The 111,761-nt window shown below is 69.4% G+C and carries 112 protein-coding genes and 1 pseudogene (1 of these 113 running past the window's edge); 32 read left to right on the plus strand and 81 right to left on the minus strand.

The window, feature by feature from the left end; all coding sequences use genetic code 11:
* Positions 1 to 84 precede the first annotated feature (84 nt).
* A complete protein-coding gene (locus AB0H88_RS44235) occupies positions 85 to 429 on the minus strand; it encodes a hypothetical protein (protein WP_357654890.1) in 345 nt (114 codons plus the stop codon).
* Between the two features lie 483 nt (positions 430 to 912).
* Here AB0H88_RS44235 and AB0H88_RS44240 point away from each other — a divergent pair, with 483 nt between their 5' ends.
* Positions 913 to 1,794: an NBR1-Ig-like domain-containing protein gene (locus AB0H88_RS44240; RefSeq protein ID WP_357654892.1), complete on the plus strand. Its 882-nt coding sequence runs from the start codon at positions 913 to 915 to the stop codon at positions 1,792 to 1,794.
* Positions 1,795 to 2,071: 277 nt separating this feature from the next.
* Here AB0H88_RS44240 and AB0H88_RS44245 read toward each other — a convergent pair whose 3' ends face one another.
* From AB0H88_RS44245 to AB0H88_RS44255, 3 genes are read right to left on the minus strand one after another with little or no spacing between them, the layout of a single operon-like run.
* Positions 2,072 to 2,962: a CDP-alcohol phosphatidyltransferase family protein gene (locus tag AB0H88_RS44245; protein WP_357654894.1), complete on the minus strand. Its 891-nt coding sequence runs from the start codon at positions 2,960 to 2,962 to the stop codon at positions 2,072 to 2,074.
* Positions 2,963 to 2,982: 20 nt separating this feature from the next.
* Complete coding sequence (locus AB0H88_RS44250) at positions 2,983 to 4,137, minus strand: CU044_5270 family protein (protein WP_357654896.1); 1,155 nt, start codon at positions 4,135 to 4,137, stop codon at positions 2,983 to 2,985.
* Positions 4,130 to 4,702 carry an RNA polymerase sigma factor gene (locus AB0H88_RS44255; protein ID WP_357654898.1) on the minus strand — a complete coding sequence of 191 codons (573 nt, stop codon included), beginning with the start codon at positions 4,700 to 4,702 and terminating at the stop codon, positions 4,130 to 4,132. The genes AB0H88_RS44250 and AB0H88_RS44255 overlap by 8 nt, the downstream gene beginning before the upstream one ends.
* Before the next feature lie 242 nt (positions 4,703 to 4,944).
* Between AB0H88_RS44255 and AB0H88_RS44260 the strand changes: the two genes are divergently transcribed.
* The 3 genes from AB0H88_RS44260 (at position 4,945) to AB0H88_RS44270 (ending at position 7,196) form a co-directional block, all read left to right on the plus strand.
* Complete coding sequence (locus AB0H88_RS44260; RefSeq protein ID WP_357654900.1) at positions 4,945 to 5,586, plus strand: TetR/AcrR family transcriptional regulator; 642 nt, start codon at positions 4,945 to 4,947, stop codon at positions 5,584 to 5,586.
* A 61-nt stretch (positions 5,587 to 5,647) separates the two neighbouring features.
* Positions 5,648 to 6,226, plus strand: a complete 579-nt coding sequence (locus AB0H88_RS44265) for a helix-turn-helix domain-containing protein (RefSeq protein WP_357654902.1) — start codon at positions 5,648 to 5,650, stop codon at positions 6,224 to 6,226.
* Positions 6,227 to 6,317: 91 nt separating this feature from the next.
* Complete coding sequence (locus AB0H88_RS44270; RefSeq protein WP_357654903.1) at positions 6,318 to 7,196, plus strand: SDR family NAD(P)-dependent oxidoreductase; 879 nt, start codon at positions 6,318 to 6,320, stop codon at positions 7,194 to 7,196.
* A gap of 64 nt (positions 7,197 to 7,260) precedes the next feature.
* On the opposite strand, the gene AB0H88_RS44275 is transcribed toward AB0H88_RS44270, so the two are convergent.
* From AB0H88_RS44275 to AB0H88_RS44290, 4 genes are all read right to left on the minus strand, one after another.
* Positions 7,261 to 10,149, minus strand: a complete 2,889-nt coding sequence (locus tag AB0H88_RS44275) for an ABC transporter permease (protein WP_357654904.1) — start codon at positions 10,147 to 10,149, stop codon at positions 7,261 to 7,263.
* 67 nt (positions 10,150 to 10,216) lie between these two features.
* Complete coding sequence (locus tag AB0H88_RS44280) at positions 10,217 to 13,600, minus strand: FtsX-like permease family protein (protein ID WP_357654905.1); 3,384 nt, start codon at positions 13,598 to 13,600, stop codon at positions 10,217 to 10,219.
* Between the two features lie 61 nt (positions 13,601 to 13,661).
* Positions 13,662 to 14,366 (minus strand): ABC transporter ATP-binding protein, encoded by a 705-nt coding sequence (locus AB0H88_RS44285; protein ID WP_357654906.1) that lies wholly within the window; start codon positions 14,364 to 14,366, stop codon positions 13,662 to 13,664.
* Positions 14,363 to 15,367: an ABC transporter ATP-binding protein gene (locus AB0H88_RS44290; protein WP_357654908.1), complete on the minus strand. Its 1,005-nt coding sequence runs from the start codon at positions 15,365 to 15,367 to the stop codon at positions 14,363 to 14,365. Before AB0H88_RS44290 ends, AB0H88_RS44285 begins: the two co-directional genes overlap by 4 nt.
* Before the next feature lie 203 nt (positions 15,368 to 15,570).
* On the opposite strand from AB0H88_RS44290, the gene AB0H88_RS44295 reads away from it, so the two are divergent.
* The 3 genes from AB0H88_RS44295 (at position 15,571) to AB0H88_RS44305 (ending at position 18,160) form a co-directional block, all read left to right on the plus strand.
* Positions 15,571 to 16,599 carry a hypothetical protein gene (locus AB0H88_RS44295; RefSeq protein ID WP_357654910.1) on the plus strand — a complete coding sequence of 343 codons (1,029 nt, stop codon included), beginning with the start codon at positions 15,571 to 15,573 and terminating at the stop codon, positions 16,597 to 16,599.
* 131 nt (positions 16,600 to 16,730) lie between these two features.
* A complete protein-coding gene (locus tag AB0H88_RS44300) occupies positions 16,731 to 17,096 on the plus strand; it encodes a MerR family transcriptional regulator (RefSeq protein ID WP_357654912.1) in 366 nt (121 codons plus the stop codon).
* Between the two features lie 47 nt (positions 17,097 to 17,143).
* Entirely contained in the window at positions 17,144 to 18,160 is a 1,017-nt protein-coding gene (locus AB0H88_RS44305) for an NADPH:quinone oxidoreductase family protein (RefSeq protein ID WP_357654914.1), read from the plus strand.
* On the opposite strand, the gene AB0H88_RS44310 is transcribed toward AB0H88_RS44305, so the two are convergent.
* The 3 genes from AB0H88_RS44310 to AB0H88_RS44320 form a co-directional block, all read right to left on the minus strand.
* On the minus strand, positions 18,157 to 18,696 hold the full coding sequence (locus tag AB0H88_RS44310; protein ID WP_357654916.1) for an AAA family ATPase: 540 nt from the start codon (positions 18,694 to 18,696) through the stop codon (positions 18,157 to 18,159). The two genes, AB0H88_RS44305 and AB0H88_RS44310, sit on opposite strands and share 4 nt — an antisense overlap.
* A 55-nt stretch (positions 18,697 to 18,751) precedes the next feature.
* Positions 18,752 to 19,240, minus strand: a complete 489-nt coding sequence (locus AB0H88_RS44315; RefSeq protein WP_357654917.1) for a DUF5946 family protein — start codon at positions 19,238 to 19,240, stop codon at positions 18,752 to 18,754.
* A 200-nt stretch (positions 19,241 to 19,440) separates the two neighbouring features.
* Positions 19,441 to 20,103 (minus strand): DUF4097 family beta strand repeat-containing protein, encoded by a 663-nt coding sequence (locus AB0H88_RS44320; protein WP_357654919.1) that lies wholly within the window; start codon positions 20,101 to 20,103, stop codon positions 19,441 to 19,443.
* A 298-nt stretch (positions 20,104 to 20,401) separates the two neighbouring features.
* Here AB0H88_RS44320 and AB0H88_RS44325 point away from each other — a divergent pair, with 298 nt between their 5' ends.
* A complete protein-coding gene (locus AB0H88_RS44325; protein ID WP_357654920.1) occupies positions 20,402 to 21,451 on the plus strand; it encodes a hypothetical protein in 1,050 nt (349 codons plus the stop codon).
* Positions 21,452 to 21,552: 101 nt separating this feature from the next.
* Here AB0H88_RS44325 and AB0H88_RS44330 read toward each other — a convergent pair whose 3' ends face one another.
* The 5 genes from AB0H88_RS44330 to AB0H88_RS44350 all read right to left on the minus strand — a co-directional run bounded on the left by AB0H88_RS44330 (position 21,553) and on the right by AB0H88_RS44350 (position 23,631).
* Entirely contained in the window at positions 21,553 to 21,918 is a 366-nt protein-coding gene (locus AB0H88_RS44330) for a helix-turn-helix domain-containing protein (RefSeq protein WP_357654922.1), read from the minus strand.
* A 224-nt stretch (positions 21,919 to 22,142) separates the two neighbouring features.
* Positions 22,143 to 22,442: a helix-turn-helix transcriptional regulator gene (locus AB0H88_RS44335; protein ID WP_357654923.1), complete on the minus strand. Its 300-nt coding sequence runs from the start codon at positions 22,440 to 22,442 to the stop codon at positions 22,143 to 22,145.
* A complete protein-coding gene (locus AB0H88_RS44340; RefSeq protein WP_357654924.1) occupies positions 22,439 to 22,795 on the minus strand; it encodes a type II toxin-antitoxin system RelE/ParE family toxin in 357 nt (118 codons plus the stop codon). Before AB0H88_RS44340 ends, AB0H88_RS44335 begins: the two co-directional genes overlap by 4 nt.
* A gap of 108 nt (positions 22,796 to 22,903) precedes the next feature.
* Positions 22,904 to 23,041, minus strand: a complete 138-nt coding sequence (locus AB0H88_RS44345) for a hypothetical protein (RefSeq protein WP_357654926.1) — start codon at positions 23,039 to 23,041, stop codon at positions 22,904 to 22,906.
* A 41-nt stretch (positions 23,042 to 23,082) separates the two neighbouring features.
* Positions 23,083 to 23,631, minus strand: coding sequence for a MarR family transcriptional regulator (locus AB0H88_RS44350; protein WP_357654928.1), 549 nt, complete (start codon positions 23,629 to 23,631; stop codon positions 23,083 to 23,085).
* A 91-nt stretch (positions 23,632 to 23,722) separates the two neighbouring features.
* On the opposite strand from AB0H88_RS44350, the gene AB0H88_RS44355 reads away from it, so the two are divergent.
* Positions 23,723 to 24,652: an ABC transporter ATP-binding protein gene (locus AB0H88_RS44355; RefSeq protein WP_357654930.1), complete on the plus strand. Its 930-nt coding sequence runs from the start codon at positions 23,723 to 23,725 to the stop codon at positions 24,650 to 24,652.
* Complete coding sequence (locus AB0H88_RS44360) at positions 24,649 to 26,241, plus strand: hypothetical protein (protein WP_357654932.1); 1,593 nt, start codon at positions 24,649 to 24,651, stop codon at positions 26,239 to 26,241. Before AB0H88_RS44355 ends, AB0H88_RS44360 begins: the two co-directional genes overlap by 4 nt.
* Before the next feature lie 70 nt (positions 26,242 to 26,311).
* On the opposite strand, the gene AB0H88_RS44365 is transcribed toward AB0H88_RS44360, so the two are convergent.
* From AB0H88_RS44365 to AB0H88_RS44380, 4 genes are all read right to left on the minus strand, one after another.
* Positions 26,312 to 26,728: a PIN domain-containing protein gene (locus AB0H88_RS44365; RefSeq protein ID WP_357654934.1), complete on the minus strand. Its 417-nt coding sequence runs from the start codon at positions 26,726 to 26,728 to the stop codon at positions 26,312 to 26,314.
* A complete protein-coding gene (locus tag AB0H88_RS44370) occupies positions 26,704 to 27,009 on the minus strand; it encodes a hypothetical protein (RefSeq protein ID WP_357655101.1) in 306 nt (101 codons plus the stop codon). The genes AB0H88_RS44365 and AB0H88_RS44370 overlap by 25 nt, the downstream gene beginning before the upstream one ends.
* A gap of 110 nt (positions 27,010 to 27,119) precedes the next feature.
* The gene (locus AB0H88_RS44375) at positions 27,120 to 28,031 is read right to left on the minus strand and encodes an RNA polymerase sigma-70 factor (RefSeq protein WP_357654935.1); all 912 of its coding nucleotides are present in this window, start codon (positions 28,029 to 28,031) and stop codon (positions 27,120 to 27,122) included.
* The gene (locus AB0H88_RS44380) at positions 28,028 to 29,233 is read right to left on the minus strand and encodes an FAD-dependent oxidoreductase (protein WP_357654936.1); all 1,206 of its coding nucleotides are present in this window, start codon (positions 29,231 to 29,233) and stop codon (positions 28,028 to 28,030) included. Before AB0H88_RS44380 ends, AB0H88_RS44375 begins: the two co-directional genes overlap by 4 nt.
* A gap of 185 nt (positions 29,234 to 29,418) precedes the next feature.
* On the opposite strand from AB0H88_RS44380, the gene AB0H88_RS44385 reads away from it, so the two are divergent.
* Entirely contained in the window at positions 29,419 to 30,378 is a 960-nt protein-coding gene (locus AB0H88_RS44385; protein WP_357654937.1) for a hypothetical protein, read from the plus strand.
* A gap of 260 nt (positions 30,379 to 30,638) precedes the next feature.
* Here AB0H88_RS44385 and AB0H88_RS44390 read toward each other — a convergent pair whose 3' ends face one another.
* From AB0H88_RS44390 to AB0H88_RS44415, 6 genes are all read right to left on the minus strand, one after another.
* Entirely contained in the window at positions 30,639 to 31,013 is a 375-nt protein-coding gene (locus AB0H88_RS44390) for a hypothetical protein (protein ID WP_357654939.1), read from the minus strand.
* Positions 31,014 to 31,039: 26 nt separating this feature from the next.
* Positions 31,040 to 31,549: an HD domain-containing protein gene (locus tag AB0H88_RS44395; protein WP_357654940.1), complete on the minus strand. Its 510-nt coding sequence runs from the start codon at positions 31,547 to 31,549 to the stop codon at positions 31,040 to 31,042.
* A 26-nt stretch (positions 31,550 to 31,575) separates the two neighbouring features.
* Entirely contained in the window at positions 31,576 to 31,701 is a 126-nt protein-coding gene (locus tag AB0H88_RS44400) for a hypothetical protein (protein WP_357654942.1), read from the minus strand.
* 33 nt (positions 31,702 to 31,734) lie between these two features.
* Entirely contained in the window at positions 31,735 to 32,235 is a 501-nt protein-coding gene (locus tag AB0H88_RS44405) for a hypothetical protein (RefSeq protein WP_357654944.1), read from the minus strand.
* Positions 32,236 to 32,354: 119 nt separating this feature from the next.
* On the minus strand, positions 32,355 to 33,359 hold the full coding sequence (locus AB0H88_RS44410) for a hypothetical protein (protein ID WP_357654946.1): 1,005 nt from the start codon (positions 33,357 to 33,359) through the stop codon (positions 32,355 to 32,357).
* Positions 33,356 to 33,877, minus strand: a complete 522-nt coding sequence (locus tag AB0H88_RS44415; RefSeq protein WP_357654947.1) for an RNA polymerase sigma factor — start codon at positions 33,875 to 33,877, stop codon at positions 33,356 to 33,358. The genes AB0H88_RS44410 and AB0H88_RS44415 overlap by 4 nt, the downstream gene beginning before the upstream one ends.
* Positions 33,878 to 34,190: 313 nt before the next feature.
* On the opposite strand from AB0H88_RS44415, the gene msrA reads away from it, so the two are divergent.
* A complete protein-coding gene (msrA, locus tag AB0H88_RS44420; protein ID WP_357654949.1) occupies positions 34,191 to 34,703 on the plus strand; it encodes a peptide-methionine (S)-S-oxide reductase MsrA in 513 nt (170 codons plus the stop codon).
* Positions 34,704 to 34,784: 81 nt separating this feature from the next.
* Here msrA and AB0H88_RS44425 read toward each other — a convergent pair whose 3' ends face one another.
* Positions 34,785 to 35,711 (minus strand): GNAT family N-acetyltransferase, encoded by a 927-nt coding sequence (locus tag AB0H88_RS44425; RefSeq protein WP_357654951.1) that lies wholly within the window; start codon positions 35,709 to 35,711, stop codon positions 34,785 to 34,787.
* A 188-nt stretch (positions 35,712 to 35,899) separates the two neighbouring features.
* Here AB0H88_RS44425 and AB0H88_RS44430 point away from each other — a divergent pair, with 188 nt between their 5' ends.
* Positions 35,900 to 38,809 carry a BTAD domain-containing putative transcriptional regulator gene (locus tag AB0H88_RS44430; RefSeq protein WP_357654953.1) on the plus strand — a complete coding sequence of 970 codons (2,910 nt, stop codon included), beginning with the start codon at positions 35,900 to 35,902 and terminating at the stop codon, positions 38,807 to 38,809.
* Here the strand turns inward: AB0H88_RS44430 and AB0H88_RS44435 are convergent.
* Positions 38,739 to 40,031: a cytochrome P450 gene (locus AB0H88_RS44435; RefSeq protein ID WP_357654955.1), complete on the minus strand. Its 1,293-nt coding sequence runs from the start codon at positions 40,029 to 40,031 to the stop codon at positions 38,739 to 38,741. The two genes, AB0H88_RS44430 and AB0H88_RS44435, sit on opposite strands and share 71 nt — an antisense overlap.
* A gap of 306 nt (positions 40,032 to 40,337) precedes the next feature.
* Here AB0H88_RS44435 and rarD point away from each other — a divergent pair, with 306 nt between their 5' ends.
* The gene (gene rarD / locus AB0H88_RS44440) at positions 40,338 to 41,264 is read left to right on the plus strand and encodes an EamA family transporter RarD (RefSeq protein ID WP_357654956.1); all 927 of its coding nucleotides are present in this window, start codon (positions 40,338 to 40,340) and stop codon (positions 41,262 to 41,264) included.
* Here rarD and AB0H88_RS44445 read toward each other — a convergent pair.
* From AB0H88_RS44445 to AB0H88_RS44525, 17 genes are all read right to left on the minus strand, one after another.
* Positions 41,232 to 42,221 carry a polyprenyl synthetase family protein gene (locus AB0H88_RS44445; protein WP_357654958.1) on the minus strand — a complete coding sequence of 330 codons (990 nt, stop codon included), beginning with the start codon at positions 42,219 to 42,221 and terminating at the stop codon, positions 41,232 to 41,234. The genes rarD and AB0H88_RS44445 overlap by 33 nt on opposite strands.
* Before the next feature lie 10 nt (positions 42,222 to 42,231).
* Complete coding sequence (nuoN, locus tag AB0H88_RS44450; RefSeq protein WP_357654959.1) at positions 42,232 to 43,818, minus strand: NADH-quinone oxidoreductase subunit NuoN; 1,587 nt, start codon at positions 43,816 to 43,818, stop codon at positions 42,232 to 42,234.
* Positions 43,815 to 45,374 carry an NADH-quinone oxidoreductase subunit M gene (locus AB0H88_RS44455; RefSeq protein ID WP_357654961.1) on the minus strand — a complete coding sequence of 520 codons (1,560 nt, stop codon included), beginning with the start codon at positions 45,372 to 45,374 and terminating at the stop codon, positions 43,815 to 43,817. Before AB0H88_RS44455 ends, nuoN begins: the two co-directional genes overlap by 4 nt.
* Positions 45,374 to 47,245 carry an NADH-quinone oxidoreductase subunit L gene (gene nuoL, locus AB0H88_RS44460; protein ID WP_357655103.1) on the minus strand — a complete coding sequence of 624 codons (1,872 nt, stop codon included), beginning with the start codon at positions 47,243 to 47,245 and terminating at the stop codon, positions 45,374 to 45,376. The genes AB0H88_RS44455 and nuoL overlap by 1 nt, the downstream gene beginning before the upstream one ends.
* Before the next feature lie 51 nt (positions 47,246 to 47,296).
* Entirely contained in the window at positions 47,297 to 47,593 is a 297-nt protein-coding gene (nuoK, locus tag AB0H88_RS44465) for an NADH-quinone oxidoreductase subunit NuoK (protein WP_214640635.1), read from the minus strand.
* A complete protein-coding gene (locus AB0H88_RS44470) occupies positions 47,590 to 48,363 on the minus strand; it encodes an NADH-quinone oxidoreductase subunit J (RefSeq protein WP_357654963.1) in 774 nt (257 codons plus the stop codon). Before AB0H88_RS44470 ends, nuoK begins: the two co-directional genes overlap by 4 nt.
* Positions 48,356 to 48,871, minus strand: a complete 516-nt coding sequence (gene nuoI / locus AB0H88_RS44475) for an NADH-quinone oxidoreductase subunit NuoI (protein ID WP_357654965.1) — start codon at positions 48,869 to 48,871, stop codon at positions 48,356 to 48,358. The genes AB0H88_RS44470 and nuoI overlap by 8 nt, the downstream gene beginning before the upstream one ends.
* Complete coding sequence (gene nuoH / locus AB0H88_RS44480) at positions 48,858 to 50,213, minus strand: NADH-quinone oxidoreductase subunit NuoH (protein ID WP_357654967.1); 1,356 nt, start codon at positions 50,211 to 50,213, stop codon at positions 48,858 to 48,860. Before nuoH ends, nuoI begins: the two co-directional genes overlap by 14 nt.
* The gene (locus AB0H88_RS44485; protein WP_357654969.1) at positions 50,210 to 52,597 is read right to left on the minus strand and encodes an NADH-quinone oxidoreductase subunit G; all 2,388 of its coding nucleotides are present in this window, start codon (positions 52,595 to 52,597) and stop codon (positions 50,210 to 50,212) included. Before AB0H88_RS44485 ends, nuoH begins: the two co-directional genes overlap by 4 nt.
* Positions 52,594 to 53,883: an NADH-quinone oxidoreductase subunit NuoF gene (gene nuoF, locus AB0H88_RS44490; RefSeq protein WP_219529170.1), complete on the minus strand. Its 1,290-nt coding sequence runs from the start codon at positions 53,881 to 53,883 to the stop codon at positions 52,594 to 52,596. Before nuoF ends, AB0H88_RS44485 begins: the two co-directional genes overlap by 4 nt.
* Positions 53,880 to 54,536, minus strand: coding sequence for an NADH-quinone oxidoreductase subunit NuoE (gene nuoE / locus AB0H88_RS44495; protein ID WP_357654971.1), 657 nt, complete (start codon positions 54,534 to 54,536; stop codon positions 53,880 to 53,882). Before nuoE ends, nuoF begins: the two co-directional genes overlap by 4 nt.
* Entirely contained in the window at positions 54,533 to 55,858 is a 1,326-nt protein-coding gene (locus AB0H88_RS44500) for an NADH-quinone oxidoreductase subunit D (RefSeq protein ID WP_357654972.1), read from the minus strand. The genes nuoE and AB0H88_RS44500 overlap by 4 nt, the downstream gene beginning before the upstream one ends.
* 34 nt (positions 55,859 to 55,892) lie before the next feature.
* Positions 55,893 to 56,588, minus strand: a complete 696-nt coding sequence (locus tag AB0H88_RS44505) for an NADH-quinone oxidoreductase subunit C (RefSeq protein WP_357654973.1) — start codon at positions 56,586 to 56,588, stop codon at positions 55,893 to 55,895.
* On the minus strand, positions 56,585 to 57,136 hold the full coding sequence (locus AB0H88_RS44510) for an NADH-quinone oxidoreductase subunit B (protein WP_219529166.1): 552 nt from the start codon (positions 57,134 to 57,136) through the stop codon (positions 56,585 to 56,587). The genes AB0H88_RS44505 and AB0H88_RS44510 overlap by 4 nt, the downstream gene beginning before the upstream one ends.
* A gap of 2 nt (positions 57,137 to 57,138) precedes the next feature.
* On the minus strand, positions 57,139 to 57,534 hold the full coding sequence (locus AB0H88_RS44515; protein WP_214640645.1) for an NADH-quinone oxidoreductase subunit A: 396 nt from the start codon (positions 57,532 to 57,534) through the stop codon (positions 57,139 to 57,141).
* Positions 57,535 to 57,601: 67 nt separating this feature from the next.
* The gene (locus tag AB0H88_RS44520) at positions 57,602 to 58,855 is read right to left on the minus strand and encodes a geranylgeranyl reductase family protein (protein WP_357654975.1); all 1,254 of its coding nucleotides are present in this window, start codon (positions 58,853 to 58,855) and stop codon (positions 57,602 to 57,604) included.
* A 584-nt stretch (positions 58,856 to 59,439) separates the two neighbouring features.
* The gene (locus tag AB0H88_RS44525; protein ID WP_357654977.1) at positions 59,440 to 60,156 is read right to left on the minus strand and encodes a demethylmenaquinone methyltransferase; all 717 of its coding nucleotides are present in this window, start codon (positions 60,154 to 60,156) and stop codon (positions 59,440 to 59,442) included.
* Positions 60,157 to 60,233: 77 nt separating this feature from the next.
* Between AB0H88_RS44525 and AB0H88_RS44530 the strand changes: the two genes are divergently transcribed.
* Positions 60,234 to 61,445, plus strand: coding sequence for a hypothetical protein (locus tag AB0H88_RS44530; RefSeq protein ID WP_357654978.1), 1,212 nt, complete (start codon positions 60,234 to 60,236; stop codon positions 61,443 to 61,445).
* On the opposite strand, the gene AB0H88_RS44535 is transcribed toward AB0H88_RS44530, so the two are convergent.
* Positions 61,442 to 61,660 carry a DUF4229 domain-containing protein gene (locus AB0H88_RS44535; RefSeq protein ID WP_357654980.1) on the minus strand — a complete coding sequence of 73 codons (219 nt, stop codon included), beginning with the start codon at positions 61,658 to 61,660 and terminating at the stop codon, positions 61,442 to 61,444. The genes AB0H88_RS44530 and AB0H88_RS44535 overlap by 4 nt on opposite strands.
* A gap of 256 nt (positions 61,661 to 61,916) precedes the next feature.
* Between AB0H88_RS44535 and AB0H88_RS44540 the strand changes: the two genes are divergently transcribed.
* Positions 61,917 to 62,135, plus strand: a complete 219-nt coding sequence (locus AB0H88_RS44540) for a BldC family transcriptional regulator (RefSeq protein ID WP_225298932.1) — start codon at positions 61,917 to 61,919, stop codon at positions 62,133 to 62,135.
* 113 nt (positions 62,136 to 62,248) lie between these two features.
* On the opposite strand, the gene AB0H88_RS44545 is transcribed toward AB0H88_RS44540, so the two are convergent.
* Together AB0H88_RS44545 and AB0H88_RS44550 are read right to left on the minus strand one after the other, a co-directional pair.
* A complete protein-coding gene (locus AB0H88_RS44545) occupies positions 62,249 to 62,491 on the minus strand; it encodes a hypothetical protein (RefSeq protein WP_225298934.1) in 243 nt (80 codons plus the stop codon).
* Between the two features lie 10 nt (positions 62,492 to 62,501).
* Positions 62,502 to 63,965, minus strand: coding sequence for a hypothetical protein (locus AB0H88_RS44550; RefSeq protein ID WP_357654982.1), 1,464 nt, complete (start codon positions 63,963 to 63,965; stop codon positions 62,502 to 62,504).
* Between the two features lie 178 nt (positions 63,966 to 64,143).
* Between AB0H88_RS44550 and AB0H88_RS44555 the strand changes: the two genes are divergently transcribed.
* A complete protein-coding gene (locus AB0H88_RS44555; RefSeq protein WP_357654983.1) occupies positions 64,144 to 64,449 on the plus strand; it encodes a PLDc N-terminal domain-containing protein in 306 nt (101 codons plus the stop codon).
* Positions 64,450 to 64,729: 280 nt separating this feature from the next.
* Here the strand turns inward: AB0H88_RS44555 and ccsA are convergent, their stop codons facing one another.
* From ccsA to AB0H88_RS44620, 13 genes are all read right to left on the minus strand, one after another.
* Complete coding sequence (ccsA, locus tag AB0H88_RS44560) at positions 64,730 to 65,683, minus strand: cytochrome c biogenesis protein CcsA (RefSeq protein WP_357654984.1); 954 nt, start codon at positions 65,681 to 65,683, stop codon at positions 64,730 to 64,732.
* Positions 65,673 to 67,214, minus strand: a complete 1,542-nt coding sequence (locus tag AB0H88_RS44565; protein ID WP_357654986.1) for a cytochrome c biogenesis protein ResB — start codon at positions 67,212 to 67,214, stop codon at positions 65,673 to 65,675. The genes ccsA and AB0H88_RS44565 overlap by 11 nt, the downstream gene beginning before the upstream one ends.
* Positions 67,214 to 67,936, minus strand: coding sequence for a cytochrome c biogenesis protein CcdA (locus tag AB0H88_RS44570; RefSeq protein ID WP_357654988.1), 723 nt, complete (start codon positions 67,934 to 67,936; stop codon positions 67,214 to 67,216). Before AB0H88_RS44570 ends, AB0H88_RS44565 begins: the two co-directional genes overlap by 1 nt.
* A complete protein-coding gene (locus AB0H88_RS44575; RefSeq protein ID WP_357654989.1) occupies positions 67,929 to 68,507 on the minus strand; it encodes a TlpA disulfide reductase family protein in 579 nt (192 codons plus the stop codon). The genes AB0H88_RS44570 and AB0H88_RS44575 overlap by 8 nt, the downstream gene beginning before the upstream one ends.
* Before the next feature lie 55 nt (positions 68,508 to 68,562).
* Positions 68,563 to 69,201 carry a histidine phosphatase family protein gene (locus tag AB0H88_RS44580; protein ID WP_357654990.1) on the minus strand — a complete coding sequence of 213 codons (639 nt, stop codon included), beginning with the start codon at positions 69,199 to 69,201 and terminating at the stop codon, positions 68,563 to 68,565.
* Between the two features lie 56 nt (positions 69,202 to 69,257).
* Positions 69,258 to 70,181 (minus strand): LysR family transcriptional regulator, encoded by a 924-nt coding sequence (locus AB0H88_RS44585; RefSeq protein ID WP_357654992.1) that lies wholly within the window; start codon positions 70,179 to 70,181, stop codon positions 69,258 to 69,260.
* Positions 70,182 to 70,399: 218 nt separating this feature from the next.
* Entirely contained in the window at positions 70,400 to 71,689 is a 1,290-nt protein-coding gene (hemL, locus tag AB0H88_RS44590) for a glutamate-1-semialdehyde 2,1-aminomutase (protein ID WP_357654993.1), read from the minus strand.
* A 31-nt stretch (positions 71,690 to 71,720) separates the two neighbouring features.
* Positions 71,721 to 72,350 carry a bifunctional DNA primase/polymerase gene (locus AB0H88_RS44595; RefSeq protein WP_357654995.1) on the minus strand — a complete coding sequence of 210 codons (630 nt, stop codon included), beginning with the start codon at positions 72,348 to 72,350 and terminating at the stop codon, positions 71,721 to 71,723.
* 130 nt (positions 72,351 to 72,480) lie between these two features.
* A complete protein-coding gene (hemB, locus tag AB0H88_RS44600; protein WP_357654997.1) occupies positions 72,481 to 73,464 on the minus strand; it encodes a porphobilinogen synthase in 984 nt (327 codons plus the stop codon).
* Positions 73,461 to 75,017, minus strand: coding sequence for a bifunctional uroporphyrinogen-III C-methyltransferase/uroporphyrinogen-III synthase (locus tag AB0H88_RS44605; protein ID WP_357654999.1), 1,557 nt, complete (start codon positions 75,015 to 75,017; stop codon positions 73,461 to 73,463). The genes hemB and AB0H88_RS44605 overlap by 4 nt, the downstream gene beginning before the upstream one ends.
* Positions 75,014 to 75,919 carry a hydroxymethylbilane synthase gene (gene hemC, locus AB0H88_RS44610; protein WP_357655000.1) on the minus strand — a complete coding sequence of 302 codons (906 nt, stop codon included), beginning with the start codon at positions 75,917 to 75,919 and terminating at the stop codon, positions 75,014 to 75,016. Before hemC ends, AB0H88_RS44605 begins: the two co-directional genes overlap by 4 nt.
* A complete protein-coding gene (locus AB0H88_RS44615) occupies positions 75,916 to 77,172 on the minus strand; it encodes a glutamyl-tRNA reductase (RefSeq protein ID WP_357655002.1) in 1,257 nt (418 codons plus the stop codon). Before AB0H88_RS44615 ends, hemC begins: the two co-directional genes overlap by 4 nt.
* Positions 77,169 to 77,846, minus strand: coding sequence for a redox-sensing transcriptional repressor Rex (locus AB0H88_RS44620; protein ID WP_357655004.1), 678 nt, complete (start codon positions 77,844 to 77,846; stop codon positions 77,169 to 77,171). Before AB0H88_RS44620 ends, AB0H88_RS44615 begins: the two co-directional genes overlap by 4 nt.
* 116 nt (positions 77,847 to 77,962) lie before the next feature.
* On the opposite strand from AB0H88_RS44620, the gene AB0H88_RS44625 reads away from it, so the two are divergent.
* Complete coding sequence (locus tag AB0H88_RS44625; protein ID WP_225298965.1) at positions 77,963 to 78,199, plus strand: glutaredoxin family protein; 237 nt, start codon at positions 77,963 to 77,965, stop codon at positions 78,197 to 78,199.
* Between the two features lie 142 nt (positions 78,200 to 78,341).
* Here AB0H88_RS44625 and AB0H88_RS44630 read toward each other — a convergent pair whose 3' ends face one another.
* Positions 78,342 to 79,949: an antibiotic biosynthesis monooxygenase gene (locus AB0H88_RS44630; RefSeq protein ID WP_357655006.1), complete on the minus strand. Its 1,608-nt coding sequence runs from the start codon at positions 79,947 to 79,949 to the stop codon at positions 78,342 to 78,344.
* Positions 79,950 to 80,127: 178 nt separating this feature from the next.
* On the opposite strand from AB0H88_RS44630, the gene AB0H88_RS44635 reads away from it, so the two are divergent.
* From AB0H88_RS44635 to AB0H88_RS44645, 3 genes are all read left to right on the plus strand, one after another.
* The gene (locus AB0H88_RS44635) at positions 80,128 to 80,766 is read left to right on the plus strand and encodes a sigma-70 family RNA polymerase sigma factor (protein ID WP_357655008.1); all 639 of its coding nucleotides are present in this window, start codon (positions 80,128 to 80,130) and stop codon (positions 80,764 to 80,766) included.
* 71 nt (positions 80,767 to 80,837) lie between these two features.
* Positions 80,838 to 81,476, plus strand: coding sequence for a DUF5667 domain-containing protein (locus tag AB0H88_RS44640; RefSeq protein ID WP_357655010.1), 639 nt, complete (start codon positions 80,838 to 80,840; stop codon positions 81,474 to 81,476).
* A gap of 10 nt (positions 81,477 to 81,486) precedes the next feature.
* The gene (locus tag AB0H88_RS44645; protein ID WP_357655012.1) at positions 81,487 to 82,362 is read left to right on the plus strand and encodes an HAD-IB family hydrolase; all 876 of its coding nucleotides are present in this window, start codon (positions 81,487 to 81,489) and stop codon (positions 82,360 to 82,362) included.
* Between the two features lie 66 nt (positions 82,363 to 82,428).
* On the opposite strand, the gene AB0H88_RS44650 is transcribed toward AB0H88_RS44645, so the two are convergent.
* The 10 genes from AB0H88_RS44650 to AB0H88_RS44695 all read right to left on the minus strand — a co-directional run bounded on the left by AB0H88_RS44650 (position 82,429) and on the right by AB0H88_RS44695 (position 90,733).
* Positions 82,429 to 83,424 (minus strand): LCP family protein, encoded by a 996-nt coding sequence (locus tag AB0H88_RS44650; RefSeq protein ID WP_357655014.1) that lies wholly within the window; start codon positions 83,422 to 83,424, stop codon positions 82,429 to 82,431.
* Positions 83,425 to 83,426: 2 nt separating this feature from the next.
* Positions 83,427 to 84,008 (minus strand): sigma-70 family RNA polymerase sigma factor, encoded by a 582-nt coding sequence (locus AB0H88_RS44655; RefSeq protein ID WP_357655016.1) that lies wholly within the window; start codon positions 84,006 to 84,008, stop codon positions 83,427 to 83,429.
* 118 nt (positions 84,009 to 84,126) lie between these two features.
* Positions 84,127 to 84,921 carry an SDR family NAD(P)-dependent oxidoreductase gene (locus tag AB0H88_RS44660; RefSeq protein WP_357655018.1) on the minus strand — a complete coding sequence of 265 codons (795 nt, stop codon included), beginning with the start codon at positions 84,919 to 84,921 and terminating at the stop codon, positions 84,127 to 84,129.
* 51 nt (positions 84,922 to 84,972) lie between these two features.
* A complete protein-coding gene (locus AB0H88_RS44665; protein ID WP_357655020.1) occupies positions 84,973 to 85,971 on the minus strand; it encodes a ThiF family adenylyltransferase in 999 nt (332 codons plus the stop codon).
* 106 nt (positions 85,972 to 86,077) lie between these two features.
* Positions 86,078 to 86,944: a lysophospholipid acyltransferase family protein gene (locus AB0H88_RS44670; protein ID WP_357655105.1), complete on the minus strand. Its 867-nt coding sequence runs from the start codon at positions 86,942 to 86,944 to the stop codon at positions 86,078 to 86,080.
* Between the two features lie 26 nt (positions 86,945 to 86,970).
* The gene (locus AB0H88_RS44675) at positions 86,971 to 87,966 is read right to left on the minus strand and encodes an NAD-dependent epimerase/dehydratase family protein (RefSeq protein WP_357655021.1); all 996 of its coding nucleotides are present in this window, start codon (positions 87,964 to 87,966) and stop codon (positions 86,971 to 86,973) included.
* Positions 87,967 to 87,988: 22 nt separating this feature from the next.
* Positions 87,989 to 88,087, minus strand: coding sequence for an AURKAIP1/COX24 domain-containing protein (locus AB0H88_RS44680; RefSeq protein ID WP_018654693.1), 99 nt, complete (start codon positions 88,085 to 88,087; stop codon positions 87,989 to 87,991).
* A 176-nt stretch (positions 88,088 to 88,263) separates the two neighbouring features.
* Entirely contained in the window at positions 88,264 to 88,467 is a 204-nt protein-coding gene (locus AB0H88_RS44685; protein WP_026214222.1) for a helix-turn-helix domain-containing protein, read from the minus strand.
* Positions 88,468 to 88,778: 311 nt separating this feature from the next.
* On the minus strand, positions 88,779 to 89,561 hold the full coding sequence (locus tag AB0H88_RS44690) for a phosphatase (RefSeq protein WP_357655023.1): 783 nt from the start codon (positions 89,559 to 89,561) through the stop codon (positions 88,779 to 88,781).
* An 8-nt stretch (positions 89,562 to 89,569) separates the two neighbouring features.
* Positions 89,570 to 90,733, minus strand: a complete 1,164-nt coding sequence (locus tag AB0H88_RS44695) for an acetoin utilization protein AcuC (RefSeq protein ID WP_357655025.1) — start codon at positions 90,731 to 90,733, stop codon at positions 89,570 to 89,572.
* 127 nt (positions 90,734 to 90,860) lie between these two features.
* Here AB0H88_RS44695 and AB0H88_RS44700 point away from each other — a divergent pair, with 127 nt between their 5' ends.
* The 4 genes from AB0H88_RS44700 (at position 90,861) to AB0H88_RS44715 (ending at position 94,409) form a co-directional block, all read left to right on the plus strand.
* A complete protein-coding gene (locus tag AB0H88_RS44700) occupies positions 90,861 to 92,045 on the plus strand; it encodes a histidine kinase (protein WP_357655027.1) in 1,185 nt (394 codons plus the stop codon).
* Entirely contained in the window at positions 92,042 to 92,701 is a 660-nt protein-coding gene (locus tag AB0H88_RS44705) for a response regulator transcription factor (RefSeq protein ID WP_357655028.1), read from the plus strand. Before AB0H88_RS44700 ends, AB0H88_RS44705 begins: the two co-directional genes overlap by 4 nt.
* Before the next feature lie 80 nt (positions 92,702 to 92,781).
* Entirely contained in the window at positions 92,782 to 93,672 is an 891-nt protein-coding gene (locus AB0H88_RS44710; RefSeq protein WP_357655029.1) for an ABC transporter ATP-binding protein, read from the plus strand.
* The gene (locus AB0H88_RS44715) at positions 93,669 to 94,409 is read left to right on the plus strand and encodes an ABC transporter permease subunit (RefSeq protein WP_357655030.1); all 741 of its coding nucleotides are present in this window, start codon (positions 93,669 to 93,671) and stop codon (positions 94,407 to 94,409) included. The genes AB0H88_RS44710 and AB0H88_RS44715 overlap by 4 nt, the downstream gene beginning before the upstream one ends.
* Before the next feature lie 15 nt (positions 94,410 to 94,424).
* Here AB0H88_RS44715 and AB0H88_RS44720 read toward each other — a convergent pair whose 3' ends face one another.
* The 5 genes from AB0H88_RS44720 to AB0H88_RS44740 form a co-directional block, all read right to left on the minus strand.
* On the minus strand, positions 94,425 to 95,609 hold the full coding sequence (locus AB0H88_RS44720) for an ABC transporter permease (protein ID WP_357655031.1): 1,185 nt from the start codon (positions 95,607 to 95,609) through the stop codon (positions 94,425 to 94,427).
* On the minus strand, positions 95,606 to 96,343 hold the full coding sequence (locus tag AB0H88_RS44725) for an ABC transporter ATP-binding protein (protein ID WP_357655033.1): 738 nt from the start codon (positions 96,341 to 96,343) through the stop codon (positions 95,606 to 95,608). The genes AB0H88_RS44720 and AB0H88_RS44725 overlap by 4 nt, the downstream gene beginning before the upstream one ends.
* Positions 96,340 to 97,707 (minus strand): HlyD family efflux transporter periplasmic adaptor subunit, encoded by a 1,368-nt coding sequence (locus tag AB0H88_RS44730; protein ID WP_357655034.1) that lies wholly within the window; start codon positions 97,705 to 97,707, stop codon positions 96,340 to 96,342. Before AB0H88_RS44730 ends, AB0H88_RS44725 begins: the two co-directional genes overlap by 4 nt.
* Before the next feature lie 121 nt (positions 97,708 to 97,828).
* Positions 97,829 to 98,623 (minus strand): pyrroline-5-carboxylate reductase, encoded by a 795-nt coding sequence (gene proC / locus AB0H88_RS44735; RefSeq protein ID WP_357655036.1) that lies wholly within the window; start codon positions 98,621 to 98,623, stop codon positions 97,829 to 97,831.
* 68 nt (positions 98,624 to 98,691) lie between these two features.
* A complete protein-coding gene (locus AB0H88_RS44740) occupies positions 98,692 to 99,573 on the minus strand; it encodes a proline dehydrogenase family protein (RefSeq protein ID WP_357655038.1) in 882 nt (293 codons plus the stop codon).
* 205 nt (positions 99,574 to 99,778) lie between these two features.
* On the opposite strand from AB0H88_RS44740, the gene AB0H88_RS44745 reads away from it, so the two are divergent.
* The 6 genes and pseudogenes from AB0H88_RS44745 (at position 99,779) to clpB (ending at position 107,208) form a co-directional block, all read left to right on the plus strand.
* Positions 99,779 to 100,123 carry a hypothetical protein gene (locus AB0H88_RS44745; RefSeq protein WP_357655039.1) on the plus strand — a complete coding sequence of 115 codons (345 nt, stop codon included), beginning with the start codon at positions 99,779 to 99,781 and terminating at the stop codon, positions 100,121 to 100,123.
* A gap of 485 nt (positions 100,124 to 100,608) precedes the next feature.
* Entirely contained in the window at positions 100,609 to 102,480 is a 1,872-nt protein-coding gene (dnaK, locus tag AB0H88_RS44750) for a molecular chaperone DnaK (protein WP_357655041.1), read from the plus strand.
* A complete protein-coding gene (gene grpE / locus AB0H88_RS44755) occupies positions 102,480 to 103,076 on the plus strand; it encodes a nucleotide exchange factor GrpE (protein WP_357655043.1) in 597 nt (198 codons plus the stop codon). The genes dnaK and grpE overlap by 1 nt, the downstream gene beginning before the upstream one ends.
* Before the next feature lie 20 nt (positions 103,077 to 103,096).
* On the plus strand, positions 103,097 to 104,278 hold the full coding sequence (gene dnaJ, locus AB0H88_RS44760) for a molecular chaperone DnaJ (RefSeq protein ID WP_357655045.1): 1,182 nt from the start codon (positions 103,097 to 103,099) through the stop codon (positions 104,276 to 104,278).
* 3 nt (positions 104,279 to 104,281) lie between these two features.
* Positions 104,282 to 104,587: pseudogene (locus AB0H88_RS44765) on the plus strand (helix-turn-helix transcriptional regulator); the annotation flags it as partial.
* A 50-nt stretch (positions 104,588 to 104,637) separates the two neighbouring features.
* Positions 104,638 to 107,208 (plus strand): ATP-dependent chaperone ClpB, encoded by a 2,571-nt coding sequence (clpB, locus tag AB0H88_RS44770; RefSeq protein ID WP_357655046.1) that lies wholly within the window; start codon positions 104,638 to 104,640, stop codon positions 107,206 to 107,208.
* Positions 107,209 to 107,326: 118 nt separating this feature from the next.
* Here clpB and AB0H88_RS44775 read toward each other — a convergent pair whose 3' ends face one another.
* Entirely contained in the window at positions 107,327 to 107,857 is a 531-nt protein-coding gene (locus tag AB0H88_RS44775; RefSeq protein ID WP_357655048.1) for a tetratricopeptide repeat protein, read from the minus strand.
* Positions 107,858 to 108,021: 164 nt separating this feature from the next.
* On the opposite strand from AB0H88_RS44775, the gene AB0H88_RS44780 reads away from it, so the two are divergent.
* Positions 108,022 to 108,387 carry a hypothetical protein gene (locus AB0H88_RS44780; protein ID WP_357655049.1) on the plus strand — a complete coding sequence of 122 codons (366 nt, stop codon included), beginning with the start codon at positions 108,022 to 108,024 and terminating at the stop codon, positions 108,385 to 108,387.
* A gap of 96 nt (positions 108,388 to 108,483) precedes the next feature.
* Here AB0H88_RS44780 and AB0H88_RS44785 read toward each other — a convergent pair whose 3' ends face one another.
* The 3 genes in view from AB0H88_RS44785 to AB0H88_RS44795 are tightly spaced (at most 43 nt apart) and all read right to left on the minus strand, a layout consistent with a single transcriptional unit that may run on beyond the window.
* Positions 108,484 to 109,164: a TetR family transcriptional regulator gene (locus tag AB0H88_RS44785; protein WP_357655107.1), complete on the minus strand. Its 681-nt coding sequence runs from the start codon at positions 109,162 to 109,164 to the stop codon at positions 108,484 to 108,486.
* A 43-nt stretch (positions 109,165 to 109,207) separates the two neighbouring features.
* Positions 109,208 to 111,067, minus strand: coding sequence for an SDR family oxidoreductase (locus AB0H88_RS44790; RefSeq protein ID WP_357655051.1), 1,860 nt, complete (start codon positions 111,065 to 111,067; stop codon positions 109,208 to 109,210).
* Positions 111,068 to 111,108: 41 nt separating this feature from the next.
* Positions 111,109 to 111,761, minus strand: the 3' portion of a protein-coding gene (locus tag AB0H88_RS44795; RefSeq protein WP_357655052.1) for a CapA family protein. 436 nt of this gene lie beyond the right edge of the window; 653 of the gene's 1,089 nt are visible here — the last part of the coding sequence; its start codon lies beyond the right edge, outside the window; its stop codon occupies positions 111,109 to 111,111.

Consider the following 111,761-nt stretch of genomic DNA (forward strand, 5'->3'; position numbering starts at 1 on the left):
CCCGGGGGTGCGGCGCGCGAGTGCGGGCGGGCCGGGGGTGCGGGGCGTGCCGGCCCCGCACCCCCAAGCGCCTGCCCCCGCAGGCTAGGCGCGGCCCCCGTCCTTGATGGACACGATCGAAGCGGTCTGGAACCTCTTATGGCCCTTCCCATCGGACTTGACCACCGCTGTGTAGTTCTTGTAGGTCCAGCCGAGGCTGTACTTGATCTTCAACTTGCGCTTGTTGCCGCACCGGTTGTGCCAGTACACCGTCACGGAGGTATTGCCGTCTCCCCAAGACCAGGCGAAGCAGCCGCTGACACCGCGATGAACGTCCGCCGCCGCCGGAGCGGCGCCAAGGCCGACGCCGAGTCCGGCGACCATGACGGTTGAGGTGGCGACGACAGCGACACGGGTGCGCAGGCTCGCCATACGAGAAATGGTGGACATGAGAAATCTCCTTCTCTGGAGTGATGCGGTCACTTCGCTGAGACGAGGCAGCTGAGGACGACGCGCTCAGGAGAGATGCGCTTGGGGGGCGCCGGTGCCGCGCGGGTGTGTTCGCCGAGGAACCTCCGCCACGATGCCATCAGGAGGAAGGGGCCATCCAGCGATCTTTGTCCAAGGCTGCTCCACGAGGCCGACGCTGGACATTGGACAAATCACGCCTGCGCGTCGACCTGCGCTGATCTGAACTGATCGTTGACTTGTCGCGTCAGATAATTTGGAAGGTACTGACCGGTACGCAGGCGCCGGCGGTGTCGCGGGTGAGCGGGGGAAGCGTGAGCGGGGGAAGAGTGAACGGGGGAAGAGTGAACGGGGGAAGAGTGAACGGGGGAAGAGTGAACGGGGCGAAGTGGGGTCGAGGTGCCGGCTCAGGATCGTAAGCGCCGGGGACGGCAGCCAATACGCCCTGATCCGGATTCGGGTGCGGTGGGGGCCTTCGCCGACCGGCTCCTGAGGCTGAAAGAGGAAGCCGGCGATCCCTCGTACGCCGAGATGTCCGCTCGGCTCGGCGCGGCGGCCTCGAAGTCGTCGCTGGCCAGCGCGGCCCAGGGGCGGAAGTTACCGAGTTGGGAGACCGCGTGGGAGTTCGTCCGGGTGCTCGCGGTTGATCGGCTGGGGCGTGATCCCGAGGAGACCGAACGGGAGTGGCGGGAGCTCTGGGAGCGCGCGAAGGCGGTCCTCTCCGCTGACGACGCCGCCGGCGTCGACGGAGCGGCGGCCGACGACGAGCCCGCACCAGCGCCGCCGACCACCACAGTCGAAGCCGTCAAAGCTCCAGCGCCGCCGACCACCACAGCCGAAGCCGTCAAAGCTCCGGCGCCGTCCACGCGGCGGAAGCGCGTCCTCGTCAGCGCCATGATCGCGGCGGCGATCGCGATCATCATGGCCGGCCTGACCGGCTTCCATCTGGCGACGAACGCGGGCCAGCATGATCCCCCGACGCCGCCGGCAGCGAGCACGCCCGCGAAGGATGATTCCGAATTCGTGGGTGACATCACGTACCCGGACGGCTCGGAAGTGCGGCCGGGCTCGTCGTTCAAGAAGGTGTGGCGCATTCGCAACATCGGGACGACGTCCTGGGCGGGCAGGCATCTGGCTCGTATCAACGCCGGGCCCTGCCGATCCCCCAAAACGGTGCGCATACCGCCGACCGCACCTGGCCAAACCGCGGACATCGCGGTACAGGTCCGCGCTCCGGACAAACCCGGCACCTGCCGCATCTACTGGAAGATGACCGATGCGCAGGGCCAGGAACTGTTCCCGCACAAGCGGCCGGTGTTCCTGGACGTTCGGGTAAGCGGGCACTGATCCGCCGGCTTTTCCGACGGTTGGATGAACCTAGGAGCCCCGCGCCGCCGTACCCCTTTCTGAGCGGGCCGGTTCATCCCACGGCCCGCATCTCCCCCGCACCCGATAGCTGCCCGATCGCGTGTCCCGACCGAAGTGTCAACTACGTCCACAGATGCCCCAACCGGTGGCGTCCCACGCGGCCCACATCCCATGCCGCACAGACGAGTTGACGCCGGCCGAGGGATACCGCCGTCGGGTGATCGGGGGCGGGGGTTCACGCGTGATTCGGCCGGCGCTAGCCGTGCGGCTGAGCCACCGGTGCCGTGGGCCGGATCGGGGTCGAGCGGATCTTCGCCAGTGCCCGGGTGAGGTCCCGGGAGGACAGGTAGAGCTTGAACATGATCGCGGCCTCGAAGACCAGCAGGAGAGCCGCCGTACCGATGGTCACCGGCACGATCCACCCGGTGAGCGGGCCGACGATGAACACCGCCATCTGGAACTCGATACCGCTGATCAGATGAGCTCGGACGCGGTGGTCGCGCAGCCAGTCGCGGATGCGGATGTACCAGGAGAAGTGCGTACGGAAGTTCTGCTGCAGGTCCACCGAGTCGGCGGAGCGGATCTCGCCTGAGTCGAGACCCGTCTCTTCCAGGTCCGGCTTCTCCAAGGAGACGGCCGGGACGCCGGTGGCCTCCTCGATCGCGTCGTCCAGTTTGCGGCGCATCTGGCGGCGTACCTTCGCGATCTGGAGCGCGTCAACGTACCGGAGCATGTCGAGGAAGACGACGAGCATGCCGAGGACGAGGTAGAACTCCTCACCGGTGCTCTCGAAGCGCCCCCACATGAGCGCCAGTGCGCAGGTGAGCACCCGGATGCGGTCGAAGACGTAGTCGAGCCAGCCGCCCAGCACGGTGCCGGTGCCCTTGAGCCGGGCGATCTTGCCGTCCACGCAGTCCAGCACGAAGCTCAGGTGATACAGGACGGCGCCGGCGACCAGCCACGCCCAGCCGTCGGCCATCAGGAAGCAGCCCGCCGAGCCGAGCCCGAGTAAGAAGGCGCCCCAGGTGACCTGGTTCGGCGTGATGGCGGTACGGTTCGCCAGGCCGACCACCAGCCGACCGGCGAGCGGATCGACCAGGAACACCGTCCACCAGGCGTCCCGCGCCTTGTAGGTCAGCGTGCGCACGTCGTCCAAAGTGAAGGTTGTCACTGTGCGGGCCCTTCGTCCGTCCAGCCGATTTGTCGATATGCGGTGAAAGAGCCAATTTCGACGTCCCGGCCGCCGGCCCCCCGGCTGACGCTCCGCGTCTCCGTGGCCAGCGGCAGCCCGCTCTCCGCGTCGATGACGAGCCGCTCGTCGCTGAGCCGCTCGTCCCTCATCACCTGGTAGCTCAGGGCTAGGCCAGCCCGGCCGAGCGGGTCGGTGACCGCGCCCTCCGGCTTCATACCGGGCATCGAGGCCAGGATCTGGTACGCCGAGGCGCGCACCTCGGGCGAGACCGGCAGCCCGGTGATGATCTCCAGGCAGCTCTCGCGCAGCTCGGCCTCCATCTCGCGCCCGACGTACGCACCGTTCTCCCGGGCGATGTGGGTCACAAGGAAGGCGCGTAGTGCCGTGGGGTCGCTCGGGATCGTACTCAGGGCCGTCCAGCTGACCAGTTGTTTGGTCAGGATGCCGTCCGCGTTCCGCCAGCCGACGCGGTGCGGTCCGCCCTGCGGTGGACCGGGCGCCGCCTCCACCAGCGCCTGCGGAGAGACGCGGCCCAGGCCGGTCACGTCCGCCGGGTACTGCCAGCGGCTCGGCGACCCGGCGGTTCGCCACGCCGCCTCGTCCTGGGACGTCGCCGGTCGCGCGCCGAGGTAGCGGCCGGTCCAGCGATCCTGCTCACCGTTCTTCCTGGTGAGCCAGGTCTCGCGGGTGGACTGGCGCTTGACGACGTACCGGCGGTCGGGAGAGAGGATCAGCTGCCCGGTCACGACGTCGGTGCGCCAGTAGGCGCCGTCGGACGGCGCCGTGGCCATCGCGATCGCCGCGGCGAGCAGGATCTGCCTGGCGGTCGGCGGGGCGGAGGCGGAGACGGCGGGAACAGGCGAGAGGTCGATCAGCGAGTTCGAGGGCACGGCCACGGCGAGCGCCAGCGCGACCGCCGACGCCGCCCCGATCAACCCGTTGCGGACCGGCGCCCACCACCGCGACCGCTTCCTTCGCGCCGGTACCCGCTGCGGGGCTTGAGGTGGCGCGGTCAGCGCCGCCAGCAGCCTGGCCCGGCCGGAGTCGACGACCTCGGATGAAGGACCGGGCATCGAGAGGAGATCGTGTACGGCGGCCAGCTCGTCCGGACGGTCGTTCAGTTCATCCATCGAACCCTCCGATCATCGGATTGACGCCGCCCAGGGCCCTGCGGAGCTTCTTACGCACCCGGTTGAGCCGCGAGCCGACGGTCCCGAACGGAATGTCGAGCGTCTGCGCGACCTCCTCATAGGTGAGGTCGGCGAGCGCGACGAGGAGGAGCACGTCGCGATCGCCGGCGGAGAGACGTCCAAGCGCTGTCGCGAGCCGCCCCTGTGCGTTCGCGGCGGCCACTCTCGCCGTCACCCTGTCCTCGTGCCCGTCATCCGCCACTTCGCCGGCAGGTGCCCGCTGAAAAGCCTCCAGCCTGCGCGTTTCGCTCCTTCGATGCTGAGCGAGCAGGTTGGTGGCGATCCCGTACAGCCAAGGCCGTACGGCACCGCGGGCGGAGTCGAACGTCTGCCGTTTCCTGAACGCCACCAGGAACGTCTCGGCGGCCAGATCATCGGCGATCTGCGTGCCGAGCCGTCCGGAGACGTACCGGTGTATCTCTTCGAAGTAGCGGTCGTAGAGCACGGCGAACGCTTCCGGGTGGTGCCATGACCGCTCGATGAGCGCGGCGTCATCGTCTGTCACTGGCACGTCCGGGGGAGCGGCCATTCGCATGGTGTCCCTTCTGTGGGGTACACCTCTATTCCGCCGAACCCCCGACTCCTCTTCACACTTCTTTCAAAATCAGCACGAAGTTTCCCGAAATATCCCCCGTTGTCCCCTTAAATCCCCGTACGGCGGGCACCCCGCTCCGCAGCTCCGACTTTTACCCGCGCTTGCCGATCGAGCAGTAGGCCCGGCGACAGCGCGGTCCTATGGTCGCGTCCATGGCCTCTCCAGAAGACAATGAGCGGGAGTTGATCCTGCGGGTGGCGACCAGGCTGTTCGCCGCGCTCGGCCACGACGGCGTCTCCATCGGTCAAATCGGTGAGGCCGCCGGGCTGGACACGGCCGCCATCACCCCGCATTTCCCCACCAAACGCCACCTCTACCTGGCGGTCATGGAACGTGCCCACCAGGTTTTCGCGGCCGTCATCGACAAGAGAGCCGACGAGCTGAAGGCGGCCGCACCCGAGGAGCGGCCGGCCGCCCTCCACCGGTTCATCGACGGTTACATCGACCTGTGCGTCGAACATCCCGAGGTGCCCGCGCTATGGATGCACCGATGGCTCTCCGACGCCAGCGACATCGAAGAGCTGGAGTCGCTCGCCGCTCAGCCGCTGGCCCAGCACGCCGTCGACACCATCACCGCCCTGGCGGCGCCCGTACACGCCGACGCGCGGTTCACCACGTACACGATGGTCTGGTGCATCCAGGGGTTCTCACTCAGCGGGGTCGTCGACATGACAGGACAACGTCGCCGCCCCGACGACCCCGCCACACTGCGGCGCTTTCGCGCTCACATGCACCAACTGCTCGAGCGCCTTCTCGACCTCGCCCCCACTGCCGAACCACCGTCCGACGAGTGATCGGCCTCGCGGCTGCCTCAGCGTGAGCCTGTGACACCGGAAAGCTCATTAGGCTGACCCTGTGGCACCGAAAGCCGGACAAGGCACAGCGTTGCGCGCGGACGCCGCGCGCAATCGCGCACGGGTGCTGCGGGTCGCCCGCGAGCAGCTGGCCGCGGGTGACGACTCACTCCAGCTGAACACCATCGCCCGGCTCGCGGGGGTGGGCGTCGGGACCGTGTACCGGCATTTCCCCAACCGGCACGCGCTGCTGGAGGCGCTGTCGGCCGAACGCTTCCAGCAGCTCGTCACCGAGGCGCAGAACGCGGCGGCCGACGAGGATGCCCTCACCGGTCTGCACCGCTTGCTGCGTTTCGCGCTTGGACGCGCGCTGGACGACGCCGGGTTCGCGACCGTGCTCGAGTCCGCCGGCGACGCCGGGGCACAGACCTCGGCGATGAAGACCGAGCTCGACCGCGCCATCGAGGAGCTGCTCGATCGCGCCCGCGAAGCCGGCGCCGTCCGGCATGGCCTGGAGGCGGACGACATCCGCCGCCTGCTCTGCGGCGTCCAGCACGCGGTCCGCTCCGGTGACGGCGATTCCAGGTACGCCGAGCTCTACCTCGACGTCCTCCTTGAGGGCCTACGCCCGCCGCGCTGATACCCGCACCCAACCGGATAGCTATCCGCTTGTGCTACGGTACGCCAAGAGAACCGGATAGCTATCCGCTTAGGCGCTGAAGGGTGGAGCCATGGACCGACGGGCGGTAGTGACGGCGGGGACCGGCGGAATCGGCTTGGAAACCGCGATCGGGCTGGCGGCGGCCGGTTACGCAGTCACCGTGGTCGGCCGGAACGCCGAGCGCGGCGCCCAAGCGGTCGAACGGATCGGCGCCGCGGTGCCCGGAGCGGAGGCGAGGTTCCTGGCCGCCGACCTCGCATCGCTCGACGCCGTACGAGCCCTCGCCGCCCAGCTGGCAGCGGAGGGGCCACTGAGCGTTCTGATCAACAACGTCGGGGCGATGTTCGCCGACCGGCAACAGACGACGGACCAGATCGAAGCGACGTTCGCCGTCAACCACCTCTCCCCTTACCTGCTGACCGAGCTACTGCTGGCCTCACTCCAGGCCGGCGGGCCGAGCCGGATCGTGAACGTCACCTCCGGCTCGATCAGGACCGCCAAGCGCACCTTCGCGGCGGTCGAGCCGCCGGGCGGCTACTACGGCTTCCACTGGTACGGCCGGGCGAAGCTCGCCAACCTCGCATACACGCTGGACCTGGCCGAGCGACTGCGGGGCACGGGCGTCTCGGTCTTCGCGGCCGACCCCGGCGGCGCCGCCACCGACATGACGGACGGCACCATGCGCTCACCCAAGATCGTCTCGCCGGGTTTGCGCCTGCTCTGGCCACTGGTCCGCCGGACCTTCGAACGCGCCACCTCCGGCCCCGCGTCCGTGGCCGCCCGGCCATCGATCCTCGCCGCGACCGACGCCTCGCTGGACGGACAGACAGGCCTGGTCATCGGCCCAGAGGCCCGACCTGTCGCCCCTTTCCGAGCCAGCCGCGACCCCCGAACGATCCAGGCCGTCCTCCGGCTCAGCCGGCAACTGGCTCCCCTCACCCTCACCTGAGCTGCGCAGACGCCGCCTCAAACGAAGTCTGGCAAAGGGCATCCTGCCAGGCTGCGGGCGCCGGCTATCCGTCGCCCGCGCGCAACACTTCACTCAGCCGCCGACGGCGCCGCAGGGCCGACTCGATGGGCACCACGACGGCGACCGCCACCAGCAACGCGACGGTCACCAGGCCGAGCCGCCACCACGGCAGCACCAAGGCCGGGTCAGCGGCCTGCCCGGTGAGCAACCGCAGCGCGAGCGAGCCGAGCATCAGACGGGCGAGCAGCACCCCGATCAGTGGGCCGGCCACGGCGGCGACCAGCACCGGCGGCAGCAACTCCCCCGCGGCGATCCACCGAGCGTCCCGCGGCCGCAGACCGAGGGTGCGCAGCCGGGCCAGGGTCTGCCATCGCTCCGGCGCGCTCGCCGAAGCGCCGAGAGCCAGACCCAGCAGCCCCAGGGCCAGCAGAGTCGCGGCCGAGACCCACGCCAACGTCAGCAGCCCGGAGGTCAGCGGCGCCGCTCGGCGGGCACGCAGCACGTCCTCGCGCAACACGGTGGCCGCGTCGACGGCGCTCGCGGCGACCGCCCGCGCCGCTCCGGGGCCGGTCGCCCACACCGTGTTGGGTACGGAGGGCAGACCGGCGGCCTGGAGCGTAGCGGCGTCCACGAGGACGACGTCACCGGCGTCGCCGATAGCGGGTGCCGTACCGACGGCGGTGAGCCGGATGGCCGGAGCACCGTCCCGGAGCAGGTCCAGCCGCATGCCCGACCGCAGGCCGCCGTCGCCCGAGCGCACCAGGGCCGGCACGTCCCCGTGACCGGTCGCCCCGAGCCGGGCGAGCGCCGGCGCGTCCGGCAGCGGGGTGGCGGCGAGCAGCCGCCGGAACGCGGAGGCGTCCACGATCACCAGGCGCGGAGCCACGACCTGTGAGTCGGCGACGATCCGCGCCCTGTCGGTGACCTGCGCGGCGACGGCCTGCCGGACTCCTGGCGCGGCGGCGATGCGCCGGACCACGTCGGGTGTGGAACCGGCCGCGGCGGGGACGACGTCGAGGCGGGCATCGGCGCCGACGGTACGCCACGCGCCCTCGGCCAGGCCGTCGCCGGCGGTGGCGTCCAGGGTGAGCGCGAACGACGCCAAGGCGGCGGAGGTCACCAGGACCAGAAGCGGCAGTGCACGCGCGGACGTCGCGACCGCCCGCGCGGTGCCGAACACCGCCAACGGACGGCGTGAGCGCAGGGCCCGCTTGAGCACCAGGCCCAGCCCCGCGGGGAGCAGTCGTAGCAGGACGAGCGTGCCGGCGAGAGCGCCAAGAGCGGGCGCGCTCGCGGGCAGCGGCCCGCCACCCCCCAGCCCGAGCCCCGGACCGGCCACGTCGCCGCCGGGAGCGAGGGCGGCAGGGAGGATCCCGCGCTGGTGCAGCGCCACGAAGGCGGCCACCGCGGCGATCAGTACCGCGACCTCAAGGGCGGCGCGGCGCAGTTGGACGGTGTGGCGGGCCCAGCGGCGCGCGGTCCGGTTGGCCGGGACCCGCCGGTCGCGGGTGGCACGGGCGGCGGCGAGCGTACCGAACACCGGGCCGGCGATGACAGCGGCGAGCACCACGGGGAGCACCCACTCCCAGGAGGCGTCCGGGACGACCGCGCGGGACAGCGCGAGCCCGGCCGCGGCGGCCGTCAGCGCCACCACGGCGGACTCGATCAGCAGCTCGGCGCCGAGCGTTGGCAGGGCCGCCCCTCGTTGCCGTGCGGCCTCCAGCGCCGGGGCGCGGCGGCGGACCAGCAGGTCGGCGGCGAGCAGCAGGACCAGGACCGCGGCGGCCAGCACGCCGGTGAGCAGGACCGACGCCTGCGCGGATGCGGCGCCGACCTGGGTTCGGATGTTCCGCAGTACGCCGTCGAGCCCCGTCTCCCACTTCAGGGAGCCGTCGAGGGCGCCGGAGGAGCCGGAGGTCGCCTTGAGCGCGACCACCTTCGCGGAGATCGCCTGGGCGGAGTCCCAGGTGAGCCGGCTCGGATCGGGGGTGAACCGGACGACGCGCCGTAGCGCGTCCTGGTCGAAGGCGAGGCGGGCGTCGGGCAGGGAGTCACGCGACAGCAGGCCGGCGAGCCGGGTGGAGCCCACACCATCCGCACCGGAGACGGGATGCAGCAGCGCGGGGGCCGACCGCCAGGCGGGGTCGGTGCTGTCCGTCGCTCGGAAGATGCCGCTGACCAGGACCTTCTTCACGCCTCCCTCGTCGTCCTTGAGTGGGATGCGGGCACCGGGACGCAGCTTGAGTGCGTCGGCGTCCGCTTCCGACAGACCGACCTGCACCGGCCAGGGCTGCCCCATGACGGGCGCCTCGACGTGGTCGTCCGCCTCAGGGACGGCGGACCGGGGCGGGCCGCCCGCGATCCAGATCACGTGCGGCCCACCGCCGGTGCCGTTCACGTGCGGCCCACCGCCGGTGCCGTTCACGTGCGGCCCACTACCGGTGCCGTTCACGTGCGGCCCACCGTCGCCGCCGTCGCCCTTCGCCAGGTAGGCGAGCTGGAAGGTGCGCAGCACGCTGCCATCGGTGATCTTGAGTGTGGGGCTGATGACGGTGGCGACGGGCGGATGCAGCGCGGCCCGCAGGCCGGGCCCGAGTTCGTCCGTCGCCCTGTCGCGGAGGTCGTCAACGTCCTCGGCGAGCCGGGGAGCGCGGACACGTCCGCCGTTGGGCCCGTCATCGCGTTCTATCCGGGCCTCTACCAGGATGTCGCCGTCGCCACCGGCGCGGCGGACCCCGTCCTGAACGGCCTCGTCGGCGGTCGCGCGCAGCAGCGGCGGTACGGCGCCGGCGAGCAGGGTGACGACCGCCACGACCGCGGCGGCCAGGAGCAGCGACCCGGCGTCGGCGCGGGCGCGCCCCCGGATGCTGGGCCAGTGCAGGCCGGTCGGCCACCAGCGGCCGACCGGCCACAGGCCGGTGCGCCGCCTCACGACGTCACCCGCAGATGCCTCACGAAGCCGTGCCCGCAGGTGCCTCATGACGCCGCCCACAGATGCCTCACGACGCCACCCGGAGGTACGCGACGTCGACGCGGCGGGCCTGCACGACGACCACGACGGTCACCGCGAGCGTGCACCCGGCCAGCAGCAGGGCGAACAAGCCGGCCTCGGCGGCCCACGGCCAGATGGGCAGGGCGGCCGGCACGGGCGCGGCGCCGGTGTCGGAGCGGACGAGCAGGGGCGCGACGACACGGGTGGCGAGTGCGCCGACGGCCGCGCCTGTCGCGAGCAGGGGCACCAGGACGCCGACGTGCTGGCCGAGCAGTACGGCACGCACCTCCCGCCGGGTCATCCCCAGGCCCCGCAGCCGCGCCACCTCCAGCGCGCGGGTCCGCAGGTCGAAGGTCACATGCAGGACGACGCCGGCGAGCAGCAGCAGGGTCGTGGCCGGGACGAGCAGCCGGAGCGCGGCCGGCAGCCCGGCGCGCAGGGGGCCACCGGTGAGGCGGGCCGTCTCGGATGCGCGCGTGGTGACGGCGCCGAGGCGGAGGGCGGCGACGCGAACGGCGGCGTCGGTCCGGTCGGGGTTGCCGACCCACCAGGCGTCCACGGGGAAGTCGAGGTTGCCGCGGCCGACGAGGGCGCGGGAGAGGGCGTCCGAGTCGGCCAGGATCGCCGCGGCGCCCGGGGCGGACGGAACGGTGGGCAGCACCTCGGTCACCCTGACCAGCACGGGGGTGAGGCCGACGGTAAGGGTGAGCCGGGAGCCGCGACGGGCGCCGACCTCGTCGGCGAAGCGGGTGGAGACGGCGACGGGCACCGGCCCCGCGACCGGAAAGGCGGTGGCGACCAGGGTTCGGGCGGCGTCCGGAGGGCCCTTGAGCCCGACGGTCGTCGTCATCCTCAGCTGAACACCGGCCGGGGTACGGGCGAGGGCGACGGCCGGATCGCCAAGTTGGCCGGGGGCGGGCTCGACGGAGGTGGCACTCCACGGCGACCCGGTCACCGCGCCGGCTGAGGCGGACTCTGAGGCGCGGGCGGGGTCGCGGGTCTCCGGCACGGTGAGGGTGACGGCGACGCGGCTGTCGCCGGCCCCGGCCGGCAGCTCCGCCAGCGCATCGGAGTAGCCGAAGCCGACGTTCCCCAGATCGGGCGCGAACGGGAGGGACACCGCGACCAGCCGCAGCCCTTCGGCGCTCGCGCAGGCCGGCAGCGAATGCGCCTTGCCGTCGAGCGGGACGGGCGCGCCATCGCAGGGGATCCGCAAGCCCGTGGCGTCCTGCAGCAGCAGCCGGGGGGTGACGATGAGCGGGGTCGTACCGGTCGCCATCCCTGTGCCGGTCGCCTTCCCGGTGAGGGTGAGCACGGCGCGTTTCGGGACGGGGACGCCGGTGGCGCGAGTCGGCGGCGCGAGAGCGGCGCCCACGTCCGTCCACCTTTGGCCATCGTTCAGCCGGCCGCGCAGCAAGGACGCGGCGCGGGTGGTGTCGACGGCGACCAGCCGCGGTACGTCGCCGGCGTTGCCGAGCCACTGCCCGACCGCGACGCCACGGTCGGTGGCCGGGCTCACCGCTCCTCCGGTGACCGCGCCGACAGCCGCGCCCTGCCCGGCCTCCGGCGGCGCGGTGAGGGTGAGAGCGAGGTCGGTGCCGACGGCCAAGTCGGCCTGGTCATGCTGGGAGCGCTGCCACGTGGCGTCGAAGCCGACCCCGAACGTGGCGGCCGCGCAGGCCAGGCCGATCAGCAGCCCCGCGGCGACCGCCTGCGGCCGACGGGCGGCTTCGAAGGCGGCCAGCGGGAGCGTCAGCCCACGGGCGCGGCGCGCCAGCCGCTCGACGCCGCGCAGCGCGGGCACCACCAGGCGCAACGCCAGCGCGGAGCCGGCGGCGAGCAGCAGCGCGGGAGTGAGCACGCGGATGGCGTCGACAGTGGAGCCGGAGCCGGTGGGCTGATCGCGCAGCTGCCACCAGCCCACTACGGCGAACGCCACGAGCAGCACATCGGCCCCGGAGCGGGCCAGCAGTTCGCGCCGGTGGCGACGGTCGCCGGCCACGGGGATGGGCCGCACCGAGAGGACGACGAGCATTGCCGCGAGCGCCAGCGCGCCACCGGCGACGGCGAGCACATGGAAGCCGGTCACGACCGGATGGACGGCGAGCCCGGCCTCCGCCAGCGGCGGCAGGTGGGTCAGGCCGGCGTGCAGGACGGAAGAGGCGGGGATCGCGAGCGCGGCGGCCAGGACCGCGAGTGCGCCGGCCTCGACGATGGCGGCGGCGGCGAACTGCCCGCGGCTGACACCCAGCGCCGACAGCAGAGCGGTCTCGTCGGCGCGCACGCCGGCGGTGAGCCGGCCGGCGAGGGCGAGGGCGGTCGCGGTCAGGACGACGCCGAGGACGGCGACGGTGAGTACCGCGGCGGCCGTGACCTGCTGCTGGTCGCGGGCGGACAGCAGGGTCGACGGCAACCGGGAGGCGACGCGTTCGATCCGCACCCGGTCGCCGAGGGTACGCGCCAACAGGCGGTCGGCGCCGAGCACGGCCTCGGCGGCGGTGTCGAGACCGCGGCGGGTGGGGGTGGACAGGTCGGGATGGGCGGTGATCTCCAGCCGGTCGATGGTGGAGCCACCGGCGAGCAGGGCGGCGAGGTCGACGATGAACGGCCCGTACGCGTGGACCGGCCGCACGGAGCGGCCGTCGCGATAGGCGAGGTCGTAGCCGACGGCGGCGAGGGGGTCGCGGTCCCAGCCGGTGCCCGGCAGCGGGCGTACGACGCCGACGATGGTTACCTCGACCGTCCGGGCGGGGTCGTCGCCCAGCTCCGCGCCGAGGCGGACGCGTCTGCCGAGGGTGAGGCCGAGCAGCCGCGCGGTGGGCTCGAGCACGACGGCCTCCAGCGGCACGGCGGAGCGCGCCGCGCCGGACTTCGACGGCACGGCAGGGTGCGCCGCTCCGGACTTCGGCGGCACGGCGGGGTGCGCCACGCCGGACTTCGACGGCACGGCAGGGTTCGCCGTGTCGGTCGCGCCTCGCGGCCAGCGTCCAGTGACCAACGCGGCGCGGGCCGGCAGGTCCTCCACCGCCGACAGGTAGGTCTCAGCGGGGACGCCGTCGCCGCCGGCCCGCGTCGTCGGCAGCGACCGCATCACCGACGACGCGCGCGCGGCTGTCGTCGCGGCGAACGGAGCCAGCGCCGAGGTCAGTACGCGGCGGGTGTCGTCGGCGACGGATCGCGCGTCCGGTCCGCGGACCGTGACGGTGTAGGCGGTGACGTCGACCTGATCGGGAGCGGCGCGGGACGCGGCGGCCTCCAACGCCTGCTCGGCGGTGCGGGTGATGAGAAGGGCGCAGGCGCCCAGCAGGGTGGGGCCGACCATGGCGACCGCCAGGAGGGCGGCCAGCAGTGGCCACTGCGCGCGGGCTCGGTGGACGAGCAGCCTCAGCACGGGCGACTCTGGACGTTCACGAGACTTCCCGCCCGTCCAGCCGCCCGCCGCTTCTGGACGATCACGAGGCTTCCCGCCCGTCCAGCCGCCCGTCGTTGATCTGGATCACCCGGTCCGCCAGCGCGAGCATCGTCGGGTCGTGCGTGGACACCAGCGCCGTCACGCCCTCGGACTCCACCACTCCGCGCAGCAGCGCCATCACCGACAGTCCTGTCTCGGCGTCCAACTGCCCGGTCGGCTCGTCGGCGATCAGTAGCCGGGGTGAGGCGGCCAGGGCCCTGGCGATCGCCACCCGCTGCTGCTGGCCGCCGGACAGCTCACCCGGACGCTGCTGGGCGTGGTCGGCCAGACCCACCAGCTCCAGCAACAACTCGACCCGACGCTCGCGTTCCGCCGCGGGGAGGCGCGCCAGCCGTAACGGGGCGCCGACGTTCTCGGCGGCCGACAGCACCGGGATCAGGCCGAACGTCTGGAACACGTAAGAGACCTTCTCCCGCCGTAACCGGGACAGGCCGTCCTCGTCGAGGGCTGTGACATCGGTACCGTCGACGACTACGGTCCCGGAGTCCGGACGGTCCAGACCGCCGATGACGTTCAGCAATGTGGTCTTCCCGGAGCCGGACCGGCCGATGAGAGCCACCATGGTGCCTGCGGCGAGGTCGAACGTGACGTCCCGCAGAGCGTGGACGGCGGTCGAGCCCCTGCCGAAGCGCCGATGGACGCCACGCACGGCGAGCAGCGGCCTGTCGGCCGGACCGGCGCTCATGCGGGCCCATCGAGGTCGGGGCGGACCGCGACGTGATCGGCCCCGTCGAGGTCAGGGCGGACCGCGACATGATCGACCCCATCAAGATCGGGGCGGATCGCGACGTGATCGGCCTCCAGCGCCAGTCGGACCCGTCTGGTCAGCGCCAGCGCCTCCCGGTAGTCGCGCGGCACCTGGACCCGTCCGGCACGGTCCATCACGGCGTACTCCTCAGCGATCATGTGGGTGTCGCCGTCGGCGCCGGTGGCGGTGCGGCGCAGCACCTCGCTGCTGGTGCGTCCGTCGCGGATCGCCACGGTCCGCTCGACCTGGCCGCTGACCGCGGGATCGTGGGTCACGATGACGACGGTGACGCCGAGCCGGCGGTTGACCTCTCGTAACGTCCCGAAGACCTCGGCGGAGGTGGCGGAGTCCAGCTCGCCGGTCGGCTCGTCGGCCAGCAGAACGCGGGGCTCGTTGGCGAGGGCCACCGCGATGGCGACGCGCATCTGCTGTCCGCCGGACAACTGCGCGGGACGCCGGTCGGCGCAGTCGGCGACCCCAAGGGTGCTCAGCAGTTCGGCGGCGCGGGCCCGGCGCCTGCGGGCCGGCGTGCGGGCCGCCGTCATCGGCAGGTCGACCATCTGCCGCGCGGTCAGGTAGGGCACGAGGTTGCCGGCCGTCTGTTGCCGGACGAATCCGACGGTACGCCGCCGGTAGCGCACACGGTCGGCCCGGGACATCGCCAGCAGGTTCCACCGGTCGACGCGTGCCCGCCCGGCGGTGGGGGCGTCGACCCCGGCGAGGATGGACAGCAACGTCGACTTGCCCGACCCCGACGCCCCGACGACGGCGACCATCTCGCCGCTGTCCACGAGCAGGTCCAGCCCTTGTAACGCCTGCACCTCGACCGACCCGGACTGGTAGATCCGCACCAGGCTCTCGCAGACGATCAGCGCGTCCCGCCCGAACTCCGGCGCCCTCTGAGGCGGCTGCGGCAGGGAAAGCGGCTTGATGGACATCCCCTCCTCCGGTCCGGAGTCGCGCTGATCTCTGGCCAGACTCTATAGAGTCCCCATACGCCCGGCCAACAGGCTCTTGTGGGCGCTCACACTCCGCGAGGGAGCCGTAACCGGCTGCCCTGGCCGCGAGCCCCAATAACGCACCTGACATCACTGCTGCTACTTTTGTGCCCTTTAGTCCCATAGTGGTTAGAGGTACAGAAGTGCGACGGTACGGCTGGACGATCAGCGCGGTCACGGCAGGGTGCCTGCTCGCAGGATGCTCCGGCCTGCCAGGCATGGGCGGCGCGAAGGCGGATCCTGCCCCGACGGGCACACCCAGCGCGAGCACTGCCCCGACGCCCGCTCGCGCCGTCACGGACCAGGAGGCCGCCTCAGTCCTCGCGGACTACGTCAAGCGCAACAACGCCGCCAACAAGGCCCGGAGCGACGAGCTCCTGGCGGGCTACGAAGGCGGCTCCAGCTTCTCCATCGACAAGGCCAGCTACACCTCCAGCCGCATCCTGCGCAAAACCATCAAGTACCAGCCGTTCGGCTACACGCGCGCCGCGTTCCGCGCGCCGGCCGCCGGGCAGCAGTCCTGGTTCCTGGCCACGGCACACTGGCAGCGCAAGCCGACGACCGCGAAGGAACCGACGTACCTGCTCTTCGCCCGGCAGGCGGACGGCTGGCGGCAGGTGTACTCCCCCGACACCTTCGACGGCACCACTACCGATGAACTGCCCGCGATCGCCGCCGACGCCTCGGGCCTCGCCACGGCGGTCGGCCCCACGGACGGAACCGGCCTGCTGATGTCACCCGCCGACTTCGCGAAGAAGTACGCCTCCCACATGGTCGGCAAGGGCACCGCCGCCGACAAGAGTCTCTTCGCCGCCGACGGCATCACCACCGGGGCGGCGAAGACGCGCCAGCGGATGAACCAGTACGCGCGCATCACGTCCACCGCCCGCCCGGTCACCCGCTACCCGTCGTACACGCTGCGCACCGCCGACGGCGGAGCGCTGACCTTCACCACGATCGAGCGCACGATCCGCTACGACGTGCGGCAGGGCCCGGAGCGTAACTACGTCTTCCAGAAGGACAGCGGAATCCTGCGCGGCAAGTACTACACGTACATGAAGATCACCGATCTGTTCCAGGTGGCCGCCCACATCCCCCCGAAGAGCGGCAAACCAGACCAGGTCAAGGTGCTCGCCAACTACTCCGGCCTCGTAGCGGGCAGCGGCCGCTGACCCCCGGTTCGACCGGCATGGGATCGGGATCGCGGTCCCGGCTCACTGTTGTGAAGGCCCAGCCGGTGAGCCGCGCGCTGCCGGTGAAACTTTCACGGAAGCTCGCGGAGCGCCGGCACGTTGTCTGAGACATGCAGATCGGCGAAGCCGCCAGTGCCAGCGGCGTGAGTGTGCGGTCGTTGCGGTACTACGAGGATGAAGGCTTGATCGTCCCTGGTCGCCGCGGCAACGGGTACCGCGACTACTGCCGGTCGACCATCGACCGGGTCCACGCTATTCGCTCGCTGTTGGAGTCCGGGCTGCCCGTGCGGTTGGTCAAGGCAGCCCTGCCCCACCTCACCGACGGACCGGTAGCCGACACCGATCCGCTGTGTGCCGAGTTCCTCCATGAGGTGGAGAGCTATCGTGATCGGCTCGCCGCTCGCATCGCCGCTCTCACCACCCAGCAGTCGGCACTCGACGCCTTCCTGCGCGAGGCCCGCCCAACAGGTCGGTGACCATGACTTGACCTTCACGTCAGTGTGAGGCTCCTACCTTTCGGCACATGAAGACCAACGACCACCAGCACACCTCTGACCAGACGATGCGGGCACTGCTCCAGCGGTCACACCGCGGGCCGAAGGATCTGATCCTCACCAGTGGCCGTCGTCGCCCCATCCCGGGCCCGGGCGAATACCTGATCCGAGTCGGCGCCGCAGGGGTCAACTTCGCCGACGTCATGCAGACTCGTGGAACGTACGGAGGAGGACCTCAGGCGCCCTATGTCGCGGGCTTCGAAGCCGCCGGCGAGATCGTGGGCATCGGGCCGGACGTCGAGACACCGCTTCAGGTCGGTACCCACGTCATCGGAGCCGGCCCTGGGGCCTTCGCGCAGTACATGGCACTGCCCGCCGCTGGGGCGCTTCCCGTCCCGTCCGGCTGGACGGATGCCGAAGCCCTCGGCATGGTGCTCAACTGGGCGACCGCTTTGGCGGCACTCAAGCCGCTGGGTGAGATCAAGCCAGGCGACGCGGTGCTCGTCCATGCGGCCGCGGGAGGAGTCGGGCAGGCCGCGGTCCGCCTGGCCCGCCACTACGGTGCGCGTGTGATCGCCACGGCCTCACCGGCCAAGCATGACGCCGTTCGAGCGCTCGGCGCCGACGAAGTTCTGGACAGTGCGCGCCCCGACCTGGCCGAGGAGATCACCCGTCTGGCCGGCGGAGTCGACCTGGTCCTTGAATCGGTAGGACAGGCCACGTTCAAGGCCAGTCTGTCGGTCGCCAAGCCCTTCATCGGGCGCGTCGTCGTGTTCGGCGCCGCTTCCGGCGACGCCACTCTGACCACGCACGACCTGGTCTTCACCCATCAGGTGCAGGTCAAGGGCTTGCACATCGGTGCGCTGGCGAGCGCCGCTCCATCGATCTACCGATCGCTGCTCACCGAGATCGGGGTGCTCATCGCCCACGGCGTGTACCCGCCCGGCACTCCCCACGTTCACCCCCTGGGCGACGGGCCGGCGGTGCTTCAGGAACTCGAAGCAGGCCAGACCCATGGCAAGCACGGCCTTGATCCTTGGCGCTAGGAACCGAACTGCTTCTTGACCGCCGCTACCCGGTCGGTCAGCACGCCCGGGGCGATCAACACGCACTCGTACCCGAGTGAGGCGTAGGCGTCCCGGTGGACCTGCTCGAAGCGCAGCGACTCCTCGAAGGTGATCAGCCGCGCGTCGGTCGGCGTGACGAATCCGAGGTTCTGTACGAAGAGCACCTTCTTTTCGTAAATCTGCTGGGCTTCGATGCGTTCCAGTTCGCGGGACAGCGCCGGCGAGACGGAGTGGCCGAGATGAACAGCCAGGGCGTAGGTGCAGACAGGCGATCGATCGTAGATCTGTACCGCGCCGGGAAGGGCCGCGGCCTGTTCTTGCCGTCGGCGCTGCAAGGTGATGATCGCCTCCACGAAGGACGGCTTCGTCCACGGCTCGGGTTCGCCCTGGGCCTGCCGCAGGGCGATGACATCTGTCGCCGCCTCCTCGACGACGGTGTAGCCGTCGCACTCCAGCCAACGCAGGATGGCGGTCTTGCCGGCTCCAGGCGTGCCGGTCAGGATGTAGCGCTTCATGAATCACTTCCCGTACGTCCCGGATCTGGGCGCCGCCCAGCCCGGCGGCCTTGCGTCAGGACTGGACGGATCTCCAGGACTCCACAGTCGCTTCGGCGATGGCTTCGATGCCGCGTCCGTACGCCAGATGCCCATCGGACACGAAGCTGCCGCCCTTGAACGGCAAGCCGCAGAACGTAGCGCGGAAACGCCCAGGAGATCCGCCCTGCGGGAGCGGCGCGTACTCCTCGAGTGGCGCCATGTCGTAGCCCGACCGTACCCCGTGCTTGTTCCGCGCCACCTGATGAGCCGCCGCGCGAAGCAGCGCGTCGAGGCCCTTGTCCACGTAGAACTGCAGCTGGCGGAACTGGCCGTCGAGGTACTTCTCATGGGCTCTGGCAGGATGCTGCAGGAGGTACGCGCACACCACGGGCGCGTGCCACCTGTACATCTGCGGATCGCCCTGCTCTTCGGCCAGGATCGCATGGTAGTAGTCCACGCACACGCCCAGCGGGCCGGCACTCGCACCGCAGTCGCACTGGCGCATGCTGGGATTATCTGTCACGGTCCGCACCATAGGTGGTCGGCAACGGCCTTGTCGACGACATTTCAACTGGCCTCTGCCCGAGCCGGCAGGCCGTGGACGAGCCAGCTCCACGGCCCGCTTACGCGCGGCCAGGTCGTCGAGGTGGGCCAGGGCGGCCAGGGCGGCCAGGGCAAGGTCTGTCCGCGCCCCCATCGGACCCCGGGAAGCATCCGGAACTCTCAGAGGCTGCGGGCGGTGATGTCGCCGCTGGAGGTGGTGGCGTGGATGTCGAGTTCGGCGGTGCCGTTGTTCTTGAGGGCGTTGGTGATGCGGCCGTGGGTGGTGCCGGCGTCCAGAGCGGCCGAGACGCCGGCGGCGGCGCTGACCGAGATGTCGCCGGACTGGGTGCGCAGCACGACCTTGCCGCCGGTGGCCTCGGCGATCCGGATGTCGCCCCGTGCGGTGCTGATCTCCGCGGGACCGCCCAGCCGGCCGACCTCGACGTCGCCGTCGGTCGCGGTCAGGCGCAGGCTCGCGATCTCGTCCAGCTTGATCTGGTGGTAGGCGCCTTCGAAGGCGACGTCGCCGAGGCGGCCGACGGTCCGGAGTTCGGCGCTGCCCGTCTTCGCCTCGACGCGGGAACCGGCGGGCAGCTGGATCGTCACCTCGATGGCTCCGGTGGGGCCGAGGTACTGGTTCTTCGTCGCGGTCTGGATCCGCAGGACGCCGTCGGCGTATTCCACCGTGGTCAGCTCGGCCGCCTTCACGTCACGACCCTTGGAGGCGTTGGCGGGCAGGACCTCGACGGTGGTGTCGGCCCGGTCGGCCGCGATGAACTGGACGCGTCCGGCGGGGATGTCCAGGATGGTGGTGATCGGGGCGGGGGTGTCGAACGTGTGCATCGTGTGCTCCTGTTGAATCTGAGTTCGGCGTGGCCCAGTTCGCAAGCGCTGGACCGTTCATGGGATTGAGCATCGCCGACCGTGCTGATACCGGGCCGTCGCCGTCCTGACGCGACTACTGACACACCACCCGCACGCTCGACAGCGAGCCCGAGGGCCGATCAACTCGGCGCGAGGACGTCCATGCGGGGTTCGGTGGCGGGTTGGCGGAAATTCGCGATGAACCGCCACAGCGGGGACAGGGCGAATCCTATTCTGATCTTGGTACGGCTTCCTTCCGACAGCCAGGAGAGAACACATGCTCGGTCGTTTCGCGTCCAGCCTGGTGAGCGCACTGGTGCTCACCACCACTACAGCCACCGCCGCCGCGCCCCCGCCCCAGCCGACCCGGGGCCCGTTACCTGGTGTAATGGAACGGACGGGAGATGGCAGCCAGTTCGGCAAGGGTCAGGCCGCGGTCGTCGCCGACCTGAACGGCCGCCCCATCCAGCTCACGTCCTACACCACCGTCGACATGCAAAACCACGGGGGCATGTTCGCGCTGTGGGCATGGCAGCCGGACCGGCGGCGGTTCATCAAGAGCGACTACGGGGATTTCGCGGTCTCCCCCGACGGACGTTGGACGGTCGCGCGACTGGAGTCGCTGAGAGGGCCGGACAAGAGCCGATTGCGGATCCTCGACCGGACCACCGGCAAGAGCCGGGACGTCGCGATCCAGCTCACCGACTACACCCCCGCCGATACCGAGAACGGCGGCACCCAGTATCCCCAGATGCGCTGGCCCAGGTGGTCGCCGGACGGCAAGAAGCTGCTGTTCACCGTCAGCTTGGCCCGCCAGGGCGACCGCTCGGCAGGAGTCCTGATTCTCGACGTGCCTGACCTCACGCCCCGCTTCATCAAGATCCACAAGGCGCTGGTCACCGTCGGCGGTTTCGAGTGGAATCAGGACGGCACCCGCTTCCTGGTCAGGCACGGCAAGCTCGGCAGCACGACCGTCCGCCTGTACGACCTCCAGGGCAAGGCCACCAAGGAATACCAGGTACGAGGCCGGCCGGGCGGCGACGGACGCGGCGTCTTCTCCCCCTCAGGCAAGCGGTTCGTCACCGCCTGCCTGCCACTGGAGAAGGCCGCCTGCGTGTGGGACGCGTCGACCGGCAAGGCCGTGACGAGACTTCCCATCGTCTCCAGCGGGCGGCCCACCACCCTCGGCTGGTACGACGAGAAGCACCTGCTCATCACCACCAGGGCCGGCGTCGGGATCGTCGACCTGAAGGGCCGGGTGACCGAGACCCTGCTCAAGCTCGGCAAGAAGTCCGAGATCTTCCCGCACTTCAGCGCGCTGAAATGATCAGTCGGCATGCGGAGGCGATCTCGCGTTTCGCATCGGCGCGGGCTGCACCTCTTATCAGGAGGCGCGATTTATCAGGAGGCGGAGTTTGCCAAACTTGTTCAGCTGCCCAGCTCCTGCCCCAGTGCAGCAAGTTGATCAGCAGCTGTCCGGCGCTTGACGTCGTCACGGCGCTTGTACTCCTGGAGGTCCTCATAGGTGATACGCCGATGCTTACCGATCAGCCGGAAGGGCATCTCACCCGCCTCCAGAAGCTTGATCAGATAAGGACGCGAGACGTTCAGCATGTCCGCTGCTTGCTGCGTGGTCAGCTCGGCATGGGACGGTATGACCGTTACTCCGCGCCCTTCAGCCGCCTGAGCGAGGACGAAGGCGAGCAGGCTCACAGCCTCGCGAGGCGGGATCAACGGATCCTCGCCACCGTGCTCGTCGGCGACGCGAATGGCCGACTGCTCGGGATATCGCATGAGGTAATCCTTGATCCGCCGCACCGCGCGACTGGCGAGTCGTTGTTCGCCGAGAGCGGGGTGGGCTACGGTTTCTTCAGCCCCGATGAGCAGGAGGGCCGCTTCCTGTGGCAGTGCTAACTCACCGAAGGAAACGGGGAAGGTGACCGCTCAACTTCGGGAAGACGGATGTTGGTGCCACCAAAACCACAGGAAGGCAGCCCACGGAATACCGTGGGAAAGCTTCAAGCAGCCGGGGCCCGCGGCGTCAAACGAACCTCTACATCCGCATCCATAGCCCGTGCCAGGCGCTCCAGAACCGGCAATGTGGGAATGGTCCCGCCGGCTTCGAACCGGGCGACGGCCGACTGGGTCATACGGGCCTCGCGGGCCAGGTCATTCTGGCTCCAACCCCGCCCTTCACGCATCGCCCGGACTGTCTTACCCAACTCGTAGGCAAGGCGCGCGGCTTCGTACGCCTCGGCCGCGCCCGGCTCGGCCATTCGGCGCTCACGGAGCTCCCGCCAACTCTCCTGCTCGCTCATACCGCTTCTTCTTCCTCGTTGACGGTGTGCGCCAACTCAATACAGCGCCGCATAGCCCGCCGAGCCCGCTCGACCTCCCGATCATCTCGCGTCCGCGTCTTGTGGAACACCGTCAAAAGCACGATCCGACGGCCAGACGCGATCCAATAGGTGAGGCGCATCGCGAACTCGTCAAGGTGGAACCGGAGCTCACGCAGCTTACCGTCGAGTTGCTTGGTGTAGGGCTCGCCCAGCAGGGGACCCTCCGCCGCAAGCAAATCAACGTAGAAGACCACTCGCGCAAAGGATGCCGCGGGTAGATCTTCAAGCCACTGCCGGACCTCTGGTTCCAGCTCTACAGTACCCCAGTCCATAGCGTTGATGCTATGGCAGGCGTCTCGATCGCGCCTCGCGTTCGACAGAACACGTAGGGTGGCATCCTTGCGGAACTGTCTCCACTGATTTGTCCTCGGCGTGCTACATCACTCGCCATCCGGGATGGCGGCCAGCGACTGGCGAGTATGCCCGAAAGCGGACAGCACCTCATCGAGCGCGACCTGCTCCCCCGCGTCCGCAACAGACCGGGCGAGCACAAGCGCCAGATCACGCAAATCAGCCATCTCTTCTGCTGATCGGCCCCCAGCCGACGATCAAGTGCGCGTCAGGAGCCGGACCGGCCCGAGCCGCTTGATCGTTCTGCAGGCTGAGCGTTCAACTCGTTCCACTTGTGCAGCAGTTGGGGAACCTCGCTCCGGAGAAACGCGAAAAACCGCCGCGTCTCGTCCATCCGGGCGCCCGCGGGCGTGTCCGTACCGAGCACCTCGACTCCGTCGCGCGCGCCCTCCTCGAAGCGACGGAACACCTCGTCACTCGACGCCGCCGCCCTGTACCACGCGGCCTGATCGACGCGGTAATGATCACGGCGTTCACCGGGGTCCCGCTCGCGGGTCACCATCCCGACCCGCATCAGATACTTCACCGCGCCCGAGACCGCCGACGGGCCGACCTGCAGCACGTCGGCGAGTTCTCCGGCGGTGCGCCGGCCGTCGTCGGCGATGAGCAGCGCCGCGAGCACGCGTGCCGCCATGCGCGGATAACCCGAGTTGGACATGATCACGGCGAACCGTTCGAGGAACCGCAGCGCGTCAGCCGTGGGCACGTCCCCGGTTCTCTCGGTCATGCCGCTCTGGTCGTCGGCTCTCTCGGTCATGCACACCCTCTGCGCATCGGCTCTGATGGCCACAGACTACAGAGTAACCCATACTTCACGGTTTTCATGAAATTCATGTAGTGTCCGAAGTATGTCAAACATGATCTCCGCGTCCGGTCTGGTCAAGACCTTCGGCCGGACCCGGGCGCTCGACGGTCTGGACCTGACGGTCCGGGCCGGTGAGGTGCATGGCTTCCTCGGTCCGAACGGGGCCGGTAAATCCACGACCATCCGGATCCTGCTCGGCCTGCTGCGTCAGGACTCCGGCACCGCTCGGCTGCTGGACGGCGATCCGTGGCGAGACGCGACGGCCTTGCACCGCCGGCTGGCGTACGTACCCGGTGACGTGACCCTGTGGCCGACTCTGTCCGGTGGCGAGGCGATCGACCTGCTCGGCCGGATGCGCGGCGGGCTCGACCCCCGGCGCCGGGCCGAACTGCTCGACCGTTTCGAACTGGATCCCCGCAAGAAGGGTCGGGCCTACTCCAAGGGCAACCGGCAGAAAGTGGCCCTGGTCGCGGCGCTGTCCTCGGATGCCGACCTGCTCATCCTGGACGAGCCCACCTCCGGCCTCGATCCGCTGATGGAGGCGGTCTTCCAGGAGAGCATCCAGGAAGAGCGGCGCAAAGGACGTACGGTGCTGCTGTCCAGCCACATCCTCGCCGAGGTCGAGGCCCTTTGCGACAGGGTGAGCATCATCCGGCACGGCCGCACGGTGGAAACGGGCACGCTCACCGAGCTGCGCCACCTCACCCGCACCTCGATCACGGCCGAGCTCACCGGGCCCGTCCCCCAGCTCACCGGATCGGCGGGCGTACACAGCCTGTGGACAGAGGGCAACCGGCTGCGCTGCCAGGTCGACGGCGACGCGCTGGACACGCTGCTGCGCGAGCTCGTGAAGGTGGGCGTGCGGAGCCTGGTCAGCCAGCCGCCGACGCTGGAGGAGATGTTCCTGCGCCACTACGAAGACGATCTGTCCGGCGCGGGCTCGAACGGAAAGCACGCGGTGGCACAGCGATGAGCACTCTCACCGGCACCGGCGGACTGATCCGGCTCATCCTGCGGCGCGACCGGGTGCGGCTACCGGTCTGGTACGGGCTCGTGGCGCTGCTCGTGATCGGCGTGGCCGGCTCGGTGGCCGCCGCCTATCCCACGGAGGAGGCGCGCCAGGCGTTCCTCCACACGACCAACGGCGACCCGACACAGCTCATGATGATCGGCCCGATCTATGACTCGTCAGCCGCGGGGCTCGCCGCGTGGCGCGTACGCGGGCAGGCCGCCCTGCTGATCGCACTGGCGAGCCTGTTCCTGGTGATCCGCAGCACCCGCGGAGAGGAGGAAGCGGGCCGTAGCGAACTGCTGGGCTCGACCGTGGTCGGCAGGCACGCCGCACTGACGGCCGCGCTGACCGTGGCGTTCACCGCCGGCCTGGTCACCGCCCTTGCCGTGGCACTGGGGCTCATGGGCCAGGGGATGCCCGCGCAGGGATCCCTGGTGATGGGACTGTCGGTCGCCGCCGCCGGCTGGGTCTTCGCCGCGCTCGCGGGCCTGGCGGCCCAGCTGACCGAGAGCTCTCGTACCGCCGCCGGCCTCGCCGCCACCGCGCTGGCCATCCTGTACGCGGTGCGCGCGATCGCGGACCTCGAGAAGAGTTCCTGGGTGTCCTGGCTGTCGCCGTTCGGCTGGACCCAGCGCATGCGCCCCTTCGCCGGTGACCACTACTGGCCGCTGCTGCCGGTCATCGGCCTGACCCTGCTGCTGGTGGCCGCCGCCTACCGGATGTCCGCACGCCGGGACCTGGGGGCCGGCATCCTCCCATCCCGGCTCGGTCGTGCCGAAGCGGCGCCGGGCCTGCGTACCTCGCTTGCCCTGGCCTGGCGGCTGCAGCGGGGCACGCTCCTCTCCTGGGCCATCGCGTCCACCGCCTTCGGCGCCGGTTTGGGCGGCGCGGCGCAGAGCGCCGCCGAGCAGCTGAACGCGAGCGAGGCTCTCAGAGGCATGATCGAGCGGATGGGTGGCGGTGGCCGTCCCGCCGACGGCTTCTTCGCCTTCGTCATCTACCTGATGAGCCAGGTCATCACGGTCTACGCGATTCAGGCGACCCTGCGCTTGCGGGCGGAGGAGACCTCCGGTCATGCCGACGTCATCCTGACCGGCCCGGTCGGCAGGCTGCGCTGGGCAGGCGGCCATCTGGCCGTCGTCGCGGCCGGGTCGGCGATCGTGCTCGCCGGACTCGGTCTCGGGATGGGTCTGGTCTCCGGGCTCTCCACGGGAGACGTGGGCGGCGAGATCGCCCGGCTGCTGGGGGCGAGCCTGACGCGGCTTCCTTCGGTCCTGGTGCTGGCCGCCGTTCCGGTGTTGGTGTACGGCCTGCTGCCACGGCTCGCCGCGGTCGTCGCCTATGTCGCGCTCGGGCTGTGCCTCGTGCTCGAGTTCGCGGTGGAACTGCTGCACGCCGACCCGTCGATCTTGACGGTGTCGCCGTTCGCACAGACCCCCGGGCTCCCGGTCGCCGAATTCACCATGACGCCGCTGATCCTGCTGACCCTCGTCGCCGCCTTGCTCACCGCCGTCGGGCTGGCCGCTTTCCACCGGCGTGACCTCGGATAGCGCATCGTCGGGCAACGCCGACGGCCACGAGGCGCTTGGACGCTCCCGCTCGGTTACCCCGCGAACGGTCTCAGACAGGGACCACCTGGACGGTTTTCCCGCACAGTTTGCTCATGTCGTCCTCATCAGATGTCAGAACGATGACCGGACGTACCGAACGCAGCGCGGTAGCCGCGACCACGGCGTCAATGGCGTACTTGTGACCATGCAGGCGGGCACCTCGCAGAAGGTCGATCGCCCCTGACGAGATCTCCTCGGTCACCGGCTCAATTTTCAGCCGGGAAAGGTACCACCTGAATCGATCACTTTTGACGCGAACGTCCTGCGCCTCGATCGGCGTCAGCGCGCTGACCACAACTCGAAAATCGCTGTCTTGGGCCTCCCGTACGAACGCGGTCACCCGCTGATCAGCCTCGCACCACTTCACGAGCCCCTCACAGTCGAGAACCACGGTGCCCGCGATCAACCTGCTTCGTGCGCGCGCCATCCGTCCGTCTCCTGGAGTTCCGGCGCCGACTTGACATGGCGGAACAGCTGCGCCGCCTCATCACGCAAAGACTCCGGGATCGGCCCAGAAGCGGCCTCGTTCGCCTGAAGGGCCTCCTCCAGAAGATCCCTCTCGATCTGGCGCTCCACGGCGGCATCGACATAGGCCGAGAATCCACGCGCCCCGACCCGCTCTCGGACGGCGCGAATGTTACCCGCTCTCAAGGACACGCTGACCTTCGCGGCCGGCCCGTCTCCTGGGGCGAACTCTCGCTCAGGCATGCTCACAGAATCAGTTTACCACCTGAAGTAGCAAAAGCCCGGAACCTTCTCGGCGCAAGCCCCGACTGCTACCGACACCTACACCTCGCCGGAGCGGACCCGAGCAGGCCTCAGAGCGTGCGAATGGCCCCTTCGGCGATGGCCCGAAGTTTGTCCGGGTTAGCGATGTTATGGATGGTGGTGATGCGCCCGTCGGCGTCGAAATCGAAGGTGACAGTGGCGATGACACGTCCCAGACCACTGAACACCATGCCCGGCCCGCCATTGATCTCGACCAGTTCGGCGTTCATGTCAGCGGGCTCGACGCCCTGGTACGTGACCTTGCCGATGGCGGCGAACCAGGCCGCGACCGTCTCGGCGCCCACGACCGGACGCAGGGCCTGACGGACCTTGCCTCCCCCGTCGGTCCACAGCGTGACGTCCGGGGACAGCAGTTCCATGAGGGTGTTGATGTCGCCCCCGGTCGCGGCGGAGAGGAACCGCTCCGTGGCGTCGCGTTGCCGCGACCGGTCGGCGGTGAAGCGCGGCCGCCGGGCCCGTACGTGCTCGCGCGCACGGTGCGCCGCCTGGCGTACCGCCGTCTCGGAACGCTCCACCGCCTGCGCGATCTCCGCATGACTGAAGTCGAAGACCTCCTTCAGTACGAACACCGCGCGCTCAAGCGGGCTCAGGCTTTCCAGCACCACCAGCATCGCCGTCGACACCGACTCGGCGTTCGTGATGTCGTCGGCGGTGTCGCCGCTGGTGAGGATGGGCTCCGGCAGCCACGGTCCCACATAGGTCTCGCGCTGGTACCGGGTCGAACGCAGCCGTTGCAGAGCCAGGTTCGACACGATCCGCGCCAGATAGGCCTTGGGGTCGGCCACCTGCGAACGGTCGTCGGCCGACCATTTGATCCAGGCATCCTGTACCGCGTCCTCGGCGTCGGCCACGGTACCGAGGACGCGATAGGCCACCGAGAACAGCAGATTGCGATGCTGGTTGAACACCTGCTGATCGTGGTCCCGGAACGGGCTGGTCATCGCACACCTCGGACACGGGTGAAACGGCCGCCACGGGGCCAGAACGCGCCTGAGGCAGGCATCTTCTTCATACGACCGTACGTCGGCCAGGGTGAAGCGGTCACCGCCTCCTTATACCGTGCCGCGATGCGGCCGGTCAGATGCACCCGTCGGGGGCTGTCGTCGGGGTGGGTGAACTGGACGACCGCATCGTTCCGCCCCAGGCTCACCGGCGTGTGGTAGTAGCCGAAGCGGAACGGCTTGGTCCGCTTGCCGTCCAACGCGCGGACGATCGACACCGCAGCGTGTACACCGGTCGGCATGCCGCCCTGGCAGGTGCCATGCATGACGCCGTAGCCCTGGCGGATAGCGGCCGCGTCGCCCACGGCGTACACGTCCGGGTGCGACACCGACCGCAGCTTCGCGTCCGTGACGATGCGGCCACGCTCGTCGACGGTCAGACCGGCGGCGGCCGCCAGCGGCGACACCCGCGTACCGCTCGTCCACAGGACGGCGTCGGCGGCGACGCTCTCCCCGCCCGCCAGTTCGACGGAGTCGGGCAGTACCTTCACCACCTCGATCCCGCTGCGTACCTGGACACCCAGGCGCGCGAGCGCGGACTGAAGATATGCCTTCGGCTTGGGGCTCATGGCCGCGCCCGGTTCCTGTCGGCCCAGCAGCACGACGTTCAGTTGGGGGTGCCGCTCAGCGATCTCCGCGGCCGCCTCGACACCGGTCAACCCGCTGCCGCCGACCACCACCGTGCCGCGACCGAGCCGAGCCAGCCGTTCGGCCAGCACCTCAGCGTCCTGGGCGCTGTTGAGGGTGTACGCGTACTCCTCCACCCCCGGCACCGTCACCGTGTCGGCCACACTGCCCAGCCCGTACACCAGCGTGTCGTAGTGCAGCACCCGGTCGTCGTCGATCCGCACGATCTTCGCGTCCGCCTCCATCCCCGTCACCCAGCCGCGCACGAACCGCGCACCCGTGCCCTCCAGCAGCTCCGGGATGTTCATCTCGGCGACCTGCTGCCCGGTCGCCGAGATGTGCAGCCGCAACCGCTCGGTGAACCGCTCCTGCGGATTCACCAGGGTCACCTGTACGTCTTCACGGCCCTTGGTCCGAGCGGCGAGCTGGATCGCCGCGGCCATGCCCGCGTAGCCCGCCCCCAGAATCAGAACGCGGTGCGGGGTCACTGTGCCAGTTTCGCGGTGTGTGGTCATCTTTGTACCTTTCGCTTGCTACGGACAACCACGGGATGCAAGCAGCCCGCCGATCCGTGACATGCGATCGGTGTGACACGCGACACAGTCGCCTGATCGGCGGTACCACTACGCGATCCAACAGGCATGGTGGGCTGCGACCGCCACCACTGGCTGTGCCATCGGCTCACCTTCAGGTCCCTTCCATGCTCATCAGCACCCCCGCGAGTCGTGTCAGCATGGTCGGCATGCTCGCGATCACTGTGTACACCGAGGACGGCAGCCGATACGTCCGGGTGGCTGCGGAAGAACTCGCCGAATTGGTTCACCGGCTCGGCCGGCAGCGCGACCGTTTTCTGGTCGTCCAGCGGATTCCCGACCTGCCCGACATCTTCATACAGGTCTGGCACGAGGAGGGAAGCGACTACACACTGGAGCACCGCAACGGCGCGCCAGACCGGCACTACCAGGTGACGCTCGACACCTCTGACCTCGTGATCGAGGCCATCACCGGCTGGGCACGCCTGGAGGACGACTGGGATTCCGGGCTGGATTGGACACCATTGGACCTGGGCCACCCGGAGCCCGCACCTCCGCTTGAACTTGACGAAGATGATCGACAAAAGCTCGAGGCGCGCATCCGTACGGTGATCGTGGGCGGGTACGCGACTCGCGCACAGGTGGCCGAGATCGCGGAGGACTATCTCGTGTCAGGAGACCACCGACCAGTGTCTGCCGAGCAGGCACGGCGACTGACCGATCGCATGTGGCTGGAGCGTGTCAAGGAGCAGGCCGCCTGGGAGGACGAGACGGACCCGGAACGACTCACCAGAGCCTTCACGGCCCTGGAAGCCACAGGTATCACCGCTCGGGAAAACTTCACCTGCTGCCGCTCGTGCGGTCAAGCGGAGATCGGAGGGGCAGGTTCAACGGATGCCCGCGGCTTCGTCTATTTCCACACGCAGTGCACTGACTCCGCCGTGGCAGGACACGGACTGTCGCTCCTGTACGGCGGGTTCGACGACTCATCGGACACGACCGTATCCATCGGCCGGCAGGTCGTGGCCGCGCTGACGGAAACCGGCCTTTCGGTGGAGTGGAACGGCCGCCCCGACCAGGCCATAACCGTCGCGCCCCTGGATTGGCGCAAACGGCTTATCGGATGAGGAGACCCCACATCCCGTCGGCGCTGCATCAGGATGCGACCCGCGTCGTCCACCGGGACTGTCTCGCAGGCGGGTACCAAGCTGTTCGCCTTCGGAGCGTCCGGGGCATTTCAGTACTCGACTCGCCCCATGAGTGCTGCCTTTCAGATCTACGCGTTCGGGCTCATGCCGAAATTTGCACCGGCCCGAAGTTGCCGCTCGTAGGCTTGCGTGCCTCGGCGTAGCGCGCAACGTCCGTTCGCTGACCTCTTGGGCGCTTGTCAGGTTGGGCGCTGTAGCCGCTGACGGACGCGTTGAATGCGCGCCGCCGCCTGGGATTCATGTTCGATGCCTAGGCGTATTCGGCGTTCAAGGCGAACCTGGATGATCTCCCCCAGAGGGGCATCGCGCCACTTCTTCCAAGACTTGGGACGCGTGGCCAGAAGCCGTTCCTCGGCAGCCTCCTCAGCAAGCTCGTCAACAGCGCCCGCGGCTGCTTCGAGCGTCTGGTGGGTGCGTCGTCTGTTGGCACGATGCGGTGCCCGCTTGCGCAGGGGGATGTTCTTCCTGGAGCTCTTGTCGTTCGCACCGTAATCATTGCGACGATCCTTGGCGTAGCTCAGCCGCTTCTTCTCCTGCGGGCTCCTCCGCTTCATGAGTTCGCCTTTCCCGAAGATGCACACTAGCTAGCCACCAAAGTAACCAGCCCTCGGCCGCGGGGCGAGCTAGATTCAAGTCTCGCTCCATCCGTCGACCCTCGTTGTGGGCCCCCATGTGGGTCGCTCGCTTGCGGCCTGCCGGGCGGGCGATCTATGCGTGGCACCCCTCCGCCGAGCCGGCCCGCGCCGCGCACCGAAGTGCTCATCTCCGCGACCGGCTCCGGAACGCCGCGCACCTGGTCGGCGGTGACCTCCTCGTTCGGCGCCGCCTTCAGATAACGCTTGCCGATGTAGGGGATGTCAGTGACGCGGGTCTCCTGGGTGTCGTGGAACAGGCTCAGGAACGCCGCACGCTCGGGATTTCCCCCTTCCAGGGCCGTGATCACACTCGCGATGATCGCTGTTCGGAAGGAGTGATCGGCGATGCTCTCGGGATCGCGTACTCCCGCGACCAGCCAACCCGTGCGCTTGTAGCGCTTGAGCAGTCCGACCTCATACAGCAGGCCCGTCAGCCTCGACAGTTCCTCCGCCATGGAAGTCCCCTCTCGCCCTCGGTGGATCATGACCAGTGTGCCCACAACGTGTGGACCACCACATCGAGGTAGGGGTTGGCGGAGTCCAGCTTGCCGATCAGATGCCGGAGAAGCTCGGTCCCGCGCCAGACGTCCGGCCTCAGCTCGATCATGAACGTGTCCGCCAACTGGGGCTCGCCGACCGATCAGCGCCGGCGATGCTCGCCATGGTGCGCCGCCCAGTCGTCGGTACCCCGATGGCAATCCAGCCCCACGGCTGCGAACAGGTCGCGAGACCCTCCATCGGAGCGGACACCGAGCCTCGCCAAGGCGGCGTTGACTGGCCAGGCATTCGCAGGCCCGGCAAGGTTCTCATCCATGAACGGAGCCATCGCAACCCGGCCCGATTCCCACACAGCCACGGCCTGACTGCCTGCGCCGCCGAACAGCTCCACTTCGATGTAGGCTACGACGCCGCCTTGTGACCAGCTTCTGAAGAGATCCTCTCCGCTGCTCGGGAACTTCCAGAAGATGTCGTCCTGTGGCTTCTCGCCATCGGCCTCGTTGAGGACGTCGAACAGTTCGTCTGTCAGGGGCAGCATGGCGACGCCGTGCCTCAGGGTCACAACCCGCGCCTCGGCGAACGGCTCTGCTGACGAGCGCAGCAACGCGTCGCTACCGAGAACCGCCTCAAGCCGATATCCCACGACGGGCGAGCCTAGTCCCCCGCGGGCTCAATGCCTGCCGGGGAGGAGATAATCGGATCTTGGGCTATGGCCGGTAACGGCGCACTGGACGATCATCTCGAAAGGCGACTGCGCGCGTTCTAGAGCCGGGCTGTACAGCTGCGGCACTTGGCAGGCGCCGTCGGCCGCACATCGCTCCAGCCCGCCTTCCTGACGATCTCGGCGCTCCACGGAACGCCGTCAGGAGCCAGCCATTGCCCCCCGAGCAACTGTCCAGTCCTGGGGTCGATCACCAGCTGACCTCCCTTGTACTGGAGGGCCAGCCCGTCGAGCCCGAACGTACCGGGAACGTCGTCGACCACCTTGGTGCCCGGCGCCTTCGCCAGGAGAAGGTAGGCGGCAGCCCTGGTGCCGGGCGTCGCCGGTGAGTTGATGAGCCGCGAGGCGGCCCCCGCGAGCCATGGCTCGCGCTCGGCGGCCATCTGAGGGTCGTAACTTGCCAGCAGGCGCGCCCTGAGCGCCGCCGGCTCCTTGGGGAGGTTCCGCAGTTCCGTCAGCGACGGCTTCAACCCCTTGGCGAGCTCCAGCCCCAACTCCAGGTCCGTCGAGGAGTATGCGGGCATGTTCTTGTCGCACCCCCGCGCGGGGCACAGCTTGGGCGAGCCGTCCCGTCGCCACGCCTTCAGGCCCTCGGCCGTGTACGGCTTCGACGACATCGGCTCGCGCCAACCGTAGACCTCGCGGCTGGGACCGAAGGCGAGCACCTCCAAGGCCCGTTCCTCGACCTTGTAGCCGTACTCGTTCTTCGTCCGTATGACCTCCTCGGTGTCACGTCGCCAGAAACGACCCTTCGCCTCCGGTGTCGCCGCCAGCCTGGCAGCCGCACCTTCCAGCTTCTGCATGGGCGTGACCGCGACAGGCTCTACCGCAGGCCGAGGCACGAGAACCGCCACGGCGCCGACCACGAGCGCGACGGCCGCCGCCACGAGCGCCATGCCCGTCCACGGCCTCCTGCCGATCCGCGCCCTGGACACAGGAGGAATCGGTGCGGCTGCGAATACCCGCGCCCGCGCCGCCGCCAGTTGGCCGGCCGACGGGGTCGGCGCGTCGGGCATCAGCGAGTCGATGACCTGGAACTCGTTCATCCCAACCCCTTACGAAGCTTGGTCCTGGCCCTGCTCAACCGGGACGCGACCGTCCCCGGGGCGATTCCGAGCGCCGCCGCCACCTCGTCGTACCTCAGCCCGGCGTACGCGACGAGCAGCACCACGTCGCGCTCACCCTGTGACAGCCGCGCCAGCGCCCCCGCCAGCCGGTCGACCGTGACTTTCGCGGTGAGCCAGTCCACGATTCGCTGATCGTGTCCTTCGTCGTCAGGTGGTGGCCCCGTCCTGGCCATGGCGCGGTACCTACGCACCTCGGCGCGCCGATGCCTGCCGATGAGGTTGGTGGCGATGCCGTACAGCCACGGCCTGACCCCGCCTACGGCCGAGTCGAAGCGGTCGCGCTGTCTGAAGGCGATGAGGAACGTCTCCGCCGCCAGGTCTTCGGCCACGTCGAGGTCGAGCCTGCGGCCGATGTAGCGCCAGATCTCCTCGTAATGGGCTTCGAAGATGGCCTCGAAGACGTCAGGAGCAGTGATCACACCCTTGCTTGCCCGCAAGCGTGCGATTCTTCCAGGAAATCTTGATCGGTGTAGGCCACGATGTGGCCGGGGTCGGAGACTGCGCTGCCGTGTGACCCATGGACGGCGGGCCCTCCGTCATCCCCCTAGGTGAGCAAGAAGCTCGACTCCAGCAGGTGGTGCGGCCGCTTTCTTCGGTACCACCGCGCTGGCTCCTTGTCCGTGGCTTGCAGCCGCGCGGGCCCGGAATCGCTTGGAACCCTCGCGCGTTGAGAACAGCGGGCATGGGATGCCGGTGGTGTGCGAGCCGAGCAGCCCGAGCGACCGAGCTGAGAGATCTTGGAGGGCCGTGATGGCTACGCAGACGCAGAGGGCCGTGCTGGCGGGCGGATGCTTCTGGGGGATGGAGGAGCTGATCCGCCGCCTTCCGGGTGTGACGGCGACCCGGGTCGGATACACGGGGGGTGACGTGCCGAACGCGACGTACCGTAACCACGGGACGCACGCGGAGGCCATTGAGATCCTTTTCGATCCCGAGACGACCGATTACCGCGCGATCCTGGAGTTCTTCTTCCAGATCCACGACCCGAGCACCAAGAACCGCCAGGGCAACGACATCGGTCTCAGCTACCGTTCGGCGATCTACTACGTGGACGACGAGCAGAAGCGGATCGCCGAGGACACGATCGCCGATGTGGACGCCTCCGGACTCTGGCCGGGCAAGGTCGTCACCGAGGTGGAGCCGGTCGGCCCCTTCTGGGAGGCCGAGCCCGAGCACCAGGACTACCTGCAGCATTACCCGAACGGCTACACCTGCCACTTCCCGCGTCCCGGATGGCGGCTGCCCGCCCGCGCGGAGGGCTGACCGCGAGGCGGCTTGGCGGAGGGCGAGGACCGACCCGCCGAGGGCCGCAGCAGGGCCGCGGTCATGCAGAAGTCTTGAGGATCAGAGGTCGTTGGAGAGGTTGATCCGGATCTCCGTGTTGCGGTATCCGGCGCGCAGGAACGCGGCCGCCATCGGCGCGTTGCCCACGTCGGTGGTGGCGGTGACGCGCGGCTCTCCATTGGCCGCGTGCATGCGGGTGATCTCGGCGAGTACCTCGTCCACGTATCCGCGCCCCCGAAACTCCGGGACCACCCCGAGATACCCCACGTTCACGCTGTACGGCGTCGCCGAGGGGATCGCCATACCCGCCGCCTCGCCCTCGGGCGTGTAGGCGATCCGCCACCACTCCCGCTTGCCCGGCGCGCCGAGATAGAAGTCCATCTCTTGGCGTGCGGTCGCGTCCACGCCCTTGGCCGCCACGCTCGTTCGGGTCTGGAAGTCCAGGCTGCCCTCGGCGATTCTCGTGAACATCGCCAGGAACTCCTCATCGGACGCCTCGGCGAACCGCAGCGCCCCGGCCGCCGTGGGCACCCCGTCGGCCGGCGCCCACTCGAACTGCAGCCGCTCCACCTCCCGGGTGAGGCCGGCCGCGTGCGCTGCCGCCCGCCGCCATTCCACGGCCGCAGAGGTGGCCGGATCGTCACGCCAGCCGCCGGCCGCCTTGATCGCGTACTGCACCGGTCGTGGGAACACTGCCAGCGCGGCCCTGATCAGTTCGGCGGCGACGGCGGTGCGCTCACCCACTGCGGGGTCCACGTCGAGGCAGTCGAGCGCGACCGGGTACGCGCTGTCCCTCGGCCCCCACCACAGCGCCCGTCCCACGACCCGGTCGCCGACCTCGGCGATCCATGTCCACTCCGGCCGGTACATGTTCTCGGCGAGTTCTGTGAGGTAACGGTCGGCGGGGATCCAGCCGACGGGCTCGGTCACGACCCACGCGGTCACGCGGTCGAGCTCCGCAGGGACGATCGCACGGTAGGAAGTCACCTGCAGAGGTTAGCGGGCCTTTCGTCCCCGCCCGCGGGCTAAATGTCTGATTCCAGCGGAGCTGACGCCGTGCCTTCCCGCCGACGGTGATCAAGTCTCGATATCCTGACAAATACCCTGGACAGCTTTCCACACGTCGAGGTGCAGATTCCGCCCGTCCGGTTCGTCAGCTCAACTGGAGGTCGTCGGTGAGTTCTGAAGGTCGTCTGCGGGCCACGTTCCGTGTGCTCGGGCCGGTGGAACTCCAGACCGCGACCGGACGCGTCGTCCTGACCGGCAAACAGGGGGCGTTACTGACGATCCTGCTGCTGAGCGCCAACCGCGTGGTGTCAGTCCGGCGGCTGGCGGAGTCGCTGTGGGGCGAGCCGCTGCCCAGTTCCCCTTCCTCCCGTGTCAGGACGCTGATCTCCAACCTCAGGAGGACGTGCGTCACCGCGGGGGACGATCTGATCCGTACGCAGCGGCCCGGGTACGTCGTGCGGCTGGCGCCCGATCAGCTCGACCTGGCCAGGTACCTCGACCGCGCGGCGCAAGCCCGCGAGGCGGCGGCCAGAGGCGACCTGGAGACCGCGGTGAGCTGCTACGACGAGGCGTTGAGCCTTTGGCACGGGGCACCGCTGTTGGGGATCGACGGCTCCTTCGTTCAGGCGGAAGTGGCCAGGCTCGAGGAGCTGCGGTTGGAAGCGGTGGAGGGGCGGAGCTCGGCCATGCTCGCGATGGGAAGGCATGCCGAAGCCGTGACCGGGCTCACCGCGGTCATCGCGGACCATCCCCTGCGTGAGGCGGCACACGGTCAGCTCATGCTCGCGCTGCACCGGAGCGGCAGGCGTGCCGACGCTCTGGCGGTCTACCGGAGGCTACGGGAGCGGATCACCGAGGAGCTGGGGCTGGAGCCCGAACGCGAGTTGCAACGGCTTCACCAGCGGATCCTCACCTCGGACACCGCACTCGAAAACACCGCCCAGGAAACCTCTGACGTCACTCCGGAAACCTCTGACATCGCTCCGGAAGCGCCACGTCATCAGCCACGTCCGGTGGTCTCGCCGGTCCCTCGGCAGCTACCTGCTCCGCCACCGCACTTCGTCGGCCGCGAACGCGAACGCGCCGAGCTGGATCGCCTCACCCGCGACCCGACCACGAACAGCCTGGCCATCGCCGCCATCAGCGGCACCGGGGGAATGGGGAAGACCTCGCTGGCCCTGCACTGGGCGCACGACAACGCCAATCTCTTCCCCGACGGCCAGCTCTATGTCAACCTCCACGGGTTCGACCCGAGCAACGGCCCTCTGCCGGCCCAGGTGGCGCTGCGTCATTTTCTCGGTTCTCTCGGTGTCCCGGCGGCGGCCATCCCTGCTGGGGAGCAGGCCCAGGCCGGGCTCTTCCGGTCGCTGGTCGCGGGACGCCGCCTGCTCATCGTCCTGGACAACGCCCGCGACGTGGCACAGGTCGAGCCGCTGCTCCCCGGAAGCCCCGGCTGCATCGTAGTGATCACCAGCCGCAACCACCTCCCGGGCCTGAACGCCACCCGCGGTGCGAGCCTGATCGGCCTGAACGCCCTCACGCGCGCCGAGACGCGCCGCTTGCTCGGCCGCCACCTGGGCGAATCGCGGATCAGCGCGGATCCTGACAGCGTGGCCGTCCTCGTGGAGCACAGCGGCGGCCTCCCCCTGGCGATCAGCGTGCTCACCGCACGCGCCGCCATGCACCCCGGCTTTCCCCTGTCGGTCCTCGCCGCGGAGCTGAGCAGCCCTTCCACCCGCCTCGACGCCCTGCACGCCGGCGACCTGGGCACGGACCTCCGGGCCGCGTTCACCGCCTCGTACGAGGCCCTCGACGCCGCCACCGCCCGGCTGTTCGCGCTTCTGGGGCTGGCGCCGTGGCCGGACGTCAGCCTGCGATCGGCCGCCGCGGTGGCCGGCCTGCCCACCTCTCGCACCAGGATGTTGCTGCACGACCTCGAAGCCGCCAATCTGATCCATCAGCACCGTCCCGGGCGGTATCGCACGCATGATCTGGTCCGCCTCTACGCCGCCGAACGCGCGCGGTCCGATCGGCCCGATCAGGAGCGGACGGAGGCGCTCACCCGCCTGGTCGACTCCTACGTGCGCACCGCGTGCGCCGGCGACCGGCTGCTGTATCCCAACCGTCCATTCGTCTCGCGGATCTTCCCCGAGCGCTCGCCGGACGAGTTCGAGGACGCCGCGGCGGCCTGGGCCTGGTTCGAGGACGAGCAGTCCAGCCTCATCGCCGTACAGCAGCTCGCCGTAAGGTTGGGCATGGACGCGGCCGTCTGGCGGCTGGCCTGGGCGATGGACACCTACCACAAGAGGTGCCAGCACGAGATCCGCATCGAGTCCTGGCAGACGGCCTTGGCCGCCGCCGAGCGGCTGGGACACTCGGGCACCCGGGCCTTCGTCCACTGGTATCTGGGGTACGCCTACGCGCAGGCCCCCCGGGCCGACGACGGCCTGGAACATCTGATGCTCGCATTCAAGCTGTTCGAGCAGGAGGATGACCTCGCCGGCCAGGCGCACACCAGCCACACCCTCGGGTTCGCCTGGCTCGCGCGAGGCCGGCCCGAGCACGCACTCCCTCACGTGGAGAACGCCCTGCGCCTCCAGCGGGAACTACGAGACCCCCTCTGGGAGGCCAACGCACTCAGCGCCGCCGGCTGGTGCCACGCCAAACTCGGCCATTACCCGGAGGCGCGATCGTACTGCGAACAGGCTCTGGAGCTGTTCCGGAAGTACGAGGACCTGAACGGCGAATCCGCCACACTCGACAGCCTCGGCTACATCGCCCATTGGGCAGGGCAACGCGATCAGGCGCTCGACTACTACGGCCGATGCCTCGAACTACGCGACAGGCTCGGCAACACCTATCAAGGCGCCGACACCCTCGTCCGCATCGGCGAGGTCCAGCACGAAACAGGCCGGACCACCGCCGCCCGTGACGCCTGGCAGCGAGCGCTCGATCTCTATCACAAGCAACACCGCGCGGCCGAAGCCGAGAACGTTCAGGAGAAGATCAGGCGTCTTGCCGAGCGGCCTTCCGCCGCAGCCGGACCCTCAGGTCCCGCGGCACCAGCAGACCGCTGAAATCGGGCACGATCGCCGTCTCATCCAGCCGAGTCATGTTCATACCGGTGACCAGCCAGAACGTCGCCAACGTCAGCTGCATCATGCCGAGCTGAGTCCCCACGCACACCCTTGGCCCGGCGCCGAATGGCAGGTAGGTATGCCTGACGGGCGCGACGCGAGAATCCAGCCACCGTTCCGGCATCAGCTGGTCGGGGTCGGACCACCAGCGTGGATCGCGATGCAGCCGGTACAGGCTGAACAGCACCTGATCCCCCGTCTTGAGAGGCCACCCGTCGAGCTCGGTCTCCCGGCGTACGGTCCTGCCGATCAGCCAGGTCGGCGGCCACAGCCTGAGCACCTCCTTGACGAACGCCTCGGTGTACGGCAGATCCCCCATGACCGGGACATCACCGGCCGAAGCGGCCTCGGCCTCCAGCCGGGCCAGCATGTCCGGTCGCCTGCCGAGCTCGTACACGACCCAGGTGAGCGCGGCGGCCGGGACGCCCAAGGCGGCCAGCATGATCCCGCGTAGGAAGCGCTCGATCTGCAGGTCGGACAGCTGCCGGTCGCCCGAGGCGATCAGCACGCTGAGGAGATCCTGAGCGGACGAATCTCCGGCCAGGCGGCGGCGCACGATGTCGGTCATGAGCGCCAGGAGTCGCTTGCGGGAGCGGGCGAAGCGCCGTACCTTGCGCGATGGCCACCACGGCGGGAGCTGCAGCGAGTCACGCGACAGAGGATCGAGGGCCGCGACGTTCTCGGCCAACGTCTCCGGCACGCCTTCCGCGTCGGCGCCCAGGCAGAAGTCGGCGGTCGCCCGGCCGAAGAAATCGGCCATCGTGGCGAGCACGTCGATCTCCCCGTCACCGACGGTCTTGAGGAAGATCTCGCGCAGCCGCTCGGCGTGCGCCTGCGCCATCCTCCTGTGCAAACCCTGCCAGCCCGCGCGACGGGTCGTGGTCCACAGCTCGGCGTCGGCCGCCATCCGCTCGGTGTCCATGCTTCCCGCCAACGGCGAATTCTCGGCCAGGAAGTCGCTGTTGGTCCTGGTGAGTAACGCATGCACCTGATCCGGTGAGGACACCACGATGGTGCGGGCGTCGAAGGAGAAGACGTCCCCGTATTCACGGTGACACCGTTCCAGAAAGCCATTCCTGTCCCGGTCGTACTCCTCGGTGTTACCGAACAACCAGTGCCCTCGGGGCCCGGGAGGCCGCTCCGGCCCAGCTGCATGCGTCACGCGTCGGCCCTCGGCTCGTTAGTTCCAGAAGTTCCAGTAGGTGTACATGCCTCCCATGCGGACCCGGCCCAGGACGCGGATGGCTGCGTGACGAACGTGCTTCATACCTGACCTCCATAGCGCGACTGACGTCACTGACCATGCTCGATCACCGGGCGCATGATCTCCGCATGAAAACCGCCTGCCCCGGCCGGCGGTCCGCGGTACTGGGTGCCGGCGTCGGCAAGACCTTTTAGAAGTCCTACATATTTCCATACAGCAATACGCATTTGTGTTTAAAGGTGGTAATGCCCGAAACTGGACTACATGCCTGACCTGAGGCGCGGTGTGCTGTTCGGGGCTGCCGCCTACACGATGTGGGGATTGTTCCCCCTGTACTGGCCGCTGCTCAAGCCGTCAGGAGCCGTTGAGATCCTCGCGCACCGCATGGCCTGGTCGCTGGTCGCCGTTCTGGTGGTGCTGGCCGTGCGGCGCCACTGGTCCTGGATGCGAGGACTGCTCAAGGAGCCCAGGAAGCTCGCGCTGCTGACGCTGGCCGCCGTGATCGTCACCGTCAACTGGGGCGTGTACATCTATGCCGTCAACGCCGGTCAGGTGGTCGAGGGTTCCCTGGGGTACTTCATCAATCCGCTGATCAGCGTGTTGTTCGGGGTCGTGCTGCTCAAGGAGCGGTTGCGCCCGCTGCAGTGGGTGGCGGTCGGGTTCGGGACACTCGCCGTGCTGGTGCTGACCATCGACTACGGCCGGCCGCCGTGGATCGCGCTGACGCTGGCCGTCAGCTTCGGTCTGTACGGGCTGGTCAAGAAGCAGGCGAACGTGGGCGCGGCCGAGAGCCTCACCGTCGAGACCCTGGTGCTGCTCGCCCCCGCGCTGGCCTACATCCTCTACCTCGGTCAGACCGGGCAGTCCACGTTCGGAACCGAGGGCCTCGGCCATGCGGCGCTCCTGGTCGGGGCGGGGGCGATCACGGCGGTGCCGCTGTTGTGCTTCACCGCCGCCGCCATCAGGGTGCCGCTCAGCACGATCGGCCTGCTCCAGTACATCGCGCCGGTCCTGCAGTTCCTGTGCGGGGTGCTGGTCGCGAAGGAGACGATGCCGGCCAGCCGCTGGATCGGGTTCTCGATCGTGTGGCTGGCCCTGGCCGTCTTCACCTACGACAGCATCCGTACGGCCCGCGCTAACCGGGCCGCGATCAGGAAATCACCCAGAACGCTCGACAACGTAGTCACATAGCGCCAAAAATGCGTTCTTGGCGGGGATGTCTGGGAGGCCGGAGATGTCAGTACGAGCCCGATCCACCCAGGCATCCAGCTCGGCCCGCGCCTGTCCCATGGCCGGGTGCGCCCGCAGCAGCGTCAGCGCCTCGTCCAGGTCCGACTCGGCCACCGGCCCCGACAGCAACTCCGCCAGCCGCGAGGACGGGTCCGCGGCCAGAGCGTAGAGGACCGGCAGCGTACGGATGCCCTCCCGCAGATCCGTCCCCGGCACCTTGCCCGACTCCGTCGAGGTGGACGCCACGTCGAGCAGGTCGTCCCCCAGCTGCCAGGCCACCCCGACGGCCTCGCACGCCCGGCTGAGCCGCTCCTCGACGTCGGAAGGCGCCCCGGACAGCAGCGCCCCGAACCGGCCGGAGGCCGCGATCAGGGACCCGGTCTTGTCCGCCAGCACGCTGATGTAGTGCGCCACCGCGTCCTCCTCGCCGCGCGGCCCGATCGTCTCGCGGATCTGACCCTGGACGAGGCGGGAGAAGGTCTGGGCCTGTACGCGGATGAGCTCGGGCCCGAGGTCGGCCAGGAGGTCGGACGCCTGGGCGAACAGGTAGTCGCCGGTGAGGATGGCCACGGTGTTGTCCCACCGGGCGTTGGCCGACGGCGAGCCCCGGCGTACCGGAGCCTCATCCATGACGTCGTCGTGGTAAAGCGACCCGAGATGGGTCAGCTCAATGACCACGGCGCCGGGCACGACACCCGGCGCCGACGGATCCCCGAACTGGGCCGCCAGCAGCACCATCAGCGTACGGAAGCGCTTGCCCCCGGCCTCGATGAGGTGCTTGGACGCCTCCGTGACGAAGGCGTCCTCGCTCTCCACCGAGGAGCGCAGCAGCTTCTCGACCGCGGCCAGTCCGTTGGCCACGTCCTGCGCCAACCGTTCGTCCTCAATGGGAAGGTCAACCACGGGAGGCGCGGACATACAGATCCCCTTATCTGATGAACAGGCCGGATGCAGCCTGGTTGGCGAGGTCGAGCATGGGCTGCGGGAAGAGCCCGACTCCTACCGTAACCAGCAGCGAGATGGCGATGACGGCCACGGTCCCCATACTGGGCACCGCGATCGAGGGGCCGTCGGCCGCCGGGTCGCTGAAGAACATCAGGACGATGACGCGCACGTAGAAGAACGCGGCGATCGCGGAGGCGATGACGCCCAGCACGACCAGCCCGGTCATCCAGCCCCCGAGCGAGTCACCGGCCTCGGACCCACTGGCCAGCGCGGCGGCGAACACGGCGTACTTGCCGAAGAAGCCGCTGGTCAGCGGAATGCCGGCGAAGGCCAGCAGGAAGAAGGCGAAGATGCCCGCCAGGATCGGCGAGCGCTTGCCCAGCCCGGCCCAGCGTGACAGGTGGTTCGCCTCGCCGCCGGGGTCGCGGACCATCGTGACGACCGCGAAGGCGCCGACCGTGGTGATGCTGTAGACGAGCAGGTAGAACATGATCGCCGACAGCGACTTGGCGTTCTGCGCGCTCTGGTCGAACGTGGCCATGACACCGATCAGCAGGAAGCCCGCGTGCGCGATCGAGGAGTAGGCCAGCATCCGCTTGATGTCGGTCTGCGTGATCGCCAGGATGGCGCCGACCACCATCGTCAGGGCCGCGACGGCCCACATGACCGGCCGCCAGTCCCAGTCCAGGTTGCCCAGCGCCACCCAGAACACCCGCAGCACGGCGCCCACGGCCGCGACCAGCGTGCCGGAGGCCATGAGCGCGGTGATCGGCGTCGGAGCGCCCTGGTAGACGTCCGGCTTCCACGCCTGGAACGGCGCCGCGCCGATCTTGAACAGCAGGCCGACGCCGAGCAGCGAGAGCCCGAGCAGCAGGATCGGGTCGAGCAGCGAGCCGGTGGACAGGGCCTTGTTGATGCCGGTGAAGGACACCGTCCCGGCGAAGCCGTAGATCATGGCCGTGCCGTACAGGAAGAAGGCCGAGGAGAACGCGCCGAGCAGGAAGTACTTCATCGACGCCTCCTGCGACAGCAGGCGGCGCCGGCGGGCCAGGCCGCACAGCAGGTACAGCGGCAGCGACATGACCTCAAGGCCGACGAACATGGTCAGCAGGTCGTGCGCGGCGGGGAAGAGCAGCATGCCGCCCACCGCGAACAGGACCAGCGGGTAGACCTCGGTGTGCGAGCCACCGGCGGCCTCGGCCTCCTCCTCGTCGGCGCTGCCGGGCACGGCCGCCGCCGAGGCGACGAAGTGGCCCTCATCGTTGATCATCAGCACGCAGACGAACGACAGGACGAGGATGACGCCCCAGATGAACAGCGAGGGTCCGTCGACCGCGACCGCGCCCATGGCGACCGGCGCCGTCGGCACGGCGCCCTTGACCACCTGCACGATGACCAGCGCGAACGCGCCGGCCAGCGACAGCAGGGTGAGAGGTACGTGGATCGACTTGCGCATGTAGCGCGGCGCGAACGCCTCTACGAGCACACCGACGACGGCCGCGCCGAAGACCAGCAGCATCGGCGCCAGCGTGCCGTATTCGATGGTCGGCGCCACGACAGCGTCGTTCACTGGCCGGCCCCCTTCTCAGCGATAGCCGGGTTGTCCACATTCACGTTGACCAGCGTCTGGGTGACCGTGGGGTTGATCACGTCGAGCAGCGGCTTGGGGAAGAAGCCGAAGCCGATGATCAGCGCGACGAGCGGCGCGAGGACGACGATCTCGCGCACGTTCAGGTCCTTGAAGGCCTTCACCGGCTCGGCGGTCGGCCCGTTGATCGTCCGCTGCACCATCCACAGGATGTAGACGGCCGCCAGGATCACGGCCAGCGCGGAGACGATCGCCGCGACCGCGAGCGCGCCGGACCCGAAGGCAGGGCTGGTGTAGGTGCCGATCATCACCATGAACTCGCTGACGAACGACGACAGTCCCGGCAGCGAGAGCCCGGCCAGACCGGCGATCAGGAAGAAGCCCGCGAGCAGCGGGGTGACCTTCTGAACGCCTCCGTAGTCGGCGATGTGCGGCGAGCCGCGCCGGGCGATGAGGAACCCGGCGGCCAGGAACAGCGCGCCGGTGGCGAAGCCGTGGTTGACCATGTAGAGCGCGGCGCCGGACTGCGACACCTGCGACATGGCGAACACGCCCATCACGATGAAGCCGAAGTGCGAGATCGACGTGTAGGCGATGAGCCGCTTCATGTCGGTCTGCCCGATGGCCACGATCGCGCCGTAGATGATGCTGATGACCGCGAGGACCACGATCGGCATCGTGAACGCCTTGGCCGCGTCGGGGAACAGCTCCAGGCAGAAGCGGAGCATGCCGAACGTACCGACCTTGTCGAGCACGCCCACGAGCAGCACGGCGGCGCCGGCCGGAGCCTGGGCGGCCGCGTCGGGCAGCCAGGTGTGCACCGGCCAGAGCGGCGCCTTGATCGCGAAGGCGATGAAGAACCCGGCGAACAGCCACTTCTGCGTCGCGGGGTCCTGGATGGCGCCGATGAGCTGGGGGAACATGAACGTGTTCTTGCCCGCGAGCACATACAGCGCGATGACCGCGACCAGCATGAGCAGGCCGCCGAACAGCGAGTACAGCAGGAACTTGACGGCCGCGTACGACCGCTGGGCGCCGCCGTACGACCCGATCATGAAGTACATCGGGATCAGCATGGCTTCGAAGAAGACGTAGAACAGGAAGATGTCGGTCGATGCGAAGACGCCGATCATCATCGCTTCCAGCACCAGCAGCAGCGAGAAGTACGTCTTGACCGACCGCTTCGGGGTGATCAGCGTGCCGTCGGCGCTCTGCGTGCCGTCGGCGTCGTGCCAGGAGGCGAGCACCACGATCGGCACCAGCACCGCCGACAACGCGATCAGCACGAGCGCGATGCCGTCGACGCCGACCCCGAACTTCACGCCGAAGCTCGGGATCCAGTCGGGATCCGCCTCGAACTGGAACCTGGGGCCGCCCGTCTTGAACTGGGCCGCCATGACGAGCGTCAGCACCAGCACGACCAGGGACACCAGCAGCGTGGCCTGCTTGGCCAGCTTGTCACTGCCCTTGGGAAGCAGGGCCACCACGATGGCGCCCAGGACGGGCACCGCCATGAGTATCGGGAGCCAGGGTGACATCAGATGTTCCCAACGAGGAGCAGGGCGCCTGCCAGGAGGGCAGCACCGAACAGGATGGACAGCGCGTAGGATCTGGCGAAGCCCGTCTGGATCCGCCTGAGACGCCCCGAGGTCCCGCCGATGCCCGCCGCCAGGCCGTTGACCAGCCCGTCGATGCCGCGGTTGTCGAAGTACACCGCGAAGCGGGTCAGCCACTGGCCGGGGCGCATGAACAGGGACTCGTTGAGCGCGTCGCCGTAGAGGTCACGACGGGCGAACGTGGTGAGGAAGGAGCCGCGCGGCGCCACGGCGGGCACCTCGGCCCTGCCGTACCTGACCCACGCGAAGCCCGCCCCGACGGCCACCAGCGCCAGCGTGACCAGGCCGGCGGTGCTGGTGAAGTCGAACTCCGGCCGCACTTCCGCGGTGCCCACGGCGGGCGAGAGGAAGTCGTAGAGCCTGTTGCTAAGGATCAGGTAGCCGCCCAGGAAGAGCGCGCCGATCGACAGGATGATCAGCGGCCACGTCATGACGGCGGGCGACTCGTGCGGGTGCGCGTCCTTCTCCCAGCGCTTCTCGCCGAAGAAGGTCATGAAGACCATCCGCGACATGTAGAAGCCGGTGATGCCCGCACCGAGCACGGCCAGCCAGCCGAGGATCGGCTGGTGGTGAACGGCGGTCTCGATGATGCCGTCCTTCGTGAAATATCCGGACAGCAGGGGGAAGCCGATGATCGCCAGGTAGCCGATGAAGAACGTCGCGAAGGTGATCGGCATGTGCTTGCGCAGGCCGCCGTACTTCCGCATGTTCACTTCGTCGTTCATGCCGTGCATGACCGAACCGGCGCCGAGGAACAGGTCGGCCTTGAAGAAGCCGTGCGTGATCAGGTGCCCGATCGCGAAGGCGTAGCCCGCCGGGCCGAGGCCCGCGCCGAGCATCATGTAGCCGATCTGCGACATCGTCGAACCGGCCAGGCCCTTCTTGATGTCGTCCTTCGCGCAACCGATGATGGCACCGGCCAGCAGCGTGGCCGCGCCGACGATCGAGACGGCGATCGCCTGGGTCGAGTCCGGCGGGAAGAAGAACGCGCCGGAACGGACCACCAGGTAGACACCGGCGGTGACCATGGTCGCCGCGTGGATCAGGGCCGAGACCGGGGTCGGGCCCTCCATCGCGTCGAGCAGCCAGGACTGCAGCGGCAACTGCGCCGACTTGCCGCACGCGCCGAGGAGCAGCAGCAGGCCGATCGCGGTGATCGCGCCGCCGGAGGGCGGGTGCTCGGCGATCTTCTTGCCCAGCTCGCTGAAGGTCAGCGTGTGGAAGGTGGCCAGAATGATGAACATGCCGACCAGCAGCCCGAAGTCACCGACGCGGTTGACGACGAACGCCTTCTTGGCCGCGACCGCCGCCGAGGGCTTGAACTGCCAGAACCCGATGAGCAGGTACGAGGCCAGGCCCACGCCCTCCCAGCCGATGAACAGCCCCACGTAGTTGTCGGCCAGCACCAGCAGGAGCATCGCGGCGACGAAGAGGTTCAGGTAGGAGAAGAACCGGCGCCGCTCGGCGTCGTGCGACATGTAGCCGATCGAGTAGATGTGGATCAGCGATCCGACACCCGTGATCAGCAGCGCGAAGCTGATCGACAGCGGGTCGATCAGCAACCCCATGTCGACCATGCCGGGAATGAACGCATACAGATGTACGGCCTGACGGCGCTGTTCAGCCGGTAGGCCGATGATCTCAAGGAAGGTCAGCACCGCCACGACGAACGAGGCGAGGGACATGGCCACGCCCAGCAGATGGCCCCACCGGTTCGTCATGCGCCCGAGGATCAGCAGGATCGCCGCACCCAGCAACGGGAAGGCGATCATCAGCCAGGAGGCCCCGATCATGCCGCCGGTTGTGTGCTGGATGATCCCAACAGGAGATTCCACCAGTCACCTCTAGTACTTCAGCAGGTTGGCGTCGTCTACCGACGCTGACCTGCGGGTTCGGAAGATCGTCACGATGATGGCCAGGCCGACCACAACCTCGGCCGCGGCCACCACCATCACGAAGAACGCGATGATCTGGCCCTCGAGGTTGCCGTTCTGCCTGGCGAAGGCGACGAACGCGAGGTTGCAGGCGTTGAGCATGAGCTCGACGCACATGAACACCACGATCGCGTTGCGCCGGATCAGCACGCCCATCGCGCCGATGGCGAACAGCAGGCCCGACAGGACGAGGTAATGAGTGGTCACTTGGACTCCTCCTCAGCCGACTCGACGGCGGCCCTGTGCTTGATGGCCTCGGCGAGCTTCGGGTCCGTGGGCAGATGATCCTGCTCGACGTCGTACCGCGCGATGTAGCGGTTGACCGAGCTCTCCGCGACCGAACCGTCGGGCAGCAGCGCCGGCATGTCGATGGCGTTGCTCCTGGCGTAGGTGCCGGGTCCGGGCAGCGGCGACGGGCGATCGCCGAGGAACCGGGCGCGGGCCAGGTCCTTCTGCGAAGGCCGTACGGTCAGCCGCTCGCGGTGTGCCAGCACCATCGCGCCGAGCGCGGCGGTGATCAGCAGCGCCGAGGTGATCTCGAAGGCGAAGACGTACTTCGTGAAGAGCAGCAGCGCCAGCGCGCGGATGTAACCGGCCTGCCCGATGGCCGAGGCCAGCCCCGCCTCCTTGGCGAAGACGGCGTTGCCGATGGCCAGGATGACCAGCGCGGCGAAGCCGACGGCGGCGATCGCGGCCCAGAAGCGCTGGCCCCGCAGCGTCTCCACCAGCGAGTCGGAGGAGTCGACGCCGACCAGCATGAGCACGAACAGGAAGAGCATCATGACGGCGCCGGTGTAGACGATGATCTGCACCGCGGCCAGGAAGGGCGCGTCCTGCACGGCGTACAGGACCGCCAGGCAGAGCATCACGGTGCCGAGCATCAGCGCCGAGTAGACGGCCTTCCGGTTGAACACCATGCCGAGTGCCGCGCCGACGGAGACGACGGCGAGCACCCAGAAGGTAATGGTCTCACCCATTGGTCCGTCCCAGCCGGTAGTAGTCCTCTTCGGTGTCCCCGAGGCGCATGGGGTGCGGAGGCTGCTCCATCCCCTGGGTCAGGGGCGCGAGGAGCATCTCCTTGGTGAAGATGAGGCTCTCGCGGTTGGTGTCGGCCAGCTCGTACTCGTTGGTCATCGTGAGGGCCCGGGTCGGGCACGCCTCGATGCACAGACCGCAGAGAATGCACCGCAGATAGTTGATCTGGTAGGTGCGGCCGTACCGCTCACCCGGCGAGAAGCGCTCCGCGTCGGTGTTGTCGGCACCCTCCACGTAGATGGCGTCGGCCGGGCACGCCCAGGCGCACAGCTCGCAGCCGACGCACTTCTCCAGCCCGTCAGGCCAGCGGTTGAGCTGGTGCCGCCCGTGGAAGCGAGGCGCCGTGGGCCTCTTCTCCTCCGGGTAGTTGACCGTGACGGGCTTCTTGAACATCGTGTGGAAGGTGACCCCGAAGCCCTTGACGGGGTTCAGCCAATCAGTTAGTCCCACTGGGAATCTCCTTGTGCTGCACCCCGTGGTAGTGCGGCAGGTCGAGCGGCGGCACAGGGAAGCCACCGGCCGTTGGCTCGTTGGACAGCTCCTCGAACTCCGCCTCGACCTCCGCCTTTTTCGCTTCCTTGCGGCGCTGGTTCACCGTGTCGAACCGGGCCCAGATGCCCAGCGCGCCGACGATGACGATCGCCGCGATCACCAAGACGGGTGCCAGGCTGCCCTGGAAACCGGCTTCGCCGTTCTTGACGTACATGACGGTCCGGATCGTGGCGACCAGCATGATCCACGCCAGGTTGACCGGGATGAGAACCTTCCACCCCAGCGACATGAGCTGGTCGTAGCGGACGCGCGGCAGCGAGGCCCGCACCCACACCACGAAGCAGAAGACCAGCACGAACTTGACGAAGAACCACAGCAGCGGCCACCAGCCCTCGTTCGCCCCGGCCCAGAACCACGTGATCGGGAACGGTGCCCTCCACCCGCCGAGGAACAGCGTGATGGCCATCGCCGAGGCGACGAAGGTGTGCAGGTATTCGCCCATCATGATCAGCGCGAACTTCAGCGACGAGGAGTACTCGGTCTGGAAGCCGCCGACCAGCTCGCCCTCGCCCTCGGGCAGGTCGAACGGGATACGCGCGGCCTCACCGAAGGCGCAGAACACGTAGATCAGGAACGACGGCAGCAGCAGGACGACGTACCAGGAGGGCATCGACATGCCCCACAGCTCGCCGCCGCTCGCCTGCGACTTGACGATCTCCGACGTCGACAGCGTCCCCGCGAACAGGAACACACCGACGAACGACAGACCCATCGCGATCTCGTACGAGACCACCTGCGCCGCCGACCTCAGCCCGCCCAGCAGCGCGTACGGCGAGCGCGACGACCAGCCGGCCAGCACCACGCCGTAGACCGAGATGGCGCCCATGGCCAGCATGAACAGCACGGCCACCGGCAGGTCGACGAGCTGCAGCGGCGTCCGCACGCCGAACAGGTTCACCATCGGCCCGAACGGGGTGATCGAGAAGGCCAGGAAGGCCGGGATCACCATGATGACCGGGGCCATCAGGTAGAGCATCTTGTCGACGGTCCGCGGGAAGAGGTCTTCCTTCAGGCCCATCTTGATGCCGTCGGCCACCGACTGGAGCAGACCGAACTTGCCCGCCCGGTTGGGGCCGAAGCGGTTCTGCATCCTGGAGATCAGCTTCCGTTCGAACCAGACGCCGAACAGGATGCAGACCATCAGGAAGACGAACAGCAGCACGGCCTTGATGATGGTGATCCAGAGCGGATCCTTGCCGAAGTCGGCAAGGGTCGGATCAGTCGCGAGAACAGGGATCATGAGGCGCTCCCGATCGTGACGATGTCGCCGCTCGCCGCGCCGAGATCGCGCGTGACCGAGCAGCCGCCGGAGTTCGCCGGCAGCCAGACCACCCGGTCCGGCAGGTCGGCGACGCGCACCGGCAACGTGACCGCGTTGGGTCCTTGACCGCCGACGACCAGCTTGTCGCCGTCGGCGACGCCGATCTCCGCCGCCGTGGCCTCCGAGACCAGCGCTTCGGCCGGCCGGGCGGTGCCCGCGAGGTACGGCTCGCCGTCCTGCAGGCGGCCGTCGTCGAGCAGCAGGTGCCAGCTGGCCAGCAGCGCCTCGCCGGTCCGCGGCGCGAGCTGCGAGCGGGTGGCGGTGCTGGGGGCGGCGACGCGGGTGCCGCGCCAGGCGCCGATCGCGCTCAGCTCGCGGCGGGCGGCCGCGGCGTCGGGCAGACCCAGGTGGACGTCCATCCGGTCGGCCAGGTTGGTGATCACGGCCAGGTCGCTCTGCAGGCCGGGCACCCTGAGCGGAGCCCCGAACGAGCGGCCCCTGCCTTCCCAGTTGACGAACGTGCCGCCCTTCTCCTGCACGGCGGCGACCGGCAGGACCACGTCGGCCCGGTCGGTGACCGCGCTGGCGCGGATCTCCAGGCTGACGATGAACGGGGTGTTCTCCAGCGCGGCCAGCGCCGCGGCCGGGTCGGCCAGGTCGTAGGGGTCGACCCCGGCCACGACCAGCGCGTCGAGCTTGCCCTCCAGGGCCGCGAGGAGCATGCCTGTGGTGTCGCGGCCCGGCGTGCCGGGCAGCGAGCCGACGTTCCACGCCCTGGCGACCTCGGCCCTGGCGCTCTCGTCGCCGACCGGGCGGCCGATGGGCAGCAGGTTCGGCAGCGCGCCCGCCTCGATGGCACCTCGCTCGCCGGCCCTGCGCGGGATCCAGGCGAGCTTGGCGCCGGACGCGGCGCCGAGGCGTACGAGGGCGGACAGAGCACCCGGAACCGTGGCGAGCCGCTCGCCGGCGAGCACGATCGTGCCCTCCGCGAGCGAGCCGACCAGGTCACCGATCGCGTCGGCCTCCGCGCCCGGCGCGGTGCGGATGAGCGTGCCGCCCATCTTGGCCAGGCCGTTGGTGGCGAACGGGGCGATCGCCGTGACCTTGAGACCCTTCTTCATCCACGCCTTGCGCAGGCGCAGGAAGACGATCGGCGACTCGTCCTCGGGCTCGAATCCGACGAGCAGCACGGCAGGGGCGCTCTCGAGGTCACTGTAGGAAACCTCGATGCCCCTGCCGGCCACGGCGTGGGCCAGGAACTGCGCCTCCTCGGCGGAGTGCGGCCTGGCGCGGAAATCGATGTCGTTGCTGGCGAGGGCGAGCCGGGCGAACTTGGCGTAGGCGTAGGCGTCCTCGACCGTGACCCGGCCGCCCACCAGCACCCCGGCCCTGCCGCGCGCGGCGGCCAGGCCGCGGGCCGCGACGCTGAGCGCCTCGGGCCACGAGGCGGGTTCGAGCACGCCGTCCTCGTTGCGTACCAGCGGCGTCTTGAGCCGGTCGGGCTGCGTGGCGTAGGAGAACGCCCAGCGGCCCTTGTCGCAGTTCCACTCCTCGTTGACCTGAGGGTCGTTGCCCGCCAGGCGGCGGGTGACCCGGCCGCGCCGGTGGTCGGTGCGCTGGCTGCAGCCGGACGCGCAGTGCTCGCACGCGCTCGGCGTCGACACCAGGTCGAAGGGCCTGGCCCGGAACCGGTAGGCGGCGCCGGTCAGCGCGCCGACCGGGCAGATCTGCACCGTGTTGCCGGAGAAGTAGGAGTCGAACGGCTTGCCGTCGGCGACGCCCACCTGCTCCTTGGCCCCGCGCTCGAAGAAGTCGATGAACGGGTCGCCGGCGATCTGGTCGGAGAAGCGGATGCAGCGGGCGCACTGGACGCAGCGCTCGCGGTCGAGCAGGACCTGCGTGGACAGCGGCAGCGGCTTGGGGAAGGTCCGCTTCTGCTCCTGGAACCTGGACTCGCCCTGGCCGTTGGACATCGCCTGGTTCTGCAGGGGGCACTCGCCGCCCTTGTCGCAGACCGGGCAGTCCAGCGGGTGGTTCATGAGCAGCAGCTCCATCGCCCCGCGCTGCGCCTTCTCGGCGACCGGCGAGGTGAGCTGGGTCTGCACCACCATGCCTTCGGCGACCTCGATCGCGCAGGACGGCTGCGGCTTGGGGAAGCCGCGGCCGTTGCCGGCGTCGGGGATGTCGACCAGGCACTGGCGGCAGTTGGCCGCCGGGTCGAGCAGCGGGTGGTCGCAGAAGCGCGGGATCTGGATGCCCAGCAGTTCTGCCGCCCTGATGATCAGGGTGCCCTTCGGGACGCTGACCTGGAACCCGTCGATGCTGAGGGTGATCAGGCTGGTCTCTACGGCGGTTGTTGTCACTGGTCACCCCAGAGAGTGGACTTCTTCGCGTCGAACGGGCAGCCGCCGACCTCGAAGTGCTTGAGGTACTCGTCGCGGAAGTACTTCACCGAGGAGTGGATCGGGCTCGTCGCGCCGTCACCGAGCGCGCAGAACGAGCGGCCCAGGATGTTGTCCGCGATGTCGGTGATCGTGGACAGGTCCTCCTCGGTGCCCTGACCCTTCTCCAGGCGCTTGAGCACCTGCTTGAGCCAGTAGGTGCCCTCGCGGCACGGCGTGCACTTGCCGCACGACTCGTGGGCGTAGAACTCCGTCCAGCGCAGCACCGTACGGACCACGCAGGTCGTCTCGTCGAAGATCTGCAAGGCGCGGGTGCCGAGCATGGACCCCTTGGCGCCGACCGACTCGAAGTCGAGCGGCACGTCCAGGTGCTCGTCGGTGAAGATCGGCGTGGACGAACCACCGGGGGTCCAGAACTTGATCTCGTGACCCTCGCGGATCCCGCCCGCCATGTCGAGCAGCTCGCGCAGCGTGATGCCGAGCGGCGCCTCGTACTGGCCGGGCCGGGTGACGTGGCCGCTCAGCGAGAAGATGCCGAAGCCCTTGGACTTCTCGGTGCCCATCCCGGCGAACCAGTCGGCCCCGTTGGTCACGATTGAGGGAACACTGGCCACAGACTCCACGTTGTTCACGACAGTAGGCGAGGCATACAGGCCCGCCACGGCCGGGAACGGGGGCTTGAGCCGCGGTTGACCTCTGAAGCCTTCGAGCGAGTCGAGCAGCGCCGTCTCCTCGCCACAGATGTACGCCCCCGCGCCGCTGTGCACGACGAGTTCGAGGTCGTAGCCGGAGCCGAGGATGTCGGTGCCGAGATAGCCCTTCTCGTACGCCTCACGCACGGCCGCGTGCAGCCGCCGGATGACGTGCAGCACCTCGCCCCGCACGTAGATGAAGGCGTGGTTGGCCCGGATCGCGTAGGCGGTGATGATGACGCCCTCGACCAGCGAGTGCGGGTTGGCCATCATCAGCGGGATGTCCTTGCAGGTGCCCGGCTCCGACTCGTCGGCGTTGACGACGAGATAGTGCGGCTTGCCGTCGCCCTGGGGGATGAAGCCCCACTTCATGCCGGTCGGGAAGCCCGCGCCGCCGCGGCCGCGCAGGCCCGAGTCCTTGACGGCCTGGATGACCGCGTCGGGGTCCATCCCCAGCGCCTTCTTGGCCGCCTCATACTCGCCGTAGCCGGCGAGGGTGAAGGAGTTGGCCTGGTCCCAGTTCGCGGTCAGGACCGGGGTGAGAGTCGTGCTCATGCCTCTGGGGCCTTCCATCCGTTGGCCTTGGCGACCTTGAGGCCCTCCAGCGAGGGGCCCGCCGCCGACGGACCGTCGCCCGCCAGGTCGTCGGGCAGGCCCGCGAGCACCCGCGAGGCCTCCTTGAAGGTGCAGAGCTTCTTCGGCCCCCTGGTCGGCCGGACGTCCTTGCCGTCGCGCAGGTCGTCGACGAGCTGCTTGGCCGACTCGGGCGTCTGGTTGTCGAAGAACTCCCAGTTGACCATCATGACCGGGGCGAAGTCGCAGGCCGCGTTGCACTCGAGGCGCTCGAGCGAGACCTTGCCGTCGGCGGTGGTCTCCTCGTGGCCGATGCCGGCGTGCTCCGACAGCTCTTCCCAGATCTGGTCGCCACCCATGACGGCACAGAGCGCGTTGATGCAGACGCCGACGTGGTAGTCACCGGCCGGCTTGCGCTTGTACATGGTGTAGAACGTCGCCACGCCGACGACCTCGGCCTTGCTGAGGCCCAGCATCTGCGCGCAGAACTCCTGCCCGTCGTCGGAGACGTGACCGTCTTCGGACTGCACGAGGTGGAGCAGCGGCAGCAGGGCCGACCGCGTCTTCGGATAGCGTCCGATGATTTCCTTGGCGTCTCGTTCGAGACGCTCTCGGACTTCCGGTGAGTAAGTCACCGGTCCACACCTCCCATGACGGGGTCGATAGATGCCACCGCGGCGATCACGTCGGCGACCTGGCCGCCCTCCGCCATGGCGGGGAAGCCCTGCAGGTTGCAGAAGGACGGCTCGCGGAAGTGGACGCGGTAGGGGCGGGTGCCGCCGTCGCTCACCACGTGCGCGCCGAGCTCGCCCTTGGGCGACTCGATCGAGGCGTACGCCTGCCCGGCCGGCACCCGGAATCCCTCGGTCACCAGCTTGAAGTGGTGGATGAGGGCCTCCATGGAGCTGCCCATGATGTGCGCGATGTGGTCGGGCGAGTTGCCGAAGCCGTCGGGGCCCAGCGCGAGCTGCGCGGGCCAGCCGATCTTCTTGTCCTCGATCATCACGGGGTCGCCCTTGAGCGGCCCGGCGATGCGGTCGAGAGCCTGCTCGACGATCTTGAGCGACTCCTCCATCTCCCGCATCCGGACCAGGTAGCGGGAGAACACGTCACAGCCGCGCTCGGTCGCCACCTCGAACTCGTAGGTCTCGTAGCCGCAGTAGGGCTGCGACTTGCGCAGGTCCCACGGCAGTCCGGCCGAGCGGAGGATCGGCCCGGTGATGCCCAGGGCCATGCAGCCGGTCAGGTCGAGGTAGCCCACGTCCTTGGTGCGGCGCAGGTAGACGGGGTTCTCGTCGAGCAGCTTGCGAATGTCCTTGATCCGCTGTGGCATGATCTTGAGGAACTCGCCGATCTTGTCGACGGCGCCCGCGGGCAGGTCCACGCTGACGCCGCCGGGGCGGACGTAGGCGTGGTTCATGCGCAGTCCGGTGATGTACTCGAACAAGTCCATGATCAGCTCGCGGTCGCGGTAGCCGAACAGGAACGGCGTGGTCGCGCCGAGCTCCATGCCGAACGTGCCCATCGCCACCAGGTGCGAGGAGATCCGGTTGAGCTCCATCATCATCACGCGGATGGCCTGGGCCCGGTCCGGGACGCGGTCCTCGATGCCGAGCAGCTTCTCGACGCCCAGGCAGTAGGCGGTCTCGTTGAAGATCGGCGAGAGGTAGTCCATGCGCGTGACGAACGTGGTGCCCTGCGTCCACGTGCGGTATTCGAGGTTCTTCTCGATGCCGGTGTGCAGGTAGCCGATGACGCCGCGCGCCTCGGTGACCGTCTCACCGTCGAGGGTCAGGACCAGCCTCAGCACGCCGTGCGTGGACGGGTGCTGCGGGCCCATGTTGATGACCAGCCGCTCGTCGTCGGAGTCACGGACCCCGCTGACGACCTCGTCCCAGTCCGCGCCGGTGACCGAGTAGACCTTGCCCTCGGTCGCCTCGTCATATCCGGTGCTCACGAGTGAACCTCACTTCGTACTAGCTCGATGACGCTCACGCGTACGACCTCCTCTGGTCGGGCGCGGGGATCGTGGCGCCGCGGTATTCGACCGGGATGCCGCCGAGCGGGTAGTCCTTGCGCTGCGGGTGACCGTCCCAGTCGTCCGGCATCATGATGCGGGTCAGCCCGGGGTGGCCGTCGAAGACGATCCCGAAGAAGTCGAACGCCTCGCGCTCGTGCCAGTCGTGACCCGGGAAGACGCCGACGGTCGAGGGGATGTGCGGGTCCTCGTCGGGGGCGCTCACCTCGACGCGGACGCGCCGGTTGTGGGTGATCGAGCAGAGGTGGATGACCGCGTGCAGCTCCTCACCCTTCAGGTGCGGGTAGTGCACCCCGGAGACGCCGAGCGAGAGCTCGAAGCGCAGGGCCGGCTCGTCGCGGAGCTTCTGGCAGACCTCGACGAGCCGCTCCCGCTTCACGTGCAGGGTGAGCTCGCCGCGGTCCACGACCACGCGCTCGATGGCGTCGTCCAGGGCCAGCGTGTCGACCAGCTCGTCGAAGTAGCCGCCGTAGGGGCGGGGTGTGGACAGCTGGGGGGCCCGCCGTACGACGAGGCCGCCGTAGCCGGAGGTGTCACCCGTGTCGGTCGCCCCGAACATGCCCCGTCTGGCGACGGGCGGCTCGGCGACCGCCGGAACCTCGGGGACCTCGGCGGAGGGGACCTCGGGGAGGTTGTCGGGCGAGGTCACTTCGCGGCCCCCTGATCGATCAGCGGCAGCGTACGCAGCGCCTGCAGCTCGAGCTCGTCGATCTGCTTGGCGCGGTGGGCGCCGAACTTCATGTTCTGGATCTTGTCGTGCAGCTTCACGATCGCGTCGATCAGCATCTCCGGCCGCGGCGGGCAGCCGGGCAGGTAGATGTCGACCGGGACGATGTGGTCCACGCCCTGCACGATGGCGTAGTTGTTGAACATGCCGCCGCTGGAGGCGCACACGCCCATCGAGATGACCCACTTGGGCTCGGCCATCTGGTCGTAGATCTGCCGCAGGACGGGAGCCATCTTCTGCGACACGCGGCCGGCGACGATCATCAGGTCGGCCTGCCGAGGAGACGCCGAAGCGCGCTCCATGCCGAAGCGCGCCAGGTCGTAGTGGGGGCCACCGGTGGCCATCAGCTCGATGGCGCAACAGGCGAGGCCGAATGTGGCCGGCCATACGGAGTTCTTGCGCGCCCAGCCCGCGGCCTGTTCGACCGTGCTGAGGATGAACCCGCTGGGGAGTTTCTCTTCAAGTCCCATTTCTAGTCCCAGTCCAGACCCTTGCGACGCCACACATACGCGTAGGCGACGAGCACGGTGACGATGAACAGCAGCATCTCGACAAGCGCGAACACCCCGAGGCCCGAGGAGAGCACGCTGCCCGCGTCGTTCTTCAGCGGCGCGAAGGAGACTGCCCAGGGGTAAAGGAAAATGATCTCGATGTCGAACACGATGAAGAGCATCGCGGTGATCATGTATTTCAGCGGGAACCGTCCGCCACCGACCGGCTGGGGCGTCGGCTCGATGCCGCATTCGTAGGCGTCAAGCTTGGCGCGGTTCCAGCGCTTGGGACCGGTGAAGGGAGCGATGGCGACCGAGAAGATCGCGAAGCCCCCCGCGAGAACGGCGAGCACCAGGATGGGCACGTAAAGGTCCATCGCTACGCCTCCTCTGGAGTCGCCACGCGCGCGGGCGCGCAGCCTGATCTATGGGTGAGTCTGAGGTTCATGCTGGTGGCGCGACCTTCGAGAGTGCATTGATGATCTTGTCCGACGCATCCCCTCGCCGGTCGGTGAGATTACCAAGGAGTTTGAGCGCGAAGCGCATCAGCCTCGGGTGTGGCAACCCATGCCGCGTTCCGAAGCTCATCACCCCTGGCTTCCCGATCGCCTGGACGAACAACCTGCCAAGCGTGAAATATCCGCCATAGGCGTCCTTCAACACCTGAGGATAGGTGCGCAGGATCCGCTCCTGTTGCGCGGGGGTGGTCTGGCGCAGCGCCTTGACGATGGTCTCGGCGGCGATCTCGCCGGTCTCCATGGCGTAGGCGATGCCCTCGCCGTTGAACGGGTTGATCGCGCCGCCGGAATCACCGACGAGGACGAGGCCGCGCGTGTAGTGAGGCTGGCGGTTGAAGGCCATGGGGAGCGCGGCGCCGCGGATCGGGCCCCGCATGTTCTCCTCGGTGAAGCCCCACTCGGCGGGCATCGCCTTGCACCACCGCTTGAGCAGGTCGCGGTAGTCGATGTTCTTGAACTGGTCGCTGGTGTTGAGCAGGCCCAGTCCGACGTTCGCGGTGCCGTCGCCCACGCCGAACACCCAGCCGTAGCCGGGCAGCAGCGTGTTGTCGTCCCACAGCTCCAGCCACGTCTCCAGGTAGTCGTCGTCGTGGCGCGGGCTCTCGAAGTAGGTGCGTACGGCCACGCCCATCGGGCGGTCCTCGCGCTTGTGGAGCCCCATTCCCAGAGCCAGCCGGGTGCTGTTGCCATCGGCGGCCACCACCAGACGGCTGCGGTAGGTCGTACCGTCCTTGGTCGTCACTCCGACCACGTGCCCGCTGCGGTCGTCGAGGACGGGCCCGGTGACGTTCACGCCCTCCATCAGCCGCGCCCCGGCCTTGACGGCGTTGGCGGCGACGATCTGGTCGAAGTCCTTGCGCGTACGCACGAGGCCGAAGTCGGGGAAGCGCTCCAACTGCGGCCAGTCGAGCTCGAAGCGGTGCCCGCCGCCCACGACCCGCAGGCCCTTGTTCCTGATCCAGCCGGGCGCGTCGATGTCGACGCCCATGTTGAGCAGTTGCTTGACCGCTCGGGGAGTCAGCCCGTCGCCGCAGACCTTCTCCCGGGGGAACCTGGTCTTCTCCAGGAGCAGCACGTCGAGGCCGGCCCGAGCGAGGTAAAAGGCGGTCGTGGAACCGGCGGGACCGGCGCCGACAACGATGACATCGGCGTCAGCCTGTATGGCTGCTGGCTCGGTCACTGGACTGTCCCGTCCTGTCCTACACGCTCGAAGGCCTCGGGGTGTGGCGCCTTCGTTCCTTTGTGAACCCCTTCACAAACTTGTCGGCCCGCAGTCTAACCCTTTTCTTGGACAAAGTGGCAGTCGGGGGCCGGTCTTCACACAAACGAAAGCCCTCCGTCTGAGACGAAGGGCCCTGCGTCGTCGCCACGAGGAGATCAGACCTCGAACTCGCGGCGGCGCACACCCTCGACGAAGGCGCGCCACTCATCGGGCGTGAAGCAGAGCATCGGGCCCACTGCGGCAGACTCCTTCGTAGCGTCACGGTTATATCCGAAGCCTATCGTGAGAAATGTGACGCGGGTTACAGCAGTGCGGTCACGCTCCGTAAGCGAAACGCTACACCAGTGCGGTCGGGAAATTAGTCGAGAAGCATCCTCGTCCAGCGCCGGACCTGCCTCGGCCGGCCCGCCCGACGGATAATTCCCGCGATAAACGATATCTCCGGACACGGAACCCCGGCCAGATCGCGGACTTGACGGCCTTAATGGCGTCTCGCCTTATCGCGCAGCACAGAACGGGGTTACGCGCAGCACCAAACGGGCTTACTCAGGCTTGAATCCCCGATGGATCGCAACGATGCCCATGGTGAGGTTGCGCCAGGCCACTCGCCCCCAGCCGGCCTCCTGGATGGTGCGCGCGAGCGTCGGCTGGTCGGGCCAGTCCCGGATCGACTCGGCCAGATAGGCGTAGGAGTCGTCGTTGGACCCGAAGACCGTGGCCACCCGCGGCAGCAGCTTCATCAGATATTCGCGGTAGACCAGGTCGAATGCCTCGACCTTCACGTGCGAGAACTCCAGGATCACCAGCCGCCCGCCCGGCCTCGTCACGCGCAGCATCTCCCGCAGCGCCTGCGAGGTGTCGTGCACGTTACGCAGCGCCACCGAGATCGTCACGGCGTCGAAGGCGTCGTCGGCGAACGGCAGCCGCAACGCGTCACCCGCGATGAACGGGACCCCGCCGCCGCTCAGCGCGTTGCCTCCGTGGCGGCGCACCCCTGTGCGCAGCATGCCGAGGGAGAAGTCGGAGGCGATCGCGCGGGCGCCCAGCGTGGTGAACGCGTCGGTGGACGTGCCGGTGCCCGCTCCGAGGTCGAGCACGATCTCGCCGGGCCCGGCGTCGACGGCGGCGGCCACCGCCTTGCGCCAGAAGCGCACCTGCCCCAGGGAGATCACATCGTTGACCAAGTCGTAGCGCCGGGCCGTGCGATCGAACATCGCGGCGACCTGATCCGGCTGCTTGTCCAGCTGAGCACGCGTCATGGCCCAAGCCTATGACCATCGCGACAATCAACAGAAAGTAGCCGCGCCATTACCCAACGTCTGCTAAAAGTTGGCGAATGTTTGTACGTGTCGCCCTCGCGGCGATCCTCGCCACGACCCCGGTCGCGCACCCGCGCGTGGTCTCGGCCGACCCGGTCGACACCACCCCGCACGTGCTCGACGGGATCGTCAACTCCATCACCCTGGTCGGCGGCACGGTCGTCGTCGGCGGCTCGTTCAGCGAGGTCGCCGACGCCTCCCGGACCCACACCTACACCCGGGACAACGTCTTCGCCTTCAGCCTCGCGACGGGGCGCATCCTGCGTTACTTCGCGCCGCAGGTCGGCGGGCCCGTCTACAGCCTGGCCGCCGGCGACGGCGGCACGGTCTACGTCGGCGGCGACTTCCCCTCGGTCAACGGGACGCCGACCCGGGCGCTGGCCAAGCTCAACCTCTTCGACGGCTCGGCCGTACGGGACTTCAGGCCCGGCGTCTCCGGCGGGATGGTGACCACGCTGGCCAGGCGCGGCGCGCAGCTCTACGCGGGCGGCGACTTCACCAGGCCGCGCGCGGCGCTGGCCAGGCTCGACGCGACGACCGGCGCGACCGACCCGGAGTTCGCGATCACGCCGGGGGCGCCGCTGACGCCGACGCTGAGGGTCTACGCGCTCGCCCTGACCGCCGAGCGGCTCGCGGTCGACGGCAACTTCACCACGCTCGACGGGCTGTCGAGGCCGCAGCTGGGGCTGATCGACGTACGCGGCGGCGGCGCCAAGGTGGCCGACTGGCGTACCGAGGCGTACGTCCCCACCTGCATGGACACCTTTCCCTCCTACGTACGCGGCCTGGACTTCGCGCCCGACGGCAGCTACTTCGCCGTCGTCACCACCGGCGGGCCGGTGCGCGGGAAGCGGCTGTGCGACAGCACGGCCAGGTTCGAGACGTACAGCAGGGGCGAGCGGATCACGCCCACCTGGGTCAACAAGACCGGCGGCGACTCACTCTACGCAGTGGCGGTGACCGGCGCGGCGATCTACGTCGGCGGCCACCAGCGATGGCTGAACAATCCGCTGGGCCACGACTCGGCCGGGCCTGGAGCGGTGCCCCGCGAGGGCATCGGCGCCATTCATCCGCTCACCGGAATGGCGCTGACTTGGAATCCTGGCCGGGAGCGCGGGATCGGCGTCAAGGCATTTCTGGCGTACAGCGGCGGACTACTCGTTGGTAGCGACACAACGAGACTCGGACGGGAGTACCATGCCCGGATTGGCATGTTCCCCCTGCCCTAGTCGCTCTGTGGCTTGGGCCGGTCGATCTTGTCGCTGATGCGAGTGCTTAGGGCGTCACGCTGCTTCGAGAGCAAGACGTAGCTGGCGATGCCGCTGATCAAGAAAGACACGATGATCAGTATCACCGGGTTTTGCAGGCCCAGCAGGCGCAGCACGCCGAGTGTCACGACAAACAGGCCGATCCGCGACGCGGTGTATACGAGAACGGGATGCACAGATCGAGGTTACTCGCCCTGTGTGACACGGTCGCTCTTCGCACCGGGCGCCAGCACTGCTAGTGTCCCAGTTAGGGTGTTTCGTAAAGAAACACCCACGAGAGCCCCAAAGAGGCTCTATCATATAACAATCGGGCAGTCAGCTGATAACAACCCGTGATCTTTGTCGAAAACCACGGATAAATCAGGCTTCGCTCGACACACTGGTTACCTGTCCGCCCGCTGGCAGGAAGCGGGATGCGAGGGGGAGAGATTGGTGGAGAGTAGCAGCGAGCGTCTGCTGACCCCAGGAGAGGTTGCCGCCCTCTTCCGGGTAGACCCAAAGACGGTTACACGCTGGGCCGCGGCAGGCCGCATCAGTAGTATCCGCACCCCCGGGGGGCATCGTCGGTTCCGCGAGTCGGAAGTGCATGCCCTTCTTCGAGGCGAGGACGTTCTAACGGCCGACAGGTCGGGCGAGTCCCCGCGTGTTTGACGTTCCATCAGACGGTGATCCTGCCCGCAGGGTCGCCGTCTCCCCCTGTCTATAAACGTAACTGCCTGTAAGCGTCATCTGAGGGCCCCTCGCACCTCGTGACCCGGGCCGGCCTAGGCGTCTTCCTGCTCCGCCTTGAAGGCCAGGAACTCCTGCTCCAGATCGTCGTTCTCGATCAGCCAGCGCTCCCGGCGATCCGCCGCCTCCTCCTCCGTCAGAGACTCCGGTAGCCACGTGTCGTAGTCAGGGTCGCCAGGTTCGAGTTCCACGTACGCGTTGCCGATGAGACGCCCGTCTTCGCTGGTCAGGCTCTGCGGCACGCGCAGGGTCCCGTCAGCGAGCCGGATGACGTACATGGCTCATCACCTAGATTCCGTAGCGCCGGTTGAAGAACAGCATGACGTTGAGCGCCGAGCGCGTGTCGCCACCCAGCATGTCGACGAGGGCCGGTCGCTGGCGCGAGGCGATCGCGGCGAACGCGTCGGCGAAGAACTCCTTGCGCCCCAGCCCGTCCCCCTGGCGGTGGAACGCGGAGACCAGGAGCGGCGTGATGTCCTCGTACAGCATCGCGAATTCCCGAGAATCAGACACCCAATCGCCGTAAGCCGAGTCGACGTCGTCGATGGCGTGCCCGACCTCGTGCATCATCACGTCGGGTGTGGGTGAGGGGCGGTCACCCACCACGATCTTCCCGTCGCCGTAGGCTCCGGCGCAGATGTCCCATGAGGCCCGGCCGGACGGCAGGGGGGCGCCGCGCAGGTAGCCCATGTCGTCCAGGTCCGGTACGCCGCCCGCACCCACGTAGATGCCTTCGAGACCGGCGGCGAGCTTCTCCTTCAGCAGGTCGGGCAGCATGGCCAGGCTCTCCACGGCCCGCACCACCTCCGGCGACGGCGGACCCTCCCGGGCGTCCCACTGGCGGTGCAGGATGGTCTCCAGCTTCCCGCAGTGCCGCAGGCCGTCGCCCAGCGAGGGGGCGTCGGGGCGGTTGGGGCGCGCCCGGAGCACCACGTCGTCGAGCTCGAAGTCATGCCACGTGTACGGCGGGTGGTCCACCACGGCGGCCGACAGCCGCTCCCCCGCCTCCCAACGCCGCGGCTCCCCGGCATCGACGGCATCCCAGCGCCGCGGCTCTCCGGCCTCAGCGGCATCCCAACGCTGCGGCTGCCCAGCCTCGACGGCATCCCAGCGCTGCGGCTGCCCGGCTTCGGCGGCATCCCACTGCCGGAACTCCTCCTGCTGCCGGAACTCCTCCTGCCGGCGGCGCCCCGGCCAGGGCCACCCCTCGGAACCGTCTCCGCCGGCCTGGCGCCGCTCACGACCCACCCAACCGAACAGCGCGAAGCTCCCCTCACTCCCGATCGAATCCCGTCCGGCGGGCTCCCGGCCCGGCCACCCGCGTCCTGGACGATCCCGATCGGCTCGCTGGCGCCCCATGTGCTCGTGGTCCGAGCGCTCGTAGCCGGGCCACTCGTGATCCGGCCGCTCGGACGCCGGGCGGTCGCGCCCCTTGGCCCCGCCCCAGGAGCCGGGCCACCCACGCCTGTCCCCGCCGCGCCTGTCTCCGCCGCGCTTGTCTCCGCCGGGCCACCCGTGCCCGTCCCCGCCGGCGCCGGGCCGCCACGGCCAGGACAGCCGTCCCGGGCGGTCCTCGCGGACCCGGTCCGGCCGTCCGGCCGGGCCGGGTCTGCCGGGGGGCGTACTCCGGTCGTTCGTCCAGAAGGAGCGATCCGCGTCAGGGGGCGCCTCACTGCGGCGGGAGAAGAGATACGACCCGCGCCGCCACCAACGACCCCGCCGATGGCGGCCCTTGTCGTTAGAAAAGGCCATCGCACCCCTCAACGCCGTGGGACGCCCGCGCGCATGGCCCCCGGCCGCCCCGAACGGCGGTCCCAGCGGGCGGACGCCGCTGAATCGAGTCCACCGTACGACGTAGGTCTCGCTGGAGTCACCTGAAATGGGACAACGGAAAAACACGATCACGACGCGAATGGCTTACAGTTCGGACATGGTAGGTGTCGTTATCGGCCTGGCGCTGCTGGCCTTCTGGCTCTACTCGTTGTTCGACGTCATCACCACGCCGGAGGAAGAGGTAAGGAACGTACCAAAACCGCTCTGGGTGCTCGTCGTCGCGCTGGTGCCCCTGGTGGGCGGAGCCGTCTGGATGATCCGCGGCCGCCCTCAGCAGCCCCGCGAGACCTGGCCGGTCCCCCCGCGCCCGGGCTCCCGCCGCCGTTCGACCCCCAAGGGCCCGGACGACGACCCCGAATTCCTCCGCGACCTAGACCGCCGCATGCGAGGCGACGACAGCTAGAGCGGCGTCCCCGACTGTCCGCTCTCCCTCGCCCATGACGCATGGGGCCGACTTCTTCCTCGCCCCCGAAGGGGGTACCCCTCCAAGGACCCCAGCCACCACGGACCGACTCGGACGGGGGCAACCCCCCAAGGGGACCCCAGCCACGACAGACCGTCTTCGTCCCCCCCAAGAGACCTCAATGCCGACGGACCGTCTCCTTCACCCCGCAGGGCATCCCCACAGGGAAGTCAGCCACAACCGACCGTCACAGGGATCGAGACGGCCGTGAGACAGACGATCACCCCGACACATCCGCATAGCTGTGCAGCCCCGAGATGAACATGTTGACCCCCACCAGGTTGAACAGCAGGCACCCGAACGCCAGAAGCTGCACGATCGTCGCCGCGCGCCCGCGCCATCCCGCGGTGACCCGGGCGTGGAGGTAGGCGGCGTAAGCCACCCACGTGATGAAGGCCCAGACCTCCTTGGGGTCCCAGCCCCAGTAACGGCCCCATGCCTTGTCGGCCCAGAGGGCACCGGCGATGACGGCGAAGGTCCACACCGGGAAGGCGAAGACGATCGCGCGGTGGGCCGCCCGCTCCAGGTCGGCCCGTGACGGCAGCCGTGACACCCCGCCGCCGCGGATCAGGTAGAGGATGCCCGACACACCGGCCACGATGAACAGGCCGCTCGCCAGAATCGCCGCCGTCACGTGGATGGCCACCCAGTACGAGTTGAGCGCCGGCACGACCGGACCCGCCGCCGTGTACAGGACCTTGACCGCGAAGCCGAGCCCCAGGGCGGCCGTCACCATGACGAAGGCGCCGAGGAAGCGGACGTTCTGCCGGAGCTGGGTGCCGAGGAAGGCGGTGACCGCGGCGAAGCAGATGGCCACCACGAACTCGTACATGTTGCCCCAGGGCCACCGGTCCACGGCCAGACCGCGGGTGACGATGGCGGCCAGGTTCGCGGCCCAGCCGAGCCAGCCGAGAGCCATGGCCGCCCAGCCGGCCTTGCCCGCCCAGGCCGGCGGCTCGACCACCGGCTCCGGAGCGGCAGGGACGTCTGAGGAGCCGCCCGCCGAGCCGACTCCGGCTCCCACGGGCTGCCTGGCGGGGACCGCGGCCGAGTCGGCCTGGGAACGGCCGAAGGCCAGATCCAGCGCGAACCCGATCATGGCGGCCAGATAGAGCAGGACGGCGGCGACGACGAAGAGGTCGCTCACCTCGGCCAATTGCTGCTCAGCGGGCATCCTTGCCTCCAGCTGATAGGACCTTGACGATGTCGGCGAACTCCTCGGTGAAGCCCGCCGCGGACCCTTCGGTACGGGTAAGACCGCCGACTTCGGCCACGCCGTCCTTGACCCGCACCCACACCCGGCGGCGGCGGATCATCAGCGACAGCGCGATGGCGACCACGGCCGTGCCCGCGGCGACCAGGGCGGGCAGCCGCCCCGGGTCGTAGGCGATCTGGAGCGTCATCCACTCCTTGACCGCGGTGAACTCCAGCTTTCCCGCCCCCTTGGGCAGGTCGATCGACCCCCCGACCGCGAGCGGCGCCTGGCCGGTGCCCATGAGCAGCGGGGTGAGCTTGCGCATCACCTCGGGCGGCGCGAGCTCGTAGACGGACTGCGGCCGCCCGGAGCGTACGCCCAGGTCGCCGGAGAAGGCCCCGAGGAGCTGGACCTGCGGGTTGAGCGCGCCGGGGAAGAGAGAGGCCCCCGCGCCGTCACCCGTGGGCAGGAAGCGCAGCAGGAACCCCAGCTGCGACGGCTGGGCGTCGGGCACCTTGACCACGCAGCCCGAGGTGAGCGTGGGCTTGCTCTCGATCAGGCAGGGGACGGGCCCTTCGAAGGCGACCTGCCCCTTGCCGTCGGTGACCTTGAAGACGGGCGCGTAGCCGTGGCCGAGGAGGTAGGTCTGGGTGCCGTTGACCTCAAGCGGCTCGTTGACCTTGAGCGTGTAGTCGCGCGTGGGCGCCCCGGGCGCGTCGTTGACCTTCATGAAGGCGGAGTAGTCGAGCTCCTGCCCCCTCTTGGCGCCCTCGACCTGGTAGGTGGCCTGGAAGTCCGTGAGCGTGAACGAGAACGGCTCCAGCGACTCCGCCGACACCTGACTGCCCGGGATGAACCGGTCGTAGGCGGCGACCGTGTTGGCGAAGCCGTCGCCCTCGGCCACCAGCACGTTGCCGCGGTAGCCGTACAGGGAACCGAATCCGATCGCGACGAGCAGGGCGAGCAGGGAGACGTGGAAGAGCAGGTTGCCCGTCTCGCGCAGGTAGCCCTTCTCCGCGGCCACCCAGCCGTCGCCGACCTCGACGCGGAAGCGGAGCCCGCGCATCCGCCGGGCGGCCTCCTCGACCGTCAGCGGGTCGTCCAGCCGCGAGTAGTGCGGCAGGCGCGACAGGTTGCGCGGCGCGGCCGGTGGGCGGCGGCGCAGCTCGCGCACGTAGGTGGCGGTGCGCGGCAGGACGCAGCCGATCAGCGAGGTGAACAGCAGCAGGTAGATCGCGGCGAACCAGGCCGAGGTGAAGACGTCGAACAGCTGGAAGCGGTCGTACCATTCGGCGAGCGTCGGGTCGTTCTGGAAGAGCGCCGCCACCTTGTCGGGCTCGACACCGCGCTGCGGCACCAGCGAGCCGGGCACGGACGCCAGCGCGAACAGGAACAGCAGGATCAGCGCCGTCTTCATCGAGGTGAGCGTGCGCCAGCCCCAGCGCAGCCAGCCCACCGGCCCCATCCCGGCGGGCCGCGCGCGCTCCTTCTCGAGCTCGTCGACAGTCATCAGATCACCGGCCTGAAGGCGCCGATCAGACCCTGCATGGTCGCGATGATCTCTCCCCAGAGGCCGGTCACCAGCAGGATGCCGACGGCCACCATCATGCCGCCGCCGATCCTGGTGATCAGCTGTGAGTGTTTGCGGATCGCGCGGAACGTCCGCAGGGCCTTGCTGTAGGCGAGGGCGGCGGCCACGAAGGGCAGTCCGAGGCCCAGCGCGTACGCCACGGCGAGCAGCGCGCCGCGCGAGGCGCTGCCCTCATTCAGGCCGAGCGTGAGCACGACGGCCAGCGTGGGCCCGATGCACGGCGTCCAGCCCAGCCCGAACACCACGCCCAGCAGCGGCGCCCCGGCCAGACCCGCGGCGGGCAGCTTGTGGATGCGCACGTCGCGCATCAGGCCGGGCAGCACGCCCAGGAAGGCCAGGCCGAGCAGGATCGTCAGCACGCCGAGCACCCGCGTGATGATCTCCGCCTTGCGCAGCATGACCGCGCCGAGCCCGCCGAACAGCGCGCCGCTGAGCACGAACACCAGCCCGAAACCGGCCACGAACAGCACCGTGCCGAGCACCAGCCGCCCCCGCTTGGGGTCCTCGCTCATGCCCGTCACGTACGACAGGTAGCCAGGGACGAGGGGCAGCACGCACGGCGACAGGAAGGAGACCACCCCGGCCAGCACCGCGATGGGCACGGCCAGGAGCAGCGAGCCCGTGGCGACGACGTCATTCATCGCGCACCTTGGTCACCGCGTTCATCAGGTCGGTGTACTTGACCGCGCCCAGCGCCCTGGCGGCGATCCTGCCCTGCGCGTCGATGATCAGCGTGGACGGGATGGCCGCGGGCGGCACCGTGCCCTGGAAGGCCAGCGCGACCTTGCCCGGCTGGTCGAAGATGCTCGGGTAGCCGGTCTGCTCGGTGCGTTCGAACGCCTGCGCGTCGGCCTTGCGGTCCTTGAAGTCGACGCCGAGGAACTCCACGCCGCCCTTGGTCTTGGCGGCGACCTCCTTCAGCACCGGCGCCTCCGCCCGGCACGGGCCGCACCACGACGCCCAGAAGTTGAGCACCACGACCTTGCCCTTGTGGGCGGCGAGCGACGCGGTCGCGCCGTCGAGGGTCTGCCCGCCGATCTCGGGGGCGGCGTGGCGGTCGGCGACGTCGAACACTTGCATCTTCCCGTCGCCCGCGACGAAACGGGTGTCGCCCGCCTGCGGCTGGCCCGACTGGTTGGCGCCCGCGCAGCCCGCGAGGCCGCCCGCGACCAGGACGGCCAGAAGGACATGGGAGATGGACTTGGCGCGCACGGAGGAAGATCTCCTTGTACTACGACCGGTAGAGCTTGCAACTCTACCGGCGAGGTCAGGCGCCCGGGACGCTGGGGCCCGTCGCCAGTGATCCGGCGGGTTCGCTGTAGCCGACGCTGACCAGACGGTCGCCGTCGAAGGTGAGTGTGGTGAGGCTGGCCAGGTTGCACTGCCTGCGGCGGGGGTCGTGCCAGAGCCGGCGGCCCTCGGCCGCCATCCTGATCGACCAGATCGGCAGCTGGTGGCTGACCAGGAGCGCCTCGTGCCCGCGCGCCTCCGCCCTGACCTCCTCGATGATCGAGCGCATCCGCTTGACGATCGCCGGATAGGGCTCGCCCCAGGACGGGCGCAGCGGGTTCCAGAAGTAGCGGTAGTTCTTCGGATCGCGCAGGACCGCCAGACCCTGGCCGACCTTGCGCCCCTGGAGCATGTTGGCGGCCTCGATCAGCCGCTCGTCAGTCTGCACCGGCAGCTCCAGCAGCGCGGCCAGGGGGGCGATGGTCTCCTGCGCGCGTTCGAGCGGCGAGCTGTAGAGGGTGACGATGTCGCGGCCCGCCACCGACTTGGCCACCGTATCGGCCATCAGCCGGCCGGTCTCGGACAGGTGGTAGCCGGGCAGCCTGCCGTACAGGACGCCTTCGGGATTGTGCACCTCACCGTGGCGCATCAGGTGAACTACGGTGGTTTCAGCCATGGTGTGCCACAGCCTATCCCGCTCTGCCCGTTCCGCGATCTCAGACGCCCCGGGCGCTAGGCGACCGCCCAGGCGTTCTCCTTCGTACGGCTGGCGTCCGCGAGCGCCTCGACCGCGGCCCGGATCGCGGGCCGCCGGGCCGCGTCCGACCGCCAGATCACATAGATGCGACGCGACTGCCGGGGCCGCAGCGGCACCACGACCGCCCCGTCGGGCACGCAGTCGCGCCCCAGCCGGGGGATGATCGCGCAGCCGAGGCCGGCCGCCACCAGCGCCATCTGGGTCGGATATTCGTCGGCCATGCAGGAGATCTCCGGCTCCAACTGCGCGCTGCGCAGCGTGTAGACCAGCCAGTCGTGGCAGACGGTGCCGGGCGAGGAGCTGATCCACCGCTCGTTCGCGGGCAGCGCGGCCAGCTCGACCTCCTTGCTACCGGCCAGCGGGTGGTCAGCGGGCAGCACGATGTCGGCGATGTCGTCGAGCAACGTGGAGCGGGACAGCCCTTCGGGCAGGGCGATCGGCCGGTTCAGCCAGTCCTGGATGACGCCCAGGTCGAGCTCGCCCCTGGCCACGTCGCGCACGATGCGCTCCGGCTCGCGCTCGTGCATCTGGACGTGCAGGTCCGGATGGCGCCGCTTGAGCGCGGTCAGGGCGGGGGGCATCAGCCCGCGGGCCGCCGTCGGGAACGCGGACATGTTCAGCCGTCCCACGACCTCGCCGCGCAGTGCCTCGAAATCCGCCTCCGCGGTCTCCACCAGGGCCAGGATCCGCTCGGCGTGGTCGGCGAGGAGCCCGGCGGCGTCCGTCAGCCGGACCCCGCGCCCGTTGCGCTCCATGAGCCGGGCACCGGTCTCGCGCTCCAGCTTGGCGATCTGCTGCGACACGGCCGACGGCGTGACCATGAGCGCGTCGGCCGCGGCGCCCACAGAGCCGTAGATGTGCACAGCGTGAAGGGCCTTGAGACGGTTCAAGTCCAACATGTAAGCCAGTCTAAAGGGTTTAGCGTAGAAAGTCTCGCTTGTCCTTCACTCTGTAGCAGGAGAAAATATATGCATGAGAAACAACAAGGCGCAGAAGCAGCAGTCGACCACCATCTCCTACCTCAAGACCCTCGCCGAGCAGGCTCGGGACCAGCGCGTCCGCTACCAGAAGCCGGCCGCCAAGTAAGCGAGCGTCGAGCAACTGAGCAAGTAACCGATCAGAGGACCGCCGCGGCAGCCTTGGCGGCTGCCGGCAGGGCGTCGGCGATCCGGTCGAGCGCCTCGTCGTCGTGAGCGGCCGAGAGGAACCAGGCCTCGTACGCGGACGGCGGCAGGTAGACCCCCCGATCCAGCATCGCGTGGAAGAAGGCGGTGTACGCCGCGGTGTTCTGGGCCCGCGCACCGTCGAAGTCGGTCACCGGCGCGTCCGTGAAGAACACCGAGAACAGGCTCCCCGCCCGCTGCAACCGATGCGGCACGCCCGCCGCGGCGAGGGCGTCGGACGCGGTCTGGCCGACCGCCAGCGCCGCCGCGTCCACCTTGGCGTAGGAGCCGGCGTCGAGCGCGCGTAGCGTCGCCAGTCCGGCGGCGCACGCCAGCGGGTTACCCGACAGCGTGCCCGCCTGGTAGACCGGCCCCTCCGGTGCCAGGCAGGACATGACGTCGGCCCGCCCGCCGAAGGCCGCCGCCGGCAACCCGCCGCCCATGACCTTGCCGAAGGTCATCAGGTCGGCGTCGACCGGGTCCAGGCCGTACCAGCCCGAGGGCGAGACCCGGAAGCCCGTCAGCACCTCGTCGATGATCAGCAGCGCGCCGTTGGCCGTGCAGAGCTCGCGCAGGCGGGCGTTGAAGCCGTCGAGCGGCGGCACCACGCCCATGTTGGCCGGGCACGCCTCGGTGATGACACAGGCGATCTCGGCTGAGGCGAACGCCTCTTCCACCGCGCTGATGTCGTTGTACGGCAGCACGATGGTGTCGGCCGCCGACGCCCCCGTCACGCCTGGGGTGTCGGGCAGCCCGAACGTGACCACGCCCGACCCGGCCGAGGCCAGCAGCGCGTCCACATGACCGTGGTAGCACCCGGCGAACTTGACCACCTTCGACCGCCCGGTGAACCCGCGGGCCAGCCGCACCGCGCTCATCGTCGCCTCGGTGCCCGAGCTGACCAGGCGGAGCTTGTCCACGGGCGCCACCCTGGCGACGATCTCCTCGGCCAGCTCGACCTCGCCCGGCGTGGCGGTGCCGTAGGAGAGGCTGTGGGAGAGCGCCGACGAGACGGCCTCGACGACGGCGGGGTGGCGGTGGCCGAGGATCATCGGCCCCCACGAGCAGACCAGGTCGACGTAGCGGTTGCCGTCGACGTCGGTGAGATAGGGACCCTGCCCGGAGGCCATGAAGCGCGGCGTGCCGCCGACCGCGCCGAACGCGCGGACCGGGGAGTTGACGCCACCCGGCACGATGGCGCGGGCGCGGGCGAACAGGTCCTCGGAGTTCTGTGTACGGCTCACGCGCTCCAGGTTAGTCCTGGGCCACGGCGGTCTAGTCGGCGAGCCAGTCGAGGATGCGCAGCGGATCGGGCAGCGGACGGCCGTCGGGCGGGCGCAGCCAGGAGACGGGCTGGCCGGTGGGCAGCGTGGAGGGCGGGGCCAGGACGTAGCTGTCGCGGCAGTGCCAGCGCAGGCCCGGATTGTCCTCGATGGTGCCGGGCTCGCAGTCGAGCTGGCAGGACCACCACTCGTCCTCGTCATCGGGGTTACCGCGGGTGGCCACATAGAACAGAACCCGGTCACCGTTGGCGGCGACCGGGCCCGAGTGCGCTGAGGCGCCGTCGATCCGGGTGAGGGCCGACAGGCCGGTGTCCAGCGGTACGTCGAAGACGTCGAACACACGGCCGGTGGGCAGAATCACATTGGCGTCGGGGTCCATCCGCCACCAGCGCGTGAGCTGCGTGGCGTCCGTCGTGGCCTGGAGGTGCCAGGCGGGAGACAGCGGATGCGCGCCCGGGTCGGGACAGCCGAGACGATCACAGGAGCAGGAGCGGGCGCCCTGACGTAGCGGATGGGCACCGGGCACGCTCGGCCAGCCGAGAGCGGCATAGCCCAGAACGGAGTCGATCCGTGTCGGGCGCTGCCGTTTCTTGGTACGCCGAGCGAGTGGTACCCCCACCATGAGTGTCTCCCGTCGATCCAAGTGCCTGAAGAGGCCCCGGCTCCTGGCTGTTAGCACACGCGGGACACACCAGCACTTGTTATCGCACTCTAACGCACACGTCTCAGCGATCGACGGGAAACCCCCTGGTTCACAGGCGGCGCGCCACCTCGGTGGCCCAGTACGTCAGGATCAGGTCGGCGCCCGCGCGCTTGATCGAGACCAGCGATTCCATGATCATCCGATCGCGGTCGATCCACCCGTTGGCCGCGGCGGCCTCGATCATCGCGTACTCGCCGCTCACCTGGTAGGCCGCCACCGGCACGTCGACCTCGTCGCGGAAGCGCCTGATGACGTCCAGATAGGCCATCGCGGGCTTGACCATGACGGCGTCGGCGCCCTCCGCGAGGTCGAGGCGTAGCTCGCGCATCGCGTCCCCCACCGGCCCGGCCGGGTCCTGTTGGTGAGTGCTGCGGTCGCCGAACTGCGGCGCGCACTCGGCGGCCTCGCGGAAGGGACCGAAGAAGGCGGAGGCGTACTTGGCGGTGTAGGCGAGGATCGGCAGGTCACTGAAGCCGTCGGCGTCGAGCGCCGCCCTGATGGCCCCGACCTGGCCGTCCATCATGCCGCTCGGCGCGATCATCTGGGATCCGGCCCTGGCCTGGGCGACCGCGATCGAGGCGTAGCGCTCCAGCGTCGCGTCGTTGTCGACGTCGCCGGAGGCGGTCAGCACGCCGCAGTGGCCGTGGTCGGTGAACTCGTCGAGGCAGGTGTCGGCCATGACCACCACCGCGTCGCCCACCTCTGCGCTCACCTCGCGCAGCGCGACCTGCAGGATGCCCTCGGGGTCGTCGGCCGCCGAGCCCCGCGCGTCCTTGACGGCGGGGATGCCGAACAGGATCACCCCGGACACCCCGGCGTCGGCGGCCTCGTGGGCGGCCTTGCGCAGCGAGTCGCGGGTGTGCTGGAACACGCCGGGCATCGAGGCTACCGGCTGCGGCTGGTCGATGCCCTCCTTGACGAACAGCGGCAGGATCAGGTCCGCGGGGTGCAGCCTGGTGCCCGCCACCATGCGCCGGATCGCGGGGCTGCGGCGGAGCCTGCGCGGTCGGGCGACCGGGTAGTCAGCACTCACTTGGCTCTCCTTCTGGCGCCTCTGCGGTTCTGCGACGGCCGGCGCGGGCTGTCGCCGGCGGCGAGGGCCGCCTGGCGTTGCTTGGCACCGTACGCGGCCAGCGCGGCGGCCAAGGCGGACGCCGACGGCCGGTCGGCCATGACGTCGACGCGCAGCCCGAACTCCTCGGCGGTCTTCGCGGTCTGCGGCCCGATCACCGCGATCACGGTGACGTTGTGCGGCTTGCCGGCGATGCCCACGAGGTTGCGCACGGTCGAGGAGGAGGTGAAGAGCACCGCGTCGAACCCGCCGCCCTTGATCGCCTCGCGGGTCGGGGCGGGGGGCGGTGCGGCTCGTACGGTGCGGTAGGCCGTGACGTCGTCGCACTCCCAGCCTAGCTCGGTCAGGCCGGCCACGAGGGTATCTGTGGAAATGTCGGCCCGCGGCAGGAGCACCCGGTTGATCGGGTCGAGCATCGAGTCGTACGGCGGCCACTCGGCCACCAGGCCCTCCGACGACTGCTCACCCGAGGGCAGCAGGTCGGGCTTGACGCCGAACTCGACCAGCGCCCGCGCGGTGGCGTCGCCCACGGCGGCCACCTTCAGCCCGGCGAAGGCGCGGGCGTCGAGGCCGTACTCCTCGAACTTCTCGCGCACCGCCTTGACCGCGTTGGAACTGGTGAACGCCACCCACTCGTAGCGCCCGGTGACCAGACCCTTGATCGCGCGGTCCATCTGCTGCGGTGTGCGCGGCGGCTCGACGGAGATGGTCGGCACCTCTTCCGGCACGGCGCCGTAAGAGGTGAGCTGCTCGGACAGGCGCTCGGACTGCTCCTTGGTGCGCGGCACCAGCACCCGCCAGCCGAACAGCGGCTTGGTCTCGAACCACGACAGCTTGTCGCGCTGCCCGACCGCGTCGCCGACGACGATCAGCGCGGGCTCGGTGAAGCCCGCGTGCTTGATGTCGGCCTGCAGCCTGGCCAGCGTCGAGACGACGGTGTACTGCTCGGTCGTGGTGCCGCCGCTGCTGACCGCCACGGGCGTGCTGTCGGGCTTGCCCCCGGCCACCAGCGCCTTGCCGATCGCGACGGCCCCGGCGAGGCCGTTGTAGATGACCAGCGTGCCCTGGCAGGCGGCGTGGGCGGCCCAGTCCTGCTCGTGCGCGGCGTCGACGATCCGGAATTCCGGCACGTCGGCCGCCGGCGGGATGCCCGCGTAGGTGAGCACCGCGGTCGCCGGCGGCACGCCGGGCACGATCTCGAAGTCCACCTCCGCCGCGGCGCAGGCCGCGACCTCCTCCTCGATCGAACGAGCGATCGAGGAGAACAGCATCGGGTCGCCCTCGCACAGGCGTACGACGAACTGCCCGGCCTTGGCGCGCTTGACGAGGTCGCCGGACGCGATCTCCACGCCTTCGCGGCAGTGGCGCAGGAACGAGCCGAACAGCTCCTCGTCGAGGGCGACCGCGTCGGCCTTGGCGAGCAGTTCGGCGGCGCGGAGCGTGAGAAGGTTCGGATCGCCGGGGCCCGCGCCCACGAACGCGAGGAAACCGGAGGTTGGACTATCGGAGCTCAACGGGATTGCTCCCCCATCAATCTGTCGGCCCCTTCGGAGATCATCTCGGCCGCGAGGAGCTGGCCGAGTTTCACAGACTCGGAAGGAGAGCCGGCGGCGGACTTGCGCACCGCATGCTGGCCGTCGAGAGAGACGACCACGGCGGTGAGGTTCAGGGTCTGCCCGTCATCGACGGCGAAGGCACCCACGGGGGATGAGCAGCCGGCCTCGAGAGCGGACAGGACGGCGCGCTCGGCGGTCACCGCGGAGCGCGTCCGCGGATCGTCGAGCACACCGAGGAAGGAGATCATGTCGGCGCGGTCGGAGAGACACTCCACGGCCAGGGCGCCCTGCCCTGGCGCGGGCAGCAGCTCCTCGATCTCGAAGATCTGCGCGATCTCCGTGTCCCGGCGGATCCGGGTCAGACCCGCCGAGGCGAGCACGACCGCGTCGACCTCGCCGGCGGCGATCTTGCCGATCCGGGTGTCGGCGTTGCCGCGGATCGGGACGTACTCGAGATCGGGGCGCAGCGCCCTGAGCATGGCGGTCCGGCGCAGCGAGCCGGTGCCGACCCTGGCCCCGGCGGGCAGGTCGGCGAACTTGGCCGGGCCGACCAGCGCGTCGCGGTGATCGTGCCGGGCCAGGATGGCGGCCAGCGTCACCCGCGGGTCCGGCTTGGTCGGCAGGTCTTTCAGCGAGTGGACGGCGAAGTCGATCTCGCCTTCGATCAGCTTGTCTCGCAGCGCGCTGACCCACACGCCCGTGCCACCGAGCTGCGCCACCTGAGCCTTGGTCACGTCACCGAACGTGGTGACGCCGACCAGCTCGATGGCGCGCCCGCTCCGTTCGGTGTAGGAGTCGGCGACCATCTGCGACTGCGTGGTCGCCATCAGGCTGCGCCGGGTCCCCAAGCGCAGTGTCACAACTCCACCTCCCTCACGGCTTCGGGCATCTTCGGATCCAGGTCGAACAACTCGCGCAGCGCTTCGGCATAATGATCGCCTCCCGGGCTGGTGGCGAGCTGTTTGACACGCACGGTGGGCTCGTGGAGCAGCTTGTCGACGACCCGCTGCACCGTCTGCGCCACCTCGTCCCTGGCCTTGCCGTCGAGCTGGGGCATGCGCATCAGGAGCCGGCCCAGCTCGGCCTCGACCACGGTCGCCGCCTTGCTGCGCAGCGCCACCACGGTCGGGGTGACCTTGGCGGCTCGCTCGGCGGTGAGGAAGGCGGCCAGCTCCTCGGCGACGAGCCTGCGCACCGAGTCGACGGTGTCGCCCTCCCTTGAGCCTATGCCCGATTCCTGGATGGTCTCCAGGTCGACCAGCGTGACGCCGGGGACCTCGCGCACCGCGGGGTCGATGTCGTGCGGCAGCGCCAGGTCCAGCAGGAACGTGCCTGAGGGGACGATGTCGGGGGTGATGACGTGCCGGCCGCCGCCCGTGCAGGAGATGACGATGTCGGCCGCCGCGAGCTCTCGGGGAACCGCGGCGAACTCCACCGCCCTGCCGCCTACGGACGCCGCCAGGCGTACGCCTCGTTCGAAGGTGCGGTTGGCCACCACGATGTCGGTCACGCCCGCGCGGGCCAGCGTGGTGGCGGCCAGCGAGCTCATCGAGCCCGCGCCGACCACCAGCGCCCGGCGCCCGGCGAGGTCGCCCGCCAGGGCGAGTCCGGCGGTGACGAGGGAGGCGCCCGCCTTGTCGATGTCGGTGTCGGCGTGGGCGCGCTTGCCGACCCGCAGCGCCTGCTGCACCAGCTCGTTGAGGGTGGCGCCGATGGTGCCCTGCTTCTGCGCCAGGGTGAGGGCCCGGCGAACCTGGCCGAGGATCTGCCCTTCGCCCACGACCATCGAGTCGAGGCCACAGGCCATCGCGAACAGGTGCTCGACGGCCTGGTCTTCGTAGTGGACGTAGAGGTGCGGCTGCAACTCTTCCACGGGGACGCCCGAGTGGACGCCCAGCAAGCGGCTGATCGCGGTGACGGCGCCGTGGAAACGGTCGACGGCCGCGTAAACCTCTACTCGGTTGCACGTCGAGACCACCATGGCCTCGGCGACGCACACGTCCTGCTGCACGTCGTGCAGGAGCTTGACGAGCGCCTCGCCGGACACCGATACGCGCTCGAGCATGGCCACCGGAGCTGTCCGGTGGCTGAGTCCGATGGTGAGAAGACTCATTGACTGTCCACGGCCATAAGTGGCCCCCCTGCTTTGCGCTGCTCATGGAACGCAAGGATCTGCAGTTCTATTGATAGGTCGACTTTACGGACATCCACGCCATCTGGTACAGAAAGCACTACGGGCGCGAAGTTCAGGATGCTGGTGACCCCGGCCGCCACCACACGATCGCAGAGTTCCTGCGCCGCCAACGCGGGTGTCGCCAGAACCACGATCGAGACCCCGCGCCGTTCGATGACGGCTTCCAGGACGTCTATGTGCTCAACATTCAACCCCGCTATATCGTCGCCCACGACTTCGGGGTCGGCGTCGAGAAGCCCGGCCACACGGAAGCCTCTGGAGACGAAACCACCGTAATTGGCCAGTGCCCGCCCCAGATTACCCACTCCGACGATGGCCACGGCCCAGTCCTGGGTCAGGCCCAGCTCGCGGGAGATCTGGTAGACGAGGTATTCGACGTCGTAGCCGACGCCTCGGGTGCCGTACGAGCCGAGATGGGACAGGTCCTTGCGGAGCTTCGCGGAGTTGACGCCCGCGGCCATGGCCAGATCCTCGGAGCTGACGGTCGCGACACCGCGTTCGGCCATCCCGTTCAACGCCCGCAGGTACAACGGGAGCCGGGCGACCGTTGCCTCGGGGATCCCGCGGTCACGGGACTGGGACGGGCTCTTCACGTGCCGGAGCTCCAGGGGACGAGCGGCCTGCCGGCCGCGTGAATGAAATCGAACCGCCTTTCAGGTTAATCCCTTTGTGAAGCGATGCACAAAGTCGGCACGATACGGTTGGATGCATGCACCGCATCACGCTGCTCGGCAGGCCGGGCTGCCACCTCTGCGACGACGCGCGCGAGGTCGTCTCCCGTGTGGCGGGAGACCTGGGTGTGCCGTGGGAGGAGGTCGACATCGACTCCTCCGAGGAGTTGCGGGAGAAATACTGGGAGATGATCCCGGTCACTCTGGTCGACGGAGTCCAGCACGACTTCTGGCGGGTCTCCGAAGACCGGCTGCGCGCCGCGCTGAGTGCCTAGCACGCCTTGAGCAGCTAGAACGTTGAGTGACTAGAACGTTGAGTGGCTAGAACGTTGAGTGGCTAGAACGTTGAGTGGCTAGAACGTCGAGTGACTAGAACGTCGAGTGACTAGAACGTCGAGTGACTAGAACGTCGAGTGACTAGAACATCGCGGTCGGGAGCGGCACGACCTTGGCGGCGTTGACGTTCAGCTCGATGATGTTGGTGGCCAGGACCATGGCCTGGCGCTCGTTGACGAACCGCTCGACGTGCGGCTGGCGCTGGTGGTCGCGGTAGGCCACCTCGTCGCGGTAGAGCTCATAGACGATGCGCTGCAGCGGGGCCGACTTGACCGCGTGGCAGGCGTAGATGAGCGTGTCGGGCTCGCCCCGGCGTACGGCCTCGACGGTGAGCTCCGCCAGGCGGTCGAACGCCTCGCCCGAGCCGTCCATGAGGGTGAAGACGGTCAGCATGCCGTAGATGCTCGGTGAGGGCCTGCTGGAGGCCGCCTGCTGCTGAGGCTGGGCCTGCGGGACGGGCGTCCGCGCGGGCTGAGCCTGCGGAGGCTGGCCCTGAGGGGGCTGCTGGGCCCCACGGGAGCCGGTGGCGAACAACTCGGCCCCCGGGTAGCCCGCGCCCGGTGCGGGCATCCCGAAGTCCTGAGGACCGGTCTGCGGCCCGGCGCCGTGCCCGCCGTTCATGATGTAGCCGGTCGAGGGGCCCTGGTCGGGCGGCGGCGCCATCCGGGCGGCGTAGTCGACCGGCTGGTCGCTCGCCCGGTATTCGGCCACCAGATCGCCCAGGCCGGACCTGCGAGGCTGGCCGGGAGGCGGCTGCTGCTGTTGCTGGGGCGGCCCCTGCATCGGCATCTCGGCGACGGGCTGGGGGAAGGGCTCCGACCGAGGGAAGGAGTCCGACGGGAGGAACGGCTCCGAGTGGGGGAAGGAGTCCGGCTGGGGGAAGGGGTCCCGCTCCCGCATGGCCCGGCGGCCATGGGAGGACCGCTCGCCCGACCGCTCGCCCGACCGCTGGCCGGACCGCTCGCCGGACCGCTCGCCGCGGTGGCCCTCGAGCTCGTCGTCCTCGTCGTCGTCCTCGTACGGCGCCAGGGGGCGCAGCACGGCGTACCAGATGCCCGCGGCGGCCACCAGGAACAGCGCGGTGGCGAAGACGCCCGGCACCGCGAACCTCATCGCCCCGATGATCGCGATGCCCGAGGGCGCGATGACCAGGACCGCGTGCAGGTTGTCGGTGTCGAGTTCGTCACCGTTGCGCCAGCGCAGCCCCGCGATCACCATGGCCGCCAGCATGATCAGCCCGGCGATGGAGTGCGCGCCGATCAGCAGGTAGCGGGGGATGACGTCCCAGTGCCCTTCGGCAGCGGGGAGCACCTTGCCCATCTCGCTGCCTCCGCTCACCGGGTCGAAGGTGAGCACCACCACGGCGACGACGGTGAACGCGATCCCGAACAGCCAGGCGGCGAATTTCGGCGGCACCTTCTCCGACAGGAGTTGAATCAGTCCGATGGCCAGCCAGAAGGGCGCGAGGAGGGATCCGGTCAGTTGGTAGACCTTGAAGGTGACGTCCCCGAATCCCATCAGGTAGCCGACGCCGATCGCACCGAGCGCCAGGCAGAGCGCGACGGCTGACACGGTCCAGGCGATCAACCACCCCTCAACCTCGTCGCGCAGGCGCCGGACCAGGGCGACTGCGCCGATCGCGGCGAGGAGGGCACCGACAAAGGCTAGGACAGCAACGAGGATCTCCATGGTGACTCCAATGCTGCCGGACTATGCCTCCCAGCCGGTAGCCGAAGAGGGAACGGGTCGGTCCACACGGTATCGGCCGATTACGGCTAGTCATGCCTTCACGAAGCGGATTGTGGAATTTCCGGTTGATTTCTAGAGTGTTCGAGCACGCCGCACCCCTTACCCCTAGGGATACCGGATGCCTGACTCGTGGCCGTTCGCCGGGCTGCTCCCACCAGCGGTCGCTGGTCCCGCCCGGACGAGCGAGCTTGCCGTGCGCGAAGAGATTCCCGATGACCTCCGCATGCTGGTGCTGCACGCCAAGACCGGAGACTCGGATGCCTTTGGCACGCTCTATGACCGATACGTGGATCTTGTCTATCGCTATATCTACTTCCGTGTCGGCTCGCATCCGCTGGCCGAGGATCTCACCAGTGAGACCTTCCTCCGCGCGCTTCGCCGGATCACCGACTTCACCTGGCAGGGCCGTGACTTCGGCGCCTGGCTGGTCACCATCGCCAGGAACCTGGTCACCGATCACTTCAAGTCCGGCCGCTATCGCCTGGAGATCCCGACCGGGGAGGTGATCGACGTCCCGCTTGACGGCCCGCACATCCCGGAGAACGCCGTCGTCACGGCCATCATCAACGACCGGATGCTCCGCGCCGTCCAAGATCTGAACCCCGAGCAGCAGGAATGCGTGGTCCTGCGGTTCCTGCACGGCCTGTCGCTCGCCGAGACCGCGTTGATCATGGGGAAGAAGAGTGGAGCGATCAAAGCACTCCAGTTCCGAGCGATCCGGGCCCTGGCCAGGGCTCTCAAGCACGACCTGGCGTAACCTCCACCAGCGACCTGTCGTTAGGCAGGTGTCACGATCGAATCTTTTGGCGGTGGCGTCAGGGAGCTGTCATGGGTAGGGCGCGCAGATCGCGCGAGCGCGTGCTCGATCACCTAACAGAGCTGCGACGGCTCCCGCTGGGCGGGGGACCGGCCGCCGCCTTCCGCGAACGTCTCCGCGCCGAGCTCCTGTCCGCACAGTCTCTCCCCGAGTCCGTACGGCCGGCCCGCCGTTCCCATCGCCGTCCGGGGCGGCGGCTCTCCTGGCTCTCCCAGCTCGCCACGTTCGGCCTGGCGGCGGCCATGATGCTGTCGGCGTTCGCCACCTATCACGCGCTGCCCGGCGACACGCTCTACCCGCTCAAGCGCGCCGCGGAGAGCACGCTGGTCCGGCTCAGCACCGATGACGTGCAGCGGGCCGAGCGCGAGCTGGTCTCGGCCAAGACCCGGGCGGCCGAGGTCGCCCAGCTGCTCGGCTCGTCCGGCGACGGGCCACTGGTCACCAAGACGCTCAAGGAGATGGAGGAGTCGACCCGGTCCGGCATCAGGAGGCTGGAGCGGGCCGAGCCGCGCTCACCGAAGATCAACCGGTTCGCGCACGACCAGAAGAACATGGTCGAACCAATGCTCGAACGACTGAACGGGGATCAACAGGACAAGGCGACAGGCTACCTCGACTACATAGACGGGCTTGTGGCCCCGCCTAGGTAAGCTGAGGCGCATGTGGCGGCTAATGCGACGACGGCGCGAGGTGGAGGCGGAGATCGCCGGCGAGGCCGCAGCGGCGGCCGCGGTGACGGTGACCCCGACGGAGCCCGACCAGCGGGCGGCCGCCTTCTTCGACGTCGACAACACAATGATGCGCGGCGCCTCCATCTACCACTTCGCCAGAGGCCTGGCGACCCGTGGCCTGTTCACCACCTCCGACCTGTTCAAGTTCGCCCTCGGCCAGGCGGTGTTCCGGCTGCGCGGCAACGAGAACCCCGAGCACATCGCGGTGGCCCGCGAGACCGCGCTGGCGTTCGTCGCGGGCGCGAAGGTCGACGACGTGATCCGGCTGGGCGAGGAGATCTACGACGAGGTCATGTCCGACCGCATCTGGGGCGGCACCCGGGCGCTCGCGCAGAGCCACCTCGACCGCGGCCAGCGGGTCTGGCTGGTCACGGCCACGCCCATCGAGCTGGCCAGGGTCATCGCCCAGCGCCTCGGCCTGACCGGCGCACTCGGCACGGTGGCCGAGACCACCAACGGCGTCTACACCGGGCGGCTGGTCGGCGACCTGCTGCACGGCCCGGCCAAGGCCGAGGCGGTGCGGGCACTGGCCCGCAGAGAGGGCCTCGACCTCACCCGATGCACCGCCTACAGCGACTCGGCCAACGACCTGCCCATGCTGTCGCTGGTCGGCAAGCCGGTGGCCATCAACCCCGACAGCGAGCTGCGCGAGCACGCCAAGAAGCACGACTGGCCGATCAAGGACTTCCGCACCGGCAGGAAGGCGACGCTGACCGCCCTGCCGATCGCCGCGGGCGTCGGAGCGGTGGCCGGCGGCATCGCCGCCGGCATCGCCCTCCGCAGGCACTACCGCTCGACGCAGTAGCCGACCCGGACATCCCTCCAGGGGACCTCGGCCACGACGGACCGTCAGCCGAACCGCGCAGGGGCTCTACCGCAGGCTGGCGAAGAGCCGCTCCGCCGCCGGTTGCGCCCACACGACCCGGTTCTGGTCGTCCGGATCGGGCTTCCAGGGGACCGTGACGAAGGTCATCTTGCTCTTCTCCAGCGTGCCGGCGATGCCGAGCATGGTGTCGAGGTCGAACTCCGGGTCGGTCTTGATCGACTTGCTGACGGTGGTGAGGAAGTCCCGCATGGCCGCCGGATCCTTCAGCCGCTGCTTGGCCTTCTTCAGCATCGACATCATGAGCCCCTGCTGGCGCTTGATGCGCTGGATGTCCGACCCGTCGCCGTAGTGACGCAGCCGGATGTAGCCCAGCGCCTGCTTGCCGTTGAGCACCTGCTTGCCCGCCGGGAGCCTCAGCTTCGCGTTCTTGTCGTCCACCGCCCTCGGCAACGTGACCTCAACCCCGCCGAGGGCGTCGACGACATCCTCCACTCCGGAGAACTCGACCTCCATCATGTGGTCGATGCGCACCTTGGTCAGCGTCTCGACCGTCTTCACCGAACAGGCGAGACCGCCGGTGCCGAACGCCTGGTTGATCATGTCCCTCCTGGACGGCTGGGACCCGCAGGCGGGGATCCGCACCATCGAGTCCCTGGGGAAGGAGAGGATCGTGGCCTTCGTCCGGTCGGCCGGCAGATGCAGCAGCAGGATGGTGTCGGATCGGGCTCCGTTGTCGAACCTGTCCGAACCTCCCTGGCTGTCGCTGCCGACCAGCAGCACGTTCAACACGCCGCTCGCATTGGCCGGGCGGGCACCCGCCGGCTGATTCTCGGTCCGCCGGCCCGCCAGCATCAGCGTGGGCACGGCGACCGTGGCCACCGTGGCCATGGTGGCCACCGCGACGAGGCCCGTCAGCAGCCACGTCAGCCGCCTGCGCCGCGGTCTGGCCTGGAGCAGGCGCTGCCGCTGGCGGACCAGTGTCGCCGGAGGCTGGTGTTCGAGCTCCCTGCCGAGGTCGCGGAGCATCTTCAGGTCGTCCATCGTCACTCCTCCTCAAGCATCGGGTTGGTGTCGCCGAGCGCCGCGCGTACCTTCCGCCTGCCCCTGTTGAGGCGGGAGCGTACGGTGCCGATCGGGATGCCGAGCGCCTGCGCGACCTCCTCGTACGTCAGATCGCCCCAGGCGATCAACAGGAGTACGTCGCGGTCCTTGGCGGGCAGGGCGGCCAGCGCGCTGGCCAGTTCGGGACGCGACGCCTGGGCGGTCACCCCGGCGGCCACACGGTCGGCCGGGGACTCCACGTCGGCGTCGACAGGGGCGCGTTGCAGGGCGCGGTAGCGGGCCGCCTCGGTGCGGTGGTGCCGGGAGACGAGCTTGGTCAAGATGCCGAAGAGCCACGGCCGGGCGTCTGGATAGCTCGGGTCGTAGCTCTTCCTGCGGGAGAAGGCGACCAGGAACGTCTCGCCGACGATGTCCTCGGCGGGCTCGGGGCCCAGCCGTTTGGAGACGTACCTGTAGAGCATGGCGGAGTAGCGGTCGAAGAGCTCGGCGAACACTTCTGGATCGGTCAGCGAAGCGTTCACGAGGTCGGCGTCCGCACCCCTGGTGGCGGGTTGCGTGATCATCTCCGCCCTTCTGCGGGGGAAGTCGGTCAGGGATGTATCACCACAACCCGCCAATCAGGTTCACAGTGGTTCGCGTTCAGCGGGCCGCCGCAAGCCGCGGAGTTTACGCAGTTTGCGCTTACACCTCCTTGACGCAGCCTCCGTCGATCACGATGTCGGCGCCCGCCGTGCTGCCGGAGCGGGGCGAGACCAGGAGCGCGATCGCGTCGGCGACCTCCTGGGGGGTGACCAGGCGGCCGGTCGTCAGTTTCATCATCTCCGGGGCCACCTTGGTGATCACGCTGTCCCGGTCGGCGCCGACCATGCCCCCGAAGACGTCAGCCGCGCCGCCCTCGTCGGTCCACCAGGGGGTGAGCACGGGCCCGGGAGAGACGGTGTTGACCCGGATGCCCTGCGGGCCGTACTCCTCGTCGACCGCCTTGCTGACGAAGGTGAGGGCCGACTTGGCCGCGCCGTAGTCCATGTTCACCGCCGAAGGCTGCCGGGCGCTGACGGAGGAGACGTTGACGATCGAGCCGCCGCCACCCTCCAGCATCACCGGTACGGCGGAGCGGATCATCCGGATGGCCGAGAACAGGTTGAACTCGAACATCGCCCGCCAGGTCTCGTCGTCCGAGGTCATGAACCCGGCATGCGGCAGCGTCACGCCGGGCGGCGGGCCACCGGCGTTGTTGACCAGGATGTCCACCCGTCCGAACTCCTCGACCGCGCGGGCGACCACCTCGGCCGGCGCCTGGGGGTTCATCAGGTCGACCGGCACGTGCACCGCCTTGTCGGGCAGCTCGAGGGTGCGGGTCCTGGAGGCCGCGACGACGTGGGCGCCCTCCTCGATCAGTGTCTTGGTCACGGACAGGCCGATGCCCTTGGACGCTCCGGTGACGATGGCGACGCGGCCGGTAAGTTGCAGATCCATAGTTTTCCTTCGCTTGCGGTGTTGTCTCAGCCGGAGAACACCGCAAGCCCGCTACTGGTTGCAGGTGCAGCGGGGACCATCGAGAAAGTGCAGCTCACCGTGGGCGAAGTCCAGGTGGGCGCGGCGGTTGAGCGTGGGGCACTCGGACGTGGCGATGTACTGGACGATGTCGTGCACGGCCCAGGCCGCGATGACCGTGTTGGTGGCGCCGAACGACCACGGTGTGGGGCCGTGCCCGCCCTCCAGCCGCCGCTCGCGCGACAGCCCGGCCTCACGGGCGTGCTCGAAGCAGGCATGGCAGTGCCCGTCGCGGGGCGACAGCAGCGGGCCCCAGTGGCCGTGCTCGTGGGCGACCGCCGCGCGGCTCATGGCCACCTCCCGTTCGCGGCACCACCGCCAGACCGTGTCGGCCAGCTCGGCGGGCTCGTCGGCGCCGATGAGGACGAGGTCCACCCGCGGCAGGCCGTCGAGGTCGGCCGCACTGGCGACGCGCCGCCGTACGGACACCACCTCGGTCTCGGGCGCGAAGTCGCGCAGCCGCGCGCTGAGCGCGTCGACCTTGGGCACGCCCACGTCCCTCGTCGTGTACGGCAGCTGCCTGTTGAGGTTGTGCAGCTCGACCACGTCGGGATCGACGGCCACGATGCGGCCGACCCCGGCGGCGCCCAGGTGCTGGGCCGCGACGGCCCCGATGCCGCCCACGCCGAGGAGCATGATCGAGCAGGCGGCGATCCGCGACTGGAGCTCGCGCGCGTCGGGGGCGAACAGCGTCAGGTAGCCGTGCTGGCGGGCGAGCCGGCCCATGGACTCGGCCGGCGACTGCGGCGGCTCCGAGGTGAGCCACCCCATGTGCGTCAGCGCCGCCACCAGGTCGGCCAGCAGCCGGTCCGCGTGGATCTCACTGTCGTCGACACCGCCCCGGAGCAGCGTGACCGCCTGCTCGACGCGGTCGAGGTCGCCCCGCAGCGATAATCCGTCACGTGAGCCGGTCGACAGGATCACCTGGTCGCCGGCGTTCGTGACGAGCACGGAGTCGACGAGCCGTCTCATGCACGCTCCCTAGGTGTCGAACCCATGGGTGTCCAGCCGCCGTCTTGCCTTGCTCGGTTTCCCCATCCTTGATGGCTTGACCGATCATGTCAAGATTCTGTTGAGATCAGAAAAATGGCGGAAAGGCGGGGCCGCGGCGCAGCCTCAGCTCGTTGAGCATTTGCTGGATGATCTCGCGGATGTGATCGGTGAGGTTGAACACCAGCACCGGATCGTCGGCGTCCGCCGCGTCGTACTCGTCGGTGCGGACGGGCTCCCCGAACTGGATCATCCACTTCGACGGCAGCGGCACCAGGCCGAGCGGGCCGAGCAGCGGGAAGAGCGGGGTGATCGGCAGATAGGGCAGACCGAGCAGCCTGGCCAGCGACGGCAGATCGCCGATCTTGGGGTAGATCTCCTCGGCGCCCACGATGGCCGTGGGCAGGATCGGCACCCCGGCGCGGATCGCCGACGCGACGAACCCGCCGCGCCCGAAACGCTGCAGTTTGTAGCGCTCGGAGAACGGCTTGCCGACGCCCTTGAACCCCTCGGGGAACACCCCGACCAACTCGCCCTTGCGCAGCAGCCGGTCGGCGTCCTCGCGGCAGGCCAGCGTGTGGCCGGTCTTGCGCGACAGGTGGGCGAGCATCGGGAGCTGGTAGACCAGGTCGGCGCCGAGCAGCCGCAGCGCCCGGTCCGCCTCATCGTGCAGCGCCACCTGCATCATCAGCGCGTCGACCGGCAGCGTGCCCGAGTGGTTGGCCGCGACCAGCGCGCCGCCCTCTGCGGGCACGTTCTTCAGATCGACGGTCTCGACCCTGAACCAGTGGTGGTAGAGGGGCCTGATCAGCTCCAGCAGCACCTTGTCCGTCAGCTCGGCGTCATAGCCGAACTCGTCGACCTCGTAGTCGCCGGTGACGCGCCGGCGGATGAAGGCCAGCAGCCTGGCGAGGGGCTCCGGCTCCTCGAAGGAGGGTGCCGAGCTGATGGGGATGACGCGGGCCTCGTCGTCGGGAACGCTCAATGCCGCACACCTCCGAGCGGGTGCAGCCCCCGCGAGAGCAGAAAGTCGTCGAAAGCCGCTCCGGTGGTGAACTTGGGCTTCCAGCCCAGCTCGGTCTCCAGCCTGGAGCAGTCGACCGCCCGGCCGTAGCTCATCAGCCGGACCTGCTCGGGCGAGTAGTCGACCAGTCCGATGCGGCGCGCGGCGTCGCCCAGCATGCGGAAGGCGGGCGCGAACAGCGGCAGCGACGGCCGCCCCGCCCGGCGCGCGCACTGCGACAGCAGCAACACGCCTGCCCCGGCCACGTTGTACGTGCCGGGGTGGTCTTCGGTCGCCATCCGCCGCAGCACCTCGACCGCGTCGTCCTCATGGACGAACTGCAGCCGCGGGTCGAAGCCGAACACGGTCGGCAGCACCGGCTGGGTGAAGTAACGGGTGAGCGGCGAGTCGACGCCAGGACCCATGAAGTTGGCGAAACGCAGCAGCGAGACCGTCATGTCGGGCCGACGGCGCGCGAAACCGCGCACGTAGCCCTCCACCTCGACCGCGTCCTTGGCGTAGCCGTGGCTCGGGCTGTCGTGCGGCTCCAGCTCTTCTGTGAACACCGCCGGATCCCGTGGCGACGAACCGTAGACGGCGGTGGTCGAGCGGACCACCACGCGCCGCACGGTCGCCGACCGCTGGCAGGCACCGAGCAACTGCATGGTGCCGATGACGTTGTGCTCCTTCATCACGGCCCTGCCCGCGCTCCGCGACGGAGCGCTGACCAGGCTCATGTGCACAACGGTGTCGATGTCGGCAGCCGCGATCACCTGGGCGATGTCGGGGCTGCGCAGATCGACCCGGACGAACTCCGTCCGGCCGAGGGAGATGCCGCCATCTCGCGTCAGCGAGGGGGGCGGCACGGTGTCCACTCCGATGACGCGACTGATGTCCGGGTCGGCGGCGAGCACGCTCGCCATCCGAGCGCCCACGTGGCGCGAGACCCCGGTGACGAGCACGGTGTGGGTCATCAGCGCCTCGCAGCTGCGTCTGTTACTTCTTGTTGCGCCGCTGGATGCGCGTCTTCTTGAGCAGCTTGCGGTGCTTCTTCTTGGCCATCCGCTTGCGGCGCTTCTTGATCACAGAGCCCACGGGACCCCCAGGTACTGATAGCAGATCTGAACCGATGCGCGAGCGCACACCGGATCACAGACTACCGGCGATCGGCTGTGGATCGCCCCCTGGGGGTGAGCCCGGCCGCTCGGCGGCGGCCGGGCATCTCCCACGACGGCATTCACGGCGTGTGGCATACGCCGCTACCTCAAGATCTACCCTGCCTCGATGTAGGCCTCCCGCAGATAGTCGTGGACCGCCTGCTCGGGCACCCTGAACGACCGGCCGACTCGGATGGCCGGCAGCTCGCCAGAGTGCACCAGGCGGTACACCGTCATCTTGGACACCCGCATGACCGTGGCCACTTCCGCCACCGTCAGGAACTTCACCTCACTGAGAGGTCTTTCGCCTGCACCCATCGGACGCCTCTTCCGCACGTGTTTACGGGTTATCCCCACTGGTGCCACTGCTCACGCACGTGTACTGCCGTCAGCGTAAGTCGGGACTCCGACAGCGCAAACCCCCTATTTTCTCAGCTGACGGAGCTACCTGTCAGCCAAACCAGCAAAGTCGCTGGTTAACACCGGCTTGAGCACCTCGCCTGGCCGTTGGAACTGTCCAACTTGTCACACATAAGAGTCGCCCAGGCCCCCTCAAAAGTTGGCAAAGGGACTGCGAGCCTCTCGGAATGCAGGCGCGAAAAGACGGTATGAGGATGACCGAATTGAACTCAAAGGGCCTGTGAGGCTCCTGTGACCAGATGGGCGATCAGCGGCTCGTAGTAGCGCGGTAGCACGTTGTCATCCAGGGGTACGACCACGTCGATCTTGCCCTCGGCCTCGCCGAGGAAGAGGCCGGGGTCGTTGCTGTCGGCGAACGCCACCGTCGGCACACCCGCCTCTCCGGCCGCTCCCGCCCAGCCGTGGTCGGCGATGACGAGGTCCGGCGTGACCTCGCCCAGCACGGTCAGCATCCGCTCCATCGGGGCGGAGTCGTGGGTGTGCACGAACCCGCCCTTGTCATCGAGCATGGCGATGTCCTGGAGGTAGCGGATCTTACGTGCGCGTCCGAATCCCGACCCGGAGTAGGTCCAGCCCTCGGCCGGCGTCAGCAGCGTCGCCCCGCGCTCCACGGCGAACCGGGCGAGCGCCAGGTGGACGGCGAGCAGGCCCGTAGGGTGCCCGGTGGCGAACAGCAGGCGCGGCTTGTCCCGCGACAGCACACCGGCGATCCGCTCGGCCATGGCGTCGAGCGCGTCGATCGTCAGGTCGGGGTCGATGGTGTCCTGGCCCCAGCGGTGTCCCGCGTCGGCCTGCACGCCCGCCGACTTGGCCATCTGCGCGAGGACGTCCCGGAACGACCACGGCTGTTCGAGGGTCAGTCCCAGCAGGTAATAGGGATCGCGGTTGGCCACCGAGCTGTAGTGGTCGAGATTGTTCTCGCGCGGAGTCGCGACCTCACCGGCGATCCGGGTGCGGACCAGGTGTTCGCGGAGTTGGTCGCGGCTGAGCACAGCTCTCCCTAAGGCATCGGGTCGAGGCCGTGCAGGGGGAAGACCGCCTGTCGGGTCGCCATGACCGCACGGTCGATGGGGTCTGCTGGGTCATAACCACCAGATAGGTCACGAAATTCCGGATTTCGGCCGTCGGTCATGGTCAGCGGGGCCGTCTCGCCCGTCCGTTCCCGTACGAACGCCCGCCAGGCCGGGGGTGTCTGGGTGGCCGGGTCGAGCGGATGCCCGGACAGCTCGGCGATCAGGTGCGTCCAGGCCCGCGGCACCACCTGGACCAGCTCGTAGCCGCCCCCGCCCGTCGCGAGCCACCGGCCACCGGCAGTCTCGTGCGCCAGCCGGTGCAGGGCGGCGTAGGCGGTGCGCTGCCCGTCGAGGCTGAGCATCAGGTTGGCGAGCGGGTCGAGCGCGTGACTGTCGCAGCCGTGCTGGGTCACCAGGATCTCCGGCCGGAACTCGCGCAGCAGCGGGGGCACGACCGCGTCGAAGGCCCGCAGCCAGCCCTCGTCTCCGCAGCCCGCGGGCAGCGCCACGTTGACCGCCGTGCCCTCCGCGCCCGTCTCTCCTGGGTACCCGGTGCCGGGGAACAGCGTGCGCGGGCTCTCGTGCAGGCTGATCGTCAGCACCCGGGGGTCGTCGTAGAACAGCGCCTGCACACCGTCGCCGTGATGCACGTCGACGTCCACGTAGGCGATGCGGCCGACCCCCTGCGCGAGCAGCCAGGCGATGGCCAGCGCCGGATCGTTGTAGACGCAGAAGCCGCTGGCGTTACCGGCCATCGCGTGGTGCAGACCGCCGGCGACGTTGACCGCGTGCTCGGCCGTGCCCTCCCAGACCGCGCGGGCGGCCGCGAGCGTCGCGCCCGCGATGAGCGCGGAGGCATCGTGTACGCCCTTGAAGGCCGGATTGTCGGTCGTGCCGAGCCCCACGGACAGGTCGGCCCCACCGGAGGCGGAGACGCGCTTGACGGCCTCGATGTAGTCGCGCCGGTGCACCATGGCCAGTTCGTCGTCGGTGGCGGGCACGCAGCCGACCACCTCGACCTTGTCCAGCACGCCGAGCTCACGGGCCAGCGCCATCGTCAGCTCCACCCTGACGGGCGCCAGCGGATGGCTCGGCCCGAAATCGTAGGAAGTGAGAGCATCGTCCCAGATGGCCCGTGCCGTAGAACTCATTCCCGCTCCCGTCCCTCGCCCTTGGAGCGACGTTACCGCAGCGTCAACTGGCGGCGTCCATACGGTGACGGGGGCTGTTCCGGCGAAATATCGTCGTTTTTGAATAAGTGCCGCATAGGGTTGGATCATGCGCTTCATGCGTCGCGTCACGGCCGCATGGCGCTTCTTCAAGCGTCCGCGCGTCTTCGACATCACGCTGGTGACCGTGCTCGCCGGGGCCGCGAGCGTCGGCCTGGTCTCCGTGCTGCGCCAGGGCTACCCGGACGTCGGCGAGGGCGCCGTCCTCTTCATCCTCAGTACGTTGCCGCTGCTGTTACGGCGGAGCCGGCCCGTCACGGTCGCCGCGATCGAGACCGCCGGTGACGTCTTCGGCATGGCCGCCGGCATCGTGGCGGCGGCCAACATCTCCTCGATGATCGCCTTCTACAGCGTGGGTCGCTACACCCCGGGCAGGACCGCCGCGCTCACCGCCGCCGGCGGGGGCGTGGTCTACGGCCTGGCCAACCACCTGATCAGGCCGATGCCCGGCTCTTGGATGGCCGGGTTGTACCCGCTGGCCCCCCTAGTCGTCGGGCAGCTCGTCAGGGTGCGCGCCGAGCTCAGGGAGCGCGGCCAGCGAGAGGCCACCGAGAGCGCGGTCCGCGCCGAGCGGCGGCGCATCGCCAGAGAGCTGCACGACGTCGTGGCCCACCACATCAGTGTCATCAACGTGCTGGTCGGCGGCGCCAGAGCCACCCTGCCGCCGAGCGAGGACGTCGCCCATGACGCCCTGGCCGGGGCGGAGCGGACCGCGCGCCAGGCGCTGGCGGAGATGCGCCAGCTCCTCAACGTGCTCAGGGCCGATGACCCGGTCGGGGTGGGCGGCGTGCTCACCACGGACGGGCTGGTCCGGATCGAGGGGGGCGCCGACGCCGCGACCGGGGTGGGCGCCGCCCGGCTGCCGGCGCTGGTCCAGGAGGCCGCGAGCGCCGGGCTGCCCGCGAGCCTGACCGTGATCGGCGAGCCCGTCACGCTGCCGGCGGCCGTCGACCACGCCGTCTACCGGATCGTGCAGGAGGCGCTGACCAACACCCGCAAGCACACCGTGGGGGCGCGGGCCAGCGTCCGCCTGGCGTACGAGAGCGAGGCGGTCGAGGTGGAGGTCGTCGACGACGGCCTGCCCGCGGCGAGCGGCCGGACCGCCCCGCCCCCGGGGTTCGGGCTGGACGGGATGGCCGAGCGTGTGGCGCTGTGCGGCGGCCTGCTGCGTACGGGCCCCCGCCTGGAGGGCGGCTTCCTGGTGCAGGCCCGCATTCCCCTGGAGACGACATGATCACCGTACTGCTGGCCGACGACCACGCGCTGGTGCGCAAGGGCTTCCAGCTCATGCTCGACGCCCAGCCGGACATGCGCGTGGTGGGCCAGGCGGCCGACGGCGCGGAGGCGGTCGCGCTGTGCGGGCGGCTGCGCCCGGACGTGGTGCTCATGGATTTGCACATGCCGGGCCTCGACGGGGTACGCGCGACCGAGCGGATCACCGTGGAGTCGCCCGGTGTGCGGGTGCTCGCGCTGAGCACGTTCGACCTGGACGAGAACGTGGTGGCGGCCCTGCGGGCGGGCGCCGCCGGGTTCCTGCCCAAGGACGTCTCCCCAGAGGAGCTGGTCGAGGGCGTCCGCGTGGTGCACCGGGGAGAGTCCGCCGTGGCGCCGCGCCTGCTGACTCGCCTGATCGGCACGTTCGTACGGGCGGCGCGACCGCGCCGCCGGGCGGCTCCCACGAAGCTGGACGGGCTGACCGAGCGTGAGCGCGAGACGCTCGTCCTGATCGCCCGTGGCAGGTCCAACGCGGAGATCGCCGAGGAGCTGGACGTCTCCCCCTCGACCGTCAAGAACCACGTGACGAACCTGTTCGCCAAGATCGGCGTCCGGGACCGGGCTCAGGCGGTGATCGTGGCCTACGAGGCGGCGCTGATCACCCCTGGAGAGTAGGAGCAGGGTCCCAGAGGCCGCGTCCGCGAACGGTCCTCCAGCAGGAAGAAACCCCGTTCCCGGACGGCCACGCTTGAGTCATGACCGCGATCCGGGTAACGAACCTGAGCAAGCGCTACGGCGGCACCGTGGCCGTGGCGGACCTGTCCTTCGACGTCGAGCCCGGCCAGGTGACCGGGTTCCTGGGACCGAACGGCGCCGGGAAGTCGACGACCATGCGCATGATCCTCGGCCTGGACCACCCGTCGGGCGGGTCCGTCCTCGTGGACGGCAGGCCGTACGGGGAGCTGCGGCACCCGCTGCGCAAGGTCGGCGCGCTGCTCGACGCCAAGGCCGTGCACGGCGGGCGCAGCGCGCGCAACCACCTGCTGGCCATCGCGCAGACCAACGGCATCCCGGCGAGCAGGGTGGAGGAGGTGCTGGAGGTGGTCGGCCTGGCCAAGGTGGCCAAGCGGCGGGTCGGCGGGTTCTCGCTCGGCATGGCGCAGCGGCTCGGCATCGCCGCCGCGCTGCTCGGCGATCCGGAGATCCTGCTCTTCGACGAGCCCGTCAACGGGCTGGACCCGGACGGCATCCTGTGGATCCGCACGTTCATGCGGAAGCTGGCCGCCGAGGGGCGCACGGTGTTCGTCTCCAGCCACCTGATGAGCGAGATGGCGCAGACGGCCGACCACCTGGTGGTGATCGGCAAGGGCGCGTTGATCGCCGACACGAGCATGTCGGAGTTCATCGGGCGCAGCTCTCAGTCGTACGTACGGGTGCGCTCGCCCCGCCTGGCCGAGGTGGCCGATCTGATCAAGGTCGGTGACCTGCACCCCGACCACCTGAGGGTGACCGGGGTGACGCCGCTGGAGATCGGCACGATCACCGCGCGGGCCGGCCTGCCGCTGGAGGAGCTGACGCTCGTCCAGCCCTCGCTCGAAGCGGCCTACATGGAGCTCACCAAGGACAGTCTGGAGTACTCATCGTGATCGACATTTTCCGGTCCGAATGGACCAAGATCCGCTCTGTCCGCTCGACGGTGTGGACCCTGGCCATCACCGCCGTGCTGATGCTGGGCTTCTCCGTCCTTCTCAGCGTCACGACCAAGAACATGGCCGACGGGCCGGTCCCGGGCTCGCAGGCGATCGTGTTGAGCCTGACCGGTGCGATGATGGCCTCGATCTCCATGGCCACCCTGGGCGTTCTGGTGATCTCCAGCGAATACCGCACCGGGGGCATCCGCACCTCGCTCATGGCCGTGCCCCAGCGCATGCGCCTGCTGACCGGCAAGATCGTGGTGTTCGTCGCGGTGTCGCTGGTCGTCTGCCTGGCCGCGTCGGCCGTCGCGTTGGGTGTCGGCGTGGCGATCTCCCAGCCGCCGTCCATCGAGATGGGGGAAGCGGTTCGGGCTTCGCTCGGGTCCGGTCTCTACCTGACCACGTGCGGGCTGTTCGGGCTGGGGCTGGGCACGCTGATCAGGCACACGCCGGGCGCGATCGTGTCGGCCATCTCACTGATCATGGTGCTGCCCACGGTCGCGGTCCAGCTCCCGGGCGAGTGGGGCAGGACCGTGGCCGAATACTTCACCACGAACGCCGGCTTGCTGGTCGTGTCCGGCGAGAGCCGCGGCTCCCTGGGCCCGTGGAGCGGGTTCGCGGTCTACCTCGCCTGGGTGGCGGTCGCCATGATCGCGGGCGCCGTGCTGATGCGGCGCCGCGACGCGTGATCACCTCTGATCACACTATTCAGCGCGGAGGGCGATGACCGGGTCCAACCGGCCGGCCCTCCGCGCGGGCGCGACGCCGAAGAACACGCCCACCGCCGCCGAGACGCCGAACGCCAGCGCGACCGACCACCAGGTGACCGAGGCGGGCACCGGCGTGAGCGCCTGGATGGCGAGCGCGCCGCCGACGCCGAGCAGGATCCCGATGACGCCGCCGATCGTCGTCAGCAGCACCGCCTCGATCAGGAACTGGGTCAGCACGTCGCGCTGCCTGGCCCCGAGCGCCTTGCGCAGCCCGATCTCGCGGGTCCGCTCCCGGACGCTGACCAACATGATGTTGGACACGCCCACGCCGCCCACCAGCAGCGAGATGCCGGCGATCGCGGCCAGCACGCCCGTGAGCATGCCGAGCACGCTGCCGATCGTGCCGAGCAGCTGGGTCTGCGTGACGGCCGAGAACTTCTCCCCCGGGTACCTGTCGGTCAGCGCCGCCACGACCCGGCTCTGCAGCGGCTCGATCTCGTCGGGCCCCGACGCGCCGACCGCGATCCCGTTGACCCTGGCGATGCCGAGCAGCCGCTGGGCCGTCGTCACCGGGATGTGCACCTCCTGGTCGCGCGAGACCCCGAAGGTCTGGCCGATCTTGGCGTAGACGCCGACGACCCGGAACCGCGCCCCGGAGATCGTCAGCTGCCGCCCGATCGGATCGAGGTCGCCGAACAGCTTGTCGGCCACCTCGGAGCCGAGCACGGCGACCCGGCGCCGGGTGTCGACGTCGGTCCCGCTCAGGTGGCGGCCCTTGTCGAGGGGGCGGTCGAAGATGTTGGTGAGGTTCTGGTCGGTGCCGACGACGGTGACGAACGCCTCGGTCCCGCCGACCCGTACGGTCTCGCCCGACTGCAGCGACACCGTCACCTTGGCCGGGTCGCCGACCACGCGCCGCACGTACGCGACGTCGGCCAGGTTGAGCTTGCTCTGGGTCGGCGCCGCGCCCACGGTGAGCCGGCCCGGGACGACCAGGATGATGTTGGTGCCGAGGCCGGAGATCTCCTTCTCCACCGCGTCCTTCGCGCCGGTGCCGACGGCCACCAGGATCACCACGGCGAGCACGCCGATGACGACCCCGAGCATGGTCAGCACGCTGCGCATCCGGTTGACCCGCAGCGCCTCCAGCGCCATGCCGAACGCCTCGCGCGCTCTCACTCCTCGCCGCCGTCTGGGTGCCCGGTTCCGGTACGGTCCGCGGTGTCCAGCTCGATCAGCCCATCGCGTACGTGGATCTGCCGCCGGGCGTGCCCCGCGACCTCCGGCTCGTGCGTGACCAGCACCACGGCCACCCCGCTGTCACTGTTGAGCCGGTCCAGTATGGCCATCACCTCGGCGCCGTTGCGAGTGTCGAGATTGCCCGTCGGCTCGTCGGCCAGCAGCACCTTCGGCTCGCCCACCAGCGCCCTGGCGATCGCCACCCGCTGCTGCTCGCCGCCGGACATCTGCGAGGGCCGGTGCTCCATCCGATGCCCCAGACCCACCGCCTCCAGCGCGGCCCGCGCCCTGGCCCGGCGCTCGGCCTTGCCGACCCCTCGGTAGACCAGCGGCAGCGCCACGTTCTCCAGCGCCGTGGTCCTGGCCAGCAGGTGGAACGACTGGAACACGAACCCGATGGTCTTGTTGCGCAGCTCGGCCAGCTGGGTATCGGACAGCTCGGACATCTCCACCCCGTTCACCCGGAGCCGCCCGGAAGTGGGCCGGTCGAGGCAGCCGAGTAAGTGCATCAGCGTGGACTTGCCGGACCCGGACGGCCCGATGATGGCCACGAACTCGCCGCGGCCGATGCTCAGCGACACACCGCGCAACGCCTCCACGGCGACGCCGTCGAGCTGGTAGCGCCTGGTGAGGTCCACGGCTTCCAAGGCGGCGTCCGGCGCGGCGGCGGTCATGGCAGCCGCTGCCCTTGCCGTACCGAGTCCGCGCCCTTGACCACGATCCGGTCACCGACCGCGAGTCCGTTCAGCACCTCGACCACCGCCTCTCCCTGGGCGCCGAGCTTGACCACGCGGCGCTCCGCCGTACCGTTCCTGACCACCCAGACCACGCTCTCGCGCCCGCTGGAGACGATCGCCGAGGCGGGGGCCGCGATGGCGGCGGGCGACTCACGGACCGTCAGCCGCGTCACCGCGCTCATACCCGGTTTCGGGGTGGGTGCCGCGGCGCCGTCGTCGAACCGGCCGGCGCCGAGCGTGAGCTGCACCGGATAGCTGACGCCGCCCGTCGTGCCGGGCATCGGGGTCACGCCGACGCCCGTCACCCGCGCGGTGTAGGCCGCACCGGGGACCGCGTCGAGCTCGACCGTGGCCTTGGTGCCCTTCTTGACCAGCAGCACGTCGGTCTCGTCGATGTCGGCGGAGAGGGTGAGCTCCGAAATGTCCGTGACGGTGATGATCGGGTCGCCCGCCGACACGGGAACACCGGTCGCCACCGGCGTGCCGCCGCTCGCCGAGCCGCCGGAGGTGTCTGCGGGCAACTGCTGGCCGCCGGTGGGCAGCTGGCTGAGCAGGCCGTTCAGGCTGCTCGCGGCGCCGCCGCCCGAGGGCCTGCCGAGCGTGACCACCCCGCCGAACGGCGCCTTGACGGTGAGCGACTCCACCGTGCGCTCCGCCGCCTTGACCGCGGCCTTCGCCTGGGACTTGGAGGCCTCCTGCAACGACGCCATGGACGACGTCAGCCCGCCGAACCCGCTGGTGACCCCGGCCAGCACGCTGTTGATCGACCGGTTGAGCTGCGCTGTGATCGACTTCAGGGCCCTGGTCTGCGCCTTCTGCTGGGCCTCGGCCAGGCCGATGGCGCTGAGCAGCTGCCTGCGGGCCTGGGCGTCGTCGATCTTCTTCGCCTCCCTGCGCGCCCTGGCGAAGTGCCCGGCCACCTTGCGGTCGAACGCGCCGGTGTCGAAGGAGGCGAGCCGGACGTTCGGGCGGCCCAGGCTCGGGGTCGCGGGCGCGGCCGACTTCGACGCCCGCCGGGCCTGTTTGAGCTGGTCCTGGGCCTGCGGCGAACGGATCTTGGCCACGATCTGGCCCTCGCGCACGTGGTCGCCTTCGCGTACGTACAGGTGGGCGATCGTGCCCTGGGCGGGCGAGCGGAGGGTGGCCGTGGCGCGGGCGCCGATGGTGGCGGGCGCCTCGACGACCTCGGTGACAGGGGCGCGCTTGACGTCGGCCAGTTGTACGGCGGCCGGTGCCTCGGCTGAGCAGCCGGTCAGCGCGAGCAGGACGAGCAGCGGGGGGATGCCGCGACGGATCGTCACCCGACCCATCGTAGGAGCAGGGTGCCCGGGGTGACTTGGGCCTCCCGAACTCGGCCCGGACCCCCAGCCCCGGACTCACCCCGGACCTAGCCGGAGGCCGGCTCGCGGCTCAGCCCGAAGCTCAGCCCGAGGCCAGCTCGCGGCTCCGGTCGCGGGCGGCCTCGATGGCGGCCAGGAAGGCGGCGCGGACGCTGTGGCGTTCGAGCTCGGCGATCGCCGCGATCGTGGTGCCGCCGGGCGAGGTGACCGCCTCGCGAAGGATCACCGGGTGCTCGCCCGAGTCGCGCAGCATCACCGCGGCGCCGACGATCGACTGGGTGACCATGTCGAGCGCGGCGGCCCTGGGCATGCCGAGCAGGATCCCCGCGTCGACCATGGCCTCGACCAGGTAGAAGAAGTAGGCGGGCCCGCTGCCCGACAGCGCGGTGGCCGCGTCCTGCTGCGACTCGGGGATGCGCAGCACCTTGCCGACCGGCTTGAGCAGGTCCTCGGTGTGCTTGAGGTGCTCCTCGCGCGCGTGGGCGCCCGCCGAGATCACGCTCATCGCCTCGTCGAAGCGGATCGGCGTGTTGGACATCACCCTGACGACCGGCACCTCGACGCCGAGACGCTGCTCGACGAAGGCGCTGGTGATGCCCGCGGCGGCGGTGATCACCAGGCGGTCGGCGGGGACGTAGGGGGCGATCTCGGCCAGCAGAGCCGCCATGTCCTGCGGCTTGACCGCCAGGATGATCGTCTCCGCGGCCTTGGCGGCCTCGGTGTTGGTCACGGTCCGCACGCCATAGGCCTCGCGCAGCGCCTGCGCCCGCTCCGGGCGGCGTACCGTCGCCAGGATGTCGCTCGGATCGAACCCCGCTCGCAGCAGGCCGGACAGGAGGGCCTCGCCCATCTTGCCCGTGCCCAGAATCGCAATCACCCCGGTAGCCTACCGAGCCGGTGCCGGCTGACCGGCGACCGGGCGAAGCTGGTGCCGTCTCACCAGAGCTAGCGCCGGCTCACCAGCGACCGGGCGAAGAAGGCCAGGTTGCGCGGGCGCTCGGCGAGGCGGCGCATGAGGTAGGCGTACCAGTCGGCGCCGTAGGGCACGTAGACGCGCACCTGCGCGCCGAGCCCGGCCAGACGGGCCTGCTCGGCGGGCCGCACGCCGTACAGCATCTGATACTCGAAGCCCGTCGCGTCCCGCCCGGTGAGCACGGCCAGCGCTGAGGCGATCTCCACCAGCCGCGGATCGTGTGTGGCGACCATGGGGTAGCCGGTGCCCGCCATCAGCACCTTGAGGCAGCGCACGAACGACCGGTCGATCTCGGCCCGGGAGGTGAGGGCGCCGGGCGCGCTGTAGGCGCCCTTGCAGAGCCGCACCCTGGCGCCGTCGAGCCTCTCGCAGCGCTCACGGGCGTCCGGCAGGTACGCCTGCACCACGATGCCCACATCGGGATGCTCCTTGCGCAGCGTCGCGTGCACGGACTCGAGCCTGGCGATCGTGTCGTGCTCCTCGGCGTCGAGAGTGAGCGTCACTCCCCTGGCCGCGGCGGCCTCGCAGACGGTGGCCGCGTTGTCGAGCGCGAGCTGCTCGGACAGCCGCAGCCCCAGCGCGGTCAGCTTGACCGACACGTCGGCGTCCCGGGGCAGCCGGCCGAGCAGCGCGAGGTAGTCCCGGACCGAGTGCTCGGCCTGCGCCCGGTCGGTGACGTCCTCGCCCAGGCGGGCGACGGTGACGAGCAGCCCGTCGCGGGTCAGCCGGGCGACGACCTGGCCGACGTCGTCGGCGACGTAGCGCCTGACCACGTCTCTGGTCAGCGGCGAGGTGGTGACGACCCGTTCGACGAGGTCGCTCCTGGATACGGCTAGCAGGGCCTGACGCAGCACATATTCCACCCTAACTTCGCCGGCGCGATACCCGCCGGATTCGGCAGCTGAACCTGCGAGCCGTCCCATTCGTCCAAGAGGTATGCGCACAATGACAGCGACTCTTCTGGCCGGATGTCTGGTGCTTGCGACGAGTTGCGGGGCCCCGGCGCCTGCCAAGCAGGCCACCGCCCCAGCCCCCCGGACGCCGGTCACCACTGACCCCGTGGCCAGTGTTCCCGCTGAGACCACTCCCACGAAGTCTCCGAAACCGGTCAAGCCCACGGGCGACACCATCAACACGCACAAGGTCCGCTGGACCAAGGCGCAACCGACGTCCCACGGCCGCGAGCTCAAACTCACCTGGTGGTCGGGCGTGGCCCCGTGCACCGTCCTCGACCGGGTGAAGGTCAAGGAGACGCGCAAGAGCGTCAAGGTCACCCTGTACGAGGGCACCGCCCCGAAGGCCAAGGACGTCGCCTGCATCATGATCGCGGTGGAGAAGACGACGACGGTCAAGCTCAAGGCCCCGCTCGGCAAGCGCAAGATCCTGGACGGCGCCAAGCCCTGAACCTCCCGACAGACCCCGGCACACGACCCTCGTCGCGCCGCTGCCGGTCAGTTCCGGGCTGGGGACTCTCAGGGGGAATGACCAGACCCCGGCACACGACCCTCGTCGCGCCGCTACCGGTCAGTTCCGGGCTGGGGACTCTCAGGGGGAATGACCAGACCCCGGCACACGACCCTCGTCGCGCCGCTGCCCGCCAGTTCCGGGCAGGGGACTTTCACGGGGGAATGACCAGACCCCGGCACACGACCCTCGTCGCGCCGCTGCCCGCCAGTTCCGGGCAGGGGACTTTCACGGGGGATGACCTGACCCCGGCATGCGACCCCTGTCGTGCCGGGGTCCCTCAGGGTTTCGAGGGGGGAACTTTCAGGGGGAATACGGGTGCCCGAGGGCAGGTTGAGTCGAGTAGGCTCAAGCTGTTTGACAAACACCCCGGGCATTCGTACGTTGAGTCTGACCGACTCAACTTTAACTACAGGGACGTACTCATGGCACGTGCGGTAGGTATCGACCTTGGGACGACCAACTCCGTCGTCTCGATCCTCGAGGGCGGTGAGCCCACCGTCATCGCCAACGCGCAGGGCTCGCGGACCACGCCGTCCGTGGTCGCCTTCGCTAAGAACGGCGAAGTCCTGGTCGGCGAGGTCGCCAAGCGACAGGCCGTCACCAACGTGGACCGGACCATCCGCTCCGTCAAGCGGGAGATGGGCACCAACTGGTCCCAGGAGATCGACGGCAAGAAGTTCTCCCCCCAGCAGATCAGCGCCTTCGTGCTGCAGAAGCTGAAGCAGGACGCCGAGGCCTACCTGGGCGAGAAGATCACCGACGCGGTGGTCACCGTTCCGGCCTACTTCAACGACGCGCAGCGCCAGGCCACCAAGGAGGCCGGCACGGTCGCGGGCCTCAACGTGCTGCGCATCATCAACGAGCCCACCGCGGCGGCCCTCGCCTACGGGCTCGACAAGGAGCAGGACCAGACGATCCTGGTCTTCGACCTCGGCGGCGGCACCTTCGACGTGTCCCTGCTCGACGTCGGCCAGGAGGACGGCCACGGCTTCGTCGAGGTCAAGGCGACCTCCGGCGACAACCACCTCGGTGGTGACGACTGGGACCAGCGGGTCGTCGACGAGCTGGCCAACCGGTTCAAGAACGCCCACGGCGTCGACCTGTCCAAGGACAAGATGGCGCTCCAGCGTCTGCGTGAGGCCGCCGAGAAGGCCAAGATCGAGCTGTCCAGCCAGGCCGAGACCAACATCAACCTGCCCTACATCACCGCCTCCTCCGAGGGCCCGCTGCACCTCGACGAGAAGCTGACCAGGGCCGAGTTCCAGCGGCTGACCGCCGACCTGCTCGAGCGGACCAAGGGCCCGTTCCACCAGGTCATCAAGGACGCCGGCATCAAGATCAACGACATCGCCCACGTGGTGCTCGTCGGCGGCTCGACCCGCATGCCCGCCGTCTCCGAGCTCGTCAAGGAGCTGACCGGCGGCAAGGAGCCCAACAAGGGCGTCAACCCGGACGAGGTCGTCGCCATCGGCGCCGCCCTGCAGGCCGGTGTGCTCAAGGGTGAGGTCAAGGACGTCCTGCTGCTCGACGTGACCCCGCTGTCGCTGGGCATCGAGACCAAGGGCGGCATCTTCACCAAGATCATCGAGCGCAACACGACGATCCCGACCAAGCGCTCCGAGGTCTTCACCACGGCCGAGGACAACCAGCCGTCGGTGCAGATCCAGGTCTACCAGGGCGAGCGCGAGATCGCTTCGTACAACAAGAAGCTGGCCACCTTCGAGCTGACCGGCATCGCCCCGGCGCCGCGCGGCATCCCGCAGATCGAGGTCACCTTCGACATCGACGCCAACGGCATCGTCAACGTCTCCGCCAAGGACCTGGGCACGGGCAAGGAGCAGACGATGACGATCACCGGCGGCTCCGCGCTGCCGAAGGACGACATCGAGCGGATGATGCGCGAGGCCGAGTCCTACGCCGACGAGGACAAGAAGCGCCGCGAGGAGGCCGAGGTCCGCAACAACGCCGACGGGCTCGCCTACCAGACGGAGAAGTTCCTCCGCGAGAACGACGACAAGGTCCCCGGCGAGATCAAGACCGAGGTCGAGGAGTCACTGGCCGAGCTGAAGAAGGCTCTGGAGGGCACCGACACCGACGTCATCCGCAACTCGGCCGAGAAGCTCGCCACCGTCAGCCAGAAGATGGGCTCGGCGATCTACGCGCAGAGCCAGGCCCAGCAGCCCGGCGGCGAGGGCGCCCCGCAGGACGCCGCGGCCGGCGAGCAGCAGAAGGCCGATGACGACGTGGTCGATGCCGAGATCGTCGACGAAGACCAGCCGAAGAAGGACAAGTGATGCCGACGCGTGACAACGGGCACGACGAGCCGGTGATCCGCGACAACCGCAAGATCGACCCGGAGACGGGCCAGGTGCGCGAACGACCGCAGGACCAGGACGCTCCCCCTCCTCCCGCCGCCAGTGAGGCGGCGGCGCAGGACGGAGACCTGCTGGCGCAGCTCTCCGAGCGGACGTCCGACCTGCAGCGTCTCCAGGCGGAATACACCAACTACCGCAGGCGGGTCGAACGTGACCGCGGAGCCGTGCGGGAGCAGGCCGTCGCGAGCGCCCTCCAGGAGCTCCTGCCCGTGCTCGACGACATCGGCCGGGCGCGTGATCACGGCGAGCTCACCGGCGGCTTCGCGAAGGTGGCAGAGTCACTGGAAGCGGCCGTCACCAAGCTCGGGCTCAACTCCTTCGGCCAGAAGGGCGACCCGTTCGACCCGACCGTCCACGAGGCGCTGATGCACAGCTACTCGCCGGACGTCACCGAGCCGACCGCAATCGAGGTGCTCCAGCCCGGTTACCGAATGGGTGAGCGGGTGCTCCGCCCGGCGCGGGTGGCCGTGGCGGAGCCAGAAGACGCCCCCCCGGCGTCCGACGACGACAACTGACGAAGAACGAAGGGCGATAGATGAGCACCAAGGACTACCTGGAGAAGGACTACTACGCCGTCCTTGGTGTGCCCAAGTCAGCCACGGCCGATGACATCAAGAAGGCCTACCGCAAGCTGGCCAGGCAGTACCACCCCGACACCAACCAGGGCGACGTGGCCAAAGAGGCCAAGTTCAAGGAGATCTCCGAGGCCAACGACGTCCTGTCCGACAGCAAGCGCCGCAAGGAATACGACGAGGCGCGCACGCTGTTCGGGTCCGGGGTGGGGGCCCAGCGTCCCGGCAGTGGCGGCTTCCCGTTCGACTTCGGCGACCTGTTCGGGGGCACCGCCAACCAGCAGCAGCAGGGCCACGGGGCGGGTGAGCGGCTCGGCGACCTGTTCGGCGGGCTGTTCAACCGCGGCGGCGGCTCGACCCGTACGACCAGCGCCACGAGGCCGCGGCGTGGCCAGGACGTCGAGTCCGAGGTCACGCTCACGTTCACCGAAGCGGTCGACGGCTCCACGGTGTCGCTCAGGCTGACCAGCTCGGCCGCCTGCACGGCCTGCAGCGGCACCGGGGCCAAGGCCGGCACCACCCCGCGGGTCTGCCCGACCTGCGAGGGCACCGGGGCGGCCAGCCGCAACCTGGGCAACTTCGCCTTCTCCGAGCCCTGCCGCGACTGCAAGGGCCGCGGCCTGCTCGTGGACGACCCCTGCCCCGTGTGCGAGGGCAGCGGCCGGGCCAAGAGCACCCGCAACATCCAGGCACGCATCCCCGCAGGGGTGGCCGACGGACAGCGGGTCAAGCTCAAGGGCAAGGGCGCCCCGGGCGAGAACGGCGGCCCGGCCGGCGACCTCTACATCCTCACGCACGTCAAGCCGCACGCCGTCTTCGGCAGGACGGGCGACAACCTGACCATCACGGTGCCGGTGACGTTCTCCGAGGCCGCGCTCGGCGCCGAGATCAAGGTGCCGATACTCAAGGGGCTGCCGGTCACGCTGCGCATCCCGACGGGCACGCCCAACGGCCGTACGTTCAGGGTCCGCGGCAGAGGCGTCGCCCGCAAGGACGGCACCAAGGGCGACCTGCTCGCCACCGTCGAGGTGCTCGTCCCCCAGACACTGGACGACAAGTCCCGCGAGCTCCTCACGGAGTTCAACACCGCGACGGCGGGCGAGGACCCGCGGGCTGATCTCATACAGAGAGCCAGAAGCGAGTAGCCGATGGACGCCAACTATTTCGACCTGTCAGACGAGACTCCGGTCTATGTGATCTCGGTGGCCGCGCAGCTATCGGGCCTCCATCCGCAAACCTTGCGGCAGTACGACCGGCTCGGACTGGTTTGTCCAGGCCGCACGGCGGGGCGCGGCCGCCTCTACTCCACCCGCGACATCATCCAGCTCCGCGAGGTCCAGCGGCTCTCCCAGGAGGAGGGCATCAACCTCGCGGGCATCAAGCGGATTCTCGAGCTCGAGAACGAGGCTCTGCGGCTGCGTGAGGAGGTTCACCGCCTCCGCGCCGAGATGCAGATGGTCAGGGCGCTGATCCGCTACGAGCTGCCACCGGGGGCCTAGAACACATGGACTACAAGCTCACCCAGAAGAGCCAGGAAGCTCTCTCCGGGGCCATGCGGCGTGCCGCCGCGGAGGGCAATCCGGAGATCGCGCCCGCCCACCTGCTGACCACCCTGCTCGCCCAGACGGGCGGCACCGCCATACCTCTGCTCGAAGCCGTCGGCGCCGATTGGAAGACGCTGCGCGCCAAGGCCGAGGAGCAGCTCGCCGCGCTGCCGAAGGCGCAGGGCTCCACCGTGAGCGCGCCGTCGAGCTCGCGCCAGCTGCTGACCGTGATCAACACCGCCGCGCAGCGGGCCAAGCGGCTCGAAGACGACTACGTCTCCACCGAACACCTGCTCGTGGGCCTGGCCACCGACGGCGGCCAGGCCGCCGAGCTGCTGAAGTCCCAGGGAGCGACTCCGCAGGCGCTGCTCGACGCCTTCGAGAAGGTACGCGGTCACGCCCGCGTCACCAGTGAGACGCCCGAGGACACCTACCAGGCTCTGGAGAAGTACGGCGTCGACCTGACCGAGCACGCCCGCAACGGCAAGCTCGACCCGGTCATCGGCCGCGACTCCGAGATCCGCCGGGTCGTGCAGGTGCTGTCGCGGCGCACCAAGAACAACCCGGTGCTGATCGGCGAGCCCGGCGTCGGCAAGACCGCCGTCGTCGAGGGCCTGGCCCAGCGCATCGTGGCCGGCGACGTGCCGGAGTCGCTGCGCAACAAGCGGCTCATCTCGCTCGACCTCGGCGCGATGGTCGCGGGCGCCAAATACCGCGGGGAGTTCGAGGAGCGGCTCAAGGCCGTGCTCTCCGAGATCAAGGAGAGCGACGGGCAGATCGTCACGTTCATCGACGAGCTGCACACGGTCGTCGGGGCGGGCGCCGCCGAGGGCGCGATGGACGCGGGCAACATGCTCAAGCCCATGCTGGCCCGCGGTGAGCTCCGCATGATCGGCGCCACGACGCTCGACGAATACCGCGAGCGCATCGAGAAGGACCCCGCGCTCGAGCGCCGCTTCCAGCAGGTCTACGTCGGCGAGCCCACGGTCGAGGACACGATCGCGATCCTGCGCGGGCTCAAGGGCCGCTACGAGGCCCACCACCAGGTCCAGATCGCCGACAGCGCGCTGGTCGCCGCCGCCGCGCTCTCCGACCGCTACATCACCAACCGCTTCCTGCCCGACAAGGCCATCGACCTGGTCGACGAGGCCGCCTCCCGGTTGCGCATGGAGATCGACTCGCGTCCCGTCGAGATCGACCAGCTCCAGCGCAACGTCGACCGGATGAAGATGGAGGAGCTGGCGCTGTCCAAGGAGACCGACGAGGCCTCCATCCAGCGGCTCGAACGCCTGCGCAAGGAACTGGCCGACCGCCAGGAGGAGCTCAACGCCCTCGTCGGCCGCTGGGAGCTCGAGAAGGCCGGCCTCAACAAGGTCGGCGAGCTGAAGAAGCAGCTCGACGAGGCCAGGAGCGGCGCCGAGCGGGCGCAGCGCGACGGCGACTTCGAGGCCGCCTCCCGGCTCATGTACGCCGAGGTGCCGCGCCTGGAGCAGGCTCTGCGGGCCGCCTCCGACGCCGCGACGCCCGACAACGCCATGGTCAAGGAGGAGGTCGGCGCCGACGACATCGCCGAGGTCATCTCCTCCTGGACGGGCATCCCGGCGGGGCGCCTGCTGGAGGCTGAGACGGCCAAACTGCTGCGGATGGAGGAGGAGCTGGGGCGGCGCCTCATCGGGCAGCAGCAGGCCGTACAGGCCGTCTCGGATGCCGTACGCCGGAGCCGGGCCGGGATCTCCGACCCCGACAGGCCCACGGGCTCGTTCCTGTTCCTCGGCCCGACGGGTGTCGGCAAGACCGAGCTGGCCAAGGCGCTGGCGGAGTTCCTGTTCGACGACGAGCGGGCGATGACCCGCATCGACATGAGCGAATACTCCGAGAAGCACAGCGTCGCCAGGCTCGTCGGCGCGCCTCCCGGCTACGTCGGCTACGAGGAGGGCGGCCAGCTCACCGAGGCCGTCCGGCGGCGGCCCTACACGGTCGTGCTGCTCGACGAGGTGGAGAAGGCCCATCCCGAGGTCTTCGACATCCTGCTGCAGGTGCTCGACGACGGCCGGCTGACCGACGGCCAGGGCCGTACCGTCGACTTCCGCAACACGATCCTGATCCTCACCTCCAACATCGGCTCGCAGTTCCTGGTCGACCCCAAACTGGCCAACGGCGCCAAGCGCGAGGCCGTGATGGGCGCGGTGCGCAACTCGTTCAAGCCGGAGTTCCTCAACCGGCTCGACGACGTGATCCTGTTCGACGCGCTCGGCTCGGAAGAGCTGACGCGCATCGTCGACCTCCAGGTCGAACGCCTGGCCCAGCGGCTGGCCGACCGCCGGCTCACGCTGGAGGTCACCGACGCGGCCCGCGAGTGGCTGGCGCTCACCGGCTACGACCCGATGTACGGGGCGCGCCCGCTGCGCCGCCTGGTCCAGTCGGCGATCGGCGACAAACTGGCCAAGGCCGTGCTGTCGGGCGAGGTCGTGGACGGCGACCGGGTCCTGGTGGACCTGGGCGACGACGAGCTCTCCATCGTCCGCGGCTGAGGCCTGGCACGTGACGCCCGGGAACCGGTTGGTTTCCGGGCGTCGTCGTTCCACGGCGGGTGGGCAGGCTCACGCCACCACCGCGCCGGTCACGTCCGCCCTTCCGTGGCGTCCCTCGTCAGGACACCAGGGCGTCGAGGTCGTCTTCCGGTAGGCCGAGGTCCACCCTGATGCGATAGCGGGTACGCAGCAGGGCCACCTGCTCGGGGTCGTCCTCGTCGCAGGCCAGCACCGCCTGGGTCGCCCACTCGTGCCCAGCCCGCAGGTCACCGTAGGCGACCAGGGTCTCGGCGATCGTGTGGGCGGTCGCCGTGGTGGCTCCGCCCTCCGCACGGATGGTCTCGATGACCTCCCTTGCCTCGTCCGGCCGGTCGAGCTCGAAGAGCGTGTCGGCGATGCCGGCTCGCGGGTCGATGCTCGACTCGCCTCCGTCCTCCATCGCACGCTGGAAACACTCCATCGCACGCGCGGGCTGTCCCGCCGCCCGCCATTCCTCGGCGGCCAGAACCAGGATGGATGCCCTGGAAACGTCGCCCGTCGAATAGCCGAGCGCGACGTCGTACAGCCGCTTGGCCAGCGAACCGTGGTCGTCGGCCAGCAGTGCCTGCTCTAGCAGGCGATCAAGGTGCTCACGGGTCACATGCGCCACACCGCGAGACTACCGAGCCGCTTGCGGTTTTGCCCGGTCAATGCACATCGCGGATCTCGCACGGGTTCGGCAACGTAGCGTTAAAGTCTGACTACAGTCAGCGTGTCTGTGCTGGTCGGAGGGGATATTACCGTCGCGCTCGTCCGCCAGTGGAGGGAGTCGCGATGGGCCTGTCCAGGCAGATAACCTTCATTTTGGTCTGCCTCGTCGTGCTGTCCGCCGTGATTCCGGGTGCGGTCGGTTACCTTTCGGCCCGTCTGGAGGCCATCGAATCGGCGGAGCGAAACCTGCACGCGCTTGAGGCGAGGCTGCACACCAGGATGGTCAGGGAGGCCCGTGACGCACGGTCGGTGACGTTCCTGACACCGTGCGCGCCGGGCACCGACACCTCTCGCACCCAGCCGCACCCGCCGCCCGCCGCCGCGCTCGTCCCGGAATCAGGCGACCGGCTCCAGTCCATGTACGACCCTCACGGCTCGACTCCCGCCTGGCTGCCGGAGCTCCTCAGAGAGCTACACGCGGCCCACTGAACGCCCAGCAGCCCGGCGAGTGACGCTCACGAGGGCCGTGACCCTTCTGGCGAGCGACGCTTCACGAGGGCCGTGGCCCTTCTGGCGAGCGACGCTTCACGAGGGCCGTGACCCTTCGTCGCGGGCCAGGATGCCTCCCGAAGGCCAGGACTTGAGCTGGCGGGACAGGAAGCCGCGGATCAGCTGCTTGGCCGCCTCGATGATCTCCGGTGCGCCGTCCGGATCGCGGCGGAAGGCCAGCTTCAGCACCGCGTCGCCCGCTTCGACCGCGACCAGCACGGCCATGTCGAGCTCCTGGCTGTCGGCCAGCCCGAACTCCTTCAGCAGCAGCCCGCGCAGCCGCCCGGCGATCACCATGTTGTTGTCGGAGTCGGAGTCGAGCAGGTTGAGGTCGACCACGTCGCCGAAGCGCAGATTCCTGAACCCGGGCACGCTCCGGTGCATGTCGACGAACTCGTCGATGATCGCGTCGACCGCCTCCCACCAGCCGCGGTAGTCCTCTTCGAGGAACCGGCGGCCGACGCGGGAGACGAACTGCTCGACGTTGCGCCGGGTCAGCTCCTGCGTGATGGCTCGCTTGTCGGGAAAGAACTGGTAGACCGACCCGATCGCGACGCCGGCTCGCTCGGCGATGCGGGTGGTGGAGAGCCCCTCGTAGCCGATCTCGTCGAGCAGCTCGGCACACGCGTCGAGCATCCGCTCGACGCGGCGGGCACTGCGGCGCTGCGTCGGCCGTCGCCGGAGCGATTTGGGCGCCGCGCAGCCGTCTTCAATCATCGGGGAGGACACGTGCTCCATCTTCCCCCCAAGTGCACGATCGTTACCTGGCGAATGGCGGATTTCTCGTGACGCCGGTCACTCTCGCGAACCGCCGCAGCGCTCCCGGCGAGATCCTCGACAGCGCGTAGCCGATCTTCCCCTCCGCGTTGACCGGGACAACGGCCTGGTCACGGTGTACGGCGCGCAGGATATGAGCGGCGACGCGCTCGGGCGGGTAGCCGCGGCGAGTCAGCCCTTGTTCGGCCGATTCCCTGATGTCCGGTCCGACGTACGTGGCGTTGCGCGCGATGGGTGTGGACACGAAACCGGGGCAGATCACGCTGACGCCGATGCCCTGCCCGGCCAGCTCCGCTCTCAGGCAGTCGCTCAGCATCTTCACCGCCGCCTTCGAGGTCGAGTAGGCGGGCAGCAGCCGCGACGGTACGAACGCGGCCAGCGAGGCGACGTTGACGATGTGACCGCCTTCTCCGTGTTCGACCATCTGGGCGGCGAACAGCCGGCAGCCATGGATGACGCCCCACAGGTTGACGTCGAGGGTCCTGCGCCAGTCGTCGGCCGAGTGGTCGAGGAACGGCCCACTGACCGCGATCCCGGCATTGTTCACCACAATGTCCGGCACTCCATACTCAGCGCGGATATTTCTGGCGAAGTCTTCCATCTGGGTGGTGTCGGCGACATCGACCCGTACGGCGTGTGCCGTACCGCTGAGGTCCTTGGCGATGCCGTCAGCCGTACGAGCCGCCGCTTCGCCGTCGAGGTCCGCGCAGACGACCTCGGCGCCGTGCGCCGCGAAGGCCCGCGCGGTGGCGCGCCCGATGCCGCTGCCGGCACCGGTGATCACCACCAACTGCCCGTGAAAGGCCTTGCGTCCCTCCTCGATGCGGGCCCCGCGCAGGCTCCTGGTGGGCGCGCCGCCGTCGGCGTGGGTGGCGAACTCGGCGATCATCCTGGCGATGACGTCGGGGTGGCTGCGCTGGACCCAGTGCCCGGCCGCGATCTTGCGATGCCAGAACTTGGGCACCCCCTCCCCCAGCGAGGCCAGCAGCGCCGGGCCGACGAACGGATCCCGCGTCGCCTCTATGAGCTGAACGGGCACGGCGACGGTCGGACCGCCCCCAGGACGGCCGTCGCCGCCCTCGGATCGATCGACCACCTCACCGCCCGGTCGGCCAGCCACCTCAGCACCCACTCCGCCCGACAGATCCCCGCCCGGCCGGCGGGACACATCCCCGCCGAAGTGGCCGGGCACGTCGCCGCCAGAGTGGGCGGAGCCCATGTTGCTCCGGTAGAGGCGCAGCCCGTTGCGGGCGTCGCTCCTCAAGGTATCGGCCGGGTGGCCCGGCCTGGGCTCAAGGCCATCACCCCGCCGCATCGACCGCTCCAGAACGCGCGGCATGAACGTGCTCCAGGCCAGCTCGGGCAGCACCGGGAGCCGGAAGGCGCCGATGTACCAGGACCTGACCGCCTGCGACAGGACGTCGCGCCGCCTGCCGTGCCGCATGAAGTGGCGTGCCCGCGCGAGCCCGGGACCGCCGAAGCTGGTGAAGGAGGCGATGCGGTCCCGGAGGCCGGGACGGGTCACGGCGTCCCAGCCCTGCAGCGAGCCCCAGTCGTGCCCGACGAGGTGGACCCGGGGCTTGCCGATCGCGTCGAGCACCGCCGCCAGATCGCCCGCGAGCCGGTGGAGGGCGTAGTCGCCGGTGTGGCGCGGGGCCGTCGAGGCGCCCGCCCCGCGTACGTCGTAACGGACCACGTGGAAGCGGTCGCGCAGCCGCTCGGCGACCTCGTCCCAGACCCGGTGCGTGTCCGGATAGCCGTGGATGAGGAGAATCGTGGGGTCGCCGGGATCGCCTTCCTCGAAGACCGCCAGCCGTACGTCATCGGACTCGACCCAGCGCATGGCGACCTCCTATTGGACGTGGTGTCCAATGATAGATCTCGTCAAGGGCGGGCTGCCAGCCCCGTACAGGATCGCAGGGCCCGCCAGTCGGCCACCGCCTGCGTCTTGGCCGTGCCCGTCATCGGGATCGGTATACCCCCCTGGATGGTGGCGGGCGTCCACTGGTCCTTGAGCACCTTGCGGCCCTTGATGGTGAGCGTCAGCACGCCGGTCCTGCCGGTGGTGCCGGGCGTGGAGTTGTAGAAGAGAAAGTTGCCCAGGCCGTAGCTGACGTAGCCGTTGCCGACGTACCCGGCGCCGAGGAGGATGTGCGCGTGCCCGCCGACCACGACGTCCGCGCCCGCCTTGACCAGCTTCGGGCCGAGAGCGAGCTGCGCCGGGTTGGGGCACTTCTGCATCTCGGTGCCCCAGTGCAGGTGCACGATGACGGTGTCGGAGTTCTTGCGCGCCTGCCGTACGGCCTGGAGCAGGCGGTCCTCGTCCTTGGCCGACGCGAGCCCGCCCTTGGTGGACGTCGCCGTCCACGCCTGGATGAACTCGGCGTCGAGCACCTGCGTGGCCCCGATGATGGAGACCCGGTTGCCGTTGACGGTCTTCCTGAACGGCTTGTAGGCCTGCGTGGAGTTCGCCCCGATGCCCACGATCGGGAACTTGCTCCGCTTGATCGCCGCCAGCGAGTCGGCGAGCCCGGTCT

It is taken from the genome of Nonomuraea sp. NPDC050680 (genome assembly GCF_040654555.1).
Taxonomy (GTDB): Bacteria; Actinomycetota; Actinomycetes; order Streptosporangiales; family Streptosporangiaceae; genus Nonomuraea.

Bases quoted from the DNA above. Each gene is read 5' to 3' on its own strand.
- AB0H88_RS44395 (WP_357654940.1), bottom strand. From the start codon at position 31,549: ATGGCGGAGGAACTGTCGAGGCTGACGGGCCTGCTGTATGAGGTCGGA.
- AB0H88_RS44310 (WP_357654916.1), bottom strand. From the start codon at position 18,696: ATGAAGCGCTACATCCTGACCGGCACGCCTGGAGCCGGCAAGACCGCC.
- AB0H88_RS44455 (WP_357654961.1), bottom strand. From the start codon at position 45,374: ATGTCACCCTGGCTCCCGATACTCATGGCGGTGCCCGTCCTGGGCGCC.
- msrA (WP_357654949.1), top strand. From the start codon at position 34,191: ATGGCTACGCAGACGCAGAGGGCCGTGCTGGCGGGCGGATGCTTCTGG.
- AB0H88_RS44355 (WP_357654930.1), top strand. From the start codon at position 23,723: ATGTCAAACATGATCTCCGCGTCCGGTCTGGTCAAGACCTTCGGCCGG.
- AB0H88_RS44445 (WP_357654958.1), bottom strand. From the start codon at position 42,221: ATGTCCGCGCCTCCCGTGGTTGACCTTCCCATTGAGGACGAACGGTTG.
- AB0H88_RS44580 (WP_357654990.1), bottom strand. From the start codon at position 69,201: ATGGCTGAAACCACCGTAGTTCACCTGATGCGCCACGGTGAGGTGCAC.
- AB0H88_RS44725 (WP_357655033.1), bottom strand. From the start codon at position 96,343: ATGACCGCCGCCGCGCCGGACGCCGCCTTGGAAGCCGTGGACCTCACC.
- grpE (WP_357655043.1), top strand. From the start codon at position 102,480: ATGCCGACGCGTGACAACGGGCACGACGAGCCGGTGATCCGCGACAAC.
- AB0H88_RS44345 (WP_357654926.1), bottom strand. From the start codon at position 23,041: ATGGCTGATTTGCGTGATCTGGCGCTTGTGCTCGCCCGGTCTGTTGCG.
- AB0H88_RS44665 (WP_357655020.1), bottom strand. From the start codon at position 85,971: ATGAGACGGCTCGTCGACTCCGTGCTCGTCACGAACGCCGGCGACCAG.
- AB0H88_RS44380 (WP_357654936.1), bottom strand. From the start codon at position 29,233: ATGACCACACACCGCGAAACTGGCACAGTGACCCCGCACCGCGTTCTG.
- AB0H88_RS44510 (WP_219529166.1), bottom strand. From the start codon at position 57,136: ATGGGACTTGAAGAGAAACTCCCCAGCGGGTTCATCCTCAGCACGGTC.
- rarD (WP_357654956.1), top strand. From the start codon at position 40,338: ATGCCTGACCTGAGGCGCGGTGTGCTGTTCGGGGCTGCCGCCTACACG.
- AB0H88_RS44645 (WP_357655012.1), top strand. From the start codon at position 81,487: ATGTGGCGGCTAATGCGACGACGGCGCGAGGTGGAGGCGGAGATCGCC.
- AB0H88_RS44270 (WP_357654903.1), top strand. From the start codon at position 6,318: ATGGACCGACGGGCGGTAGTGACGGCGGGGACCGGCGGAATCGGCTTG.
- clpB (WP_357655046.1), top strand. From the start codon at position 104,638: ATGGACTACAAGCTCACCCAGAAGAGCCAGGAAGCTCTCTCCGGGGCC.
- AB0H88_RS44350 (WP_357654928.1), bottom strand. From the start codon at position 23,631: ATGACCGAGAGAGCCGACGACCAGAGCGGCATGACCGAGAGAACCGGG.
- AB0H88_RS44710 (WP_357655029.1), top strand. From the start codon at position 92,782: ATGACCGCGATCCGGGTAACGAACCTGAGCAAGCGCTACGGCGGCACC.
- AB0H88_RS44385 (WP_357654937.1), top strand. From the start codon at position 29,419: ATGCTCATCAGCACCCCCGCGAGTCGTGTCAGCATGGTCGGCATGCTC.
- AB0H88_RS44330 (WP_357654922.1), bottom strand. From the start codon at position 21,918: ATGCGATATCCCGAGCAGTCGGCCATTCGCGTCGCCGACGAGCACGGT.
- AB0H88_RS44545 (WP_225298934.1), bottom strand. From the start codon at position 62,491: ATGTACGTCATCCGGCTCGCTGACGGGACCCTGCGCGTGCCGCAGAGC.
- AB0H88_RS44260 (WP_357654900.1), top strand. From the start codon at position 4,945: ATGGCCTCTCCAGAAGACAATGAGCGGGAGTTGATCCTGCGGGTGGCG.
- AB0H88_RS44780 (WP_357655049.1), top strand. From the start codon at position 108,022: ATGGGCCTGTCCAGGCAGATAACCTTCATTTTGGTCTGCCTCGTCGTG.
- AB0H88_RS44685 (WP_026214222.1), bottom strand. From the start codon at position 88,467: ATGGGTGCAGGCGAAAGACCTCTCAGTGAGGTGAAGTTCCTGACGGTG.
- AB0H88_RS44570 (WP_357654988.1), bottom strand. From the start codon at position 67,936: ATGAATGACGTCGTCGCCACGGGCTCGCTGCTCCTGGCCGTGCCCATC.
- AB0H88_RS44325 (WP_357654920.1), top strand. From the start codon at position 20,402: ATGCTCGGTCGTTTCGCGTCCAGCCTGGTGAGCGCACTGGTGCTCACC.
- AB0H88_RS44640 (WP_357655010.1), top strand. From the start codon at position 80,838: ATGGGTAGGGCGCGCAGATCGCGCGAGCGCGTGCTCGATCACCTAACA.
- AB0H88_RS44410 (WP_357654946.1), bottom strand. From the start codon at position 33,359: ATGAACGAGTTCCAGGTCATCGACTCGCTGATGCCCGACGCGCCGACC.
- AB0H88_RS44470 (WP_357654963.1), bottom strand. From the start codon at position 48,363: ATGGGTGAGACCATTACCTTCTGGGTGCTCGCCGTCGTCTCCGTCGGC.
- AB0H88_RS44375 (WP_357654935.1), bottom strand. From the start codon at position 28,031: ATGACCAGCCCGTTCCGGGACCACGATCAGCAGGTGTTCAACCAGCAT.
- dnaJ (WP_357655045.1), top strand. From the start codon at position 103,097: ATGAGCACCAAGGACTACCTGGAGAAGGACTACTACGCCGTCCTTGGT.
- AB0H88_RS44235 (WP_357654890.1), bottom strand. From the start codon at position 429: ATGTCCACCATTTCTCGTATGGCGAGCCTGCGCACCCGTGTCGCTGTC.
- nuoL (WP_357655103.1), bottom strand. From the start codon at position 47,245: ATGATCGGGGCCTCCTGGCTGATGATCGCCTTCCCGTTGCTGGGTGCG.
- AB0H88_RS44365 (WP_357654934.1), bottom strand. From the start codon at position 26,728: ATGGCGCGCGCACGAAGCAGGTTGATCGCGGGCACCGTGGTTCTCGAC.
- AB0H88_RS44555 (WP_357654983.1), top strand. From the start codon at position 64,144: ATGGTAGGTGTCGTTATCGGCCTGGCGCTGCTGGCCTTCTGGCTCTAC.
- AB0H88_RS44585 (WP_357654992.1), bottom strand. From the start codon at position 70,181: ATGTTGGACTTGAACCGTCTCAAGGCCCTTCACGCTGTGCACATCTAC.
- AB0H88_RS44675 (WP_357655021.1), bottom strand. From the start codon at position 87,966: ATGACCCACACCGTGCTCGTCACCGGGGTCTCGCGCCACGTGGGCGCT.
- nuoH (WP_357654967.1), bottom strand. From the start codon at position 50,213: ATGATCCCTGTTCTCGCGACTGATCCGACCCTTGCCGACTTCGGCAAG.
- AB0H88_RS44525 (WP_357654977.1), bottom strand. From the start codon at position 60,156: ATGACGCGTGCTCAGCTGGACAAGCAGCCGGATCAGGTCGCCGCGATG.
- AB0H88_RS44550 (WP_357654982.1), bottom strand. From the start codon at position 63,965: ATGGCCTTTTCTAACGACAAGGGCCGCCATCGGCGGGGTCGTTGGTGG.
- AB0H88_RS44705 (WP_357655028.1), top strand. From the start codon at position 92,042: ATGATCACCGTACTGCTGGCCGACGACCACGCGCTGGTGCGCAAGGGC.
- AB0H88_RS44305 (WP_357654914.1), top strand. From the start codon at position 17,144: ATGAAGACCAACGACCACCAGCACACCTCTGACCAGACGATGCGGGCA.
- AB0H88_RS44660 (WP_357655018.1), bottom strand. From the start codon at position 84,921: ATGGATCTGCAACTTACCGGCCGCGTCGCCATCGTCACCGGAGCGTCC.
- AB0H88_RS44370 (WP_357655101.1), bottom strand. From the start codon at position 27,009: ATGCCTGAGCGAGAGTTCGCCCCAGGAGACGGGCCGGCCGCGAAGGTC.
- AB0H88_RS44625 (WP_225298965.1), top strand. From the start codon at position 77,963: ATGCACCGCATCACGCTGCTCGGCAGGCCGGGCTGCCACCTCTGCGAC.
- AB0H88_RS44655 (WP_357655016.1), bottom strand. From the start codon at position 84,008: ATGATCACGCAACCCGCCACCAGGGGTGCGGACGCCGACCTCGTGAAC.
- ccsA (WP_357654984.1), bottom strand. From the start codon at position 65,683: ATGCCCGCTGAGCAGCAATTGGCCGAGGTGAGCGACCTCTTCGTCGTC.
- dnaK (WP_357655041.1), top strand. From the start codon at position 100,609: ATGGCACGTGCGGTAGGTATCGACCTTGGGACGACCAACTCCGTCGTC.
- AB0H88_RS44650 (WP_357655014.1), bottom strand. From the start codon at position 83,424: ATGGACGACCTGAAGATGCTCCGCGACCTCGGCAGGGAGCTCGAACAC.
- nuoF (WP_219529170.1), bottom strand. From the start codon at position 53,883: ATGAGCACGACTCTCACCCCGGTCCTGACCGCGAACTGGGACCAGGCC.
- AB0H88_RS44300 (WP_357654912.1), top strand. From the start codon at position 16,731: ATGCAGATCGGCGAAGCCGCCAGTGCCAGCGGCGTGAGTGTGCGGTCG.
- AB0H88_RS44565 (WP_357654986.1), bottom strand. From the start codon at position 67,214: ATGACTGTCGACGAGCTCGAGAAGGAGCGCGCGCGGCCCGCCGGGATG.
- AB0H88_RS44335 (WP_357654923.1), bottom strand. From the start codon at position 22,442: ATGAGCGAGCAGGAGAGTTGGCGGGAGCTCCGTGAGCGCCGAATGGCC.
- AB0H88_RS44340 (WP_357654924.1), bottom strand. From the start codon at position 22,795: ATGGACTGGGGTACTGTAGAGCTGGAACCAGAGGTCCGGCAGTGGCTT.
- AB0H88_RS44290 (WP_357654908.1), bottom strand. From the start codon at position 15,367: ATGTCCATCAAGCCGCTTTCCCTGCCGCAGCCGCCTCAGAGGGCGCCG.
- AB0H88_RS44700 (WP_357655027.1), top strand. From the start codon at position 90,861: ATGCGCTTCATGCGTCGCGTCACGGCCGCATGGCGCTTCTTCAAGCGT.
- AB0H88_RS44785 (WP_357655107.1), bottom strand. From the start codon at position 109,164: ATGATTGAAGACGGCTGCGCGGCGCCCAAATCGCTCCGGCGACGGCCG.
- AB0H88_RS44595 (WP_357654995.1), bottom strand. From the start codon at position 72,350: ATGGTGGGGGTACCACTCGCTCGGCGTACCAAGAAACGGCAGCGCCCG.
- AB0H88_RS44400 (WP_357654942.1), bottom strand. From the start codon at position 31,701: ATGATCGAGCTGAGGCCGGACGTCTGGCGCGGGACCGAGCTTCTCCGG.
- AB0H88_RS44695 (WP_357655025.1), bottom strand. From the start codon at position 90,733: ATGAGTTCTACGGCACGGGCCATCTGGGACGATGCTCTCACTTCCTAC.
- AB0H88_RS44515 (WP_214640645.1), bottom strand. From the start codon at position 57,534: ATGGACCTTTACGTGCCCATCCTGGTGCTCGCCGTTCTCGCGGGGGGC.
- AB0H88_RS44285 (WP_357654906.1), bottom strand. From the start codon at position 14,366: ATGAGCGCCGGTCCGGCCGACAGGCCGCTGCTCGCCGTGCGTGGCGTC.
- AB0H88_RS44615 (WP_357655002.1), bottom strand. From the start codon at position 77,172: ATGAGTCTTCTCACCATCGGACTCAGCCACCGGACAGCTCCGGTGGCC.
- AB0H88_RS44360 (WP_357654932.1), top strand. From the start codon at position 24,649: ATGAGCACTCTCACCGGCACCGGCGGACTGATCCGGCTCATCCTGCGG.
- AB0H88_RS44250 (WP_357654896.1), bottom strand. From the start codon at position 4,137: ATGGATGAACTGAACGACCGTCCGGACGAGCTGGCCGCCGTACACGAT.
- AB0H88_RS44320 (WP_357654919.1), bottom strand. From the start codon at position 20,103: ATGCACACGTTCGACACCCCCGCCCCGATCACCACCATCCTGGACATC.
- AB0H88_RS44630 (WP_357655006.1), bottom strand. From the start codon at position 79,949: ATGGAGATCCTCGTTGCTGTCCTAGCCTTTGTCGGTGCCCTCCTCGCC.
- AB0H88_RS44790 (WP_357655051.1), bottom strand. From the start codon at position 111,067: ATGCGCTGGGTCGAGTCCGATGACGTACGGCTGGCGGTCTTCGAGGAA.
- AB0H88_RS44635 (WP_357655008.1), top strand. From the start codon at position 80,128: ATGCCTGACTCGTGGCCGTTCGCCGGGCTGCTCCCACCAGCGGTCGCT.
- AB0H88_RS44530 (WP_357654978.1), top strand. From the start codon at position 60,234: ATGTTTGTACGTGTCGCCCTCGCGGCGATCCTCGCCACGACCCCGGTC.
- AB0H88_RS44390 (WP_357654939.1), bottom strand. From the start codon at position 31,013: ATGAAGCGGAGGAGCCCGCAGGAGAAGAAGCGGCTGAGCTACGCCAAG.